101 protein-coding genes, 1 tRNA gene and 2 pseudogenes (1 of these 104 cut by a window edge) are annotated in these 96,283 nt (G+C 43.4%); 56 read left to right on the top strand and 48 right to left on the bottom strand.

Going from position 1 to position 96,283, the window contains the following annotated elements:
• The 3 genes from Q8O20_RS05635 to Q8O20_RS05625 all read left to right on the top strand — a co-directional run.
• On the top strand, positions 1-2,607 hold a 2,607-nt coding region (locus Q8O20_RS05635; RefSeq protein ID WP_305530349.1), incomplete at its 5' end, for a response regulator.
• Positions 2,608-2,772: 165 nt separating this feature from the next.
• Positions 2,773-3,384 (top strand): PAS domain-containing protein, encoded by a 612-nt coding sequence (locus tag Q8O20_RS05630; RefSeq protein WP_305530348.1) that lies wholly within the window; start codon positions 2,773-2,775, stop codon positions 3,382-3,384.
• Between the two features lie 60 nt (positions 3,385-3,444).
• Entirely contained in the window at positions 3,445-3,990 is a 546-nt protein-coding gene (locus Q8O20_RS05625; RefSeq protein WP_305530347.1) for a hypothetical protein, read from the top strand.
• Positions 3,991-4,098: 108 nt separating this feature from the next.
• Here the strand turns inward: Q8O20_RS05625 and Q8O20_RS05620 are convergent, their stop codons facing one another.
• From Q8O20_RS05620 to Q8O20_RS05590, 7 genes are all read right to left on the bottom strand, one after another.
• The gene (locus tag Q8O20_RS05620) at positions 4,099-5,175 is read right to left on the bottom strand and encodes an OmpA family protein (protein ID WP_305530346.1); all 1,077 of its coding nucleotides are present in this window, start codon (positions 5,173-5,175) and stop codon (positions 4,099-4,101) included.
• Between the two features lie 130 nt (positions 5,176-5,305).
• Positions 5,306-5,845, bottom strand: coding sequence for an outer membrane beta-barrel protein (locus Q8O20_RS05615; RefSeq protein WP_304740064.1), 540 nt, complete (start codon positions 5,843-5,845; stop codon positions 5,306-5,308).
• An 18-nt stretch (positions 5,846-5,863) separates the two neighbouring features.
• A complete protein-coding gene (locus Q8O20_RS05610) occupies positions 5,864-6,607 on the bottom strand; it encodes a BON domain-containing protein (protein WP_305530345.1) in 744 nt (247 codons plus the stop codon).
• Positions 6,604-6,759, bottom strand: coding sequence for a hypothetical protein (locus Q8O20_RS05605; RefSeq protein ID WP_304740068.1), 156 nt, complete (start codon positions 6,757-6,759; stop codon positions 6,604-6,606). Before Q8O20_RS05605 ends, Q8O20_RS05610 begins: the two co-directional genes overlap by 4 nt.
• Positions 6,760-6,854: 95 nt before the next feature.
• Positions 6,855-7,145 (bottom strand): hypothetical protein, encoded by a 291-nt coding sequence (locus tag Q8O20_RS05600; protein WP_304740070.1) that lies wholly within the window; start codon positions 7,143-7,145, stop codon positions 6,855-6,857.
• 11 nt (positions 7,146-7,156) lie between these two features.
• Entirely contained in the window at positions 7,157-7,408 is a 252-nt protein-coding gene (locus tag Q8O20_RS05595; protein WP_304740072.1) for a hypothetical protein, read from the bottom strand.
• Between the two features lie 69 nt (positions 7,409-7,477).
• On the bottom strand, positions 7,478-7,699 hold the full coding sequence (locus Q8O20_RS05590; RefSeq protein ID WP_304740074.1) for a lmo0937 family membrane protein: 222 nt from the start codon (positions 7,697-7,699) through the stop codon (positions 7,478-7,480).
• Positions 7,700-7,938: 239 nt separating this feature from the next.
• Here Q8O20_RS05590 and Q8O20_RS05585 point away from each other — a divergent pair, with 239 nt between their 5' ends.
• The 4 genes from Q8O20_RS05585 to Q8O20_RS05570 all read left to right on the top strand — a co-directional run bounded on the left by Q8O20_RS05585 (position 7,939) and on the right by Q8O20_RS05570 (position 13,486).
• Positions 7,939-8,301 (top strand): hypothetical protein, encoded by a 363-nt coding sequence (locus Q8O20_RS05585; RefSeq protein ID WP_305530344.1) that lies wholly within the window; start codon positions 7,939-7,941, stop codon positions 8,299-8,301.
• A gap of 127 nt (positions 8,302-8,428) precedes the next feature.
• The gene (locus tag Q8O20_RS05580; protein ID WP_305530343.1) at positions 8,429-11,098 is read left to right on the top strand and encodes a chemotaxis protein CheB; all 2,670 of its coding nucleotides are present in this window, start codon (positions 8,429-8,431) and stop codon (positions 11,096-11,098) included.
• Positions 11,095-12,378, top strand: coding sequence for a PAS domain-containing sensor histidine kinase (locus Q8O20_RS05575; RefSeq protein WP_305530342.1), 1,284 nt, complete (start codon positions 11,095-11,097; stop codon positions 12,376-12,378). The genes Q8O20_RS05580 and Q8O20_RS05575 overlap by 4 nt, the downstream gene beginning before the upstream one ends.
• Positions 12,371-13,486 carry a sensor domain-containing diguanylate cyclase gene (locus tag Q8O20_RS05570; protein WP_305530341.1) on the top strand — a complete coding sequence of 372 codons (1,116 nt, stop codon included), beginning with the start codon at positions 12,371-12,373 and terminating at the stop codon, positions 13,484-13,486. The genes Q8O20_RS05575 and Q8O20_RS05570 overlap by 8 nt, the downstream gene beginning before the upstream one ends.
• A gap of 42 nt (positions 13,487-13,528) precedes the next feature.
• On the opposite strand, the gene Q8O20_RS05565 is transcribed toward Q8O20_RS05570, so the two are convergent.
• The 3 genes from Q8O20_RS05565 to Q8O20_RS05555 form a co-directional block, all read right to left on the bottom strand.
• Positions 13,529-14,986 carry an ice-binding family protein gene (locus Q8O20_RS05565; protein ID WP_305530340.1) on the bottom strand — a complete coding sequence of 486 codons (1,458 nt, stop codon included), beginning with the start codon at positions 14,984-14,986 and terminating at the stop codon, positions 13,529-13,531.
• Positions 14,987-15,189: 203 nt separating this feature from the next.
• The gene (locus tag Q8O20_RS05560) at positions 15,190-15,780 is read right to left on the bottom strand and encodes a YfaZ family outer membrane protein (RefSeq protein WP_304740086.1); all 591 of its coding nucleotides are present in this window, start codon (positions 15,778-15,780) and stop codon (positions 15,190-15,192) included.
• 10 nt (positions 15,781-15,790) lie between these two features.
• Positions 15,791-15,988 carry a hypothetical protein gene (locus Q8O20_RS05555; protein ID WP_304740089.1) on the bottom strand — a complete coding sequence of 66 codons (198 nt, stop codon included), beginning with the start codon at positions 15,986-15,988 and terminating at the stop codon, positions 15,791-15,793.
• Between the two features lie 223 nt (positions 15,989-16,211).
• Between Q8O20_RS05555 and Q8O20_RS05550 the strand changes: the two genes are divergently transcribed.
• The 7 genes from Q8O20_RS05550 to Q8O20_RS05520 all read left to right on the top strand — a co-directional run bounded on the left by Q8O20_RS05550 (position 16,212) and on the right by Q8O20_RS05520 (position 21,653).
• Positions 16,212-16,421 carry a hypothetical protein gene (locus Q8O20_RS05550; protein ID WP_304740091.1) on the top strand — a complete coding sequence of 70 codons (210 nt, stop codon included), beginning with the start codon at positions 16,212-16,214 and terminating at the stop codon, positions 16,419-16,421.
• 6 nt (positions 16,422-16,427) lie between these two features.
• Complete coding sequence (locus Q8O20_RS05545; RefSeq protein ID WP_305530339.1) at positions 16,428-17,264, top strand: zinc-dependent peptidase; 837 nt, start codon at positions 16,428-16,430, stop codon at positions 17,262-17,264.
• Between the two features lie 252 nt (positions 17,265-17,516).
• On the top strand, positions 17,517-19,049 hold the full coding sequence (locus Q8O20_RS05540; protein ID WP_305530338.1) for a mucoidy inhibitor MuiA family protein: 1,533 nt from the start codon (positions 17,517-17,519) through the stop codon (positions 19,047-19,049).
• Positions 19,050-19,078: 29 nt separating this feature from the next.
• The gene (locus tag Q8O20_RS05535) at positions 19,079-19,714 is read left to right on the top strand and encodes a DUF4919 domain-containing protein (protein ID WP_305530337.1); all 636 of its coding nucleotides are present in this window, start codon (positions 19,079-19,081) and stop codon (positions 19,712-19,714) included.
• Positions 19,715-19,720: 6 nt separating this feature from the next.
• Positions 19,721-20,155, top strand: a complete 435-nt coding sequence (locus Q8O20_RS05530; protein ID WP_305530336.1) for a hypothetical protein — start codon at positions 19,721-19,723, stop codon at positions 20,153-20,155.
• Between the two features lie 10 nt (positions 20,156-20,165).
• Positions 20,166-21,020, top strand: a complete 855-nt coding sequence (locus tag Q8O20_RS05525) for a BPTI/Kunitz domain-containing protein (RefSeq protein ID WP_305530335.1) — start codon at positions 20,166-20,168, stop codon at positions 21,018-21,020.
• A gap of 33 nt (positions 21,021-21,053) precedes the next feature.
• Positions 21,054-21,653, top strand: a complete 600-nt coding sequence (locus Q8O20_RS05520; protein ID WP_305530334.1) for a hypothetical protein — start codon at positions 21,054-21,056, stop codon at positions 21,651-21,653.
• Here the strand turns inward: Q8O20_RS05520 and Q8O20_RS05515 are convergent.
• From Q8O20_RS05515 to Q8O20_RS05500, 4 genes are read right to left on the bottom strand one after another with little or no spacing between them, the layout of a single operon-like run.
• Positions 21,633-23,660 carry a tetratricopeptide repeat protein gene (locus Q8O20_RS05515; protein ID WP_305530333.1) on the bottom strand — a complete coding sequence of 676 codons (2,028 nt, stop codon included), beginning with the start codon at positions 23,658-23,660 and terminating at the stop codon, positions 21,633-21,635. The two genes, Q8O20_RS05520 and Q8O20_RS05515, sit on opposite strands and share 21 nt — an antisense overlap.
• 32 nt (positions 23,661-23,692) lie before the next feature.
• Positions 23,693-24,859: a hypothetical protein gene (locus tag Q8O20_RS05510; RefSeq protein ID WP_305530332.1), complete on the bottom strand. Its 1,167-nt coding sequence runs from the start codon at positions 24,857-24,859 to the stop codon at positions 23,693-23,695.
• On the bottom strand, positions 24,856-25,524 hold the full coding sequence (locus Q8O20_RS05505) for a hypothetical protein (protein ID WP_305530331.1): 669 nt from the start codon (positions 25,522-25,524) through the stop codon (positions 24,856-24,858). Before Q8O20_RS05505 ends, Q8O20_RS05510 begins: the two co-directional genes overlap by 4 nt.
• The gene (locus Q8O20_RS05500; RefSeq protein ID WP_305530330.1) at positions 25,521-26,636 is read right to left on the bottom strand and encodes a FecR domain-containing protein; all 1,116 of its coding nucleotides are present in this window, start codon (positions 26,634-26,636) and stop codon (positions 25,521-25,523) included. Before Q8O20_RS05500 ends, Q8O20_RS05505 begins: the two co-directional genes overlap by 4 nt.
• Before the next feature lie 92 nt (positions 26,637-26,728).
• Here Q8O20_RS05500 and Q8O20_RS05495 point away from each other — a divergent pair, with 92 nt between their 5' ends.
• Together Q8O20_RS05495 and Q8O20_RS05490 are read left to right on the top strand one after the other, a co-directional pair.
• Positions 26,729-26,959: a hypothetical protein gene (locus Q8O20_RS05495; RefSeq protein ID WP_305530329.1), complete on the top strand. Its 231-nt coding sequence runs from the start codon at positions 26,729-26,731 to the stop codon at positions 26,957-26,959.
• A 115-nt stretch (positions 26,960-27,074) separates the two neighbouring features.
• A complete protein-coding gene (locus Q8O20_RS05490; RefSeq protein WP_305530328.1) occupies positions 27,075-27,635 on the top strand; it encodes a hypothetical protein in 561 nt (186 codons plus the stop codon).
• A gap of 43 nt (positions 27,636-27,678) precedes the next feature.
• On the opposite strand, the gene Q8O20_RS05485 is transcribed toward Q8O20_RS05490, so the two are convergent.
• Positions 27,679-27,762, bottom strand: a tRNA-Leu gene (locus Q8O20_RS05485).
• Between the two features lie 147 nt (positions 27,763-27,909).
• Between Q8O20_RS05485 and Q8O20_RS05480 the strand changes: the two genes are divergently transcribed.
• From Q8O20_RS05480 to Q8O20_RS11965, 7 genes and pseudogenes are all read left to right on the top strand, one after another.
• A complete protein-coding gene (locus Q8O20_RS05480) occupies positions 27,910-30,018 on the top strand; it encodes a flagellar biosynthesis protein FlgL (RefSeq protein ID WP_305530327.1) in 2,109 nt (702 codons plus the stop codon).
• A gap of 63 nt (positions 30,019-30,081) precedes the next feature.
• The gene (locus tag Q8O20_RS05475) at positions 30,082-32,340 is read left to right on the top strand and encodes a DNA translocase FtsK (RefSeq protein WP_305530351.1); all 2,259 of its coding nucleotides are present in this window, start codon (positions 30,082-30,084) and stop codon (positions 32,338-32,340) included.
• A 224-nt stretch (positions 32,341-32,564) separates the two neighbouring features.
• Positions 32,565-35,174 carry a bifunctional aconitate hydratase 2/2-methylisocitrate dehydratase gene (gene acnB / locus Q8O20_RS05470; protein WP_305530326.1) on the top strand — a complete coding sequence of 870 codons (2,610 nt, stop codon included), beginning with the start codon at positions 32,565-32,567 and terminating at the stop codon, positions 35,172-35,174.
• 80 nt (positions 35,175-35,254) lie between these two features.
• Positions 35,255-36,607 (top strand): ATP-dependent RNA helicase DbpA, encoded by a 1,353-nt coding sequence (gene dbpA, locus Q8O20_RS05465; protein ID WP_304739593.1) that lies wholly within the window; start codon positions 35,255-35,257, stop codon positions 36,605-36,607.
• A 43-nt stretch (positions 36,608-36,650) separates the two neighbouring features.
• Positions 36,651-37,139 (top strand): PAS domain S-box protein, encoded by a 489-nt coding sequence (locus Q8O20_RS05460; protein ID WP_304739591.1) that lies wholly within the window; start codon positions 36,651-36,653, stop codon positions 37,137-37,139.
• 700 nt (positions 37,140-37,839) lie between these two features.
• Positions 37,840-38,127, top strand: a pseudogene (locus Q8O20_RS11970) (methyl-accepting chemotaxis protein); the annotation flags it as partial.
• Between the two features lie 3 nt (positions 38,128-38,130).
• The gene (locus Q8O20_RS11965) at positions 38,131-38,562 is read left to right on the top strand and encodes a CZB domain-containing protein (protein WP_370688069.1); all 432 of its coding nucleotides are present in this window, start codon (positions 38,131-38,133) and stop codon (positions 38,560-38,562) included.
• 16 nt (positions 38,563-38,578) lie between these two features.
• Here Q8O20_RS11965 and Q8O20_RS05450 read toward each other — a convergent pair whose 3' ends face one another.
• The 12 genes from Q8O20_RS05450 to Q8O20_RS05395 all read right to left on the bottom strand — a co-directional run bounded on the left by Q8O20_RS05450 (position 38,579) and on the right by Q8O20_RS05395 (position 47,452).
• The gene (locus Q8O20_RS05450) at positions 38,579-39,817 is read right to left on the bottom strand and encodes a glucose-6-phosphate isomerase (protein ID WP_305530324.1); all 1,239 of its coding nucleotides are present in this window, start codon (positions 39,815-39,817) and stop codon (positions 38,579-38,581) included.
• A complete protein-coding gene (gap, locus tag Q8O20_RS05445) occupies positions 39,817-40,812 on the bottom strand; it encodes a type I glyceraldehyde-3-phosphate dehydrogenase (RefSeq protein ID WP_304739585.1) in 996 nt (331 codons plus the stop codon). Before gap ends, Q8O20_RS05450 begins: the two co-directional genes overlap by 1 nt.
• 110 nt (positions 40,813-40,922) lie before the next feature.
• The gene (locus tag Q8O20_RS05440) at positions 40,923-41,438 is read right to left on the bottom strand and encodes a glycine zipper 2TM domain-containing protein (protein WP_304739583.1); all 516 of its coding nucleotides are present in this window, start codon (positions 41,436-41,438) and stop codon (positions 40,923-40,925) included.
• A 59-nt stretch (positions 41,439-41,497) separates the two neighbouring features.
• Positions 41,498-42,118: an ATP phosphoribosyltransferase gene (gene hisG / locus Q8O20_RS05435; protein WP_305530323.1), complete on the bottom strand. Its 621-nt coding sequence runs from the start codon at positions 42,116-42,118 to the stop codon at positions 41,498-41,500.
• Entirely contained in the window at positions 42,112-42,729 is a 618-nt protein-coding gene (locus Q8O20_RS05430; protein ID WP_305530322.1) for a type III pantothenate kinase, read from the bottom strand. Before Q8O20_RS05430 ends, hisG begins: the two co-directional genes overlap by 7 nt.
• A gap of 7 nt (positions 42,730-42,736) precedes the next feature.
• A complete protein-coding gene (locus Q8O20_RS05425) occupies positions 42,737-43,078 on the bottom strand; it encodes a cupin domain-containing protein (protein WP_305530321.1) in 342 nt (113 codons plus the stop codon).
• Positions 43,079-43,156: 78 nt separating this feature from the next.
• Complete coding sequence (locus Q8O20_RS05420; protein ID WP_305530320.1) at positions 43,157-44,134, bottom strand: ORF6N domain-containing protein; 978 nt, start codon at positions 44,132-44,134, stop codon at positions 43,157-43,159.
• 79 nt (positions 44,135-44,213) lie between these two features.
• Entirely contained in the window at positions 44,214-44,504 is a 291-nt protein-coding gene (locus Q8O20_RS05415; protein WP_305530319.1) for a hypothetical protein, read from the bottom strand.
• Between the two features lie 96 nt (positions 44,505-44,600).
• On the bottom strand, positions 44,601-45,020 hold the full coding sequence (locus Q8O20_RS05410) for a hypothetical protein (RefSeq protein WP_305530318.1): 420 nt from the start codon (positions 45,018-45,020) through the stop codon (positions 44,601-44,603).
• Positions 45,021-45,036: 16 nt separating this feature from the next.
• A complete protein-coding gene (locus Q8O20_RS05405) occupies positions 45,037-45,858 on the bottom strand; it encodes a tyrosine-type recombinase/integrase (RefSeq protein WP_305530317.1) in 822 nt (273 codons plus the stop codon).
• Positions 45,858-46,856 carry a hypothetical protein gene (locus Q8O20_RS05400; RefSeq protein ID WP_305530316.1) on the bottom strand — a complete coding sequence of 333 codons (999 nt, stop codon included), beginning with the start codon at positions 46,854-46,856 and terminating at the stop codon, positions 45,858-45,860. Before Q8O20_RS05400 ends, Q8O20_RS05405 begins: the two co-directional genes overlap by 1 nt.
• Positions 46,853-47,452: a hypothetical protein gene (locus tag Q8O20_RS05395; protein WP_305530315.1), complete on the bottom strand. Its 600-nt coding sequence runs from the start codon at positions 47,450-47,452 to the stop codon at positions 46,853-46,855. The genes Q8O20_RS05400 and Q8O20_RS05395 overlap by 4 nt, the downstream gene beginning before the upstream one ends.
• 122 nt (positions 47,453-47,574) lie before the next feature.
• Here Q8O20_RS05395 and gatC point away from each other — a divergent pair, with 122 nt between their 5' ends.
• From gatC to Q8O20_RS05375, 4 genes are all read left to right on the top strand, one after another.
• Positions 47,575-47,865, top strand: coding sequence for an Asp-tRNA(Asn)/Glu-tRNA(Gln) amidotransferase subunit GatC (gatC, locus tag Q8O20_RS05390; protein WP_305530314.1), 291 nt, complete (start codon positions 47,575-47,577; stop codon positions 47,863-47,865).
• A 3-nt stretch (positions 47,866-47,868) separates the two neighbouring features.
• Positions 47,869-48,213: an arsenate reductase family protein gene (locus Q8O20_RS05385; protein ID WP_305530313.1), complete on the top strand. Its 345-nt coding sequence runs from the start codon at positions 47,869-47,871 to the stop codon at positions 48,211-48,213.
• The gene (locus Q8O20_RS05380; RefSeq protein WP_305530312.1) at positions 48,210-49,280 is read left to right on the top strand and encodes a type IV pilus twitching motility protein PilT; all 1,071 of its coding nucleotides are present in this window, start codon (positions 48,210-48,212) and stop codon (positions 49,278-49,280) included. Before Q8O20_RS05385 ends, Q8O20_RS05380 begins: the two co-directional genes overlap by 4 nt.
• A 105-nt stretch (positions 49,281-49,385) precedes the next feature.
• On the top strand, positions 49,386-49,790 hold the full coding sequence (locus tag Q8O20_RS05375) for a Fur family transcriptional regulator (RefSeq protein ID WP_305530311.1): 405 nt from the start codon (positions 49,386-49,388) through the stop codon (positions 49,788-49,790).
• A gap of 2 nt (positions 49,791-49,792) precedes the next feature.
• Here the strand turns inward: Q8O20_RS05375 and Q8O20_RS05370 are convergent, their stop codons facing one another.
• Complete coding sequence (locus tag Q8O20_RS05370; RefSeq protein WP_304741211.1) at positions 49,793-51,139, bottom strand: class II 3-deoxy-7-phosphoheptulonate synthase; 1,347 nt, start codon at positions 51,137-51,139, stop codon at positions 49,793-49,795.
• Positions 51,140-51,341: 202 nt separating this feature from the next.
• On the opposite strand from Q8O20_RS05370, the gene Q8O20_RS05365 reads away from it, so the two are divergent.
• From Q8O20_RS05365 to Q8O20_RS05290, 16 genes are all read left to right on the top strand, one after another.
• A complete protein-coding gene (locus Q8O20_RS05365; protein ID WP_305530310.1) occupies positions 51,342-52,268 on the top strand; it encodes a GGDEF domain-containing protein in 927 nt (308 codons plus the stop codon).
• A complete protein-coding gene (locus Q8O20_RS05360; protein ID WP_305530309.1) occupies positions 52,268-52,819 on the top strand; it encodes a CvpA family protein in 552 nt (183 codons plus the stop codon). Before Q8O20_RS05365 ends, Q8O20_RS05360 begins: the two co-directional genes overlap by 1 nt.
• Positions 52,820-52,822: 3 nt before the next feature.
• On the top strand, positions 52,823-53,305 hold the full coding sequence (locus Q8O20_RS05355; RefSeq protein WP_305530308.1) for a Fur family transcriptional regulator: 483 nt from the start codon (positions 52,823-52,825) through the stop codon (positions 53,303-53,305).
• Between the two features lie 21 nt (positions 53,306-53,326).
• Complete coding sequence (gene lysS, locus Q8O20_RS05350; RefSeq protein WP_305530307.1) at positions 53,327-54,844, top strand: lysine--tRNA ligase; 1,518 nt, start codon at positions 53,327-53,329, stop codon at positions 54,842-54,844.
• Entirely contained in the window at positions 54,841-56,088 is a 1,248-nt protein-coding gene (locus Q8O20_RS05345) for a serine hydroxymethyltransferase (protein WP_305530306.1), read from the top strand. Before lysS ends, Q8O20_RS05345 begins: the two co-directional genes overlap by 4 nt.
• Before the next feature lie 16 nt (positions 56,089-56,104).
• Complete coding sequence (locus tag Q8O20_RS05340) at positions 56,105-56,647, top strand: DUF1882 domain-containing protein (protein ID WP_305530305.1); 543 nt, start codon at positions 56,105-56,107, stop codon at positions 56,645-56,647.
• A 42-nt stretch (positions 56,648-56,689) separates the two neighbouring features.
• A complete protein-coding gene (locus Q8O20_RS05335) occupies positions 56,690-57,580 on the top strand; it encodes an SPOR domain-containing protein (protein ID WP_305530304.1) in 891 nt (296 codons plus the stop codon).
• 1 nt (position 57,581) lies between these two features.
• Positions 57,582-58,994, top strand: a complete 1,413-nt coding sequence (locus tag Q8O20_RS05330) for an anthranilate synthase component I family protein (protein WP_305530303.1) — start codon at positions 57,582-57,584, stop codon at positions 58,992-58,994.
• Positions 58,991-59,782 carry a shikimate dehydrogenase gene (locus tag Q8O20_RS05325; RefSeq protein WP_305530302.1) on the top strand — a complete coding sequence of 264 codons (792 nt, stop codon included), beginning with the start codon at positions 58,991-58,993 and terminating at the stop codon, positions 59,780-59,782. Before Q8O20_RS05330 ends, Q8O20_RS05325 begins: the two co-directional genes overlap by 4 nt.
• Entirely contained in the window at positions 59,782-60,558 is a 777-nt protein-coding gene (locus Q8O20_RS05320; protein ID WP_305530301.1) for a TOBE domain-containing protein, read from the top strand. Before Q8O20_RS05325 ends, Q8O20_RS05320 begins: the two co-directional genes overlap by 1 nt.
• A gap of 155 nt (positions 60,559-60,713) precedes the next feature.
• Positions 60,714-61,490: a molybdate ABC transporter substrate-binding protein gene (modA, locus tag Q8O20_RS05315; protein WP_305530300.1), complete on the top strand. Its 777-nt coding sequence runs from the start codon at positions 60,714-60,716 to the stop codon at positions 61,488-61,490.
• A complete protein-coding gene (locus tag Q8O20_RS05310; protein ID WP_305530299.1) occupies positions 61,490-62,284 on the top strand; it encodes a class I SAM-dependent methyltransferase in 795 nt (264 codons plus the stop codon). The genes modA and Q8O20_RS05310 overlap by 1 nt, the downstream gene beginning before the upstream one ends.
• Positions 62,281-62,676, top strand: a complete 396-nt coding sequence (locus Q8O20_RS05305; protein WP_305530298.1) for a hypothetical protein — start codon at positions 62,281-62,283, stop codon at positions 62,674-62,676. The genes Q8O20_RS05310 and Q8O20_RS05305 overlap by 4 nt, the downstream gene beginning before the upstream one ends.
• Positions 62,666-63,340 carry a molybdate ABC transporter permease subunit gene (gene modB, locus Q8O20_RS05300; protein ID WP_305530297.1) on the top strand — a complete coding sequence of 225 codons (675 nt, stop codon included), beginning with the start codon at positions 62,666-62,668 and terminating at the stop codon, positions 63,338-63,340. Before Q8O20_RS05305 ends, modB begins: the two co-directional genes overlap by 11 nt.
• Positions 63,337-64,212 carry a sulfate/molybdate ABC transporter ATP-binding protein gene (locus tag Q8O20_RS05295; RefSeq protein ID WP_305530296.1) on the top strand — a complete coding sequence of 292 codons (876 nt, stop codon included), beginning with the start codon at positions 63,337-63,339 and terminating at the stop codon, positions 64,210-64,212. The genes modB and Q8O20_RS05295 overlap by 4 nt, the downstream gene beginning before the upstream one ends.
• A gap of 9 nt (positions 64,213-64,221) precedes the next feature.
• Positions 64,222-64,695, top strand: coding sequence for a peptidylprolyl isomerase (locus tag Q8O20_RS05290; RefSeq protein WP_305530295.1), 474 nt, complete (start codon positions 64,222-64,224; stop codon positions 64,693-64,695).
• A gap of 8 nt (positions 64,696-64,703) precedes the next feature.
• Here the strand turns inward: Q8O20_RS05290 and Q8O20_RS05285 are convergent, their stop codons facing one another.
• The 9 genes from Q8O20_RS05285 to gltB are packed head-to-tail and all read right to left on the bottom strand — an operon-like array spanning position 64,704 to position 75,538.
• On the bottom strand, positions 64,704-65,693 hold the full coding sequence (locus tag Q8O20_RS05285; RefSeq protein ID WP_305530294.1) for a tRNA-dihydrouridine synthase: 990 nt from the start codon (positions 65,691-65,693) through the stop codon (positions 64,704-64,706).
• Positions 65,694-65,739: 46 nt separating this feature from the next.
• Entirely contained in the window at positions 65,740-66,762 is a 1,023-nt protein-coding gene (locus tag Q8O20_RS05280) for a hypothetical protein (protein WP_305530293.1), read from the bottom strand.
• Positions 66,763-66,774: 12 nt separating this feature from the next.
• Positions 66,775-67,128 (bottom strand): RNA polymerase-binding protein DksA, encoded by a 354-nt coding sequence (gene dksA / locus Q8O20_RS05275; protein ID WP_015653385.1) that lies wholly within the window; start codon positions 67,126-67,128, stop codon positions 66,775-66,777.
• A gap of 9 nt (positions 67,129-67,137) precedes the next feature.
• Positions 67,138-67,596, bottom strand: a complete 459-nt coding sequence (locus Q8O20_RS05270) for a 23S rRNA (pseudouridine(1915)-N(3))-methyltransferase RlmH (RefSeq protein WP_305530292.1) — start codon at positions 67,594-67,596, stop codon at positions 67,138-67,140.
• On the bottom strand, positions 67,593-68,150 hold the full coding sequence (locus Q8O20_RS05265) for a thiamine phosphate synthase (RefSeq protein ID WP_305530291.1): 558 nt from the start codon (positions 68,148-68,150) through the stop codon (positions 67,593-67,595). The genes Q8O20_RS05270 and Q8O20_RS05265 overlap by 4 nt, the downstream gene beginning before the upstream one ends.
• Positions 68,150-68,992, bottom strand: coding sequence for an acetyl-CoA carboxylase, carboxyltransferase subunit beta (gene accD / locus Q8O20_RS05260; RefSeq protein WP_305530290.1), 843 nt, complete (start codon positions 68,990-68,992; stop codon positions 68,150-68,152). Before accD ends, Q8O20_RS05265 begins: the two co-directional genes overlap by 1 nt.
• Positions 68,989-69,717: an inositol monophosphatase family protein gene (locus Q8O20_RS05255; protein WP_305530289.1), complete on the bottom strand. Its 729-nt coding sequence runs from the start codon at positions 69,715-69,717 to the stop codon at positions 68,989-68,991. The genes accD and Q8O20_RS05255 overlap by 4 nt, the downstream gene beginning before the upstream one ends.
• Positions 69,717-71,099: a glutamate synthase subunit beta gene (locus tag Q8O20_RS05250; RefSeq protein ID WP_305530288.1), complete on the bottom strand. Its 1,383-nt coding sequence runs from the start codon at positions 71,097-71,099 to the stop codon at positions 69,717-69,719. Before Q8O20_RS05250 ends, Q8O20_RS05255 begins: the two co-directional genes overlap by 1 nt.
• A 5-nt stretch (positions 71,100-71,104) precedes the next feature.
• Positions 71,105-75,538 (bottom strand): glutamate synthase large subunit, encoded by a 4,434-nt coding sequence (gene gltB, locus Q8O20_RS05245; RefSeq protein WP_305530287.1) that lies wholly within the window; start codon positions 75,536-75,538, stop codon positions 71,105-71,107.
• A 180-nt stretch (positions 75,539-75,718) separates the two neighbouring features.
• Between gltB and recO the strand changes: the two genes are divergently transcribed.
• Positions 75,719-76,336, top strand: a complete 618-nt coding sequence (gene recO, locus Q8O20_RS05240; protein ID WP_304740582.1) for a recombination protein RecO — start codon at positions 75,719-75,721, stop codon at positions 76,334-76,336.
• Here recO and Q8O20_RS05235 read toward each other — a convergent pair.
• A complete protein-coding gene (locus tag Q8O20_RS05235; protein WP_305530286.1) occupies positions 76,333-77,172 on the bottom strand; it encodes a protein-glutamate O-methyltransferase CheR in 840 nt (279 codons plus the stop codon). The two genes, recO and Q8O20_RS05235, sit on opposite strands and share 4 nt — an antisense overlap.
• Positions 77,156-77,743: a CheB methylesterase domain-containing protein gene (locus Q8O20_RS05230; protein WP_305530285.1), complete on the bottom strand. Its 588-nt coding sequence runs from the start codon at positions 77,741-77,743 to the stop codon at positions 77,156-77,158. Before Q8O20_RS05230 ends, Q8O20_RS05235 begins: the two co-directional genes overlap by 17 nt.
• Positions 77,744-77,860: 117 nt before the next feature.
• Here Q8O20_RS05230 and Q8O20_RS05225 point away from each other — a divergent pair, with 117 nt between their 5' ends.
• Positions 77,861-78,115, top strand: a complete 255-nt coding sequence (locus tag Q8O20_RS05225; RefSeq protein ID WP_304740588.1) for a hypothetical protein — start codon at positions 77,861-77,863, stop codon at positions 78,113-78,115.
• Between the two features lie 10 nt (positions 78,116-78,125).
• Here the strand turns inward: Q8O20_RS05225 and Q8O20_RS05220 are convergent, their stop codons facing one another.
• The 6 genes and pseudogenes from Q8O20_RS05220 to Q8O20_RS05200 all read right to left on the bottom strand — a co-directional run bounded on the left by Q8O20_RS05220 (position 78,126) and on the right by Q8O20_RS05200 (position 82,689).
• Positions 78,126-78,530, bottom strand: a complete 405-nt coding sequence (locus Q8O20_RS05220; protein WP_304740590.1) for an Rrf2 family transcriptional regulator — start codon at positions 78,528-78,530, stop codon at positions 78,126-78,128.
• On the bottom strand, positions 78,530-78,973 hold the full coding sequence (locus tag Q8O20_RS05215; protein WP_304740592.1) for a DUF4395 domain-containing protein: 444 nt from the start codon (positions 78,971-78,973) through the stop codon (positions 78,530-78,532). The genes Q8O20_RS05220 and Q8O20_RS05215 overlap by 1 nt, the downstream gene beginning before the upstream one ends.
• 125 nt (positions 78,974-79,098) lie before the next feature.
• Complete coding sequence (locus Q8O20_RS05210) at positions 79,099-79,470, bottom strand: response regulator (RefSeq protein ID WP_305530284.1); 372 nt, start codon at positions 79,468-79,470, stop codon at positions 79,099-79,101.
• Positions 79,467-79,883 carry a CZB domain-containing protein gene (locus Q8O20_RS11960; protein WP_371131547.1) on the bottom strand — a complete coding sequence of 139 codons (417 nt, stop codon included), beginning with the start codon at positions 79,881-79,883 and terminating at the stop codon, positions 79,467-79,469. The genes Q8O20_RS05210 and Q8O20_RS11960 overlap by 4 nt, the downstream gene beginning before the upstream one ends.
• Positions 79,884-79,967: 84 nt before the next feature.
• Positions 79,968-80,264 (bottom strand): annotated as a pseudogene (locus tag Q8O20_RS11955) (methyl-accepting chemotaxis protein); the annotation flags it as partial.
• Between the two features lie 514 nt (positions 80,265-80,778).
• Positions 80,779-82,689: an ATP-binding protein gene (locus tag Q8O20_RS05200; RefSeq protein ID WP_305530283.1), complete on the bottom strand. Its 1,911-nt coding sequence runs from the start codon at positions 82,687-82,689 to the stop codon at positions 80,779-80,781.
• A 99-nt stretch (positions 82,690-82,788) separates the two neighbouring features.
• On the opposite strand from Q8O20_RS05200, the gene Q8O20_RS05195 reads away from it, so the two are divergent.
• On the top strand, positions 82,789-83,301 hold the full coding sequence (locus Q8O20_RS05195) for a rhodanese-like domain-containing protein (protein ID WP_304740601.1): 513 nt from the start codon (positions 82,789-82,791) through the stop codon (positions 83,299-83,301).
• A 5-nt stretch (positions 83,302-83,306) separates the two neighbouring features.
• Here the strand turns inward: Q8O20_RS05195 and Q8O20_RS05190 are convergent, their stop codons facing one another.
• Genes Q8O20_RS05190 through fliP form a run of 3 tightly spaced genes read right to left on the bottom strand, consistent with a single transcriptional unit; the run spans position 83,307 to position 86,412 of the window.
• Positions 83,307-84,584 carry a hypothetical protein gene (locus Q8O20_RS05190; protein ID WP_305530282.1) on the bottom strand — a complete coding sequence of 426 codons (1,278 nt, stop codon included), beginning with the start codon at positions 84,582-84,584 and terminating at the stop codon, positions 83,307-83,309.
• Positions 84,581-85,696, bottom strand: a complete 1,116-nt coding sequence (gene trmA / locus Q8O20_RS05185) for a tRNA (uridine(54)-C5)-methyltransferase TrmA (protein WP_305530281.1) — start codon at positions 85,694-85,696, stop codon at positions 84,581-84,583. The genes Q8O20_RS05190 and trmA overlap by 4 nt, the downstream gene beginning before the upstream one ends.
• A gap of 8 nt (positions 85,697-85,704) precedes the next feature.
• Complete coding sequence (gene fliP, locus Q8O20_RS05180; RefSeq protein ID WP_304741765.1) at positions 85,705-86,412, bottom strand: flagellar type III secretion system pore protein FliP; 708 nt, start codon at positions 86,410-86,412, stop codon at positions 85,705-85,707.
• Between the two features lie 139 nt (positions 86,413-86,551).
• Here fliP and glmU point away from each other — a divergent pair, with 139 nt between their 5' ends.
• From glmU to Q8O20_RS05130, 10 genes are all read left to right on the top strand, one after another.
• Complete coding sequence (gene glmU, locus Q8O20_RS05175) at positions 86,552-87,856, top strand: bifunctional UDP-N-acetylglucosamine diphosphorylase/glucosamine-1-phosphate N-acetyltransferase GlmU (RefSeq protein ID WP_305530280.1); 1,305 nt, start codon at positions 86,552-86,554, stop codon at positions 87,854-87,856.
• Positions 87,856-89,136, top strand: coding sequence for a bifunctional phosphopantothenoylcysteine decarboxylase/phosphopantothenate--cysteine ligase CoaBC (gene coaBC / locus Q8O20_RS05170; RefSeq protein WP_305530279.1), 1,281 nt, complete (start codon positions 87,856-87,858; stop codon positions 89,134-89,136). The genes glmU and coaBC overlap by 1 nt, the downstream gene beginning before the upstream one ends.
• Entirely contained in the window at positions 89,133-89,810 is a 678-nt protein-coding gene (locus tag Q8O20_RS05165; protein WP_305530278.1) for a di-trans,poly-cis-decaprenylcistransferase, read from the top strand. Before coaBC ends, Q8O20_RS05165 begins: the two co-directional genes overlap by 4 nt.
• On the top strand, positions 89,810-90,559 hold the full coding sequence (locus Q8O20_RS05160; protein ID WP_305530277.1) for an A24 family peptidase: 750 nt from the start codon (positions 89,810-89,812) through the stop codon (positions 90,557-90,559). The genes Q8O20_RS05165 and Q8O20_RS05160 overlap by 1 nt, the downstream gene beginning before the upstream one ends.
• Positions 90,552-91,574 (top strand): LptF/LptG family permease, encoded by a 1,023-nt coding sequence (locus Q8O20_RS05155; RefSeq protein ID WP_305530276.1) that lies wholly within the window; start codon positions 90,552-90,554, stop codon positions 91,572-91,574. Before Q8O20_RS05160 ends, Q8O20_RS05155 begins: the two co-directional genes overlap by 8 nt.
• A complete protein-coding gene (gene truA, locus Q8O20_RS05150; protein WP_305530275.1) occupies positions 91,571-92,299 on the top strand; it encodes a tRNA pseudouridine(38-40) synthase TruA in 729 nt (242 codons plus the stop codon). The genes Q8O20_RS05155 and truA overlap by 4 nt, the downstream gene beginning before the upstream one ends.
• Positions 92,300-92,471: 172 nt before the next feature.
• Complete coding sequence (htpG, locus tag Q8O20_RS05145) at positions 92,472-94,352, top strand: molecular chaperone HtpG (protein WP_305530274.1); 1,881 nt, start codon at positions 92,472-92,474, stop codon at positions 94,350-94,352.
• Between the two features lie 122 nt (positions 94,353-94,474).
• On the top strand, positions 94,475-95,362 hold the full coding sequence (locus tag Q8O20_RS05140; protein WP_305530273.1) for a hypothetical protein: 888 nt from the start codon (positions 94,475-94,477) through the stop codon (positions 95,360-95,362).
• Between the two features lie 48 nt (positions 95,363-95,410).
• Positions 95,411-95,848, top strand: a complete 438-nt coding sequence (locus tag Q8O20_RS05135) for a hypothetical protein (RefSeq protein ID WP_305530272.1) — start codon at positions 95,411-95,413, stop codon at positions 95,846-95,848.
• Positions 95,849-96,195: 347 nt separating this feature from the next.
• A protein-coding gene (locus Q8O20_RS05130) for a hypothetical protein (RefSeq protein ID WP_305530271.1) crosses the window boundary here: on the top strand, positions 96,196-96,283 show its start. The gene runs 239 nt beyond the window's last position; the window shows 88 of its 327 coding nt (coding positions 1-88); it begins with the start codon at positions 96,196-96,198; its stop codon lies off the right edge, out of view.

Below are 96,283 nucleotides of genomic sequence, written 5' to 3'. Positions count from 1 at the left end.
TCCTTCTCAAGCAGGACCTATGCATTTGTCGGCATGACCGCGTGCAGCTTCTGGGCGGCGGCGCCGATCCTCGCCTGGCATTCTGGGCACGCGATGGGACCGGCGGCGGCGCTCTTCTACATCATCGGCGGGTACATGCTGGCGACCGCGCAATTGCGCTCGACGCCCTCGAACGCGTTGATCGTCACGTCGCCCTATGGCGCCGCGTTCGCCTATCTGCTGATTTCAAGCATCGGCACGCCAATGTTCTGGCCGACGCTCGCTGCGTTGCCGGTGTTGGCGACGACGGTCGCTTATGTGCTGATCTTCGGCTATCTGTCGCAGGCTGAAATGGAGAAAATGAACGCCGAGCGCGCGGCGCTCATCGGCGAACTCGACCAGGCGCGCGTCGCCGCGGAACGCGCCTCGCAGGCGAAATCGATGTTCCTCGCCAATATGAGCCATGAAATCCGTACCCCTATGAATGCGATCATAGGAATGTCCCATCTAGCTCTCCTAACCGATCTCAACCCCAAACAGCGAAACTATATTTTGAAAGTCGACTCCTCCGCCAAAAATCTTCTCGGTATCATCAATGATATTCTCGATTTCTCCAAAATCGAAGCAGGGAAAATCGAATTTGAACACATCGATTTTTATCTCGAAGATGTGATGGATACCCTTGCCGATCTCACCGTTATCAAAGTACAGGAAAAAGGGTTAGAACTGCTGTTTGATATCGGTACGGATATCCCTACCGCACTTATCGGTGATCCGTTTCGGCTGGGGCAAGTACTGAGTAATTTAGTCAACAATGCGATCAAATTTACCGACAAAGGTGAGATCACGGTCGGTGTCCACAAAATATCCGATGAAGAGGATGGGGTACGGGTACGTTTTGACATCACCGATACGGGTATAGGGCTAAGTGAAGAGCAAAGAAGTAATCTTTTTAGGGCTTTCACCCAAGCCGATACCTCGACGACTCGAAAATACGGCGGTACGGGATTGGGTCTAACGATTAGTAAACGTCTTGTTGAGATCATGGAAGGGAGCATCGAGATTCAAAGTCAACCCGGAGTGGGAAGTACCTTTTTCTTCACTGCCAAATTCGGAGTACAGGGTGAACAGCGTCACCTATCTCTCGATCCGAAAGATATCGAAGGACTACGGATCTTGGTGGTCGATGACAATGCCAATGCACGAGAAATCGTCATCACTATCCTCGAATCGTTTAAATTCTTCCCTACCGCCGTCAGTAGCGGCGAATCAGCAATTCATGAACTCGAAAATGCTCAACGCAATAATAATCCCTACGGTTTGGTTCTCATGGACTGGATGATGCCGGATATGGACGGTATTGAAACGATTAAACGGATACGCAATGATGTATTACTTTCACAGACTCCGGCTTTTATAATGGTTACCGCATACAGTCGGGATGATTTACTCCAAAGGGCCGAAGGAGTTCATCTCGATGGGTTATTAGTCAAACCCGTCAGCCCCTCAACGCTGCTCGATACGATCCTTAATGCGTTGGGAAAAGAGGCTTTTCAGAGAACGCGTAAACAAGAGAAAGAGAGTAATGCCCAAGAGGCCATCCAATCGCTTCAAGGCTCCTATCTGTTACTTGTCGAAGACAACGAAGTCAATATGGAGCTGGCATTGGAGTTGCTCCAAGAGTCCGGAATTAGGGTTGATGTCGCCATAAACGGTGCTGAAGCGGTGGAGAAAGTTAAACTCACCGACTATGACGGTGTCTTGATGGATTGTCAGATGCCGATTATGGACGGTTTTGAAGCAACCCGTCAGATTCGTCAAGACTCCCGTTTTAAAGATCTTCCCATCCTTGCTATGACGGCTAATGCTATGGCGGGCGATAAGGAAAAATGTATCGCATGGGGTATGAATGATCATATCCCCAAACCGATCAATGTAACACAGCTGTTTCTCACCATGGCACGTTGGATAAAACCCGCAAACCCGCATGCTTCTATCCTCCCATCACGTAATGAGCCGGAAATACTCCCCGATATTCCGGAACTTGAAATCAACAATACACTTATACGCCTCGGAGGCAATATCAAACTGCTTCGCAAGCTTATCAGCCGCTTTAGCGAAACCCAAATCGATGCAGTGCTACGGATTAAAGAGGCACTTGCCCTGCATAATATAGAAGTTGCGAGACGAGAAGCCCATACACTCAAAGGACTTGCCGGCACTATTGGTGCAAAATTGATCGAAGATCATGCGCAAACAGTCGAAAACATGCTAAAAGAAAATGTAACAGAGGGACGGGATGAAGCTATTCACACTTTAGAAATTGACCTTATCAACCTTTTATCGAGAATCAAATCGGTATACGGTACGTCCGTTGAAACTCTTCCCGCCTCTAAAAATACCTCTATATCCGTCGACAAAGATAAGTTGGCCGCCAAACTTAAACATTTCAACGAACAACTAACCGACTTGGATTCCGATGCTTCGACTACACTGATTGAGCTTTATGATGAGTTGAGCGGATTTGATGAGATGAAAAACATACAAAAATTTGTCGATGAGTTTGAGTATGAGGAGGCACAAAAAGAGTTGCTGGTATTAGCTAATACGTTAGGAATTATGATTTAAACAGTTTATACTGTTGTAAATTTTCCCATCTTCTTTTTATATATAATTTAATTATTAATGATTATGTTATGTTTTATTTAAAGTAATTAAATATTATTATTTATTATATCCTTTATGAAGAAAGTATTCTTTTTTCTTAACTATCATTATTTGAAGGAGAATATAATGTATTTTCAAGATGCTGATAAACATAAAGAAGAATTTGTACTACTCGCGGATAAAGAGGGGATTATTCTATCCATAAATAGTCAATTTAGAAAAAATTTCGACTATGATGTAACTGATGTAGTCGGTCAGTCATTTAAAATGCTCTTCCATCCGATCAGTATTGAAGTCATCATTGACGATTTATTGAATACTCTCTCGAATGGAGAGATTTGGAACGGGTACTTAAAACGAGTGCCCAAAACTGGTCAACCGTTTTGGGTACACTCCACGATTAGTCCAATAGAACCAGCGGGTGGATTTTTATCAAGCTGCCGTAAAGTATTAGAAGAAGAGATTCCCCTAATAGATTCTCTGTACCATGAAATTTTTTTATTAGAAGAACATTCGCTGGTCTTTATTGATGTAACCCTCTCGCATTACGATAAGCAACACTCATTTCATATAGATTCGAATAATATGAAAGAGTTAATGGAAAAAGTAAAAATAATTATTTCAAATCTGATATCTGATGGTAGTACATTTGATATCATCCTTTTTGATTCAAACATATTCACTCAAGATAACTTTACGAAATTGATGGCAGTCTACCTCCCATCAAGTGAAAAGTAGTAAATTATGTTAAGAAAGAATATATTGCTCATTGACAGTGATTATCAAACAATTTTATTAATGAATATTTTATCGGAAATCGATAAAGAGTTTAATGTTATTAGCGTTTTGAATTTTGACGATGGAATAGCAAAATATAAAAGCAATCCCATTGAGTTAGTTATTGTTGACTTTTCTGTTAATGAGAATAATCAACTTTTTACAGAAATTTTGAAAATAAATCCGAAACAAAATACGATTACGTTAAGTGATAAAATCGCATGTTGTTCTACTTTAGGATGCCAATCCTGTATTGAAAATTTCAACAATAAAAGACTCATAAAACCTGTTAATGCAATGCAACTACACTCGCTTTTAAACAATTTCAATTGTGTAGAATGTAAATATTATAATAATTTTGATCACATCGAAACGATTATGCCTGATATCGTTAAAAGATTTATCGGTTGTGCTTATGATACAGAAAAAAAAATTATACAATTTAAAAATAACGGTTATCACACCCTACAATCAATGATCACTTTATCTAGTATTTTAGATGAGCACAGCGTATACTATAAATTTATCGATGAGTTCAATGTTCAAATTGACACGGCTTGCATTTAATCAATCTTTTAGAAATCAAGATAAACTTCTTCTGCGATCAAACACACCAAATTTACAGTGCGAGAGAGCCCCCTTACCAAAAGGTTCGGCTCCCGAGCAAACTTGAATTTATTCGTAAATATCTATTTCAACACGACGATTTTCGGCACGCCCTGCTTTGAGCATATTGCTCATAATAGGCATACTTTCACCTTTTCCTACGGCAGTTAATCGCTCAGATGCGATACCCTGAGAGATTAATGCCTCTTTCACTTTATTCGCCCGTTTTTCTGAGACTATTTGATTGATTTGCGGTGTCCCGATGCTATCGGTATGACCGGTTATAGTCGCTTTATAGCGGGGGTTTTCGTTCATGAAGATGACAAAAGCTCGTATCTCTGATGCCGCCGTTGAATCAATATGATCGGAATTAAAGACAAAATGATCATTAATCGTTGCGATTAACGGACATCCGTATTCGTCAACTTTAAGCCCCTCAGCGGTATTAGGACACCGATCATTGGGGTCTAAAACACCGTCATTGTCGCTATCGATGGGTGCAGCAACCGGAACAGGTTCCACGATAGGTTCCGTTACTGCCGCCGTTTTGACTGGTTTCTCAGCCACAGCCACAGCCGCAGGAGCGATCACCGCAGTCGGCTCTGAAGACGTGATAACCCGTTCAGAGGCTTTTTTGTCAAATGAAAACGTTAATCCCCCCAACAAAGCGAGATTGTTATCATGACTTCCATCGTTGGATTTGAGCATTTTGATAGCTTCTACTTTAAAAGCCACCTGTTGTGTTATCTCCATTTTGACACCCACTCCCGCATCCGCAAAAAAGCCGTCATGATTTCCAAAAGCGCTGTTGCTCATAGACTCATATCCGACCCCTAGTTTGAAAAACGGGGTGGTATTGAACTCTTTTTCAAATTCATAGACACCGTTCAGTGCGGTTCGATAGATTTTAGTATCGCCGCTGTCATACTTATAATCGCCCTCGCTGTAAAAAAACGATACTTCAGGTTTGAGGGGAAAATCCAATCCATTAGATTGTATCTCTACCCCATACGTACCGTAGTCATCAAGATATTGACCGTCATTGGGGATGGTATACCCTACCATGGTACTGATTTCATAATTATTCTCACTTGCTCCCAGTAGTGATGCGGCAAGAAGTACCGAGAACGCTAATGTACTCTTCATTTTAGATCCCTTCATTATCAAAATAACCCGATCCGAAGATCGAATTACTCTGTTGTAAAAATTTTGATTGTGTTCTATACCGAAATAACTTTATGTTTTTTCACGCAGACATCACCCAAAAGGATGAGAGTTAAAAACGGAGATTAGCACCGATGTACCACATTCGCAGTGTATCGGCATCAATGTTAATACCTAAGATGGTATCACTCCCCGTTTCGATGAGGTAACGATATCCCCCTTCGACTTCGATATTATTCATAACACGAACTATGGCTCCGGCTTGGCCTCCGTAATGAAGTCCGCTGAGATCGAGTTTGATCCCCGCAGCTTCTTCTTCAAAACGGGTATAACCCACTACCGGCCCAGCATACACGAAAAACGCATTGTCAATCATCGGCAAAATAAGATCAAATGCAATAGAGGCACCGTCACTGTTTTTTATATTATGCGTCGGTTCAACATATGTATACGAGAGTGATACTCTTCCATACTCGTCTATATATTGACCTAGCGTAGCCGTATAATGTGTGTCATCAATTTTTGATTCATATCCGGTTAAAGCAACCGTACTTTTTAACTCAGCATTTCCGACACTCACACCGATAAAAGGGACGTTTTCCGCACCCATCAATCCAGCTGCAAGTACTACAGCTAAAGCTATTTTTTTCATCACAACTCCTTTGTCTATTTATTCAATCGTCATTTTATTAATAACGCTGATTACCCCTTGAACATCTTCAGCCAACTTCGTAACTAAATGCTTTTCAGCTTCGTTACGCGCTTTTCCGCCGACGCTCACAACACCGTTGCTGGTGGTCACCGATGTTCGCAGAACACCCGTTGAACTGTGCATCATCAATGTCATTTTGACTTGAGCCGTGATAGAGGCATCATCGATCTTTTCACCGATCGTATCTTTATCTTTGGAAATAGTCATTTCATTTTTGACGGCTTTAACCCCTTCGACATCTTTAGCATACTCGGTAGTCAGCTCTTTTTGGGCTGGGCTTGCCGCTTTGCCTTTGAGAGTAACGATTCCGTCTTTGACAAAAATATTGGTGTTGCCGGCATCCACATTACTGTGAAACAAAAGTGCGGATTGTACTTTCATCTTCAGCCATGTATCGGACTTATCGTTTTTAATCACGATGGTATTTTCAACACTTTTAACTCCGGGAAGTGCTTCAGCTACGTCTTGAGCCATCGGTTTATGGGCCTCATCCAGTACATCACCGGATAACGTAACCACTCCATCTTTGGAGGACATTTTGATATTTTCATCGGTTAAATAGGTCTTATACACATAGCTCTTTTTAAACGATGATTCAATACGGTCATCCGTTTCCGATGCGAATAAAGGGATCGCCGTAGAGAGTAAAACCGCCGCAGCCATCGCTGCATTCATAGCATTACTACGTTTATAGGATTTCATTTTTTCTCACTTTTCACAGGATTAATGACAGACGCATTGTTTTGTGAATTCCCAACTTTTTCTACAATAGAAGGCACATTACTCCCCAATTTTACGTCATCTGCTTTTGGCTCTTGTTTCGGTGCTTTTTCATCTTTTTTAAACTTGTTCATTGTATTTTCCTTTGTTAGTTCTTTCATGGCCGGCACAGTGTGCATTCTGATTTATGTTTAATAGGACTTACTGGTTCTACAATGCCTAGTATCTCTTATTTTTTAAATTTTTCCGTCGTATCTTTAAGTGCCGTTCCTAAAGAGTTCCATGCACCCTCAATACCCTCTTTGAGTTGTTCCCACGCATCTTCACCCGCGCTATCAAGCCCTTTGAGTTTTTCTTTCGTCGTATCAACCATTGCTTGAAGTTCATCCAAGTGTTCATTGTATTTCACGCGAACATCGGCTGCGGAGTTTTTGACTTCCGCTTTAAACTCGACGAGTTTCGCCTGCGCTAATCCCAACTCTGCGTTCATTTTTTGTTTATACGCTTCTTTTGTACTCATTGTTGTTCCCTTTATTTATGATCATTCGAAATGATCAATGGTTTACCCCTCTTCATTCCGAAAAGTAGTATTAAACTGCCGATAATGACGGCACCTGCTCCCACAATATAGGGAATTTCGAACATTTCTTCTTCTTTAACCGTTAGCTCTATCGGTTCCATTTTGGTCTCTTTTGTCTCTTTTGTATAACTGAACTTTCCGTATACTAATCCAAGTACACCCGCTATGATCAAAATGATTCCCGCGATTTTAAAAATGTTCATTCTCTCTCCAAAGCATAAAAGGTTGAAATCTCCACAAGGTCAAGCAAGATTGAGAAAACCCTTTTAAATTTATAAACGACGCCCCTGAATGATACGAATTAGAAGTACCACAACGGCAATAACTAAAAGAATATGGATAAATCCACCCATGGTATACGAGGTGACGAAGCCTAATATCCAGAGGACGATAAGAACGAGCGCAATTGTTTCGAGCATTTTTTCTTCTTTGCCATAGTAGGCGTATCGTAAGGTATACAGACCACTGTCTGTCGCTCTAATCTTACGCGTCATTTAAGACGTTATGCTCTTTACTTTATACATAAATAAACTAAATAACATATTTGCTGTTAGAATACAGGGTTGCGACTTCACTGCATATTAATATAAAAATCTAATTATTAATCACAGCTAATGTTATATTTAGTATAGATTAAGAAACAATTGTAGTTCTTATATATTGATTTACTATGGTTTTAATCTGATACACTTATTTTAGTGAGAAATCACAATACTTAACACAAGGAAACACTATGTATGAATTTAAAATGATAGCTGCCTCCGTAATCGCACTAACCGCATTCATTGGATGCAGTGCAAAAGCACCTACTACGGGTGATTATATGCGTATGCATGCAGCAGATGAAAAAGCAATGGGCTCAGACCAAAAGCAACTGGCTAAAAATTGGGATCACGGCTCAGCGTTAAAAAAATCGGGTGAAAAATTGGTTAAACATGGTGAAGAGCTTGTGAAGTCGGGTGATAAAGATATGATGACCGGTAAAAATGAGATCGAACAAGGGAATAAAGATATTATCGAGGGGACGAAACTTGCCGAAGAGAGTGAGCGGATGTTTCATGAAAAATACCCTGATCTAAAGCTCGACCTTAAATAGATAGTTTCCTGTACAATACTGTATTGCTTCATCCTCTATTATCGGGAGATGTGATGCAGTCTGCTTTATCTCTAAGTGATTCAAATATAGTAACAAATAATCTAAATTACAGAAATGAGAGTCAATCATGACCAAACAAAAAACAGCAAAAGAGCAAACCACTCCTAACCCTATAGATTCACTACCCCCCCAAGAAGAAAGCGAGTTGCATGATACTCCCTTTCTTGTTGTCGGTATCGGTGCATCAGCCGGCGGATTGGCGGCTTTTGAGGCTTTTTTTTCAGGGGTTCCCTCAGACGGTAATCCCGATATGGCGTTTGTCTTAGTTCAGCATCTCGCCCCTGAACACACCAGTATCCTTAGTGAAATCATCCGAAAATATACCACAATGGATGTTTTTGAAGTAAGTGACGGGATACGGGTGCAGCGTAACTGCGTCTATGTTATCCCCCCCGCGTACGATATGGCCTATTTAAACGGCACCCTCCAGTTGCTTGAACCTGCCGCTGAGCACGGTAAACGTTTGGCGATAGACTTTTTCTTTCAGACGTTGGCACAGGATCAGCAGGAACGCTCGATCGGAATCATTCTCTCAGGTACCGGAAGCGATGGAACGTTAGGGATACAAGCAATTAAAGATGCGGGAGGAATCGTGCTGGCTCAAGCTCCTGAGAGCACTGAGTATAACGGTATGCCCAACAGTGCGATAGCCACCGATTTGGTCGATTACATTCTCCCCCCTGAAGCGATGGTTCAACAACTCATAACCCTCTCTTCGAACATCGACGGCGGTGAAGATAGTCTCATTGCCGCATCCAAAAATATGATGGATAAAATTTTTGTGTTACTTCGTACCAAAAGCGGTCATGACTTCTCACAATACAAACCGAACACGATTTTTCGCCGTATTGAGAGACGTATGGCGATACGTCAAATCGAGTCAATCAGTGAATATGTAAAATTTCTGCAACAAATTCCAGAAGAATTAGAGGAGTTGTTTCATGATTTACTCATTGGGGTCACCAATTTTTTCCGAGATCCCGAGGCCTTTTTATCTTTAAAAGAAAAATTTATCCCCACTCTATTTACCCTCAAACCGCAAGGGAGTGTGATTCGTGTTTGGACGACCGGATGCTCTACCGGCGAAGAAGCCTACTCGATAGCGATTCTTTTACGTGAATACATGGAAAAACAAAAACTCAACTACTCCGTGCAACTGTTTGCTACCGATATCGATTCTCATGCGATCGCCCACGCCAGAGACGGTTTCTATCCGCTCACTATCGCCTCCACCGTCTCTCCACAAAGACTGGAGCGGTTTTTTACCCTTGAAGCCGACGGCAGCGGCTATCGTATCCACAAAAATATTCGGGATATGTTGATTTTTTCCGAACAAAACATTATCAAAGATCCCCCATTTTCTAAAATTGACCTCATCAGTTGCCGTAATCTGATGATCTACTTTGGCGCTACTTTACAAAAACGGCTGATCCCCCTCTTTCACTACGCCCTCAATCCAGGGGGAATACTCTTTTTAGGCTCCTCTGAGAGCATCGGGGAGTTCAATGATCTTTTTAGCGTCGAAGATAGTAAATCAAAAATATTCAAACGCAAAGAGACCCTATACGATACGACCAAAACCATCGGTCGGATTGTCCCGAAAACCACCTCTATCCGTTCCCCATCGGTACAAAATAACACTAAAACCAATGCTTCCCCTAAATTACCGCTGCGGGAGATAACGGAACAGGCTCTTTTGAAACAACTCAATCTCACCGCAGCCTTGATCAACGCCCAAGGGGATATTCTCTATCTGCACGGTCGAACCGGAACCTATTTAGAACTCCCCTCCGGCGAAATGGGGGTCAATAATATCCTCAAAATGGCAAAAGACACGCTTCGGCGCGAGCTTACTATGGCATTGCAAAAAGCCATTACGACAAAAGAGATCGTCCGACGCGCATGGGTACAAATTCAACAAAACGATATTATCAAAAATGTTAACCTCACCGTTCGAGCCGTCTCCTCCGCTGCCGCCGTAACGATTGACTCTCCTCTGTACCTTGTCACATTTGAAGAGAGCCCTCTAGGGATAAAAGGAACTCTCAGCACTGAGACAGAGACAAAAGAGTCTGATCCACTCGGACATATAGCCGCCCTTCAGCAAGAGTTGCAGATACAAGAGGAGTTTCTCCAAGCCTCAAACGATAAACTCGAAGCGACTATCGAAGCGTTACAAGCATCCAATGAAGAGATGCAGTCACTCAATGAAGAGCTCCAATCGACCAATGAGGAACTGGAAACCTCCAAAGAGGAGCTGCAATCCATGAACGAAGAGCTCTCCACCGTCAATGCCGAACTCCAGACCAAAGTCACCGATCTCTCCCATGCGAATAACGATATGAATAACCTCCTCTCCGGTACAGGGATCGGGACGGTATTTGTCGATATCAACCTAAACATACTCCGCTACACCCGAGATGTAACCCGTACCATCAACCTTATCAAAAGCGATATCGGCCGACCTATCGGACATATCGTCTCCAACCTTGTCGGATACGATCACTTAGTCAGCGATATTCATAACGTCTTAGACACCCTCAGTCCAAAAGAGATAGAGGTTCAAACGGTTGAGGGGCTGTGGTTTACGATGCGGATTCAGCCGTACCGTACCTTAAATAATGTGATAGAGGGGGCGGTCATCTCATTTGTGGATATTACCGAAACGGTTCACATACGTGAAGCCCTCCACAAAGCCAATGAGTTACTTCATGGCCATACAAATGATGCGCAATGAACCTTAATAATGCACCGTTCAAAAGCTCCACCCGAATGCTCCGCCGCAAAGCCGAAGAGTTAGCGGCTCGCTCCCCCAAAAGTCTCGAAATATTATCCGGCGTTGAGAACCATAATCTCATCCACGAGCTGCAAGTACATCAGATCGAATTGGAGATGCAAAACGAACAACTCCACCTCACCCAAGTGGAGCTTGACCATGAACGTAATCGTTACATCGATCTCTATAATCTAGCACCCGTAGGGTATTGCACCCTTAACATGCAAGGAAAAATTCTGCAGGCAAATATGACGGCTGCGAATCTCTTTGGGACACATCTAAATAATGTCATCAACCAAGCTATCACCCATTTTATCCTCCAAGAGGATCAGGATATCTTCTACATGTGCCAAAAACAGATCGAAGAATTTGGTGAATCACGTTCCTGTGAACTGCGTATGATAGGTAAAGATGAAGAACCGTTTTGGGCACATTTGGAAACCAGAGATGGGCATAATCCCGACAATATATATGAGTATCATTTGATTATCAGTGATATTACGAAATATACGATAGTCAAAGAGAAGTTAAAATTGAATGAGCAGATTATGCTCGCACAGGCACAAAAAGCGGCTATGGGAGAACTCATCTCGATGATAGCCCATCAATGGCGACAACCGCTGAATAATCTGGCACTCATCAATCAAGATATGTACATAAAATTAGAATTGGGTAAATTGGATGATAAAAGTGTTTACGCTTCCCACGAAAAAGTAGATCAAATTTTGCAGTTTATGTCCAAAACTATCGATGATTTTAGAAACTTTTTCTCACCCGATCAGCCTAAAGAGTTGATAAGCATTGAGGAAGTAATCAACTGTACCTTGAAAATTATCGGACAATGCTATGTGACAAACATAGCGATAAATGTCCATAACAACAGTACAACTCCCTTGCTAATCCACAAAAACTCATTGGTACAGGTATTCCTCAATATTTTAGGAAATGCAAAACACGCATTGGAGTCGGCTAACGTGAAACCGGCGATCATTACTATTATTATCGATGAAACACCTACTTCCATCATCACCACCATTCGGGATAACGGCGGCGGAATTCCCGAGGCAATTATCGATAAAATTGCCCTCCCCTATTTCACAACCAAAGGGCTAATGGGGACAGGACTTGGCCTTTATATATCCCAAACCATTATCGAGAAATATTTTTCAGGTGCCCTGAGCTGGTACAACAAAAATCAAGGGGCATGCTTCGTCATCACGTTGGATAAAAGTCATGTCTAAGCGTCTGAAACCAACCGATACGGCACAGCTTCTACGCCGAAGAGCCGAAGCAATAGCCAAAAAAAACGGTACTGATACCTTACAAAATTTAGAAAAACTTACATCAACGGAGATCAAGAATATAGTTTATGAACTCAATCTCCATCAAATCGAGCTGGAGTTGCAAAATGAAGAGCTTCAGAGAGTACAAATCGAATTAGAGGATGAGAGAAAGCGGTATTTCGATCTCTATGAACTTGCTCCTATCGGGTATTGCACCCTAGATGCGCATGGAGTTATAGTGCAAACCAACCATACGGCTGCCCTGTTACTCACACTTGAGCAAAGAGATTTGCTTCAACACCCTTTTTCCACTTTTGTTATTGCTGAAGATCAAGATATCTATTACCTCTACTCCAAACAACTCCTCCAATGCGGATCAAATCCTATTTGTGAATTGCGGATGTTAAAAGCGGATCAAACACTCTTCTGGGCTAATCTAACGACAACGATAGTACGAGATTTGAACAATACACCGCAATGGCGGGTTGTCATAAGTGACATTAGTGAACGAAAAAAATATGAAAATAAGCTCCAGGAAATCGCTCAATACGATCCGCTCACGGCATTGCCGAATCGGATTCTATTGGCCGATCGTCTCCATCAAGCTATGGCACAAACCAATCGTCATAAACAACCTTTTGCCGTATTGTATCTCGACCTCGATGGGTTCAAAAACGTCAACGATACCTACGGGCATGAAGCCGGAGATCAACTGCTGATTAAACTTGCCACAAATATGAAACGAACCTTACGCGAAATTGATACCATTGCCCGAATCGGGGGTGATGAATTTGTCATTCTATTGCTCAATCTAAACGATATCCAAGCCTGTGTTCCAATGCTCAATCGATTACTAGAGAGTGTACAAAAACCGGTACTTATCAATAACCATTCCGTTGAAGTTTCTGCCAGTTTCGGGATAACCTTCTTTCCTCAATCCATAGAGATTGATGCGGATCAATTACTCGCTCAGGCAGATTATGCGATGTATCAAGCCAAATCGGCCGGTAAAAATCGCTATTATGTTTTTGTTGCGGAAGAGAATGAAGGTTATCGAAGTATCTAAAGAATAGAACGTTCCGAGCTTTTGCTCGGATTGTCCACTCGTTTATGGAGTAGGAAGAATAATAGTATTGGCGTTCAAAGTAACCGCTGTCTGAGCTAATGTACGCCCTTCCAATGTCGCACCGGTATTGAGAGAGATCAAGGTTTGACTCAATATATTGCCTTTGAATTGAACCGTTGTTCCCAGTGCCGTTTGACCGGAGACTTGCCAGAAAACATTTTTGGCCATTGCCCCATCAGCAAGGGTAATGATCGCACCGCTGCTCACCGTCAAATCTTGTGCAATCTGGAAAATCCAGACATCATTAGCACCCCCTGAGAGTGTAACGCCCGCACCCGTGATGAGAACACCCGTTCCCCATTTATAGAGACCGGGAGCGAGAATCATCCCGCTAATGTTTCCGGCACCGAGTTCCGTAGCCGTAGGATTCGTTCGCCCTGCGGCATCGGTGAACGCAATTTCCATATCGCTAATAGCGGTGGTTAGATACGCAGGTGTAGGGGCAGCAAAATTAGCCGCATACAACTTTCCGGTTACTTGATCTGCCGTTGCATAGGTTCCGGATAATGCATAATTGGAAAATCCCGTAAATGCAGTCGCATCGATAGGACTCACTCCGATATCTCCGGTGATGCTCGTGACGCCGGTGGTTGAGATACCTGATTTGCTTAGAAGGACGAAATTACCCGCCGTACCGAGACTAACCGGATCGGGGCCGTTTGCTATCGTTGTCCCTGTTGTAAATGTCCAGACTTTATTGACTAGCATGGCATTACCTGCCAAGTCTTGGACAGCCGTAGTAATGGTTGCCGTATAATTGGTATCCGTATTGAGATTGTTCGTCGGATTAAAAATCGCCGTTGTTCCCGAGTAGGTCACAACACCTGCAATCGGTGTTATCCCCTCGATAAGAGAAAAACTTGTTGTATTTACCGTAGCGGAATCAACAGCTTCGCTAAAGACAGCGGTGATACTTTGATTGATCGGCACACCGGTAGCATTACTATCCGGATTGGTAGAATTTACATCAGGGGCAGTGCTATCATTGATTGAACCGGTAGTAAAGGTCCAGACATAATTAGCAGCCACAGCGGTACCGGCTACGTTTTTGGCACCGGTGGTGATTGTAGCAGTATAGAGTACACTGTCGGCGAGGTCAGCGGTCGGGTTGAAAGAGGCGGTTGTTCCTGAGTAGGTAACACTTCCGGCAACGGGCGTAGAACCGGGTCCCGTTACCGTGAAAGTACTTGCCGTCAGCGTTGCAGCATTCATTGCTGTACTGAAGGTAGCCGTTATATTCTGATTACGCGCTACCGCCGTGACAGTATTGCCTGGATTGGTGGAAATGACTGTAGGGGCAACCGCGACCGTGCTATTAATCGCACTGGCACTACCCCCTCCGCCTCCGCCGCAACCAAGTACGACAATACCAAACATTAAAATGCCAAGCCACATGATTTGATTAGAATATTGCTTAAAGACTTCCATGGTAATACCCACTTTCTATCATTATTTATCGTAAAGTAACATTATTATACGACTAATAACAGTATGACCATTGTTTATATTTTCTAGCTTTGCATTTAAAACTAATATAAATTAACTATATGCGTGTATGTTATATATGAAAGTGCAGCGTAAGAAATAGCAGTAGAATAATCGTTTTGGTACATTTAAGATGAACATACCAAAACAATGTTCAGTTAAAAATCGATTCTCATTCCTAAATACCACGCATCGTTATACGTAACATCTCTACTTTTAACATCGGTGTCGATCATTCGATACCCTACTTCAATCCGTCCGTTTTTAATCGGCTCGACATCAAAATGGATGCGAGTTTCGAAATACGCATCAGCGTCTTGAAATGCCAATACCGAAGGGGCATAGTACAAAGCACCGCCGACATAAAACGGAATCGAGGCTTCAATCGGAAGCTTCATATCTGCTTCAATCCCCAAAGGTATAGCCGAATAATGTTGACCGTCAAACTTGGTGTATTCACCTTTGAGCCCAAGACCGATAGCCAAGCCGGGAACTTCCGCAACCGGACGTTGCACCATAAACGATACTTCCATCAAAGGATCTGTATTTCCGATTCGATCGCTGTTGCTCTCATCACCGTTCAAAATACGTGCTCCGAGATAAGATCCTTCTAAAGAACTGATGCTCATTTGTTTCATATCGATCCGAATTTGCCCCTCAAGCTCTTTATTGTTTACATTCAACTCCGCTTGGTGTGCCGCAAATGCAGCTGTACTTATCAAAGTACCGAGTAGTAGTATTTTCAACATAATAATCCTTTTAAAGTTTATCTGCAGCTCGGTGAGCTTCTTTTTTAACTTGCTTTTCAGATGTTTTCTCTACTTTTTCGACTTTTACCACATTTTTTTCAACTTGTGTTTTTTCTCCTGGACCGGCAGTAGGCGTAGGTTTGACAGCATCTGCCGCATAAAGAGAAGCAAGGGCAGTTAGAGCCATAGCAAGAATAACTTTTTTCATTTTAGATCCTTTTGTGTTTTTATATATTGCAATATATTTACACACTATATCACTATAAATGTTACTGATACTAAATAAAAAAATTTACTTTTTAAATAGAGTTTTAGGAAGGATTTAATGTTCTGAAAGATTGAACAGTTATAGTGTATAAATGTGTCTATAAGTTGATATAATGATTACGATGTCTTGAAAAGACAAATCTAATACCACTCAGGAATCAATTATGAGTTCACACAAAGATCATTCGCATTTAGAAAAAATCAAAGAGGCTATTGAAAAATCTGACCATCTAAACGATCACGATAAGTCAGAATCGGTAAAACACATCGAAGAGTGGATTTTGGAAGACAAAGCAGAGGGCACGCTCTATAAAGAACTCATGGAGTTAACAAGCGGTATGAAACCCATACTGGCGGAATTAGGGCTTATATAAACCTTGATGAACTATCATAGCGCACTTCTCCTTCTCTTCGGAGGTTTGGGAGCAATCTATTTTGTCTTTATTTTATTTTTTGAATTACGAAAAAAAAGATTTTTACATGATGTTGAAGCTCTCCCTTTTTCTGAGCAGTACGAAGCGATTTTAAAAAGAATACCCCATTATCAAAAACTCTCTTCTACCGATCAACATCAAATTCAGCGCACCATTTTACGTTTTATCTATACAAAAGAGTTTATAGGTGTGTACATGGAGGTAACGGAAGAGATGAAGTTGGTTATTGCCTTCTATGCCTCTCTTTTGTTGGTGCATAAAGGGCCACATAGTTGCTACGACAATCTAAAAACCATTATCATCTATCCTCATCCCGTTATCACTAAAGAGGTCAAATCCTATGGTGGCATTTACTCCAAAGAGCAGTTTATACTCGCAGGGCAATCGTCCAATGATACCGTGGTCATCACGTGGCATCAGGCCAAAAGCGAAGCGTATCATATGCGCCATACTAATGTTATGATCCATGAATTCGCCCATGAAATTGATTTTATGGATGGTGAAATCGATGGAGTTCCCCCCATCGAAAAATCAAAATATGACGGGTGGGTACATACGCTCAACAAAGAGTTTAATGCCCTCAGCAAAATTTCAAATAAAAACCGTGACTGGGGAAAATACAAACTCCTAGGTTCTTATGCCGCAACGAATGAAGCAGAATTTTTTGCCGTTGTTACGGAGCGTTTTTTTGAGTCTCCGCTATCGTTAAAAAAACATTTTCCCGAACTGTATGATGAGTTTATGGATTTTTATCAGATTGATACCGTAAAGATATTTGGATAAAAGTTTCTTACTTTAATTCCAACTTTTACAATCAATTCTTGAATGTCCCAAAATACTAGATACTTTTTAATTCGTTAATGTCGTCGATTGTTAAAATTATATTAAGTAGAATTTTATTGTTAAAAGTAGATACTATTTATAATATTTAATAGAATAAATAGTAGGTGGTTATTAATGTTTAGAAGTTCTGTCCATTCAGTTATATTAATTGCCTTCTTCTTGTATATTTCGGAGCTATCGGCGTCAAGTAAGATGCAGTTAGTCAATCCTAAAATCACTCATGTTACCGTTTTTACCAATAATGCCATGGTTACGAAAGAGGGAAAAGTTTCTCTGAAAAAAGGAGAAAACTCGATTTATATACCCGATTTAACCCCTAATTTAATTGATAATTCTCTTCAAGTGAAGCTAGATGGAGTTTCCACGATCAAAATATCAGATGTAAAAGTAAAAAAGACTTACCTTCAAAAGTTGCAACACGATAACATTGAAAAGCTCCAATCCAAGCTAGATCAAATAACCGCTCTTATTCAAAATGATATAGATGAAATGGCCATTGTCACAAATTCAAATGAATTTTTAAAAAGGATAACACCATTTTCACACAATCAAAAAGTCCTTCCTGCTGAAATAGAAGCCCATACCAAATTTCTCGAAAAAACCCTTACAGACAATTATAATCGTCTTGCAAAAATAGAAGTTCACACTAAAGAACTCCAAAAAGAAAAAGTTTCGATAGAAAAAGAGCTCAATACACTTAAAACGTCGGATGAAAGTAAGAGTGTCCAGATAGAACTCTATTCTTCAACCGATTTAAAAGATCAAAAAGTTGAAATTTCTTATATGGTAAATAACGCACATTGGAATCCACTCTATATCATTCATGCCGATTCCATTTCCGGAAAAATAGAATGGTCAAACTTCACCTCCATTTCCCAATCAAGCGGAGAAGATTGGGCAGATGCATCGATTGAAATTTCGACAGCTAAACCTTTCAGCGCTAAGGCACCAGATACATTGGAAGGATGGTATATTGATATTTACCGTCCAAGCTCAAGAAATTATTCTAAATCAGCCTATGATCAAGTTGAGATGATGGCTGAGCCAAGAACAGTTGCATCCATGCTTCCTGATACGTATGCAGCACCTGAAATTCAGCAAGAATCGACCTCTTTTAGTTTTGTGCTACCCGGTAGGAATACGATTCCATCTGATAATCAGCCACACAAAATTTTTATTTCATCTGCTGAAAAAGAGGCAAACTTTCATTACCGAGCTGTTCCTAGAGTTTCATCGTTTGCCTATTTGACCGCAGATTTAGAGAGCCCATTCTCTTTCCCCCTCTTGAGGGGTGAAATGACTTTACTATTGGATGGACAAGTCGTAGGCATGCACAATACTTTGAAAACAATCTTTCCTAAAGAAGAGGTTCAACTCTCCCTTGGTGCAGATGAAAGTATTAAAATTGAATACAAACAACAAAAGAAATACAGTAAAGAGGATCAATTTATTTCAAATGATACCCATGTAAAATATAGCTATTCTCACGAAATTAGCAATGGTAAAAACAAACCGATTCGGATTGATATAGAAGATCATTTTCCGGTTTCTCGAAACGAACAGATCAAAGTTGTTCTTGACACACCTCAAAAAGAGTCTGCAAAAATTTCCGAAGATGGGATTATCATTTGGAATGTAGAATTAAGTGCCCATGAAAAGAAAGTTTTACCAATGCAGTTTACGGTTTCCTATCCTAAAAAAATTGAGATAGAAGGACTCGAATGATCAGCGATATTACATCCAAAGGAAAAAAAATGTTTTACCGAAATTTCTTACTCTTTGTCAGTTTTATGATGATTATGTCAGGAACAGCTTTATTCGCGGAAGCACCCTTAATAAACGACTATCAAACATTAGTAACCAAAGTCAAAAACGGTGATACAAACGTCGATTTCAAAGCACTACGAATAGCCTATTCCCAGACGCCCCAATACAATCCATACAGTGAAGATGAGAATATGCCCCTCATGCTCCAGGCTCTCAACGACAAAGCGTATCCGAAAGCACTCGAATATGCCCGAAAAATCAACGAAAAGAATTTTACCGATCTGGATGCCCATTTCGGAGCACGGATGGCCTGTAGAGAGATGGGAGACAAAGCATGCTACGATTCCCATCACGCGACTCTTGCCAATCTAATCGATTCAATTATGAATTCGGGAGATGGAACGACCCCCCAATCAGCCTTGCAAGTCATCACGACGCGAGAAGAATACATAATATTGAAGGTTCTTAATCTCCAACCTAAACAGCAAAAACTGCAACAGATCAACGACAAAGCCTACGATGTTTTTGAAGTATCCGATTCCCGAAATAATGAGACATTTGCCCTATTCTTCGATGTGACTCTCCCCTACAACTGGCTCAACGAAAGCCTTAAGAAAAAGTGACAGCATATGATCACAAAAACAGTTATCAAAGATAACCTGTTGGGGCTTGGGCTCCTCAGCCACATCGGCGCCTTAGTGATCGCAGCCATTCCAAGGCTGGATGGCGTAGGGGCTATCCTCTATCTCATCGCGACATTCTTACTTCTCTCCTGGGTCTTTTTGACGTGGGACAGAGAGGGGGATAAAAGTCGTTTTTACATCGCCTGTATTGTAGCTTTCGTCCCTTTAATCGGTCCGCTTATCACCATGAAGATGGTACACCCCCTCTCTGAAAAAAGGGCAAATAAATCTTGGATTATGTCAGTTTTTACCCTTCAAATTCATCCGACGGTAGTGTTGGTATGGATTGTTGCCATAGCCGTAGCCACGGCATTGACATTCCAGCAATACGACCCGTATTTCTCAAATCCTCAACCCATATCTCCAACTACCCCCCGATAAAGGAAACGCTATGCCCTCATTAAACCCGTTACAAACCCTAATCGCCATTCTCTCCCTCTCCGCTTTTTTAAATGCCGCAGAAGAGATACTCATCCCGCCGATGCCGTGGGAAAACGGCTCTGCCGACCCGCGTTGCACAATGGTTCCGGAAAAAGGGCCCTGCAAAGCGATCTTTTGGAAATACACGTATGACCCCAAAACGAACCAGTGCAAGGAGTTTATATACGGGGGATGCGAAGGGACTGTCCCCTTCGAGACCAAAGAGGAGTGCGTCAAAATGTGCGTAGAACCCGAGGGGCCGGGATATCCGATCAAAAAACCGGCCATCTACCTCTACCCGACTAAAAAAACCGATATTTCCGTCTCTCTGCGCGTTAACGGCACCCTGACAACGACAATTCCCCCCTATAACGGCGGGTGGAAAGTGAGTGCAGAGCCCAATGGCGCCATCGAAGGGGGGTATGATTATCTTTTTTACGAGGCGGATCTCAAAAAAGTGACCCTTCCTAAAGAGGGATGGATCGTAGAATACAAAGAGCTAAACCTTTGGTTTGATATCAATCTTGCAAAACTTGGTTTAAATGCTAAAGAAAAACAGCAGTTTAAAGAGTATTGGATAAATGAACTACCTTCTTCATCTTATTATAAAATCCAATTGCTGGATATGAAGTTTTTGTCTGACAATATGGACTTAGATATTCATCCAAAACCTGATACGCTTATACGACTCGATTTTTACTTTACGCCACTTAAAGAACTGGAAAAAATTGATGAGCCAGCTATTACAACGCCTGAGCGTAAAGGTTTCACTGTTATTGAATGGGGCGGTATTTTAGACGACTCTAAATACAAAAAAGCTAGATAAAACAGTTGTAACACAAAGAAAAAAGGATCAAAAATGAGAAATAAGAGATGGATCCGATTGATTATTCTATCCTCTATATTCAGTAATATCGCCTTATCTCAAGATAACATTCAATGTGGCAGCAATGATACTCAATGTGTAAACAATCATCTTAATTCAGCAAAATCGATTGAAATAAAAAAAATAGAAAGTGAGGGTACTTCTATTATCGAAGAAACATCCATTACAATAACAAAGACTAGTTCATTGGATTATGGAGAGGCTGATTTGCAAAGCATGCCTGGTTTTAATAAACCTTCTCTTGTTCATACTGTTGCTGATATTTCAATCAACAAGCTTCAAAGCTTTAAAAAGCAACCTGAAAATTCATTCTTTAAAACGATTCTTCCTGAATGCCCCGCTTTACGAAAACACGCCAGTATCCAAATGTTGATAGGCAAGGAAGCTCAATGCGAATTTCAATCTTCACCACAACAAGACTTATGTTCATTTATGAACAACTGTCCAATAAAAGATGATCAACGAATCCAATTGATATCGAATGGAGTGTCAAAAGATTTTAAATGCAGCGGTACATTGATTGAAACCTTAAAATCTATCTGTTTTTTCTCTTCATTCGATAATATTCTTTAAATATTCATCCGCTTCCTGTATACCTGCTGAATTATTTTGTTTCTGGTGAAGCTTCTTGGCTTTTTGCAATGCATCTCTGGCCTGGTCATTTTTTTTGAGTTCAATATAACAGGCACCCAGACCAACATATGAATCAGCATCATCAGGATTGAGCTTAACTGCCTGCTCCAGAAGCGAAATAGCCTCTTCATACCTGCCAAGAGAATAATAAGCACCGCTCATCCTATTAAGTAATTCGCCATTATTAGGGTCTTTTCTGACGGATAGCGCAAAATCTGAAAGTGCATTTTCATAGGCAGTCATTGCTTTTTTACCATCACCTAGAGCATCTAAAGCAAGACCGAGAGCATAATAGCTCTCCGCCGGATTATCACTTAGAGAAGCTGCCTTCTCATAATAGGCTATTGCTTTCTGAATATTTCCAAGATTTTCATAACAAATACCCAAATTGTGATAAGCTTCAGCATGTTTTGGCTCAGCCGATATTGCCATCTGAAAATACTGAATTGCCTTTTCGGGCTTTTCATCTTCCATCAAAATGCTCCCCAGCTCATATAGCGCATCTGCATGTTTCGGATTAAATAGGAGTGCTTTCTCATAATAAGAAACTGCTTGTTGTTTTTGACCTAAAGCCCGTAAGGCATAGCCCATGTTATAGTTTGCTTTATCGTGTCGCGGATTAATTGCCAACGCATTTATCAAAATCTCTTTTGCTTCACTATACTTACCAAGAGTGATATAAACAGAAGCCATGTTATTAAGGGTAGATACATCATTAGGTTTCAACATTGCAGACTTTTGATAATAGGGGATTGCTTCCTCTGGACGCCCCCATTCGACATAAGCAATAGCAATGTTGTAATAAGCATCACCATAATTAGGATTCATTTCAATAGCCTTACTATACCATTTGACGGATTCTTCATAACGTTTTAATTTTGCATTGGCCAAGCCTAGCATAAAGCTGGAAGGCGCATATTTAGGATTTTTTTGCAACGCCTTTTTTAAGTAGGGAATCGCTTCATCATTACGGTCTAGATCTATTAGATCACATCCATATCCATAGTTCGCAAATACATACTCCGAATCGACTTTCAAAGCCTCCTGATAAAAATACATCGATTGATCATACTGTTTAAGTGCACTGTAGGAGCTAGCGAGGTTACTCAAGGCTTCAATATATCGAGGATTGATTGCTGCCGCCTTTTTATAAAATGGTATTGCTTCAGAATGTTTGCCTTGATTCGTGTAGACGACTCCAGTATTATAATGGGCGGGAGCATAATCAGGTTTGGCTGCAATTGCTTTATCATAAGCATCTAAGGCTTCTTGAAAGCGACTCAGTTTACTGTAGACCAATCCTAGATCGTTATAGGCGAGATAGTAGGTCGGGTTAATCTGAACAGCTCTCTGAAATGCTTCGATAGCCAAAGTTCTTTTCCCAAGATTAACATAACAGATTCCCAAGTTATAGCTAGATCGGTAATCGTTTGGGTCTATCTCCATCGCTTGGATATAATAGATAACAGCCTGCTGATATTGCTGAGTGTGAAGCGCTTCATTGCCCAGAATGGATGGCGAACCGCTAGGTGTTATCGTTGATTTATTTTTCCCAGAATGTAGCGTATTTTGCTGTTTTGTTTCAATTTGCGAAATCAGATCTCGTACGAATGCGGCATCTGCTGCATTTGGATCCAATTCAAGATAACGCTTAAATGACTGAAGAGCACTGCTGAAATTTTCATTTGCATTGTATGTAACCCCTAGGTAATAGTAGATTTCAGGCCAGTCCGGTGAAAGATCACGCGCCTTTTCAAACTTTCGCAAAGCTAATTGGAAACTCACATCAGAGGAAGAACCTTCTAAAATGGATTGACCTTCAACCAGAAGTTGATGAACTTCCGCAGATGGCATCTCTTTGGCATACAACAATCCAACATTGCCTACTAGGATGATACTGCATACAATCAATGAGATTTTGATCGAAGTTGAAATAACCTTACACATAGACAATCCTTGTAGTATGAGTGATTAAAAATTTACTTTTTCTCATCTTTTTTCTCAGAGGGGAGTGTCTTTGATTGTGATTCAAGTTTACGGCTTTTTTCTTGCAAGCTTCCTTCTATCTTACTTTTTTCATCGACATCTTTTTCATACGATTTGTTCATCACATTAATCTCTTCTTCCAAAGCCATCGCTTCTCTTATCAACGTGTCTTGTTGCTCTTTTTCACTCGAGGTCATAGTATCAATCGGCTTAGTCTGAATCTCTTTTATTTTTGTTTCTAGCTTCTCTTTTTCTAGTTGAGTCTCATCCATTTTTTTCTTATTTTCTTGAATCTTTGTCTCTAATGTCTGAAGTTCTTTGATATCTTTTTGAATCGCTAATGTTATTGTTTCTATGTTTTTTATTGCTTCAATATCATCTGGCACTCTTGCCAATGAAGGTTCAGGCGGCTGCGGAATAGGCGGTATTTTACACTCTTCTTGATACTTTCTCCCCTCCATTACTAGATCGCCTTGATGATTCAAATATCTTGCTTTTTCATCTTGATGATTTTTAACCGCAATCAAAGCCTGCTGCGCAAAATAGGTACTGCACATTAGCCGTTCTATTTGTTTCATTGGAGATGCATCGTATTTTCCACTACCTATTGGCTCGAAATTGCTTCCCATAGTATTGGTGGGGGGTGATCCAAAAAAACTTGTGCCGCTCCCGGGGCGATTTCCTAAAAGGTTAAGCGCATTAGTTTGGGAATTGATGAATGCTGCTTGCTGCTGTTCCTTTTCTTTTTTACGTCGTTCTTCCTCCTCCTTTTTCCATTGTTCTTCTTTTGCCCTTTTTTCCGCTTCCCGTTGTTGATTTTCCAGTCCTTGCATCAGTCCTTGCATAAATCCACCGATAATCCCCTGCATCATCTGATATTGCAAAGAGTTCTGGCCGCTATATCCTCCTGAAGATGAACTATTTTGCCCTGTCGAATAGCATGAACCGGATAGATCATATTGATGAACATTATTGTTACGCATACTATTGGCCCAAGATTCACATTGTGATTGTGACGAAAAACAAGCGTTTGTACGGGAATCTCCATTCTGTCTCATAAAACTTTGGAGGTTTGATGAATAATTGACACAATATTCAGCGCTAATCGTTGTGGCAGTGCCAATACTTATCAATGCAACTACAACAAATACATTTTTCATTTCACTTTTTCCTGCCACGGTTCAGGATTCATAAAATGAACCGATTGCACCAGTTTATCAAAGACTCCTTGACACTGAGAAACCATCGCTTCGGATGATTTATAATGAAAAACGAAAAAACCCCGTACTGCAGGAAAAATTATAAACGTTTCGAGAGTATTAACCATCTTTGGAATATGTTCTGAATTAATCCGATACATTACCCCTTCTTCAAAAATGCTCGCGCTGCTCGTCGCCTCAACCGTCCGTATCACAAATTTTACCCCTTCTTTTCCACCGGCATTAACCTGAGAGAGCGATACCTTCGTATCCTTATCTTGTCGATCAAAGCTTTGACCTTTTTGACGAATGTAATCACGATAATCAGAAAAAAATCCGCCGTATTCGTAATAAAGTACCGATATTTCGGCCGCTACCCATGTATCGTCCACTGGCCCTTTGAGATGCACCCCTGCAACTTTGGCTTCCGGGGTCTCATACGGAAACTTTTCTTCGCTTTTCATCCACCCTTGCGGAAGCATTAACGAAAACAGCTCTCCTCTTGATGTGTAAGGTTCGACAACTCCTTCTCTTATTGTAGGCTGCCCATAATGTCGGATATTGCATTCTCCGCCATGCGAGAGTGTCAGCATCAGGGCAATGAGAAGGGTCGCCTTAAAAATCATTGTTCCCACCATCCTTTCGAAGGGAGTTTAAACGGCTCAACATACGCTGTTCCATCCGAAGAAAGTGTCATTTTTTCTCCCCCTTTTAGTATCGTTAAAGAGAACGTTTTAGCGTTCGTAACGGCCAGCTCTCCCTCAATCAGCTCTATGATTGTCGTCCCCGCCTCATCGATCCCCATCGTAAAGGTCGTACCTCTAACGGAAGCAGTTCCCGAACCAGTGCGGATTTCAAATTTTTTGGATTTGTTTTTGACCCAAGCTCGAATCGCCTTAAAATCATGCTCCAACATTTTATTCGGATCATCTGCTGCCATTTCTGCTTGTTTTTCAATCCAGGCTTCAAACACTTCAGCTTTATCTATTGCAGTATGGATTGTCCCTTTTGCCAGAGAAACGGTTTCGGAGTAGGGATCTTTTTTCTCCATTTTCACACGACTGTATTCTCCAATCGTCATACTGCCTCGACCATCAAGGAATTGTATTTGTGCTTGGCTGTTGTCATACGTCTCGATGGTGTCTCCCTCTTCAAAATATCCGGCTTGATCTCTATCAAGAGGAATCGTCTCATACGGTGATTTGCCGGATGTTACCTGCACTCTCCCTGTATGTTGCGTTACCATTCCTGCAATTTTCATATTCATGCCGCTTTTATCCGCCATGCGATTACGGACATAAGCACTGTTTTTTTCAATCTGTATCTTTTTCTGCTCATATAGACGCTTGGTCTCTTGCGCCGTTTGCAACGCTCGAATGGCAATCGTTTCCGCCGCTTTATTATTCGCTGCTTGTGCACGCGATATCAGATTTTGTGCTTTTGCAATTTTTTCATCCGCTTTTCGTATGCCCGCTATCGCCTCATCACGTTGACGCTCAAATTTGAATAGTATTCCCAGCTGTGTCGCCGACCATGCCGCATCATCATTTTGTTTTACCGATACATCACTTAGCGGTGGAACCGGTTTTGTTGTAATCGGATGTCCCTCATAGGGAGAATATGGGTTCGTTCCATCTGGATTATTTAGCGATTGCGGTGTGACTGACCATGCTGTATTGCTACAAAGCATCAGCATCAGCCAACGGGCGATTAATTTCTCTATATGATATTTTTTCATTTTCACTCCGTTTTGATTACTAAACTACTTCATCTTTTTTTAGAACTTAATTAATTTTATTCCAAATATCTTTGATTGCTCTTTAATAACATTTGTATTCCATAAAGAAGCATAAATCGTATCCTGACAATCTTCAAATCCTCTCTAATGCCCATAACGGTAAGAAAAATAAATACAACTGGACACGCTTTAGTATCGATGATCAAATCGCATATATCGAAGCGGTAATTCGGCTACAAACCATCGTTGCGCCTAAATTTGGTATCGAGTTGGAATCCAAAGTTCTCGAAAGTCTGATGAGCCGACTGCGTGAGGTCTTTTAGTGTTCACCAACTGTAATGCCCTACTCCCATTTTTCGCACTATTATTTAACAATAGTAAATAGAAATTGTTATTTACGGTACAATGACTCCAATATAAATAGATGGAGACACTGCCATGATTGATTACAGAGGCTACGAGATTAATATTGCCAATGAGGATTCGGATGAAAAAGCTACTCAACTGGGTAATGTAGATAAGGTCATCAACCTAATTAAAGATGGTATGGATGAAGAGGAAGCCTGTCTAAAAATAGACAAAACTTTCAGAAAAGACTTTAGAAAATGGACAGGGCAATCACCGCTGACAGCAAGTGAGCCAGAGAACACGTCTCAGAATATAAACTCCATGGAGTTTAAGGCACCTTCTTTTCCAGAAACATTATTTACTCTTAAAAAGGAGTATAAGAATTTTCCTGATGTACTCTCAGCCATTGCTGTACTTGAAGCAATACTAAAAACTACTAAAGATGCAAAAGAGCAAGAACTTAAAGACGTAAATGATGCAAAAGAGCAAGAAAACAATGATGCAAAAGAGAAAGAACTTAAAGACGTAAATGATGCAAAAGAGAAAGAAAACAATGATGAGAAAGATGCCAATGAGATTAAAACAGCTATGAAGAAACTTTCACCTGAAGCAAGAAAAAATTTATTAGCTGAACTGTCTCAATTGGAATGACACCAAAATATATGTTGTTGAATGGATATTTAGATTAAGAGGGTGGTACCAGTGGCCGGACTCGAACCGGCACATATCGCTATACCGGATTTTGAATCCGGCGTGTCTACCATTTCACCACACTGGCATGTGTTTGAAGAGGTGAAATTATAGGGAGGCTTTGCTTAAAGAGACGTAAAAGCTGTTTTGCTAATCGTTTTTTGACTTTTGCCGATATTAGAGTATGGAACTTTTATTGCTTTAGATGCAGTAAGCTTGTACAAAAGGATTTGACGTGAGAATAACATCAGGATCTTATTACAACAATATATACGGTGAAAATAATAAAATAAATCAGCAATTGTTTGATGTCAACAAACAAATTTCATCCGGTCTAAAAATTCAATATTCCCATGAAAATCCGGGCATATTTATTGATACCCTTCGGCTGGATGATGAGATCACGACGCTGGCTCAAATAAAAAATAGTACTCAAAATGCCTATAAACTTTCTACTCAAACCGATACTACGATTGGTGAAATCGTCAAAACTATCGAATCCATGAAAGTCAAAATGGTCAATGCGGCTAATGACGTTAACTCAGAAAGCAGTCTTCAAGCTATTGCAAAAGAGTTACGCGGTCTCCAAAATCATCTTGTAACGTTGGCAAATTCCTCGATCGGCGGGCAGTATCTTTTTTCTGGAACGGCGACATCGGTTAAACCTATTGCTGCTGATGGATCATATCAAGGCAATGATCAAAATCTCGAAGCATTTTTAGGTGCAGGTTTCAAACAAAAATACAATATAAGCGGTTCTCAACTTTTCACGGGCGATGAAAGCAAAACCAATAGAACGGTGAGCTCTAACGTTTCACACATGAGTTTAACCGATTTATACCCTGACATTATGCAGAGTACGACAATGTCTCGTACAGCCGCAGAAGAGACCTACATCAGCGCGAATAGTACCATTCGCGATCTTATGGGCGACACGGATGATAATCCTGCCACCTCGTATTCTCCCCATTTTTATATCCAAGGTACGAAGAGTGACGGAACTACCTTCAAAAACCATATTAGCAGTATAACGATGGACAATAAGGTTGAGGATTTACTCACTGCTATTAAAAACGAATATGGTTCTGATCAAGTGGAAGTTACCCTTAATGCTCATGGGCAAATTGAGATAGTGGATAAAATCTCTGGCTCAAGCAAGCTTGATTTCCATATGGTGGGGGCAGTAGACTTTGATAGTTTAAATGCAGGTGATGCCGCAGATATTTCTGATGTGGCAATGTATGCGGCTACACCGAATGAAATCGATAATCTTCAATCGGGAACTACCAATTTTGAAACGGCTGCGGTTACGACTCCCGGTCTCTTTATTAAAGAATTTACCAAAAGCGGATTCACAACACCGACAGGTACACCCAATACGATTGAAGGGATCAATTACGATCGAACTAATTTTATAAAAGACGGTTCAAAACTTCTTTCGAATGTATCCCAAGTTCTAAAAACGGATAATACGGCTGCATCTGCCTCTACGAAATTGCTCGATGTATCCGGTAACGGTACCTTGGTTGGGACGACGCTCAACCTTCAAGGAAAAAATATTGACGGATTTGATTATGATATACAAATCAATTTAGCGGCGGCATCCTCTGTCAGCGGTACGGTCAACGGCGTGCCGATTACCGCTTTTAATATCTATAATGCCGATGCGACACGAACCGTTGCAGGAGCAGATCAAGTCACATATCAACAGCTTCTCGATGTTGTCAATATGACCATGAGCGGTTCTCTCCCTATCGGTAATACGGCAGCACAATACGACTCCGCCACCACGGCTGCAAACGCTCTCTCTGCTACGACACTCGATCGTGCCGGACGTATGGTATTTGAAGACAAAATTTACCCAAGTACGCAAGCATCAATAGCATTGTATGATGCAAGCTCGTTGGATTATTCAACAACATCCGGTTCGGCATTAAGCTTTAACGCCAACAGCGCTCTTACTTTACGAGATCCGAAAACAGACCTTTTTGCCCAGATCGAAGAGATCATAAGCTCGGTGGAGCAAGGGAAAAAACGAGCGAACGGGTCTGAAAGCACTGACCCGCGCAATATCGGTGTCCAAAATGCCATTCGAATGATGGACGATCTGAGCGATCATGTCAGCCGTCTTCAAACTGAAGCAGGATCGTATTCTCAAACACTCCAAGCCTCATCGAATCGTACCGATCTTCTTCTCATCAGTACCAAAACACTTCAATCAGATGTCATTGATACTGATATTGCCGAATCACAATTGAAATTACAGCAGCTTACACTGAATTATCAAGCGCTCTTGTCTAATATTTCCAAAGTCTCTAAACTTTCCCTCGTCAATTATTTATAGCAATTTGCAATAAAAGGGCTTTCTATCCCCTTTTTTGCTATAATCTAACCACTTTTCAACCTGATTCAAGGATCTACTATTTTACGCGATACACTGTTTATTGCCGGTTTCGGTATTTTATTTTATTTAGGACTTGCAACCATTATCGCTGATCCATCGATTATCGGTGCCTATGGAGCAACCTTTGCACTGACAAATATTCAGGTCTTCGGTTATGTTGCGTACACCTATCTCCTCCTCCTTATGGTTCCACTTTTTTATTGGTATAAATACGACGGAGGAATTCACAGACGATTAGAAATGAGCGGAGTTTTTGCCCTGCTATTTTTAGCCCTTCTCTTTTTTCAGGCAATGGTGGTGGAGGGAATATACCGCGGTTCGTTAATCGGTAGTTTGGTAGATTTTTTATCGATATACATCGGTGCTTTCGGCTTGTGGATATTATGGTTAATGATGGTTACCGTATCGGTTGTATTAGTAATGGAGCAAAGTTTATCAGAGCTTGCTCAGCCGATCAAAGAGTACATGGATAAACCGCTTACAGTTGTAAAGCCCGTTCAAACGTCAACCGACACTCATCCGATTGCTAAAACGGAGACTTACCCACTTTATGAAGATACCATTCATGAAGAGATATCCTCATCTTTTGATGAAAACAATATCATTACCCCTACCATCAAGAGTACCGTTTCTTCACCAACCGTTGAACCTATTAAAGATATTATTGCTGAAGCTAACCCAACCAATGATGTTCCCGCTCCGATTGAAAATATCGCTAAAGAATCCACCATTCTCAGTATGGCTAAGAAAGTCAAAGAGTCTAAACAGCATGCCCTTGTAGTGGATGAGTTGGAAGAGAATAAGATGCTTTTAGATCAGATCGATAAAGGGGTGAGTGAAAAACCAAAAAACTTTAAACTTCCGTTGGTTGAATTTTTTCAAATGCCTCCTAAAAAACAAACCTTGGTAGATGAAGCGGAACTCGATGACAAAATAAGAGATTTGATCGAAAAACTGAAACATTTCAATATCGAAGGGGATGTGGTACGCACCTACGCCGGCCCCGTCGTATCGACATTTGAATTCAAACCTGCCGCTAACATCAAAGTCTCTAAAATTTTAGGGCTCCAAGATGACCTGGCTATGGCACTAAAAGCCCAAACGATCCGTATTCAGGCTCCGATCCCCGGCAAAGATGTCGTAGGGATTGAGATACCCAACAAAAGTGTAGAAACGATCTATCTGCGTGAAATGCTGGAGAGCAAGCTTTTCCAAGAGGCAGCCTCTCCCCTCACACTGATTTTAGGTAAAGACATCGTCGGCAAGCCGTTTATTACCGATTTGAAAAAACTTCCTCATCTTCTCATCGCAGGTACGACGGGAAGCGGTAAGAGTGTCGGTATCAACTCTATGATTTTGAGCCTCTTGTATAAAAACTCACCCGATCAGCTCAAACTCTTGATGATCGATCCGAAAATGTTAGAGTTTTCTATCTATAATGATATCCCGCATCTTCTTACACCGGTTATTACCAAACCGAAAGAGGCAATTTCAGCCCTTAATAATATGGTGTACGAGATGGAACGCCGTTATCAACTGATGAGTGAAACCCGTACGAAAAACATTGAAAACTACAATGAAAAAGCAAAAACGGAAAAACTAGACCCGCTCCCTTATATCGTTGTCATCATTGACGAATTAGCCGATCTGATGATGACAAGCGGCAAAGATGTCGAATACTCCATCGCCCGTCTTGCTCAGATGGCACGTGCCAGCGGTATCCACTTAATCGTGGCGACCCAGCGTCCGAGCGTCGATGTCGTAACGGGACTTATCAAAGCCAACTTACCGTCTCGTATCAGCTACAAAGTGGGACAAAAGATTGACAGTAAGATCATTCTTGACGGCATGGGTGCCGAATCGCTTCTCGGGCGCGGTGATATGCTCTTTACCCCTCCGGGTATGAGCGGTCTTGTACGACTCCATGCTCCGTGGAGCACTGAAGTCGAGATTGAAAAAGTAGTCGATTTCCTCAAAGCTCAACGTGAACCCGAATACGACCGCAAATTTTTACGAGATAAAGAAGAGATGGTTACATCCAATGGAAACAATGGAAATGACGAAGAGAGCGATGAGCTTTATGAAGAGGCTAAGAATATCATCCTTACCGAGCAAAAAACCTCTATCAGCTATCTGCAGCGTCGTCTTCAAATCGGGTATAACCGTTCTGCCCGTCTGATTGAACAGCTGGAAAACAACGGTATCCTCTCTTCTCCCAATTCTAAAGGGAATCGCGACATAATCGTTAACGATCCTTTTTGATTCTCCTCACAGGAGAGTCCCTCTTTTAACACCAATCTGTAACTTTTTTTCCTCTCCATTATTATTGACAAATAATATAATTTATGTTGATTTCAAACAATGTTACATAATTACGCATATTTATTCCGATTACACAAAACAAATGAGTAGATATGTAACACATTGAGAAATCTGATTTTTTCTTCTGATATAATCATTCAAAATTAACATGCACAGGAGTCACTATGGCTTTTATGGACGAATACAAAGCACACGTAGCGGAACGCGCAGCGCAGGGAATCCCCCCATTCCCACTTACTAAAGAGCAAGTTACCTCTCTTGTTGAACTCATCACTTCAGAAACCTCTAAAAACGGTGAATTGGTTGAGATGTTAGCAGAACGTGTCAATCCAGGTGTTGATGATGGTGCACACGTAAAAGCGGCATTTTTACATCAAGTCGTCCAAGGTGAAGTAAAAGCATTCTTGGCAGATAACAGCGACATCAACAGTGATGATCACAAAAAAGCGGCGATTAAAATCCTCGGTAAAATGGTAGGGGGTTACAATGTTAAACCTCTTATCGATGCACTCAGTAACAATGCTATTGCCAAAGAAGCGGCACATGAGCTTAAACATACCCTTTTGGTCTATGATGCATTCAATGATATCGTTGAACTTTCAAAAACAAATACCTATGCTGCGGAAGTTCTCCAATCATGGGCAGACGCAGAGTGGTTTACCAGCAAAAAAACATTGGCGGAACGATTCAGTGTTGTCGTTTTCAAATTCCCGGGTGAAACCAATACCGATGACCTCTCTCCTGCGAGCGCGGCATTTACCCGTTCTGATATCCCTCTTCACGCAACAACGATGCTCAGTGCAAAAATGCCTGAGGGTATCGCTAAAATCGCTGAATTGAAACAAAAAGGGATGCAAATCGCTTACGTCGGTGATGTCGTCGGAACAGGCTCTAGCCGTAAATCGGCGGCGAACTCGGTTCAATGGCACATGGGTGATGATATTCCGGGTATCCCGAATAAACGTACCGGCGGTGTCGTTATCGGTAGCATCATCGCTCCGATCTTCTTCGCAACGTGTGAAGACTCAGGCGCACTCCCTATCGAAGCCGATGTATCTCAAATGGAAACAGGCGATGTACTCGATATCGATACCAAAGCGGGAACCATCACAAAAAATGGTGCAGTCATCGCTAACTTCAGCCTTCGTCCGAACACGATCGAAGACGAAGTACGTGCCGGTGGACGTATCCCCCTTATCATCGGTCGCGGTTTGACGGCAAAAGCACGTACAGCTCTTGGACTAGAGCCTGCTACTATTTTCGCAACCCCTATCCAACCTGCCGATACGGGCAAAGGGTATACCCTTGCCCAAAAAATGGTCGGTAAGGCATGTGGCATGGAGGGTGTTCGTCCGGGAATGTACTGTGAGCCGATCACAAGCACCGTAGGAAGCCAAGATACCACAGGACCGATGACACGCGATGAGATCAAAGAACTCTCCGCTCTTGGATTCTCAGCTGATTTCGTTCTCCAATCATTTTGTCATACAGCGGCATACCCGAAACCATCCGACGTGAAATTGCACGCAACCCTCCCTGCATTCATCAGCTCACGCAGCGGTGTTGCCCTTCGTCCGGCGGACGGTGTTATCCACTCATGGTTGAACCGTATGGTTCTCCCTGATACCGTCGGAACCGGTGGCGATAGCCATACCCGTTTCCCGATCGGTGTGAGTTTTCCTGCAGGTTCGGGTCTTGTAGCGTTCGCAGGTGTTACGGGTGCTATGCCCTTAGAGATGCCGGAATCGGTATTGGTACGCTTCAAAGGGGAGATGCAAGCGGGTATCACATTGCGTGACCTTGTTAACGCAATCCCTTACTACGCAATCAAACAAGGTCTTTTGACCGTTGAGAAGAAGGGTAAGAAAAACATCTTCAACGGACGTGTATTGGAGATCGAAGGGTTGCCGAACATGAAAGTGGAACAAGCGTTTGAGCTTTCCGATGCATCGGCTGAGCGTTCAGCGGCAGCGTGTACCGTTCGCCTTAACAAAGAGCCGGTCATCGAGTACCTAAAATCAAACGTTACGTTGATCGAAGCGATGGTTGCCGATGGTTACGAAGATGCTCGTACATTGCAACGTCGTGCCGATAAAATGAAAGAGTGGTTAGCCGCTCCGACGTTGATGGAACCGGATGCCGATGCGGAGTACGCAGCGATCATCGAAATCGACCTTAACGACGTTAAAGAGCCGATTTTAGCATGTCCGAACGATCCGGACAATGTTAAATTGCTCAGTGAAGTTGCGGGTACTGAAATCAACGAAGTATTCTTAGGCAGCTGTATGACCAATATCGGACATTACCGTGCGGCAGGTGAAGTGATGCGCGGCGAAGGTAAAATCGCCGTTGAGAAATTCTGGATCGTACCACCGACTCGTATGGATGAGCAACAACTCATCAATGAAGGGTACTACGACGTTTATAAAGCGATTGCCGCTACAACGGAAGTTCCGGGATGTTCACTCTGTATGGGTAACCAAGCGAGTTCACGTGAGGGTTCAACCGTATTCTCAACCTCGACTCGTAACTTCGACAACCGTTTAGGTAAAGGGACACAAGTCTATCTCGGTTCTGCTGAACTCGCGAGCGTGTGTGCTAAACTCGGACGTATCCCGACTGTCTCTGAGTACATGAGCATCGTTCCTGAAAAATTGGCAGGAAAAGCGGATCAAGTGTATAAATATCTCAACTTTAATGAGATCTCTTCATACGCTCTTCAAGCACGTAATGTTGCTGAAGAAAAATACGGCGTTACGATCAAAGCCGTATAAACAACTCCTCTCAAATCCCCTTTTCTAGGGGGTTTCCTCCATCTATGCTATAATCCCTTATCTATATACAAAGCGACACAATGTCCTCATTCGATACATTACCCTTACGATCACCTCTAAAAGAGGCGTTAAAACATCTTGAATTTACCACCATGACCTCTATCCAATCGACTGCTCTTCCTATTATTTTAGACAAAAAAGATTGTATTGCACAAGCGGCAACGGGAAGCGGAAAAACATTGGCATTTGGATTGGGCATATTGAACCCGATTAATCCCAAATCATTCGGTATACAATCCCTTATCCTCTGCCCTACTCGTGAACTCGCGGAACAAGTAGCTAAGGTACTCCGCTCACTCGCCTCTGAAATCGGTAATATTAAGATTCTTACCCTCTGCGGCGGAGTCCCTATGCGAGGACAGCTCCATTCACTCAAACACGGTGCACACATCATCGTCGGTACGCCGGGACGCGTCCTTAAGCTCCTTCAGATGGAGGCCTTTGATACGGCTCAAATACAAACCGTCGTATTGGATGAAGCCGACCAGATGATTGATATGGGATTTATTGAGGATATTACGACTATTTTGGGATTCACCCCACCCTCACGACAAACGCTCCTATTCTCTGCTACGTTTCCCGAATCGATCAAAACCATCACTTCGGAGTTTATGAAAGATCCGGTGATGGTGAGGGCCGAACACGCTATTAGCAAACCGAAAATTGAAGAGATTGCCTATATCTGCAATAAAAAACTTGCCTCTATTACACAGGTTCTTCAACTTCACAATATAACCAATACCATCGTCTTTTGTAATACCAAAGTCGATGCGGCCGCTTTGTGTGATGACCTAAACGGAATAGGTATTCATGCCCTAACATTACATGGAGATATGGAACAGTTTGATCGCAACGAAGCAATTATCCAGTTTCGAAACTTAAGTGCCCCTATTCTTGTTGCAACCGATGTGGCAGGACGAGGTATCGATATCGAAGGGCTTGATGCCATTATCAACTATGAAGTACCTATCCAAAACGAACGCTATACGCACCGTATCGGCCGTACCGGCCGTGCGGGAAAAAGCGGTGTTGCCATTACTTTGGTCAATCATCATCAATATGAACGCTTTATCGATCTCAAACGTCCGATCACGCCGATTGAACTTCCCGATATCAAAGAAAAATTTTCACTCAAAACATTAATGCGTACGATCTGTATCGATGCCGGTAAGAAAGAGAAACTGCGTGCGGGTGACATTGTCGGGGCGCTTATTCATGAGTGCGGTTTGAGCAAAGAAGAAATTGGAAAAATTGATCAACTTGATCATCTTAGCTATGTTGCGATTCCTCGTAACAAAGCCGAAAGTATTTATCAAAAACTCATAAATCGCCCAATAAAAGGGAAAACATTCAGGAAATGGTTGTTAGACTAATAGATTCGGTTTATGATATTTTATTATAGAGATGAGGATTTTTATGCCCAATCAAGAACTAACTTTCGGTGATGAGCAGTTTATCGTATCCAAAACGGATCTAAACGGTAAAATCACCTACGGCAATTCCCTTTTTATCACTATGTCCGGCTACAATGAGCTTGAACTGATTGATCAGCCTCATAACATACTCAGACATGAAGATATGCCTGCTATTGTCTTTAAACTCCTTTGGACTCGGATCAAAGAGGGAAAAGAGATTTTTGCCTATGTTAAGAATAAAACAAAAAACGGTGATTTTTACTGGGTATTTGCGCACGTCACTCCCTCATTTGATACCAATAGACAAATCACCAATTATCATTCTGTCCGACGTCAACCTACACAAAAAGCGCTTGACGTTATTAAACCACTCTATTCAATGCTGCTTCAAAAAGAAAAAAGCGGCGGTATCAGTGCTTCAGAGGCAACACTTAATCAAATTCTAAAAGACAAAGGAATGTCGTATGACGAATTTATCCTCTCTCTCTAAAATTCAATACGCCAATATTGCATCCATCGCTCTATTCGTCATTGCGCTCCTCCTTGAAATGTTTTTATACGGATGGAGCTGGATACGTCTGCTAAACTTTTTCAACTTTGCCCTTGCATGGTTTATGTTTATCAATATACGAAAGACCCAAGACACCGTCAGCGAAGTCGCTGCCGTCATTAAAGGGGCAGAAATCGGTCATCTTGAGAGCCGTATCACCCATATCAGAGATCACGGAGAACTCAGTGATTTATGTTGGAATACCAATAATATGCTCGATCAGACCGAAGTGTTTATTCGTGAGATTCGTGCCAGCGTCGAAGCGGCGAGCCGTGATGAATTCCACCGCAAAATCATTATTCAAGGGCTTCAAGGAGAATACAAAGAGGCCAGCAGTTTTGTCAATATGGCTATCGGCTCCATGCACTCTAACTACCTCCATATACAAAAATCATTACTAAACAGTGCCTTAGGACAAATCGGTACCGGTATCGGAGGGGGGATGGAAGTGATTCAGCAAGATCTTCAAAGAACCATTCAACGCCTTCATACCATTGCGGCTATCAGCCAAACCACTTCAGACAATTCTTCCAACAGTGTCAATGAACTTGAAGAGATCATTACCAAGCTCAGTCGCCTTATTGAACTGGTTCATGTTTCTGTCGAATCGATTAACTCCCTTAATGAAAAAACCGGAGAAATCAGTTCGGTTGTCAATTTGATCAAAGACATCGCCGATCAGACCAATCTCCTTGCTCTCAATGCAGCAATCGAAGCAGCGCGTGCAGGTGAACACGGACGCGGATTTGCCGTTGTTGCCGATGAAGTGCGTAAACTTGCAGAACGTACGCAAAAAGCGACAGGTGAAATCGGTATTGCCGTCCAGACACTCCAACAAGAGACGACTGAAATCCACTCAAATTCTGAAGATATGAATGAGATCGCTCAAGATTCAAGTGAATCTATCAGCTCATTTCGTCAAACACTCTATATGTTCAATGAAGATGCCAAAAAAGCAGCATTGCAAACGACTGCAATTGAAAATACCACCTTTATCACACTCGCTAAAATTGACCATATTATCTTCAAATCAAATGCCTATAAAAGTATCGCAAACGGTAAAACAGAAACCCAGTTCTCTGACCATCACGGTTGCCGCTTAGGTAAATGGTACGATTCAGGTGCAGGAAAAGAGCGTTTCTCTCATCTATCGAGCTACGCTAAGATGCAAGCACCTCATGCTTCTGTACACAGCATTGTCCTTGAGAATATGAAATATATCGAGCATGAAGATCAAACTATTCATCATCAAGATGCGATTCTAAGCAGTTTCGAAGAGATGGAGAAAGACAGTCAACTTCTATTTACGTTAATGGATAACCTCAATAAAGAGTCTGAAGATTATTTGATGAAGAAAGCTTAGGCAAAAGCCTAAGCCATTACGCTTCGAAGTACGTTCCTAAAATCTTTTTTCCTATCTCGACACCCGGCTGGTCATACGTATTGATCCCAAACAATGCTCCGCTTAACGAGGTTAAAAGTTCATAATAAAGAATCAACTCACCGACAGAGCCTTCATCGATTTTCTTCCACGCAATTTCATCAACACTGACACCGCTTTGCAACACACTCTGCATTGTTGAATGGCACTGAGCGTTAATGAGATCATTGAAACTTTTACCGTTTACAAAGTCGCTTTTCTCTAAATATTTGAGAGAAAGGTTGGGAATCATTAAATGCTCTTCCGAATGCTCAATATGCATAAACGTCACCGTTTTGTTCAACGGTCCCTCTATAATGAGCTGTAAGAACGAGTGCTGATCGACCGATCCGATCAACGATATCGGGGTCAATCCTACCCGCTCACCCCGTGCGTTTCGTTTGCCCAGTGACTCACCCCATATCTGAACGACCCATTTGCCAAACTCTTCGAACGTATCCGAATAGGCAAATAAGACATTCATGGGATAGTGATCACTGTGGGTAACGTAATAGGCCGCTTTTTGGAGCATGTGATCTTCTTCACGCTTCCAAAATTGCTCTAAAAAGAGTTGCGCCCCCTTGAGTATAGCCGTCGTATCAAACCCTGCCAACGTTAAAGGGACCATCCCGACCGCACTGAGTACGGAAAAGCGTCCACCGACATTGCTAGGTATCACAAAGCGGCGTAGATGATGATCATCCGCGAAATGGGCAAGTATCGAATCTTCATCACTCACGACATAAATCTGATCGGAGTTTTCCAACGGCAATTCAAAACTGACGATAAGACGCTTAAAGATTGAAAGTGTCTCAACGGTACCGCCCGATTTGGATATCACGATAAAAAGGGTACGGAATTTATCAATCTGCTTCATCTCGCTCATAATACTGATGGGATCAGAGTTTTCGAGATAGATCAGTTTTTTAGCATTGGGGGTGCTCGGCCGAAGGAGTCTCTCTATCGCTTTTATCCCCAGCGATGAGCCCCCTATTCCGATGATGGCAATCGTATTGAAACGGCGGTCAATATCATGATGAACCGTTTTGAGTTCTTCCACTAAGGGTTGGGATAGAAGGGGAAGATGATAATACCCGACCTCGCCGGAAGAGGCTTCCTGACGAACGGCCTCAAACCCTTTTTCCAAAGTGTCAGGGTCGAGCAGTTTGCTATCAAAATGGTTTGTATAGCGAAGCATCAGTGTGTTCCGATAAGAACCGTCATATCCACAAGTCGACTGCTGTATCCCCACTCGTTGTCATACCACGCCAATACTTTTACCGTAGTGCCGTCAACAACGCTTGTCATATCGGGAACGTACGTCGAACTGTAAGTTGAACCGATAAAATCAGATGAAACACGTTTGTCGTTATCCACTTCGATTAGCCCTTTGAAAGCTCCGGCTGCTGCTGAAGTGAATGCGGCATTAATATCGTCTTTGGTAACCGCTTTGCTCAAATTAACGGTCAAATCGACAACCGAGACATCGGGAGTCGGTACACGCATCGCATAGCCGTTGAGTTTTCCGAGTAATTTCGGCATAACTTTACCGATCGCTTTCGCCGCACCCGTAGAGGTAGGGATCATATTAAGGGCTGCCGCACGTGCACGACGAGGGTCTTTGGAATGTTTGACATCTAAAACATTTTGATCGTTCGTATACGAGTGAATCGTCGTCATCAACCCGTTTTCAATCCCGAACGCATCATCCAAGACTTTACAAATCGGTCCCAAACAGTTGGTCGTACAGCTGGCATTTGAAATGATCGCTTCACCTTTGTAGCTATCTGAGTTAACGCCATACACATACGTCGGAGAGTCATCTTTCGCAGGAGCCGACATAATGACTTTTTTGATTCCGTTTCTGAGGTGTTTTTGACAGCTCTCTTGATCCAAGAACACACCTGTGCACTCGATAACCACTTCTGCGCCGCAGCCACCGAAATCGACTTTTTCAATGTCGCGTTCACGAAACATACGGACGTTTTTACCGCCGATTGCAATCGTATTGTCATCGATCACTTTTGCATCGATTCCACGATGGACACTGTCAAATTTAAGTAAATATTCCAACATATCAGGTTTCGCCGTCGTATTTAGTGCTACCAGCTCAATATCGCTCCGCTCCGCGATGATCTTTGCTACGATAATTCCGATTCTGCCTGTTCCGTTAATCGCCACTTTAAGTGCCATGGAAACTCCTGTTCTTGTAGAAAATTTATAGTGTGATTAATTCTAACAGATTATCGTTAAAAAGAGGGTAATAAAGAGGAAATTTTCTCCCAAAAAAAGGGAGGGGGAAATTAATAGCTATACGTGATAGTAACGGGAATTTGTTTAAGGGGCTGATCGCTCTCTATGCTGATCTCTTTCCCCTTTACTTTAGCAATATTGTTATATCCGCTCAACACTCGACGGGATTCAACGGTATTGGTCACTTCACATTTGCGAACGACTCGGTAGGTTGCATTTTGAGGAGTATTGTATTTGCTCCCTACGTTCTGACCCGCAAGGGTACCCAGAACCGCTCCGCCGACCGTAGCTGCCGTTTTACCTTTTCCGCCGCCTACTTGATGTCCTAAAACACCCCCTAAGGCACCGCCGACAACGGCACCCACAACATCTGAATGTCCACCGCCGGCAGAACTGACTTCTTCTTTGACGTCATAACATCTTTCGCTCGGAATATCTTCTTGAACCGTTGAATAGATAGGTGTTGAGCGTGTGACATTAACATATTCAACGATCGAAAAGCTCTCAGCCATAAGGGCACTTGAGACGAGTACTGACAACGCCATAGGCAATATTATTTTTGACATTTTAATTTCCTCACTTGTATTTACGAGATTGTAGAGGTAAATTGTTAACCAATAGTGAATTACTTCGTAGCATAAAGAAGTGTATTGATTTTTTCATAGATATCCAATATCTCACTTTTTTTCTCGAAAAAACTATTTTTATTCGCAATCAGATGGGTCGTCGATTCCATAATCGTCTCGACAACTTCCAACCCGTTTTGTTTCATTGTGCTTCCCGTCTCGACGACATCGACGATCATATCGGCAAGTCCTACGAGAGGAGCGAGCTCGATAGAACCGTAGAGTTTGATGATATCAGCCGCAACCGCACGTTCGGCAAAATAACGCTTGGTGATATTCACCATTTTAGTAGCAACCTTGATCTCGCTTTTGGTAAAATCGGGTTTTTCTCCCGCACGCATCCCGATCGCGACACGACATTTCCCCTTTTGCAAATCAAGCAGACGGATAACATCCAGCCCCTGCTCTTCGAGAGTATCGAGACCAACGACACCGATATCGGCAGCTTGATGATAGACATACGTCGCAACGTCTTGGTTACGAACCAATAAAAACTTAAAATTTTCCGTCTCTAAGATCAATTTACGATCATCAAATTTAAAACTGCTACCGAAAATCGTTTCAAAAATCTCCAACGTATCTTCGGCAATTCGCCCTTTTGGGAGTGCGACACTTAGCATTTAACACCTTTTTCAATCAACTTTTTCATCCCTTTGAAGATCAGATCTTCATCCACAATTGCCTCACTAAAAAAACGGGACAACAGCCGTGCATCCCCTCCGCTCATATAAAGTGGTTTTCCGAGTCTCTCAATCTTTTCGATCAAAGGAGCCATAAAACCGACCGTGAGTGCATCGGGAGTATTTTTCGCCATTTTAGCCAAATCTACCTCAAAGTTAAATGACACGTCCAGTGCGCTAGAGAGTCTCGCATATGCCGCCTCAGCCGAACGAAGTCCCAAGGAAATAAATCCCCCCTGATAGATCCCGCCGCGCATCACATCGACGGTAATGGCGCTCCCTGCATCGACGATAACCCCATCCTCAACCGCTTCGCATACCATTATCCGATCAATCCCCATGGTCGGATAGTATTTCTCCCAGTCGATAAACTCTCGCAAATCGTACCAATTCGGATAGTCTCGGATTCGTTCATTAAAAGAGGCGTTGACACTGACGTAATAAACATCATTGAGAAGAATATAGGGATCGAAATTCTCTACACTCAGCTTGGTACGCTTCCCCTCATAAAACAAATCAACCGATGTGTTACCGATGTCACATAATATCATGCTGATATTATAGCTTAAGTACCCCGCTCACCCGTGCGACACTGTCACCTTTATGGAGACTCAGACGGACAATAGAATCTTCTAGGGCATTGAGATCATGGACAACGTTCCCTTCCAACGCGACAACATCGCCCGCCGATAAAGTATAACGCTCTTCCCCTACCCCGAAATCAATACGTCCCTGCACGATCATAACGGTAATCGGAAACGATGTCTTATGAGCTTTCATCGACTGTCCAGCATGGAAAACGATCCGAATCTCTTTGGTAAACTCGTTTGTAATAAGCGGTGTAATAATAGGTTGTGTATCCCCGTAGACGATATCTGAGGTAAATGAAGCATAAGTCATAGGAATATCCTTTTTTTTAATAACGGATGATAACCTTAACGAGAATATAGTTTCTTGATGAATATCAAGAATAAGTTTTCAATTTTTTATCTTTTCAACTATATCTAACACGCCCATATCTAACTTTGAAAACGCAAACCATTTTTTGCCCAAATCTTTGAGACTTGCACCGATATGATACACCTCTTTTTTATCGATCAGTAAAAAGCGATCATGTGAGGAATCAAACTTTTTTATCTCTATGTTCGGATATTGGGCATTGTGTTTTTGGAGATCAAGTGCGAGCTGTTTGGTGATATTTTTGGTGTAAATCGTCGCTTTTACGTTCGTATCTCGTTTGGATAATAACGTCAAAACGCTCTCATCGACATAGTTATCGATCAGAATAATGTTCTCTTTGGCACTTTTAATGAGATCTGACACAAACAGATAGGCATCATACACTTGCCCATCGTAAAAAATCCCCTGTTTCGGTTTAATAGATTTATCTTCGATGGCACTAAGTATCGCTTCTACTTTATCATCGATTTTGAACTGTTTTTGCTCCAATGAATCGAGTCTTTGAAAAATCAAAGCATTATTTGAGATAAATCTCCGCATCTCGACAAAAGCATTGATGATATGAATACTCATCTGCACAGCGCTCTGGCTTCGTAATACCGCCGAGAGCATCGCCACTCCTTGTTCGGTAAACACGTAGGGCATATATCTTCTTCCGCCGTGTTGATTAGATGTCGCATTTTGCGATACCAAACTTAAGGTCGCAATTTGCGACCTTAAAGAATCATCATCTAAGGTGTCATTTTGGAACCTTAAAGAGCTACTTGAACTTGAGGTTCCAAATTGGAACCTCAAATTTTGGTACTCTTCTTCGGTCAGCTGAAACATAAAGTTTTGTGGAAATCTGTCACTATTTCTATTTACTGCTCTATTGAGATTTTTAGTTTCTACTTCATAAAGTTCCGCCAAATCACTATCCAACATCACCTGCATTCCGCGAATGGTGTAGATTTTGGTTTTGATAATCTCGTCGATGGAGGCGGTGACTTCGTTCATCGGTAGTTCCTAAAATTTTACTTCATTCTACTCCGTCACTAAAAAATGGGAAATAATATGACAAAATGCAAACTTATACTCAAGATATTTCTGTTGTATTTCCAAATAATATATTGTCAATTTGATGATTATACTTTTCTAAATTTTTTTCATTTTTAAAAAATTCCATATAATCATTTTGCATATCCTCTTTAATTTCAGTTAAAACTTTTGCGGCAACCTTTGATAATTTTTTTCTAATTTTTGATTCTTCATAGCTAAGATTATCAAAATTAAAATCTTCTCGAATATATCGTAATGAGACATCTGTCCATAAATACAAGAGTGCAATTAATTTATATTCCGATTCAATAAGCCTAATTTTAATCATAATAATATCAAGCTGTTTTTCAGTTAAATCATTATTGAGTATTAAAAGTGACTCAATAAATGACTCAATTAATAAAATATCATAGAAGGACTTCTTTTAAATTTCTACAATCTCTAATGAATTTTTTTCTTTAATAAAATCAAGAGTTTTCGTCAATATCTCAATCAATGATTCATTCGTTTTCGATGTTAAATAAATAGATTCGTCTTTTGTATTTTTAACTAATTCCAATATCATTTTAAATGAATTTAAACTCTTTTCTATTTTGCTCTCTTTTTGCTGCATATAAATACTATAAGCTACTGCTAAAAATGCAAGTGCTGCAAAATGACCCGATAACATATCTCCCCATTGCCCTCTTTGTTCCCAACCATCTGTTGCATTTAAGTCAGGGAAAATATTACTTATGACAATATTTGAATTTGTGTATAAATTCAATATCAAATCCAATAATATAATTACAATGAATAGTAAAAATAGTATTAGTACATAATCAATTTTAGATTTCTTCTTCATTTTTGTTCCTTTATTATTATTTTGCCATTGGATGATGCTTCAATACGGTATCTTGAAGGTTCTGTTTTTGAACATGGGTGTATATTTGTGTCGTGAGTAGCGATGCATGACCGAGAAGCTCTTGCACGACGCGCAAATCGGCTCCTCCGAGGATCAATGCCGTGGCATACGAGTGGCGCAGCGCATGGGGAGAAATACCCAAATATTTTTGGGTGATTTTAAACGCCGAAATACGGCTAAGAGGCTCTCCTCGATAGTTGAGCCACAGATGGGGTCGATTTTGGTACGGTGAGGCTTCCTGATACGCTCTAAGTGCTTTTAGTGCCTCTTGTGCAATGGGAACGTAACGCTCTTTTTCCCCTTTACCGTGGCGAATACGAAGCCATTCCCCCTCGATATCCCCCTCCTCCACAATCAAGCACTCACTGATACGAGCCCCTGAAGCGTAGAGGAAAAGGATCAGGGCATAATCTCGCGATCCGATCCATTCACTTCGATCAATCAAGTTAAGTGAAGATTGAATGGCCTCAAACGGTACATATTTAGGGAGATTTTTCGGGACTTTGGAGAGGGTGAATTTAGACGAAACGGAATCAAAGCGATGACGGTGGCAAAAATCGAGAAAAGAGTTAAAAGCGGAGAGTTTTCGGTTAAGGGTTCGTTTGTTGGCAATCGTTCCGAGAATCTGAAAAACACTATTCGAATCAATCTCGGTGAGACTCTTTTGTGACGTGCGTTCTATCTCATCCAAATCATGGCTATAGGCCTCGATTGTTCGAGGGCTAAGCGCTTTGATCACGGTAATATATTCGATAAAAGCCTCAAGCTCTTTCGACATTATTTTATATTGATATAGCGATCGTCAAAATAAAAACGTCCATCACCCAAGAAAATTTTGTTATCACTGTCCATGTCGACATCGTAAACATCATACGCCAAAAGATTCTTGGTCAGAGCAATCATATACCCCTCTTGCTCCAGTGCATAAACACGGTCATTTTGAACACTGAGCCCTACGAAATGGGCAAACGGAAATTTTTTCTTTGCTTTGAACTGTAACGTAGGACTAAGGGCGATAATTTCACCTTGCTTAGTCGCTATCCAAATTCCCTCAGCCGTATACGCGATGTTACGAATCTCATATTTTTCACGCGCCTCTTTTTGAGAAAGTGCCAAAACCGACGTAGCGGTCGATGCGACTAGATTATTATCGATGACGTTCAAATAGGTGATATTGTTAAAATACTCGTCTGAGCTGACAACTACGGAACGAAGGACCTGTTTTGTTTCCGAATTGACGATGACAATTTTTCCATCCAACGTTAAAAACAACACCAATTCTTTGAGAAAATAAGGGTTTGTGATACGGCTATCCACGGCAATCGGAGAATTTGCACTCTCTTTAAAAAGAAGTTTTTTACTCTCGAGCGAATAAAGTGCCATTTCATTGTTCGTAAACAAAATAGCTACGGTATCGTCTTGAATATTTGCGGCGGCAACGTGACGTTTCAATTCAAACGTCACTTTTGCATCCGTCCCATCCACAGGGAAAAGGACTAAATTCCCCTCAGGGCTCTCCGTAATAACCCAACTCTCGTTGGCATTAATAAGACGATATTCCTCAGGGATTTTAATGTTTTTCTCCCCATCTTTCGTCAATAATCGACCGTTATCGAGCAAAGCGGCTGAATGGGTCGTTTGGGAAATTGAAGCACTAAGCTCTCCGGCATTGCGCCATTCGCCTTTCACATCTTCAGGTTTATACACCTCTTTATGAGAACATCCGCTAAGAAGCAGTGCAGCACCGAGTACTAAAGCAATAGTGGATAATTTCATTCTTTTACTCCGTAATGTGAAAGTGCCGCGCCTACTTGGTAAAGGGGTGAATCCTCACCGATAAGGGCAATTTTTTGATGTGCCGAAGTAACATCGCCTTTTTCAATCGCAGCAACTGCCACTTCGAGCAATGCTAAATCTTTGTAAAGTGCACCCTGCTTTTTGGTGTATTTTTCCAATGATTGAATATCACCTTTGATAGCGGCAACCTCATACGATGCGATATCGGCAACACCGAATGCTTCAGAATGTTTCAATCCTTCAAGAATCGTGATGTCATTTTGAGCGATTCCTCGGGAAAGTTTCCATAAATCGTACAATTCAGGGTTATCGTTTTTCAACGTTTGTTCTGCTTGTGTATCTGCAGGATTCGCCAAAAGGAGATTAAATGCCGTATTTGAACTCTCTAATTTTGTATTGGTATAGGTTTGGTAGCCGATGGCTCCACCCACTGCTAACAACGATGCAGCTACAACCGCCATTAAAGGTTTTTGGTATCGTTTAACGAAACGTTCCGTCCGTACGGCACTTTCAAAAAACTTCTCTTCAGAACTCAGCTCTTCTTTAAGGGCTTCCATATTCTCTTTTAGACTCAAAACGGCTCCTGTAATTTACAATCATTAATTAGGGCAATAATATCTCACCCTATGTTAAAGTTTTGTAAACCTATTTTTTGGGTACAATTATTTCTATAAATTTATCACAACTTAGGTTAACCATGCAAATTGACGAAACCCTCTTACAACGGTTAGAGAAACTTTCTTATCTCCAAATTCCCCAAGAACATCGCGAAGAGATGATAGCACAGCTTAGCGAAATCGTCTCCTTTGTTGACAATCTCTCAGAACTCTCCACAGAAGGGGTAGAGGCCTCGTTCGCTATGTCTGGCGCGGCAACCGCACTTCGTGAAGATATCGGCAACGTTGATCGCACCATCAATGATACTATTCTCTCCCATGCTCCCCATTCTCAAGAGCATTTTTTCATTGTCCCAAAAATTATTGAGTAAACAATGACTCACGTATACGGGATAAAAAGTTGCGGCAGTGTCCAAAAAGCGCTTCGATATCTAGACGCGCGTGGGATTGCCTATACCTTTCACGATTTTAAAATTTCTCCCGTTTCTCGTGAAAAAATTGAAACTTGGACACGACAATCACCCCTCAATGTTCTTTTAAATACAAAAGGGACAACCTATCGCACCTTAGGACTCAAAGCCCAAGATTTAGATGACAACGGTAAAATTGAGTGGATGAGCACTCATAATCTTTTGATTAAACGCCCCGTTATTGAATTTAACGATACACTTGTTGTCGGATACGATGAAGCTTACTACGAAGGGATATTTCATTCATGAATACTGCGTTAGATATTTATAAACTCCTTAAAAGTGTTGTCGCTTATAAAGCGTCGGATTTACATCTTGTCAGCCGTTCCGAACCGCAAATTCGTATTGACGGTCGCCTTGTTGCCCTTAATTTGCCGGTTCTTGATGGACAAAGCATTGAAGAGATGGGATATTCGCTTCTCACTGAAAAACAAAAAAAAGCATTTGAAGAGAACAATGAGCTAGACTTTTCAATCGTTATCCCCGATGTCGGCCGTTTCCGCGCCAACTATTACAAAACGATGGACGACATCGCGTGTGCCTTTCGTATCATTCCGGTCACGATCCCCTCTCTCGATGATTTAAATGCCAAGAAGATATTTAAAGAACTTATCAAGCGTGAAAAAGGGCTTATCCTTGTCACAGGCCCAACCGGAAGCGGTAAATCAACAACCCTTGCGGCAATGCTCAACGAAATCAATCTTAATGAGGCACGTCATATCATTACGGTTGAAGATCCCGTCGAGTTTGTCCACACCAACAAAAAGTCGCTCTTCTCGCACCGTAACGTCGGAACCGACACCAAAAGCTTCTCCGCCGCTCTTAAATACGCTCTGCGTGAAGACCCGGACGTTATTTTGATCGGGGAGATGCGTGATCGTGAAACGATTTCCGCAGCGTTAACGGCAGCAGAAACGGGTCACTTGGTTTTCGGAACACTCCATACCAACTCTGCACCGCAAACCATCAACCGTATTATTGACGTATTTTCCGGTGACGAACAGCCACAGGTTCGAGCACAGCTCTCTACTTCTCTCATCGCCGTTATTTCACAAGCCCTTTTACCAAAAATCGGTGGAGGTCGTATCGCGGCACAAGAAGTCATGATCACCAATCCCGCCATTGCCAACCTGATTCGTGAGGATAAAGTGCATCAGCTTTATTCTCAAATGCAGCTGAACCAAACAGGAACCAATATGACAACTCAGACCCAAGAGATTGTCGAGTATTTACGAAAAAAACTGGTTAGCAAAGATACAGCGCTACAGTATTCCAATAAACCCGATGAGTTGCTTCGAATCATTGATTCATTGTAAGATTCTCCCCATTAATGGGGGAAATCTTAAAAATTATTTCAAAATTATCCCCTTTTCCCCTTCTTTATGAAACTTCACCCCTTTCATCGTTTATAATTAGACATTATGAAACATGAACACTTACTCAAGCATCATCGACTCAAAGCAACTCCTCAGCGACTTGCCATTATTCAACTCATGCATCAAGCAGGGCATATAACCATCGACGAGCTTTATCAAATGATTCGAGAGAAATTTAGCTCGATTTCGCTGGCAACACTGTATAAAAATGTGAATACAATGTTGGACGTCACACTGATTCGTGAAGTAAAAATCGCGGGTCAAAAAACAAAATATGAAATTGAAAAAGAGTCTCATGCGCATATTGTATGCAAATCATGCGGTGAGCTTAAAGATATCGCAGTTGATCCACTATCATTGCTTCAAAAATCAATGGCAGTGAATCATTATAAAATGGATGAAGTATCAATTGTTATTTCGGGGATTTGCCCCGAATGTCAAAAGAAGTAATTCTAACGATGCGCCTCTTTGAGCGTATCGGCGATCAAAAATGCCAACTCTAATGATTGATCGGCATTGAGACGCGGGTCACAATGGGTATGGTAACGGCTTTTTAAGTTCTCAGAGGTAATCTCAAACGATCCCCCCAGACACTCGGTCACATTTTTACCCGTCATCTCCAAGTGAACTCCCCCTGCATAGGTACCTTCTGATTTGTGTACTTGGAAAAACTGTTTCATCTCTTTGAGAATTTGTTCGACAGGACGGGTTTTATAGCCGCTGCTGGTGATCGTATTGCCATGCATCGGATCACAGCTCCACAACACTTTTTTCCCTTCTCTCTCGATTGCACGGATCAATGCGGGCATACCGTCGGCTACTTTATCCGCACCCATACGGACGATGACGTTCAATCGTCCCGCTTCATTATTAGGGTTAAGAACATCACACAAGCGGATTAAATCCTCAGGATCCATAGACGGTCCCGCTTTGACACCGATCGGATTGTTAATACCGCGCATAAATTCGACATGAGCACCATCAAGCTGGCGGGTACGATCACCGATCCAAAGCATGTGAGACGAGACGTCATACCATTCACCTGTAAGCGAATCTTGTCTAGTAAACGCCTCTTCATAATTGAGAAGCAACGCTTCATGCGACGTATAAAAATCGGTCTCTCGTAACGTACGGTAGTTATCTGACGTAATACCGCATGCCGCCATGAAGCGGAGAGAATCATCGATTTGGCGGGAGAGTTCATCGTATTTTTTGGTCAAATCATTTTGTCCGACAAAGCCCAAATTCCACGCATGTACCTGATGCAGATCAGCTAATCCCCCCGATGCAAAAGCACGAAGAAGATTCAAGGTCGCAGCGGATTGGTTATACGCCTGAACCATACGGTGAGGATCGGGGATACGGGCAGCTTCATTGAAGTCAACCCCGTTGATGATATCTCCGCGATAGCTTGGAAGACTCACTCCGTCAATCGATTCCATATCGGATGAACGAGGTTTAGCAAACTGACCCCCAAGTCGCCCTACTTTGACGACCGGAACGCCCCCTGCGAATGTCATGACGACAGCCATCTGCATCATGACTTTAAAGGTATCGCGGATATTATGCGCATGAAATTCCGAAAAACTTTCAGCACAATCCCCCCCTTGGAGTAAAAATGCCTTCCCCTCACACACATCCGCAAAATTCTTTTTAAGAGTACGTGCTTCACCCGCAAATACGAGAGGAGGATAGTTACGGAGTTGCGATTCAATTTGTTCCAAAACGGCCGCATCCGGATAGGTGGGCTGTTGTTTGATCGGTTTTTCTCTCCAGCTTGATCGGCTCCATGTACTCATATCATCTCCTGTATGCTCTCGCACCTTATTGTTATTGGACGAATTTTATCCTTTTATCCTAAATCGGGACTGATTGAAGAAATCAAATGTTAGATTTATGTTTGAAAAAGTATAATGGCATCAGTTATAACGACTCTCATCTGTCCCTTTTTTTTCCGAAAACAAAGAGTTTTTGAGCGTCCGATTTCATAAAGGTTACTGGGTGGAACACAACCAAATCAACCCTTTTTTATATCATTTTTGCAAAGAGCTTTCCATCCATCTCGAATCTGTGGGAAATCGCCAAGCGACGATTGCGCCTGCTGAATTTGCCGAGCTTGTATCAACCGCTACTCATGAAGTTTTAGAAGCCTATGCATCCGGTGAAATTGACCTCCAAGCGTATCGCAATACAGCCGCAGATGAGTACAAAGAACTGGCGATCAAAAGTATCGATTCGTATGCACTGACCAATAAACAAATTGGAAAAATAACCGAAGAACAAGCTAGTTTGTTAGATGAAAAAAATCCTGATACTTTAATTAATTTTGAAAAAATTACCGAAAAGTTTAACGATATCCAAAATCATCTCAGTGATGAAGTCACTCGAGCCAATGAAGTCATTCACACATTATTGGAACAAGTTAAAAATCTTGAGGTAAAGACCTCACTTGACCCTTTAACGAAAACGTACAACCGTTACGCTTTGCATGAACACCTTCGTGCCGTTTTAGAGAAAGACAAACTTGATTTCGATATTTTTACCCTCATGATCGATGTTGACAACTTCAAGCTCATCAACGATCAGTACGGTCACATTGCGGGTGACAAAGTGCTTATTTTTCTGGCAAAAGTATTTAAAAAAGCCCTCCGTGACGGAGATCGTGTCTATCGCTTCGGAGGAGAAGAATTTATTATTTTGCTTAACCGAACGGATCTAGAAGGGGCACAGTTAGTGGCGGAGAGGTTGTTAACGCTGTGTCGTAACAATAAACCTTTATTTCAGAACAAACAAATATCGGTCACCTTAAGTATCGGTATGACAAAGATTATAGAGAAAGATACGATTGATACGATTATCGGTCGATCCGATACTGCTTTATATCGCGCTAAAAACAGCGGCAAAGACCGTTTGGAAATGGAGTTTTAATGGATTTGAATTATTTTGATGTTGCCGTCGGATCGGTAATACTTTTATTAGGTCTTAAAGGGCTATTAAACGGCTTCGCAAAAGAAGTATTCGGTTTAGCCGGAATTGTGGGGGGAGTCTTTGTTGCTTCTCATCTCGGTGGAATTATCGGAAAATTTTTAAGCGACGTTATTTTCCATTTTGAAAGCAGTGCGGCGATTAATTTGGTCGGTTTTATCTTTGCATTGGGTATTTTTTGGCTTCTAATGGTTGCATTAGGTACCGGATTTAAAAAACTCACTGCCCTAAGCGGCTTAGGACCGTTGGATCGTGTATTAGGTTTTATCATCGGAAGCAGTAAGTTTTTCTTTATTGTCTCTATTATTGTCTATGCTCTCTTCAGTGTCACGGCAATTCGTGAAAACTTTGAAGAAAAAATGGCCGATAGCTTTTTTTATAAACCGATGTTCGCTACCGGTGATTTTATTTTGCACATAGAAACGGATGATGTCACGTCTCTCATAGGTGATGAAAACGAAACCGATACCAATAGCTCTACGAAGGAAGATTAATCCATGAATGCGTATACCGATTTTACGGAACGGACGATTGAATATAACAAACTATTGAGTGATTTCAAACAACTGTTAAAAGTTAACGGACTCAAATTCACCATTCAACGTGAAGTTATTTTGGAAATGCTCTATAACTCAGATGAACATCTCACTCCAGAGGGTCTGCATCATCTGATTCAGCAAAAGCACCCTGAACTCAATACCGGTATTGCTACCGTGTATCGCACTCTCTCTTTGCTTGAAGATTCCGAAATGGTCACCTCTCTCTCGTTCGGCGCACAAGGGAAAAAATACGAGCTCGGCGCAAAAGATCATCACGATCATATTATCTGTACTTCGTGTGGAAATATTACTGAATTTGTGGATGAACAAATCGAATTACGTCAACGTGAGATTACGGAAGCGTTGGGATTTGTCATGCAAGAACACTCCATGCAAATTTACGGAATCTGTAAAAATTGTCAAGAAAAACCTAAAAAATAACCATCGAATAAAGGAATCCCATTGGCATTTGAAAACCAATACGTACAACAACGAATTGAAAAAGCCGAAGCACTAAGAGCACTCGGAGTCGATCCCTATGCAAACCATTCGGAGCGCAATACAACCATTGAAAAATTTCATAACGTCAATTCTGATCTCTTTAAAAAAGAAGATCAACGCGACGAACATCGCCACTATACCGTTGCCGGACGAATAAAGCTCTACCGTCTTATGGGTAAAGCAAGCTTTGTGAAGATCGAAGATGAGAGCGGAATGCTCCAAATCTATGTCGCTCGTGATAATTTGCCTGAGAATTTTTACAATGATATCTTTAAAAAATTGATCGAAGTAGGCGATATCATCGAAGTGAGCGGATATCCGTTCGTCACTCAACATGGTGAACTCTCCCTCCATGCCGATAAACTGACCCTCCTCACCAAAGCGATTTCACCTCTACCGGAAAAATTCCACGGTATTCAGGATAAAGAGATGCGCTATCGCCAGCGCTATCTCGATTTAATCATGAATTCTGAGGTGCGTAAAACCTTTCATATCCGCTCGAAAGTGATCAGTCTAACACGCCGATTCTTCGAAGACAAAGGATTCTTGGAAGTTGAAACGCCGATGATGCACCCGATCGCGGGAGGAGCGAATGCGAAGCCGTTCGTTACCCATCACAATGCTCTAGGTATTGATCGCTATCTTCGTATCGCCCCTGAACTCTATCTAAAACGTCTTATCGTCGGCGGTTTTGAAGCGGTATTTGAGATCAACCGTAATTTCCGTAATGAGGGGATGGATGCAACCCACAATCCTGAGTTTACCTCTATCGAATTTTACTGGGCATATAAAACCTATAAAGATTTGATCACTATTACAAAAGAGTATTTTGAATACCTCTTCGATCATCTCGATCTACCGAAACGTCTCCCCTACGGTGAGTTGGAGGTCGATTTTGATCAGTTTAGCGAAATAGAGCTCATCAAAAGTCTCACTCTCATCGGCGGAGTCCCTGAAGAGATCGTAAACGACAAAGAGGCTATTTTGGCATTTTTGAAATCCAAAAACCTCGAAGCCAAAGCGACGATGAATCTTGGACAGCTCCAAGGAGAACTCTTTGACGAGTTCGTCGAAGCGAAGTTAATCAATCCGACGTTTATTACCCACTACCCTGTTGAGATCTCACCGTTGGCGCGCCGTAGTGACGATCGTCCTGAGTTGACGGATCGTTTTGAGCTGTTCATTGCCGGACGCGAAATCGCCAATGCCTTTAGCGAGCTTAACGATCCCGTCGATCAATTACAGCGTTTCGAAGGTCAAATGGCCGCCAAAGATTCGGGCGATGATGAAGCCCATGAGATGGATGAAGATTTCGTCACGGCGCTCAGCTACGGAATGGCACCGACGGCGGGACAAGGGATCGGAATCGATCGTCTTGTCATGATGCTGACCAACCAACACTCTATTCGGGATGTATTACTCTTCCCGGCTATGAAACCGATCCAACACAACCAAACCAACCACGGAGAAGAAGAATGAGTTTCCTCAAAGAATACGACAACGAAATTTACGCCCTATGTGAGCAAGAGCTTGAACGTCAAACTGACCATTTGGAGATGATCGCGTCTGAAAACTTTACCCTACCGGCTGTTATGGAAGCGATGGGGTCTGTATTTACCAACAAATACGCCGAAGGATATCCCGCTAAACGTTACTACGGCGGATGTGAATACGCAGACGGTGTTGAGCAACTCGCAATCGATCGTGCGTGTGAGCTATTCGGATGTAACTTTGCCAACGTACAACCGCATTCGGGCTCATCCGCAAACGGTGCCGTTTATGCGGCATTATTGCAAGCCGGCGACAAACTCCTCGGTATGGATCTTAGCCACGGCGGTCACTTGACTCACGGTTCAAAAGTAAGCTTTTCAGGTAAAAACTACCACAGCTTCTCATACGGTGTCGAACTTGACGGACGTATCAATTACGAGCGTGTCATGGACATCGCTAAAATCGTTCAACCGAAAATCATCGTGTGCGGTGCGTCAGCCTACGCTCGTGAAATCGATTTCAAAAAATTCCGTGAAATCGCCGATGCGGTCGGAGCACTTTTATTCGCCGATATCGCCCATATCGCAGGTCTTGTCTGTGCCGGTGAGCACCCTAGCCCCTTCCCGTATGCGGATGTCGTTACGACGACAACCCATAAAACGCTCGCAGGACCTCGCGGCGGTATGATCATGACGAACGATGAAGAGATCGCTAAAAAAATCAATTCTGCTATCTTCCCTGCACTTCAGGGGGGGCCGTTGGTTCACGTTATCGCGGCAAAAGCGGTCGGATTCAAATTCAACCTCTCTCCTGAGTGGAAAGTATACGCCAAGCAAGTTAAAGCCAATGCCGCCGTACTTGCAGACGTATTGATGAAACGCGGATACGATATCGTCAGCGGCGGAACGGATAACCACCTTGTTCTCGTATCTTTCCTCAACAAACACTTCAGCGGTAAAGATGCCGATGCGGCACTCGGACGTGCAGGGATCACCGTCAATAAAAACACCGTACCGGGTGAAACACGTTCACCGTTTGTCACATCAGGTGTCCGTATCGGAAGCCCTGCATTGACATCACGCGGTATGAAAGAGAAAGAGTTTGATCTCATCGCTAACCGCATCGCCGATGTTTTGGATGATATCGAAAATGAGGGTAAACAAGCCGCTATCAAAGAAGAGCTCAAAGCTCTGGCACAAAATTTCGTTATTTACAACCAACCAACGTATTAATTAAGGAATAACGCCCATGACATCGATGGATATCAAACTTATCAAAATGATTTCAGACCATTACTGGTTGAAACATGATACTGTCGTCGATAAAATCGATTTCAAAGGGCGTACTTTTTTTAATAAATATGAAAAAGTCGATAAAACACTAACGCAATCGATTATAGATCAACATCTCAAAAAACAGATTACCGTAGCCCATTCTCTCATCAATAAATTCAATAAAGTCGAAAATATCATCATCGACTACAACGGTACCGACCCGCAACGTTTTTACCATAAGGCACAATTATTGCTTAGAGAAGAGGGATACATAAATTTCACCGCATTTGAAACCAAAACACCGGGACATTTGCATGTTTATATCCATAAAGGGCATACTACTTTCCAAGAAGCGATACAATTGGGTAAAATGCTTTCGATGAAATTGGCTGCAAAGCAACCGAAACAGTGGAGAATGTTTCCAACGGATGAACTACCTCCGGAGTATAATATTCTCAACCTTCCCTACGAAGTGTACGCTAAAGAGCGCGGTGCTTCGTGGTCGAAGCATATGTAAAATTCGACAGCACTATCAATACGTATAAGGAATGGCATTTCAATGGAAGAAAAAAACGAACTTAACGACATCATTCTAAGTAAAAGCGGATCAAATTCCAATAGCAAAAAGCTGTTATTGGCAATCGCCGCACTAACCCTCATCCTTATCATCGTTTTGGTGATTATGAATTCACTCAAAACTCAAAGTGATGAACAGCCGCCACTTGCTGCCGTTCCCCCTCAACCGACCTCCCCGACTGAGATCATTGATGATCCTCTTTTTGAACCGGTTGAAGTGATCCAAGAGGGTGCCGGAAATGTCACTAATGCAGACGCAACACAAGATTTAGGACAAATTGCTCAAAAAATAAAAGAAGAATCTTTTCAAAATACTCCGGTACAAGAGAATGTAGTTCAAAGCGCTCCGGCTACAGTCGTAAAATCTGCACCGGTACCTGTAGCGGCTGCACCTGCTCCTAAAATTGTTTCTAAACCCGTCGCTGCACCGGTTAAAGTCCAGACAGCTCCAAAAGTTGCGCAGCCGGTAGTCAATACCCCTACTATCAAAACAGTCAAACCGACTGAGGTAAAAAAGGTCGCAGAAGCTAAAAAAGCTGTTGCAGTAACCGCTAAACCTGTCACAGAAACGGTACAAAAAGCGGCTGAAACTCCTACGAAGAGTGCAGTAGCAGATACTACAGCACCTAAAGCTGCCGCTAAAGCGGCTGAGCCTATGGGAACCTATTACATCCAAGTCGGTTCATTTACCAAAGAACCGAGCAAAACCCTTTTTGATCGTCTGAATGCCAGCGGACTTAAATACACCACTGTTCCTGCCGGAGCTGCAACAAAAGTCATGGTAGGACCGTTCCAAGGTGAAAAAGCGGCACGTGACGTTCTCGGAACCGTCAAACGTAATGTTGAAGCCGGCGCATACATCACAAAGGGGTAACGTGATTGCTTCACGCCATTTTTCTCTCGATCAATTTGCTCCCATAGCCGTCTACGAAAAGGCCAAAAGCCTTTTCCCCTCTGAAGTCAGTTTTCTCTTCGAAAGTGCCGGAAACAGCGAAGGCAATTACACCATTATCGTCATCGGTGCACGTGAACGGCTCATCTACAGCGACAAAACAACCACCTATATCGATAGTATGGGAAATAAAAATGTTCTCGACATCTCTCCATTTGCCTTTTTAAAAGAGTATTACTCTAAACTCGACCAAAAAGCTTATCGTGAACGTGCGAGAGAACTGAATGTCGGCTATATCGACGGGTTTATCGGCTACATCGGCTACGATATGGTGCAGGTTTTTGAGTCAGTGCTCGAAGAGTCAATGGCTAATCTAGTCGATCAGACCCACATTCCCGATATGGATCTCATCCTCCCGAAACTCACCCTCGTCGTCTCCCATAAAAATGCGAGCATTACCATGCTCAGCTGCGTAGAGAGTATGATCGGTCGTTTCGAAGAGATAGAGAACGTTCTCAAAGCTCCCTATAACTATACACCTCTTTGCGCGATGAAAAACGACAAAGGGGGCGAATTTATCTTTACCAAAGAGAAATTTTTCTCCATGGTCGATGAGTCTAAAAAAATGATCCTCAGCGGAGATGTGTTTCAAATCCTGATGACCAACCGCTATATCCGTCATGCGAGAGTAGATCCGTTTAGCTTTTACCGTATTTTGAGACTGAAAAACCCCTCTCCTTATATGTATCTGATGGAATATGAGGATTTCAGCATCGTCGGCAGTTCACCTGAGGTGATGGTACGTCTCAGTGACGGTGACATCTTGCTCCGTCCGATCGCCGGAACCCGCAAACGGGGCGGAACTAAGCAACGCGACGCTGAACTCGAAGAAGAGCTTCTCTCCGATCCTAAAGAGTTGGCGGAGCACTTGATGCTCATCGATTTGGGTCGCAACGATGTCGGCCGCGTTGCCAAAACAGGGACGGTACGGGTTGAGGAGATGATGCATGTCGAACGCTATTCGCACGTTATGCATATCGTCTCCGACGTTCACGCCCAAATCGCCGAGAATAAAGATATGTTCGATCTCCTCGCCGCGACGTTTACCGCAGGAACAATGACAGGCGCTCCGAAAATCCGTGCAATGGAGCTTATCGCGCAGTTCGAAGGGGTCAAACGGGGCTTCTACAGCGGAACCATCGGTTATTTCGGGTTTGATGGCAACATGGATAGCGCCATCACGATCCGCACCGCCCTTATCACGGAAGATAGTGTTATCTTGCAAGCGGGGGCTGGTGTCGTCGCCGATTCGGTGCATGAACTCGAATATCTCGAAGTGACCAACAAACTCGGCGCTCTGATGAGCACACTGGATGATCTGGTCTCCCCTCAATGAACGTTTTTAGTATCTTCGGCGATCCGGTGAGCCATTCACGCTCGCCGCTGATGCACAACTGTGTTTTTAAAACTCTCAACATCGATGCGTGCTACACTCGTACCCACCTCACAGAGGGCGCACAATTACGCAATACTTTTTTTGCCAAAGCCCTTAGCGGCGCCAACGTCACCGTCCCCCACAAAGAGGCCGCTTACGCTCAATGCGACGAAGTACGCGGTATCGCCAAAACGATTCAGGCGGTCAATACCCTCGTTTTGGAAGAGGGAAAATTGATCGGCTACAACACCGATGCGGACGGTTTTATGTCGGCAATCGGTTCATTCGGAGATATCCATACCGCGCTCATTATCGGAGCGGGGGGAACAGCGCGCGCCCTCTCTATCGCTCTGAGCCATGGAGGGATTACCCCCACGATTTTAAACCGTTCACGCGGACGGTTGGAGTATTTCGAGTGCGAAGGGTTCGAGTGTTTTGACTGGGAAGAGTTTATTGCACGACCCTATGATCTGATCATCAACACCACCTCGGCTGGGCTGAGCGATAATGAACTCCCTCTCCCCCGTCCGATATTGATGGAACTCTTATCTCAGACAAAAGGGGCGATTGATGTCATTTACGGCAAAGAGACTCCGTTTTTACGAGAAGTAAAAGTGAGCGCCCTCCCCTATAAAGACGGCTCCGATATGCTTCTTGAGCAGGGTGTCCTCGCCAATCACCTCTTTTTTCATGGTGCCTATCCGATCGATCAGATCCGCTCCGCTATGAAACACAGTTTTACCCTCTAATGCAAATCGACGGACGTTTCTGGCTCACCAAAGAGTCTCAAAGCTTTTTAGGTGCCGGACGGATCGAACTGCTGGAGCGGATCGATAAAACAGGATCGATCAACGCCGCCGCCAAAGAGATGAAGATGAGCTACAAAGCGGCGTGGGAGCGGATCAACGGGATGAACGCCCTAGCCGATCAGCCGCTCATCGAGCGTCTCACAGGCGGCAAAGGGGGCGGAGGGACAAAGCTCACCCCCTATGCCCGCGAACTCATCGCGACGTTTCACCGTTTCAATGAACTCCACCGCCAGTTTATCGACCGTTTCGCCGAAGCGGGCAACGACCCCGAACGGCTCGCCCGAATCCTCAGCCGTACCTTTCTCACCACCAGTGCACGAAATCAGCTCCCCGCAACGCTTCTAAGCATCGAAGAGAGAGGATTAAATGGTCTCCTCACTCTCTCACTCACGGGGAACCATACGATCCAATCGGTCATTACGATGAAATCAATCCGTAATATGGGTCTCACGATCGGATGTGATCTCTACGCCATCATCAAATCAAGCGACGTGAGCATCGTTACCACTCCCCCGAAAAGCGATGAAGTGATGAACGCTCTCAAAGGGACGATCAATCGCATCGAATCCCAAGATGAAACGGATGAGATTACCTTCGCGCTTGATCTTTTTACCGAGCTTATCGCTCTGATGAACCCCAAAGATACTGCGCAACTCTCCGAGGGGATGAATGCCTACGCCCTCATCTCTCCAAGCCATATTATTATCGGGTTGTAACACTTTTTTTCTCATCCACCTACAAACTTTAAGCCATTTTCTCTATAATATCGTTATATCTTACAAAGCATAACGATATTGTCGCGTTTTCCCGTGAACCATTTTTGCAATAGTGTGATTATCGTTATATCATAAAAGAAATAAAGGGATTTCTAATGAAACTGTTAAAACTTACCCTCGCCTCTTTCGCCTTTACTTCAGCATTGACAGCTCAAACGATCACCGTTGCTGCTGCGGCCAACATGAAATACGCGGTGACCGATATCGCTAAAGTATTTACCAAAGAGACAGGTATCGACGTGAAAATTATCACCGGAGCCTCAGGTAAACTGACCCAGCAGATTATGAGCGGTGCGCCGTATGATGCATTTCTCTCTGCCGATGTCGAGTATCCTGCCAAACTGGCACTTGGCGGATATACCACTACTCCTGCTCAAGTGTATGCTTACGGAACATTGATCCTCTGGAGTAGTACAGGTGTTGATCTCTCTAAAGGGGTTGCTGTTGTTGCTGATCCAAGCGTCAAAAAGATTGCAGTAGCCAACCCTAAAACAGCCCCGTACGGCATCGAAGCGATGAACGCAATGAAATACTATAAAGTAGAGGGTGCCGCAACAGGCAAAATCATCACCGCCGAATCGATCTCTCAAGTGGGTGCGTATGTCACAACCAAAGCGGTCGATGTCGGGTTTATGGCAAAATCAATCGTCCTATCTCCTGAGATGAAAAACGTCGGAAAATGGGTTGAAGTGGACGATAAAGCGTACAACATGATCGATCAAGCGATGGTGGGACTCAAAAACGGCACTCCTGAAAATCAGATCGCGGCGAAAAAATTCCTCCGCTATATCTCTTCACCGAAAGCGATTACTATCTTAAAAGCCAACGGGTATAATATACCTAAAACAAAATCTATAATTAAAGAAAAATAATGTTTCTTGAACCGATAAACTTTCCCGCGATGTACAAAGAGCATAAAGCGACCACCGATTTCAAATCAAAAACGAGCAGTGACTGGGATGAGAAATCCGCCGATATGGCACTCTCCACGATCAACAGCCCCTACGTGGAGGATTTTATCTCCCGAATGAATATCACGGGGGATGAAGTCGTTCTCGATATCGGATGCGGGCCTGGGGCACTCACTATCCCTTTGGCCAAAAGAGTTAAAGAGGTAATCGCCATCGACTTCTCCGCTCAAATGCTCGAAGAACTCAAAGCCTACGCCGCGCGCGAGGGTGTCACTAATATTAAAACATATCATATCGGTTGGGACGATGACTGGAGCCACTTGCCGCAGATTGACATCGCCGTCGCTTCACGCTCGATGGAGGTCTCCGACGTCGAAGCCGCCCTCACTAAAATGTCAGCTCACGCTCAAAAAGCGTGCTATCTCACCTACAAGGTGGGGGGAAGTTTCGTTGATATGAATATCCTCGATTTCATCGGAAAAAAGGTGAAAACCAAACCCGACTACTGGTACATCCCCCTCATCCTCTACGCCCAAGGGTTCCTCCCCCGTGTCGATTACATCGAAACAGGACGGGGCAGTGTCCGTAGCGGGAATGAAGAGGAGTTCGTCGAATCGCTGATTTGGAGCATCGGAAGCCTCGAAGAGGAACAACAGACAAAAGCACGAGAGTATTACCGTGACGTCATCGTGGGACAAAATAGACCTCCCCGCGCTGTTAACTGGGCATTTATCGGTTGGAATACGACACTATGAACACCCTAAAAGCCACCATCACCGCCCTCACTGCTTCTGAGCACCTGAGCATCCTCACCGTCGCCGTAGGAGATGAACCGTTTCACCTCCTCCTCGCCGAAGCCTCGAATGCCGCAGTCGGGACAAATGTCACATTGGCGTTTAAAGAGACCGAAGTGATTCTCTCCAAAGATTCCACCATCACGAGCGCAAATTGTGCCCGTGCAACCGTGCAAAAGATCGAATCGGGGATTGTCCTCTCCCAAATCACCCTCACTTATCAGGGGATGAGTCTCATCACGTTGGTACCGACACTAACGTTTAATACTCTCGCGATAGCTGAAGGGGACCAGGTGAGCTGGATGGTTCAACCCTCTGAAATATCTCTATTGAGAGGCACTAATGGAATCTGAATTCATCAGCACGATGGTGCTGACCTTTAAACTCGCCGCCGTTACCACCGTGATCCTCCTCCTCATCGGGATTCCCCTCGCATCGTTTTTGGTCTTCTCCAAAATGCGCTTCAAAAGTATCATCGAAACGATCGTAAGTATGCCCCTCGTATTGCCTCCCTCCGTGCTGGGTTTTTATCTCCTCCTCGCGTTCAGCCCCGCTTCCGCCATCGGGAGCTTTATGAGCGAACACGGAATCCGCTTGGCGTTTAGTTTCGAGGGGTTGGTGATCGGTTCCGTTCTCTTCAGCCTCCCGTTTATGGTTCATCCGATCCAGTCGGCACTCTCAGGGGTTCCAAAGACGATCTTCGAAGCCTCTTATACCCTTGGCAAATCGAAACTCCAAACGATGATGCGGGTGATTCTTCCGAGTATCCGTCACGGAGTGATCTCAGGGATCGTCCTTGCCTTCGCCCACACCGTCGGAGAGTTCGGGGTGATATTGATGATCGGAGGAAATATCCCCGATGAAACACGCGTTGCCTCCATCGCCATCTATGATGAAGTTGAATCGCTCAACTATGCATTAGCGCATCAGTATGCCCTCACCCTCTTTGTCGTCACCTTTGCCATCTTGCTCCTCGTCTACACCCTCAATAAAAAATCACTCGGGGGGATTCGATGATATATATTAATATTAAAAAGCATCTCGATACTGCCGAGGGGGCATTGGAAGCCCATTATGAGCTGAGTATCACCGACGGCGAATTTCTCACCCTCTTTGGCACTTCCGGAGCAGGTAAAACAACCCTATTACGCCTCATCGCAGGGCTTGAAAAACCGAACAGCGGACGCATCGAAGTGGACGGCGACGTGTGGTTTGATTCGGAACGCCATATCAATCTCCCGCCCCAAAAACGGAGTATCGGTTTTGTTTTCCAAGACTACGCCCTCTTCCCGAGCATGAGTGTCCGTGAAAACCTCCTCTTCGCCGCTGAGAATGAAAAACAACGTCGCACCGTGGATGAGCTGATCGATCTCGTCGAACTCTCACAGCTCTCCGACCGTCTCCCCGCAACCCTATCAGGGGGACAAAAACAGCGGGTCGCTCTTGCTCGTGCGCTGGTACGCCATCCAAAAATTTTGCTACTCGATGAGCCCCTCTCGGCACTCGATCCCGCTATGCGGACAAAGCTCCAAGATGAACTCTCTCTTATCCACTCCCGCTTAGGGGTGACGACCCTGCTCGTAAGCCACGATATCGCCGAGACGGTGAAACTCTCCGACCGTCTCGCGTCGGTGGTTTCGGGACGGATAGAGCGGCTCTGCCCACCGATGGAGTTCTTCTCCCCCCAAACCCTCAGCGGTAAACTTCAGTTGATCGGAGAGGTGCTCAAAATCGAAGAGGACTTCCCTGCCATCATCGTAACACTGCTCGTAGGCTCCTCCGTCGTTCGCACCGTCCTCAGCTCTGCCGAGGCTTCAGAGCTATGTGTGGGTGGACGCGCTATAATTTCAACCAAAGCGTTTAACCCTATTCTCATACCGCTACCCTAAGGAATAACTATGACCATCAAAAAAGACTGCATCGTCACCATCGACTATCACATCAATGACACCGAAGGAAACCTCCTCCACGAAGAAGAGGAAGCTCTTGTGTACCTCCACGGTAACTACGGTCATATCTTCCCGACCGTTGAAGAAGCACTAGAGGGAAAAAGTATCGGAGAGTCGTTCAAAGTGACGCTATCGGCCGATAAAGCATTCGGAATTTATGACCCTTCATTGGTTGTTACTGAAGCCCTTAGCGAACTACCGGTAGAAGTAACTGTCGGGATGGAACTGGACGGATATTTCGAAGAGGATTCTGAGGATGTCATTATCTACACCGTCAGTGAAATAGAAGGCGATCACGCAACTCTCGATGGAAATCACCCACTTGCGGGAATGGATCTCATTTTCGAGGGAACCGTTTTAGATATTCATGAAGCGACACCCGAAGAGATCAAAGAGATACAGGAATTTCACCACCAGCATTGATTTAATAATTAGCACTCACACTTCATATCGGAGGCTTTGAACCCCTCACTGATCTGTCGATGGGTGAGAAAAAACTCATCAACCACCGCGCGGAAGTGTACGGGATCATCGATACGATTGACGAGATCACGCAGCGCCGATGCCCCCTCGTATCCTTTTGAGTAGGTATGAACGTGTTTACGGAACGTCACGACACCACGTGAGCCGTAACAGCTCACCATACCGTCCAAATGCTCCATTATGATTGCGTGTTTAACCATTAAATCGACCGTAGCACTGCCCGTTTTGAGCTGATGGAAAATCCATGGTGCACCCACCGCTCCGCGACCGATCATAACACCGTCCGCTTTCGTATGCTCCAGTACCCATTGCGCCTTCTCAAAAGAATCAATATCACCGTTGGCAATCACAGGGATACCGATAGAGGCTTTTATCTCTCCGATAGCGTCATAATCGACGGGAGCTTTGAATTTACCCGCACGGGTACGCCCGTGAACGGCAAGAAAATCGGCACCGCAGCTTTCGACGAGCTTGGCAATCTCGATATGATTTTTCGTCTCGAATCCCAAACGGATTTTGACACTGAGGGTTGATTTGTTGGATGTCTTTTTGATCATTTCAATAATACGTGCCATACGGGGCAAATCGTTCAATAATGCACTTCCCGAACCGTGACAGACGATTTTAGGGACGGGGCATCCGCAGTTAAGGTCGATAATATCAATATCATCGATAGTATTTAACACCTCTACGGCACGACGGACAATATCCTCTTCCGCTCCGGCAATCTGAACCGAATAGGGATCTTCATTGGGACTTCTCTCCAACATACGAATCGTTTTAGCTGAACCGTATGCGAGGGCATTGGAACTGATCATCTCACTCACCGTCAGATCGGCACCGAATTTTTTAACGACGTTACGAAACGGTAAATCAGTGTATCCCGCTAATGGGGCAAGCGCATAAATAGGAGTAGAAAAGTCAAGTTTGGGAGTCATTAAAAATACCTTGGAAGAGGAAAGGCAGCAAAGCTACCTTTTTTACTTAGCAACTGCGACGTAAAAAGATCGCAATATCGTAGTGCTTGTTGGCACGTTTAAGATCACGGTACGCTTTAAAAATCTGAAAATCGGTATGAGCCGTGTTGTTCAGAATTTCATTCGCCGTATCGATCATTTGCAAATCATAAAGGGTATAAAGATACCCCTCCATCGCATCATCATTGTTTTCACTTAGCATTTCAAACAAGCGGATACGCTGTTCAGGAAGCATATTTTTCGACATAGCCGCTGAAAGATCAATCCAATCGTTACTGCTGAGTTTAAGTGCAGAAAAAATAGTCGCCAACTCTTCATTCGAAATTTGGATACCGTTTTCTGCCGCATTCACACGTTGAACAAAATCAACCAATGACGCTTTTGTAAAAAGATTTTTGAACTTCATAACCGACCCGATAGATGCCGTTTTAACATACGACTCGTATGCTTTAGCACATACGATTTCACCGTAACTCTCAGGGCGAGAAAGGATCGTATCCGCATCAATCTCACCGCGTTCAAAACGGTTCAAATTATTTTCAATCGCGATGGAAGTGGTATTCGACAAGTGAAATTTTTTGATCTCTACTTTTTTCTTCTCTTTGACATCGCGCATAAGTTGAAGTGCTTCGTCGATTTTTTCGTTTCCGACACTGCGAAGCGTTTCATACGGCAAAACGAGGGCATTGTCAATCAACTTGCCCATCAGTTTATACGCATCGCTTTTGTAAACGTAATTGCGCTCATTGACGCCCAGCAATGAATCACGAAGGGCATCAATCATTTTTTCATGGTCTTTGTTCAAACGACGAAGTTTGAAGTTCCCTACCAACGCATAGATACCCATATGCAGCAAACTGGCAAGGTACATAATAATGAGAGGTACAACCACCCAAAATGCAACCGGTAAGTTTGGAAAATGCATCCCTAACAAATCAAATGAAATTGATTCGTTATCGATAGAATAAACCGCAGCAGCGACTAGAAGTATCAAAATTAGCGATGCGATGGTATACCGTTTTAGTTGCATTTATTCTCCCTCTTAATGTTTGTTTTTTTCAACGATCGGACGACACACGATACAATATTTTGCATGCGGTTTAACTTTTAAACGTTGAAAACCGATATCATCTTCACACATTTCACAAATTCCGTATTGTTTGGATTTGATTTTATAGAGTGCCGCTTCGATCTCTTCCAATTCATGCATCTGTTGTGAACCGATCGCATTTTCGACCATATTGTCATTACTTGCAGATGCATAATCACCTTCGTCGTTCAGTTCCATCTCGCGCAACTGGTTCATTTCGCTCTCGACGCCGGTAAGATTTTTGATAATCTGAGCTTTACGCGTCAGTAATATCTCCTCGAAATACTGCAACTCATGGTCTCTCATCAATGCTCCTCATTTGTGGTACGGATGGTTTGCTAACAGTGAATAGGCACGGTATATCTGCTCTAACAGAACCGCTTTTGCGATTTTGTGGCTCATAGTCATATCAGATAAACTTATTGCCACATCACATTGATCTACAAAACTTTTTTCAAAGCCGTAGGCTCCACCTATAAAAAATTGCAACGAAATTTTATCACTTATAAGCTTACTAAATGCAAAACTATCCATTTTTTTTCCCTCAGGATGCAACGCAATCGAGTAATTTTTACCCAACATCGGTGAAAGAAGCTTAGAATACGCCACTTGGGAAGCCTCAGAACTGATGGTGTGGGCTTTTACGATCTCTTTGGGGAATAATTCGATATCCTCACACTTTGAAAAACGGGAAATCATCTTCATTAAATCCTGATAGAGAGGATCGTATAGTGAGCGCTCTTTTTTCGCAATCGATATGATTGAGATATTCACAGCAGTCCTGACCCCACAACACGATAGGTTACGTGTTGGAAAGTATCATCCAGTTTTACCCCACCGATAGCGGCGACAGGGTGCTTGGAGTGCGCCGCAATCTCATCGAGCCTTTCCCCAAGAACTTTGGCTTCCGATTTTGTCGATGTGGCGCGATACGCCCCTAATCCGATGTAATTGATGTCAAGGGTATTTGCAATGTCAATCTCGGCGGCATTATGGGTGGAGAGACCGATAATTTTATCCTCGCCGATCGCCATTTTCAAAATCTTGATCGCACGAGAGGGATCGGGATCGATCGCATACAAATCTTCCTGACCGATATGAACACCGTCGCAAAAAGGGGCGAGTTCATAATGGTCATTTATGATTAAAAATCCTTCCCACACTTGGCGAAGGGCAATCAAATCGGTTTTAATGGTTGCAATATCGGCATGTTTGTTTCGGTATTGGAGGACACTTGAGCCTAACGATTTAGCACGTGCCGCAAACGAGAGGATAGTTACCCCTCCTTTGTGCAATGTATCGATGTCACAAAGGGCGTAAAGCTGCATTAGGGAAGAAGCAATTTGAGCATATCGCTCAAGGTCTCTTTGAGTTCGCTCCGCTCTACGATCATATCGATGGACCCTTTTTCGAGTAAGAACTCAGCACGCTGAAACCCCTCAGGAAGATCAGAGCCGATCGTTTGTTTGATAACGCGCTGACCGGCGAATCCGACCAAAGCACCCGGCTCGGCGATAATAATATCCCCAAGCGTTGCAAAAGAGGCACTGACCCCACCCATCGTCGGATCGGTCAGTAATGAGATATACGGAAGTTTTGCGGTGGACAATTTTGCCAAAGCCGCAGAAGTTTTCGACATTTGCATCAAAGAGAAAGTACTCTCCTGCATCCGTGCCCCGCCGCTGGCACTGACAATAATCAATCCCATCCGCTTCTCTATCGCACGATTGACCGCACGGACGATTTTTTCCCCTTCAACAGAACCGAGTGACCCGCCCATAAAGTTGAAATCAAACACAACAAGCTGCGCAGGAACATCATTAATCGTACATTCACCGCTCACCACTGAAGAGTAGGTGCCGTTTTTCGCATACCCCTCTTCAACACGCGCCGCATAGCTTTTTTTATCGACAAAACTCAACGGGTCAGTCGGACGGAGATTAGCGTCAAATTCAACAAAACTGCCCTCGTCGGCAATAAGGGCTAGACGTTCTTTAACGCCGATACGGAGGTGAAATCCGCATTTAGGACATACATGATTTTGTTTTTCAATCTCTTTATAATACATCAGTGACTGGCACGAGGGGCATTTTACCCAGTGAGACGGTGCCTCACTTTTAGTGGGTTGTTTTTTCTTTTCGGAGTCTCCGAACAGGTTAAATAGACTCAAAAATACTCCTTTTCTACAATCGAACGTATCTGCTCAAAAAGCTCTTTATCCGCACATATGAGGAGGTATCTATCATCACAAAAGAGGTGAAGATGCTCACTCAAATAGAGTCCGGCTTGGATATCGTATGGGCGCATTGTACCTAAAAATAGCACATATTTCACATAAGGGGCATACGCCAACGAGAGAGCCAGTGCTCCGGGGGATCTGAATTTAAGCCTTTGAGCCATCAATTTTTTAATCAAATCAGGATGCTCGGGTGCTTTTTCAAAAAGGCCGATTTTGGCGGAAGTGTTGATGTTGATTTCGTGTTTTATGAGAGGATTTTGCAATGTTGATTTGTAATATTCATCCTCGGTTCGGACGAACAGATCACCGTTTGCAAGATTGCAGACAAGGGCTTCCGTCGTTTTTCCTGAGCTGACACGAGCTATAGATATGCCGTAATATGGGAGTTGTGAAACAAAATTATCACTGCCGTCAATCGGGTCAAGAAAAATAGTAGTTTCCGATTGGGGGCTCATCCACCCGCTCTCTTCGGAAAATATTGACCCATAAGTGGAGAGATGAGAAAAGCAGATTGCTTCGGCTCGTAAATCAGCCCCGTTGCTGATGTCTCCGCCCATTCCCCTCTCATGAAGTAAAAACAACGAAGAGTTACCCTCTTTTACAAGCGCATCTACTTCTTGGCAGGCAAGAATAGCGGATTGGATAAACCCGTTCATCAACCCAGCAATGATTTCATAATAGAGCGTGCCGCTTCGCGTCCGTCATACGCTGCGGTGACTACCAAATCGGCACCGCGATAGCAGTCCCCTCCGGCATAGATTCCCGATGTTGTCGTTTCATGTTTCTCATTGACGATAATACCGCCCCATGAATTAACGGTGATACCGTTTTCCGCTAAAAACGGCGGTACACACGGATCAAACCCGAGCGCCATAATGATAACATCAGCATTGACGTTAAAATCGCCCCCTTTGACCTCTTCCATCTTTTGGCGGCCAGACTCGTCTTTCACTCCCATAATGGTTTTTGCCATATGGATACCGACCGCTTTGCCGCCGTCATTCAAAATGACCTCTTTCGGAGAGGCATTAAACGTAAAGTCAACCCCCTCTTCAATCGCATTTTTGTACTCTTTTACCGAACCCGGCATATTATGGGCATCACGACGATAGAGACAGGTAACGCTTTTTGCCCCTTCACGTTTTGCACTGCGGACACAGTCCATTGCAGTGTCCCCACCTCCGACTACAACGACATCGAGGTCTTTGAAATCGAATTTTTTCTCATACGAAAGGGAAAAATTCTTACGTTGGATCGCGGTGAGATACTCCATGGCAGCATACACATTGGAAGCATTTTCCCCTGATATTTTTGCCGTTTTGCTTTTAGTCGCACCGATTCCGATAAATACCGCATCATGTTTGTCCGCAATAGCATCAAACTCGATATCTTTGCCCACTTCGCAATTTAACACCAATTCCAATCCCGCTTCAAGAAGCAAATTAACGCGGCGTTCCACGATTTTTTTATCAAGTTTAAAATTCGGGATACCATAGGTAAGCAAGCCCCCCGCACGGTCACTGCGCTCGTACATCGTGACCGCAATACCGGAGCGGAGCAAGTATGTAGCCGCTGAAAGTCCCGCAGGACCCGAACCGATAATCGCTACTTTTTTATCCGTTGTAATCCCCGGAAAATAGGGTTTAAGCCCTTGTTTAAACCCCTCTTCGTTAATAAAGGTCTCGATACCGCCTATCGTAATCGCACCGTGGCCGTCATTAAGGGTACAATCCCCTTCACACAGACGATCATGAGGGCAAACACGCCCCATCACTTCAGGAAACGGTGAGGGCTCGTTGGAGAGGTTAAATGCAAATTTCAAATCTTTTTCCGCAACCGCTTTAAGCCATTGCGGAATATAGTTATGCAACGGACATTTGTTCAAACAAAACGGATCTCCGCATTGGATACAACGATCACTTTGGCTGGAAGCATCGCTGCTTCCCATCGGTTCATAAATCTCGCTAAAATCTTTTAAGCGCTGTAATACTAGGCGTTTCGTGGGGTCGATGCGCTCAATCGTTAAAAATTCTCTCATATTTCTTAGTCCCCTTTATCCGGATTGAGTGGCAATTTTGTTAAGTTTTTCGGGCGTACAAGCCAGAAGTTTCGGATCTCTACACGGAAATTTTTAAGTAGCATTCGACCCATCTCACTTTCTGTCTCGGCAACATACTCTTTGAGAAGACGTTTGAGATAATGGCGTGCTTCATCCCCATCATCCGTATCGATACGAAGGGCATCAACGAGTTCACGGTTAACGTTTTCAACAAAACTGTGATCTTTGTCGTAGACGAATGCAAACCCGCCTGTCATACCTGCACCGAAGTTGATACCGGTTTTTCCGAGAATCACGGCAACACCGCCCGTCATGTATTCACACGCGTTGTCCCCTGTCCCCTCAACGATGGCAAGTGCACCGGAGTTACGTACAGCGAAGCGCTCACCGACCGATCCGGCAATAAAGAGTTTTCCTCCCGTTGCACCGTAAAGACACGTATTTCCACCTGCAGCAAATGCTTCACCCTGATTTTGAGACCGGATAACAATTTTACCGCCGTGCATCCCTTTTCCGATGTAATCATTCGCTACACCCTCAAGATGGATAGAGACACCGTTATTGAGGAATGCTCCCAATGCTTGACCGGCAATCCCTTTGAGCTGGAGACGTATCGTATCGGCTTTAAGTCCTTTGTCTCCGTAATAGTGGGCGATTTCACCGCTGATTCGGGCACCGAAGCTACGGTTAAGATTACAAATATCACGTGTGATACGGATAGTGCGTTCAGGGTGTTTGATCGAGTCCATCACTTCTGCAAGGACTTTTTGCTCAAATGCATTGTCATCAAACGGTTCATTAGAAGGTGATTGACAGGTATTTACCCCCTCTTCACGATGCAATACCGAACTAAAATCGAATTTTTTAGCGAATTCCGTGTCAACCACACGAAGCAAATCACTTCGTCCGATCATCTCTTCCATCGTTTTATAACCCAGCTGCGCCATAATTTTACGTACGTCTTCCGCCAAATAGGTGAAGTAGTTGATCAACTGCTCAACCGTCCCCTCAAAATGTTCACTTCGAAGTTTTTCGTTTTGGGTTGCAATACCGACGGAGCATTTATTGACATGACAGATACGGAGCATTTTACATCCGATGATTGTGAGTGCTCCCGTACCGAACGCATAGCTCTCAGCCCCTAATAGTGCTGCTTTGACGATATCCATACCCGTTTTGAGTCCTCCGTCGGTTTGAACGTGAACCAGTCCTCGGAGATTGTTGACTTTAAGGGCATTATGAGCTTCGGAAAGTCCGAGTTCCCATGGATTTCCTGCGAACTTGATAGAAGTAAGCGGTGCGGCACCCGTACCGCCATCTCCGCCTGAGATAATAATTTTATCGGCGTATGCTTTCGCTACACCCGCGGCAATCGTACCGACACCTGCGGCAGAAACAAGTTTAACCGCCACTTTTGCGTTCGGGTTGACCTGTTTCATGTCAAAAATAAGCTGCGCCAAATCCTCAATCGAATAGATATCGTGGTGCGGCGGAGGTGAGATCAAGGTAACGCCCGGCATGGTATAACGTAAGCGTGCGATGAGACCGCTCACTTTATGACCAGGTAACTGACCACCCTCACCCGGTTTTGCCCCTTGGGCTACTTTGATTTGAATCTCTTCGGCAGAGCGGAGATACGCCGGAGTAACCCCGAAACGTCCCGATGCAACCTGTTTGATTTTAGAGTTTTTGAGGGTTCCGAAACGCTCAGCGTCTTCTCCTCCCTCACCTGAGTTGCTTTGTGCGCCGATCGTGTTCATCGCAACGGCGATGCATTCATGCGCTTCAGGGGAGATAGACCCTAAAGACATTGCCGCTGAAGCGAAACGTTTAAAAATAGCCTCTTTAGACTCTACTTCTGAAATATCGATAGCGCTACGATCGGATTTGAATTCAAAGAAATCTCGGATAAATTTTTGTCCGCGCCCGTTAACCAAACTGCTAAGACGATCAAAATCTTCCTTCTTGCCGGTTTTGGCAACAAGATGAATCGCATGAATCACATCCGGATTGAAATCATGATGCTCTTGTCCGTTGTAGAACTTATAGTATCCCCCGATTTTAAGCGGGAAAATCGTATTAAATCCGCTCACTTCAAACGCATCTTTGTGGTTACGATCAAGTCGTGCATCGATGTCTTCGTAAGTTAGCCCAGGAATCATCGCATGCGATTCGCCGAAACATTCATGAACGATTTCACGGCTTAGACCCATGACATCAAACAATCCTGAATTACGGTATGACGCAATCGTTGCAATCCCCATTTTCGACATTATTTTGAGCAATCCCGCATTGAGGGCATAATGAACCGATTTAAATGCTTCGGAACAACTGACATCCTTATTGTGCTGCTCGATATGCGCTGCAACCGTCGTAAATAACAAGATAGGATAAACGGCACTTGCACCATACGCGATCAATGTCGCTGCACCGTGAGAATCGATCACCTCAGATGTACACGCGACAATCGAGACCAAATGACGGATACGCTTATCTAACAATCCTCGGCTGATTCGCCCTACCGCCATAGCCATCGGAATCGTTTTGTGCTCTTTGTCAAAACCGCTCTCTTCAAGGATAACAATGCGGACACCCTCTTCGGATACCGCTTTAATGATAGTTTCAACCAACGTTTCCAACGCCGCTTTCAATCCCCCTTTATACGCCGTTGAGAAAACTCCGTTCGTATAATGAGATTCATAGCGCGGTGATTTAGGATCACCGAATGATTTGAGAACATCAAGTTTTTCACGCGTAATGATCGGGGATGTCGCTTTAAGACGGTGTGCGTGCGAAGGGATTTCATCCAAAATATTATGGGTTTCACCGAATCCCGTATTGAGACTCATCACCACTTTTTCGCGAATCGGATCGATCGGAGGGTTGGTTACTTGAGCAAAACGCTGTTTGAAATAATCAGAGAAATGACGTTGTTTTTCACTGAACGCAGCCAATGGAGTATCATCCCCCATCGATCCGACCGCCTCTTTGCCATCACGCATCATCGGCTCAATCACCTGTTCAATCACCTCTTGGGTAATATTATAAAAACGTTGACGCTGAATAAGGTTAGTGGCATCGTATTCACAACGGGTTCCATAATGTTCTTCAACATGTTCTTGAAGATAGATCATGTGCTCGTTGAGCCATTTCATATACGGATTGGAAGATTTAAGATATTCGTTAATATCGCCGTCTTTCAAGACTTTACCGAATTTCAAATCCAATCCGATCATTTGGCCGGACTGCAAACGTCCGCGCTCTTTGATCTGATCCTCAGGGATATCGATAACACCGTATTCACTCGCGATGAGGAGTGTGTCATCATGGGTAATGATGTATTTGGAAGGACGAAGACCGTTACGGTCAAGGACACATCCGATATAGCGTCCGTCGGTGAGGGAGAATGCCGCCGGTCCGTCCCATGCTTCGAATACGGTAGAGTGGTATTCGTAAAACGCACGGAGTTCAGGATCCATATGAGGAGCATTTTGCCACGGCGCAGGGATAACGGCACGTGCCGCTTTGAAAAAATCCATACCGTTGATAATCAAAAACTCGAAAAAGTTGTCGGCACTCGCACTGTCCGATCCGCCCGGCTGAAGGATAGGGAGAAGGCGCGCGATCTCTTCGTCGGTGAACACTTCACTTTTGATCGATTCAGATTTTACCGCGACATTAAAACGATTCGCTTCGACCGAGTTGATCTCACCGTTGTGGGCAACAGCACGAAACGGCTGAGCCAAACGCCATTTAGGAAGCGTATTGGTCGAGAAACGTTGATGGAAAAGGGCAAATGAAATTTTGAATTTCTCATTTTGGAGATCCGTGTAAAACTCTTTAATATGAGTGGGCATAATAAGCCCTTTGTACGATACGACGCTGGTTGACATCGACGCGATATAAAAATCGGAATCCTCAACCAATTCATGCTCAATCTCTTTTCGGCTGAGATAGAGCAATGCGTCAAATCGCTGTGATGCCATCAACGAATCAGGAGTAATAAAAATATGATAAATAGCAGGGAGGGTAGCCAATGCTTGTTCACCCAAAGCATTCGTATCGACGGGAACCAAACGCTCTAGTACTACCCTAAGATCATTATTGGCACAAACCCGTTTTAAGACTGACAACTGAGACGGATCTTGGGTAAATACTACCGCAACCGCATACATTTTAGGAAGTTCTACCCCCTCCTCTGCTGCAGCTGCGCGCATAAATTCACGCGGAAGAGATAAAAGAAGACCGCTTCCGTCACCCGTTTTCCCATCCGCCGCAACTGCACCGCGGTGCATCATACGCTCTAACGCGGTAATCGCGTTCTCCAAGTTTTCATGTGAAGGTCGGTTTTTGATATTTGCTATCAAACCGAATCCGCAGTTATCTTTAAATGATCGTAATAGGTCTTGGTATTCCACTCTAATCGTCACCTTTCACCATAAAATTCGGCAAATTATTATTTTTTAATCTCTTTTTAAACATAAGTAGTTTAAAGAGAAATGAAATTTGCTTATTTTACTGATTGTTAGGTTAAAAAAGGTTAAAATGACGGCAAATAATGAAGATATTAAAAAATAATGTGTAGAGTAGAACCATAAATGCAGGGCTTCATCATCAAACTCACCCGTGTACGCGAAGAAGATATGATTGTCACTATCATAGCGGAGGAAAGCTTACAGACCCTTTACCGCTTCTACGGAGCACGCCATAGCCCTATCAATATGGGGTTCAAAATTGATTATGAACCCGAACACTCTCTAAAATCTTCCATTCCCCGAATGAAAGACGTTATCCATCTCGGCTTTCCATGGATGAGCCAGTATGAGCGGCTACGATTGTGGCAGCAGTTTATCACCCTCTTTCATCCCCATCTCAAAGATTCCGAATCGATCGGAGAGTTTTATTTCGCCCTTTTAAATGATGCATCGCTGCGCTGGAGCGATCAAAATCCCAAACGGGTCGCCATCGAATCGTATGTCCGGCTACTCGATCATGAGGGGCGGTTGCACCGCGAACTCAACTGCTTTTTCTGTGACCTTCCGATTGAAGAGGATATTTCCCTGATTCGGGCTTTTTTACCCGCACACACAAACTGCTCCCATACCCTCTCTATCAATCCTAAGGGATTGGAGTGGCTCTATACCAATGCCTCGACCCTGTTTTTAGATGATAAAGAGATTGAGAGACTGTGGTACGTACTCAATGAAGGGCTCTAACGGATCGTATAAAACTTAATCCCCTCTTCATAACGTTCTAATAACGTCGGGGGGGTCTTCACAAAATCGGCATGTCCGAAAAAGAGATATGTATCTTTACTGCGGGCAAGTCGACCGAGCCGCTCAACGGCACGTATAACCGTAGATTCATCAAAATAGATAAGCATATTGCGTGAAAAAATAATATCGAATTTACCCATTTCAAAAAGGTGGTCATCAAAAATATTAAGGGTATAGAAGCTCACGAGACGTTTGACGTCATCCGAAATTGTGAATATTTTATCCTCTTTGATAAAATATTTTTCCTGTACTGATGACGCTGTTTTATGAAGTGATCTCGCATTATAGCGCCCCTCCCTCGCCAATGCTACAACATCACTGTTGATATCTAAAGAAATAATTTCGATCCTCTGTGCCGGAATTCCCCCCTCTAGTAAAGCCATTGCGATGGAATACGGCTCCTCCCCCGTAGAACCGGGAGCGCATAAGATCCGTACCTTCTCCTTATTTCGAGAAACTTTTTCCACAAAAAAATATATTTGGCGGGATTCTCTGAAGAAATAGGTTTCATTCACGGTTAAGACATTGATTAACGCTTCTAAAATTGCGCTATCACTTTGAAGACGCGAATAGAGCTCATCAAAAGAATAAAGGTGATGGTTACGACAAAAATGGATCAGTTTGGACGTTGTAATCGACTCTTTTTTTTTAAAATGGATACCGGTGATCGCGGTAAATTTATCCAAAACTGCTTGAGGGTCAAGAAAATTTTCAATCTTTTGTGCAGCTTGTTCATCCTCTACAGGAAGTTTTTTTGATTTAAACCATCCGAACATCTAACCCTCCGTACTCTTTTATCCGCTCAATAATCTCTTCGATTGAGCCGACATTGCCGTTGCACACCAACTCTTTTGCACGGCGAGGCATACCGTAAACGATAGAACTCGCCTCACTCTCAAAGAGGCAATCACCCCCTGATTCATACAGCGATAATGACCCGAGCGCTCCATCATCCCCAATGCCGGTCAAAATTACCCCTAACCGTTTTAACGCAGGTGAGAGGTGCGATGCCGATGAAAATAATAAATCAATTTGAGGATTATAAGGATAATTTCCCTCTTCCATAGGCTCCAGCCAAATCTCCCCCTCTTTTTGAGAGAGACGAGACGTTATCGAACAGATATAAATTTCACCTCTCTCCAGCTTAATAGGAGAGGTAACGGCTACGATAGGAAGGGGTGTTATCGATTGCATTTGATGAACAAAACTGGGGATAAAAGGGGCGCTCATATGCTGTGCAATGATAACGGTTCCGCCAAAATGGCGTTCAAGAGAAGAGAGAATCGAGTAGATTCGACCCGGGCCGCCTGTCGAAGCTCCAATAAGAATTAATGCGGTAATATTCATTCTCGTATTTTACCCCATAAATGACTTCGTTAGCACGTAAGAGAACAATTATTTTAGGTACGTTTTTTGCTTGTACTCTACTAAGAAAATACAAATCCAATTTAAAATGAGTACGGTATGCGCATCAATAAAGCAAGTGAAGCTGTCTTGGCAAAATATGCACCCAAAGAAAAACTACGTGTCCAGCCTTTTTATAAAACCGCTTCAGTGAACAGTAAAAGTTCTAGTTTACAAGATTTTTATCAGGAAGTGTACGCCAAAAGCAATGCTGCGATGGAGCAGGTTTACAACGGGAAAAATGCTCAGGAAATTGAAACCATTATGGTGCAAAATCGTAAACTGATTGAAACAAAACGGAATCTACAGCGATAATTCATATCGTTTAAATTTCATAATAATGAGGTTGATACGATTGATCGAGTTCGGAGAGTTTCATTCCGAAAAGGGCACGCATTTTAGTCTCTATATCGCCCCAGAAATACTCTAAAATTAAACTGGATCCCATGTTCCCTTCTACTTTGTAAAAAGGCCCCTCCAACGCTTCAATAATCTCAATCACATCGATCTCATGGCTGGCTCTGGAGAGCTTATACCCCCCCGACGCTCCGCGAATACTGCTCACCAGATTATTACGTCGTAAAATAGAGAGAAGCTGTTCCAAATAGCCGTGTGAGATTTGTGTCATTGCCGAAATTTCACGCACTTGCATTGCTCTTCCATACGGGGCGTGTGAGAGTACGTGCATAGCAGCGAGGCCGTATATCGCTTTTGACGAGAGCGCTGCCATTACTCAAATCCTTTCGGATAAAGTTTTTTTGCAATGTAATAAATTTTACATCCGACACAATATCCGAAAAACAGCTCCATGGAAGCACAAAATAGAAATATTCCGCCAATAATCAAAACAGCCGAATCCGCATTCAGCCAGTATGCAATCAATAATGCTACGGTAAATCCGACTCCGAAAAATGCTGCCAGACGCTTTGCACCCGCATCTTCCATTTTAACGGGAAACGAAAGCTTTCTTTGAATAAAAAGTGACATATTTTGAATAGGGCTTAAATGTTTATACCCATACAATCGAAGGATAAAATCAATGACTAATAAGATTAATATTACCCAATTGTGTGTCACTAAAAATGCACTAATAGCACTTATTACGAATAATGTATTAATACGGACAACGGTCGCATCTATTTGACGAAAGATAAGGGGGCATTGCTGTGCCATAGTGAACTCCTTAATTTTCACCATTTTAATACAGCTCTCTCTCATTGTCAAGTATTCATACTTACTTACTAAGGTATAAACTTTCGGGACAAAAAAAATGGGGAAAGAATCCCCACCTTTAGAATTTACAGACTCTCTTTTACCAATTCACGAATTTTTTTCTCTACACTCGCCAATGAATCAAACGGCTTGAGTAAATAATGATCTGCCCCTACTTTATGACTTTGCAATACTTTATCCAAGGTCGAGTAGGCGGTCATCATCACGACGACACACTCAGGATCTTTTGCTTTTATCTCTTCAAGAACACTCAAACCGTCTTTTTGCGGCATCATGATATCAAGAAGTACTCCATCGTAATCACCTGCACGAAAGCGACTAACCGCATTGACAGGATTGTCTATGTAGGTAATTTTAAAATCACCCGATCGTCCTAATGCTTTTTCCAGCATCGTTCCGATCGAAGGTTCATCATCCACAATCAATAAACGTATCATTTTACTGCTCCAAATAGTTGATTAATCGCACTTCCCATCAAATCTTCCGTTTTTTCGGCAACCAAAACATCAAGCGCTTCAAAAACGCCGTGACTCGCCTCTTCAATGGTTTTAATACGCTTTTCGATTTGAGTACGAGAACACAATTGTTTCCCCTCACCGCAATCCGCAATCAGAGCATTCGCTTGGGAATGAACCGCAGCATGCGGTGCTTCCAATCGACTGTACGATTTAAGATGGCCGAATTGCTCTTTTCCGATTCCGCCGTCATACCATTTGCCCAAGCGACAGTTATGGTGATCAACCGGTTTGAAATCATTGGCTTGACCGAACAAGAACGCATAAACATTGTTTTTGAAAATAACGTGGTCAATTTTAGCCAAGTTGCTGAAAATATAGTTGCTAATATCCATAATTTCATACACACTGCGTGAAGAGTTACGCTGGAAAACACCCATACGGCTACTGAGTTGCGACACCTCTTCTTTCGTGTTCGAAACGATCCCTGCAAGCTCTTCGGTTGCACTTTCAATCTCATTGGTATCCTGCTGCATCGATTGAATCACGATTTCAATCTCTTTTGTCGCTTTTTGGGTACGTTCTGCCAGTTTTCGCACCTCATCGGCAACAACCGCAAACCCTCTTCCGTGTTCACCCGCACGCGCGGCTTCAATAGCCGCATTCAATGCCAAAAGGTTGGTTTGATCGGCGATATCTTTGATCAGGGCAATAACATTTGAGACTTCATTTGATCGTGAAACAAGACTTGCCGTTGTTGAAAGTGTCCCTTCCATAAGTTCGGCGAGTTTGTTCATATAATCATCGACATGATTGGCAATTTTGAGCCCTTCATCAGACCCTTTGGCTGTTTCACTCGATTGTTGAATCATATCTTTTAGTTTTTCAAGAATATCCATAAACACTTTTTGAGTTGCATTTAATGCCCCTTTAATGCTTTGTTGATGCATCTCAAGTAAACTGCCGTCTTCTCCGCCGACTACGGATGACTTAATGAGGATAAACCCTCTCATCCCGTTACTCATACTTTTAGTAATAACGGACGCTTCGCACTCTCCGACCGCTATTTCAGAGACCCCTTTGGATAACTCTCGTACGACTGTCTCTTTATTGGTAATCGATTCAGCTCTGGCATTAAAAAAAATCGGATCCCCTTGGGGATTTAAAACAACGAGGGCTTCTTTGTCACTTAATGCGGCTATCTCTTTGTAGAGTGCCAATTGCTCTTTAAGACCATTGCACTCTTCTTGCAGCAACCGTTTCTCTTCCTTCAGTTTTACGCTCTCTCCATCAAACCACATCCAATGTCTCCTCATATTTTTTCAACACAATTTCAAAAACTGCACCATGATTTTCGTTACTCACCCTGACACTTCCTCCATGCTTCTCGATAATCGCTTTAGCGACATTCAATCCGATCCCCATGCTCTGTTTTTTATCTCCGCTGATCGCAAAATCAAAAATTCCATTCAACATCGATTCAGGTATTCCCCCTGCATTGTCGCTGATTGTAATGATAATAATATCTTGGTTACAATGAAACCGAATATCAACTCGGCGATTTTCATACGCTATTGTACCCTTTTCGAATTCATCTAACGCATTATTTAACATTATTATCCACACTTGTTCAAGACGGTTGGATATTCCCATCGTCATACACGAGGTTGTATCATAAGTGCTGGCAAGGGTAAATAGCTCTCCATTGATCCAAATCGGAACAATATGTTTAGAACGGTTCATCACGATACGAAGAGCATATACCAGTGTCGTATGAATATTACACGGCTTCATCTCCTCTTTACCGGTACCGGCAAACTCATACATCGAGTTGACAATCGATTCGATTCGGACAATCCCCTCGTGAATCGGTTCAAACAAAGAGAGAGCCTCAGGAATTTTATCCTCACACTCCCATTCCAGTAATTCCAGATTCCCTTTAATGTAGGTAATGGGGGTATTGATTTCATGAGTGATCGCCGCAGCCAAACGTCCTACACTCATCAGTTTCGCATCATTTATTTTATCCTCTTTGAGCCTCTCGAGCGGTGTAACATCGATAAAGTAGAGGATATGATACTCTTCACTGCGTATCATCGGATTGGGCATGGAACTGATATGTACGGTAAAGAATTGCTTGCTTTGGTTCAAATATTCCATCACCAGCCGTCCCTTGATATCTCCGCTGAACACTGACGTAAAAATAGATTCCAATACCTCTTTTCGACTCCATCCTTTTAGCGTGATCGGCTTTAAACCATCCGGCGTTTCAGCAAACCAAGAGCATAAAGCGCACGATGAGAAGAACTCTTTATTATGAGTAAAGCCGTTGAGCTCCAAATATTTTTTATTGACTAAGATTGCTTCATACCGATGATCGAATAATACGGTCAGCGAAGATTCGTAATCAATTAACTGCTCCATACTGGCTACAATAGCCCGATTCACCTCACTCACATCCTGAGCGATACAAACGATCTCTTCTATCTCTCCACGTTGATTACGGATAGCATAAATGGTGCTGTCCACGGTTATCGGCTCACCTTTGGCACTTAAAAGTTCGAGGATTCCCCGATAAATTTCTCCGGATTTAAGCCTCTCTCGAACCAAAGATCGTAAAAAATTCCAAAAACGACGCTCCACAAACCGCATCCAGTGGCTTCCGATCATCATATCACTCTGATACCCCAACAATCGGCATAACAAATCATTTAGCTCGATAATCAAGCCGTTTTCTTCCATACGGATTAAAAGGGAGGTTTTCGAAATCGCTCCAAACATCAGATTAATCTGCTTATACGCTTTTTGTGCCTGTTTAGCCTCTATTGACTGGCGTATCAACCGTTCGGCTACTTTTTTTACCGCACTCGGCAGCAACGGCTTGAGAAGGTATTTGTCGACCCCCACATCTATCGCCTGTAAAAATAGATCACTGCCGTGAGCACTCGAAATAACCACCGTTTTTATGGCAGGATTTTCACTTTTGCTGCGACTGATTGTCTCGAAGATGGCACTGTTCATTTGCATGGGATGGAGAATCAACAGATCGATATCATCGAAAAAATCGGGCAATTCTTCTTGAATACTTACCTCTGCATCAAAACCGAGTAAAACTTCTCCGAAGGGGTCTTTATTGGATAAACTGCTATTTCCTATCGCCCAATCGGTTACATAAACAATCTTTATAATATCAATCATCATTCCGTCATTATTTTTTCATTATAGTACATTAATTTTTTTCATCTGAGTATAATCTTCTTAGGATACAATTCGCAATTACCATTTTGTGAGGATTTTTTGATGAAAAAACTGCTATTTGTACTACTTACTTGTGCGGCGTTGAACGCTGATGACATTTACGAGGGTGACCTTAGCGCTACGGAAGCCCATGAGATGCAAAAAAAAGGATCAGCGATTATTGTCGATGTCCGGACGACTCTTGAATTTATCTATACGGGTCATGGAGAGGGATTTATCAATATCCCCGCGTATGAGTGGACTTATGTCCCGAAATCGGTTGAGGAGCGTGTTAAAAGTGCTGAGTTTGAACTAAAAACCGACAAAACCAAAGGACACGTGGAAATCCAAAAACTCTACGATGCCAAAGAGGTATTTAACAAAAACTTTGTCAGTGATGTCATGAAGGCGATGAAACTCCGTAACGTCGATTCGGTTATCCTCGTCTGCCGCAGCGGCCCGCGTTCAACTGCAGCGGCGAATCTTCTTGCTAAAGAGGGAATTAAAGCCTACAATCTTGAAAACGGATTTATGTTCGGATGGAAAGAGGCAAAAATGCCGTGGGACGGCTATTAAGAGCGTTATCTTCGGATAACGTCGCTCTCTCTTACATACAAATTCTCTCCATCCGCCGTACGCTGCCATACACGATTGACGAAATATCCCGTAATGTGCACCCATCCGCCTGATGGATTTCCTGCCGTAAACGATCGGCGCGATTCCCACGTATCGACCACAGACCCCCCAGGAGCATTGTAAATCGGTGCATTAGATGCCATACGGTACGCAGAGGATTTCCCCTGTTTAACCGGAGTGCTTGCTACTGTAACCGGAGCTTTCAGCTCTTTTGTTGCTGTTGCCTTTGTCGTTTTAGGAGGGGTAAGCTTTTGTTGCAATGCCTTGTTGAGTCTCTCGGTCGCATCAGCCGATTTGAGTGCTACTTTTGCAGGTGGAATCGGGCGATCTTTATAGACTACTTTCTCCACGATCTTCTCTTGCACTACCGGACGATCTTTATAGACTACTTTTTCGACAATTCTCTCTTGGGTAATCGTTTTTGTCCCTTTTTTCAAATTGGCAATCGTCGCCTGAGCCGCTGAGAGTTCACGCTGAAGGGCTACGATTTTTTCTGTCGGTTCTACCACTTTGGTCACAATCTTCTCTTGAACGACAACTGCGGAAGGAGCTTTTTGCATTTGAACTATCATCGCGTTGGCTTTTGAGAGCTCATTTTGGAGAGCTTTGACTTTAGCACTCTGATCACTTATCTTAGGAGTCTGTTCAACCCCTTTAACCTGCGTTTGCCCTTGCATCGGACGGGTACGAAGTTTCTCAATCTCGGCTTTTGCATCGGTTAATGAAACGCGCAGTGCCGCCGCCTCTTTATCGGTTTTCCCCATCGATCTCTCAAGCGTATCTAAATCTGTTTTGGCTTTCACAAGGGCGCGTTTAAGATTTTCCCGTTCGACTTTACTCACTTTGATCGTATTGGTCTCTTTGGCAAGCCGTTCATTCTGAGCGGCAAACTCGCGATATTTTTGATCTTTAGAGGTAAGCGTTTTTTCGAGACTCTGAATGACCCCTCTTTTTTGGGAGAGTTCACGCTCTTGTTCGGTAGTCCGTTTTTTCAGACTTTGCAGTTCACTGTCACGTTGTTTGATCTCATTTTCGAGAGTAGATATCCGCTTTTGATACCCTTTTATTTTAGCCGCTGCATCGGTAGTGGAGAGGGCGTTTTGTTCTTGGCGGCACTCTTCGTATTTTTGTCTGAGTTTGGCTACATCATTGAGAATAGCTTGAGGATCATTGGCACCGTATAGGTACAAGGCACTTAGTACACTCAGTAAAACAGCTCTCACACAGATCCTTTTTTAGTTAACTTCACACCCATTTCTAAATGGTGGGTGTAGGGGAATTGATCGAATGCCGCCATCGCGTCAATCGTATGGGTACGTGAGAGTATCTCTAAATCACGATAAAGGGTTTCAGGATTGCACGAAATATAGAGGAGATGATCGAAACGTGCGGCAAAAGCACACGGTTCTTCCCCCAATCCTGCGCGAGGCGGATCGACAAAAAGGGTTTTGAGGTGATAATCAGCTACATTCAGCCCCTCAAGACGTCGAAATTCACGGACACAATCGAGTGCTTGGGTGAATTCTTCGGCCGACAGGCGGACAAACTCGATATTTTCGACACCGTTGAGCATCATATTTTGTTTCGCCGCTATAATCGAAGATTTAGATATCTCCGTCGCAAGAACCCGATCAAATTTGGCCGCAAAAGGGATCGTGAAGTTCCCCGCACCGCAGTAGAGCTCGAGAAGATCACCGCCGATACCGCCCACTTGAGAGAGCGACCACTCAATCATCTGCTCGTTAACTCTCGGATTCGGTTGAGTGAAACTGTTTTCGATGTGGATGTAGCGGTATTCACGTCCGTTAATGTGAAGTTTTTCGGTGACGTAGTCTTGGGAGAGGATCAGTTTTTGTTTGCGGCTCCGTCCGATAACGTACACACCGAGCCGTTTTTCAAGTTCACGTGCCCTGCTCTGCCACTGCTCATCCAGCGGTTTGTGATAGAGCATACTGAGAGTTACTTCCCCCTCACCTGAGGCTAAAAAATCGACGCCGAAGAGTTTATGGGCAATCTCCAAATTGCTGATTTCAATCAGAAGTCGCTCCATAACCGAGGCAATATGAGGGGAGACGATAGAACATCGCTCGATTTTCAATGCCCCTTGACGATCAAGGCGGCTCATCGCATAGGAGATTCCCCCCTCATCGTGATAAATTTTAAATTCGGCACGGAAACGGTACTGCTCGCTCGGGGAGGGACGAACAGTAATCTCACCCGCATACAAAGGGGAAAACATCGCTTGCACCGCTGAGAGTTTATGGCTTAGTTGCCCTTCATACCCCTCTTCATAATCGCGGCAGCTTCCGCAAATTCCGAAATATTCACACTGCATTGTAACCCTTATTTGACGCTGGCGATCAGATTTCCGATGAGCAAATTCCACCCGTCGACCATGACAAAGACAAGAATTTTAAACGGCATCGAAATCATAACAGGAGGGAGCATCATCATACCCATTGACATTAGAATCGAGGCAACAACCATATCTATGACGAGAAACGGCAAGAAGAGTAAAAACCCGATCTCAAACGCCGTTTTCAGCTCACTGATCATGAAGGCAGGGATGACGATAGTGAGAGGAACTTCTTTAATCGATTGGGGATTTTCCATATGACGTATACGGAGAAAAAGGGCTAAATCTTTCTCGCGGGTGTTGCGTACCATAAAGCTTTTAAACGGTTCGGTTGTTTTCTCGAAGGCTTCATCGTAGGTAATCAACTCTTCGCTGTAGGGTTTAATCCCCTCATCATACGCTTTGGTTGCCACCGGCTCCATTACAAAAATAGTCAGAATCAGGGCGAGCATTACCAAAAGCTGGGTCGGAGGAACCTGCTGTGTCCCCAGAGCTTGACGCAAAAATCCGAATACGATGACAAAGCGGGTAAAAGTCGTCATCACTAGAACTAAGCTCGGTGCCAAGAATAGGACGGTGAGTACCAGCAATACATTAAGGGAACTTACCACTTCTGCCGGAGATTCGGGAGCGGTAAGATTAAAATTCATCGCAGGAATCTGCGGATCGGCGCCCCAAAGCATCAGCGGGATCATAAAGAGAAAAAAGGCTAAACGACCCAAACAGGACTCCGTGGATAAAGAATAGTTTTTAAAGAGGCGATAATACCACAACCTAAGTGTGTATCTTGATTAAATTCTGATAAAATTGCATGAATTATTCTCAGGAGCATCTATGTTGAATCCTCTCTCTATCGTCATTTTAGCCGCCGGAAAAGGGTCTCGGATGAAATCGCCGAAAGCGAAAGTGCTTCATGAGATATGCGGGCGCGAGATGCTCTACTACAGCATTAAAGCCGCGCGGGAAATTACCGACGACGTTATTGTAGTCGTCGCCCACCAGAGGGATGCCGTCATTGCCGCTATGGAGAAATATTTTACACATCTGACGTTTGTCACCCAAGATGCCGAGAATTTCCCCGGCACGGGGGGAGCGATGATGGGGATTAAACCCAAATACGATGATGTCCTCGTTCTCAACGGTGATATGCCTCTGATAGAGCGTACCTCCATCGAAAAATTTCTCGCCAATCCTGCCGACATCGTTATGTCGGTTATCTCTCTCGAAAACCCGAGCGGGTACGGACGGGTCGTTATCGAAAACGACCGTGTCCAGCGGATCGTCGAAGAGAAAGATGCGTCTGCGAGCGAAAAAGCGATCCATACCGTCAATGCGGGTGTCTATGCGTTCAAACATCACGTACTGCAAACCTATATCCCTCGATTGTCCAATGCCAATGCCCAAGGGGAATACTACCTCACCGACGTCATCGAAATGGCACGGCATGATGGTCTGGAAATCTCACCTCTTTTTGTCGAAGAGGTAGAGTTTAAAGGGGTAAACTCCAAAAATGATCTCACCAATGCCGAGATGATTATGATGGATCGTCTACGCCGCACATGGATGGATGCGGGGGTCATTATGCAGCTGCCTCATACCATTTACCTCGAAGAAGGGGTGAAATTTGAGGGAGAATGTGTGATCGAAAACGGGGTACGACTTTGCGGCAACACCCTCATTGTGAACTCCCATATCAAAGCCCACAGCGTTATCGAAGACTCAACAATAACGAATTCCGATGTCGGTCCTCTGGCTCATCTGCGTCCTCTGAGCGTACTCGAAGATACCCATGTCGGAAACTTCGTCGAGGTGAAAAAATCGACGCTTAAAGGGGTCAAAGCGGGACATTTGAGCTATCTCGGCGATGCGACCATCGGTGAGGGGAGTAACATCGGTGCGGGAACCATCACCTGCAACTACGACGGGGTAAAAAAATACCAGACGATTATCGGTAAAAACGTCTTCGTCGGAAGCGATACCCAGCTCGTCGCACCCGTAGAGATAGCCGATAACGTCATGATCGCCGCAGGTACAACCGTAACGGCAGGAAAATACGAGAGCGACATCCTCATCCTCAGCCGTACCCCGATCCGAAAAGTAGCGGGGTTTTTCACCAAATTTTTCGGCAAAGGGAAATAATGCAGATTCCCACTAATCTTCTTGAAGGTAAAAAAATCCTCCTCGGTGTTACGGGGTCGATTGCGGCGTACAAATCGTTAGAGTTACTCCGCCTCTACATCAAAGCGGGAGCCGAAGTACGGGTGGTAATGACCCCCGCCGCCAAAAAGTTCGTCGCACCGCTGAGTTTCGAAGCCCTTAGCCGAAACCGTGTTCTCGATGACACCAACGAATCGTGGGCGGATGATTTCAACCATATCAAGATTTCATCGTGGGCGGATATACTCGTCATCGCTCCCGTTACCGCCAACACCATTGCCAAGCTCGCCAACGGTATCGCCGATACCATCCTCACCCAGTGCGCACTCGCCTTTAGCGGTACGAAATTACTCGCCCCTTCAGCCAACACCAATATGATCCAAAACCCGATGATTCAGGCCTCCCAAAAAATGCTCGCTATCGCCAACTATGAGATCATTGAGACCCAAACCAAAGAGTTGGCGTGCCAAGTAGTCGGTGAGGGTGCAATGGCAGAGCCGATAGATATCTTTTTTGAAACGGCAAAAGTGTTACTCAAAGAGACTTTTTGGGAAGATCGACGTGTGGTTATTACCGGCGGAGGGACAAGAGAAAAGATAGATGAAGTACGGTACATCTCTAACTTCTCTTCGGGGAAAATGGCAAAATCTATTGCCCTTTCGCTCTATCTCAAAGGGGCTGATGTATGCTACATTACGACCAAGGGCAACGAAGGACTCCCTAAAAGTATCTATACGATTGACGTAGACGATGCAAAAGAGATGTTAGAGTATACCCAAGACGCACTACGTATTGCCAAAAAAGGGAAATTGAGCAAAGCTTCACTCACTACGGCTGAGGCAATTAAACTCATACAAAAACGCCCCTTTTTGTTTATGGTCGCAGCCGTAGCAGACTTTACCCCTAAATTTCCGCAACAAGGGAAACTCAAAAAATCGACGCTAGGGGAGAAGTGGCAGATTGAACTCACCCAAACATCGGATATTTTAAGTACACTTGCCAAAGATCGAGAGGGGATTACCACTATCGCCTTTAAAGCAGAAATGGACAGTGAAGAGGGGCTAAACAACGCGAAAGAGCTTTTGACGAAAAAAGAGGTCGATGCGGTGTGTTACAATCTTCTCGATGATGCCAAAAGTTTTGGCGGAAACGAGAACAGCATAACCTTTATTACCAAAGAGAACGTAATCGATTTGGGTCGCCATAGTAAGTTTGAGCTTGCCGAAAAAATACTCCATCACGCACAAGCGTGCACAGCATGAGCAATCAGCCTCGCCACATCGCGATCATCATGGACGGAAACGGCCGCTGGGCAGAAGCTCAGGGAAAAAGCCGAACCTACGGACATGAACGAGGGGCTGAGAGTGTACGTGCCATCACCACCTACTGCGCCGCTCACAGCGATATTAATCGCCTGACCCTCTATGCATTCAGTACCGAAAACTGGAAACGGCCGAAAATTGAAGTCGAATTTTTGATGAAACTTTTGGAGCGGTATCTCAAAAGTGAACGTGCCACCTATCTGGAAGGGAATATCCGTTTTGAGCCGATCGGCGATCTCTCTATTTTCTCGAAATCACTCCGCAATGTGATCGAGGATGTGCAAAAAGCTACCGCGCATTGCAATAGCTTGGTTCAATGTCTTGCACTGAACTACGGAGGTCGTGACGAGATTGTCCGTGCCGCCAACACCCTTTGTGAAAAAGGAACCCTCACGGTAGAGTCGCTGAACAATGCCCTCGATTGTCCCCACGATGTCGATCTGCTGATCCGAACGGGTGGAGATCATCGACTTTCGAATTTTCTGTTGTGGCAGGCGGCCTACGCAGAACTCTTCTTTACCAAGACCCTTTGGCCGGAATTTAGTACCGATGAGCTTGAAAGTATTATCAAAAAATTTAAAACGGTCGAAAGACGCTTCGGAGGTTTGAATTGATGGAATTTTTATTTATTTTTATTTTTGGAGCGGTAATCGGTTCCTTTTTGAATGTGATGATCTTGCGCATCCCGCGTAATGAGAGCGTCTCTTTCCCCGCATCCCACTGTATGAGTTGCAACACACCGCTGAGAGCTTGGCATAATGTTCCCATTCTCTCATGGCTTTTTTTACGGGGAAAATGTGCCTTTTGCGGAGCAAAGATTTCCATCCAGTATCCTCTTATCGAAGTACTCAGCGCTCTTATTTTCCTCTTTAGCGCGCTGAAATTCGGCCTTACCTTCCAAGCGGCGGGAATCGCCGTGACGTTTGCGTTGCTTCTAGCCCTCTCCGCTATCGATTATCGCTATAAAATGGTTCCCGATAGCCTCAACCTCGGAGCGCTCACTATCGCCGTCTTTAGCGTCACTTCGTTTGAGCAGTTCGGCTATAACGTCACCAACGCTCTCCTGTTTGCCGGAGGTTTTACCCTCCTTCGCTTTTATCTCTCCTACGCCATCAAAAAAGAGGCGATGGGGGAAGCCGATATTATGATCGCCGCGACGATGGGGGCACTGCTCGGGGTCAAACTCGGACTTGCCGCCATCTTCCTCGGTGCCGTATTGGCACTTCCCGCACTCCTATTAACCCAAGATGAGAGCGAAGAGTCCAAACAACTCCCGTTTATCCCCTTTTTAGCATTAGCCTGTTGGATCGTTCTCATGTTCGATAGCTATGCCAACGATTTGATGGTGAGCATATATGGGTAAATTACGTCAGTACATCTTATCGCATCTGTCGATACTCTTTTTCTCCATATTTCTCCCCCTCTTCGCGATCGCTTCGGTCATCTTTTTGATCAAACTCGCGACCTACACGGCGGTCATTCAACTGAGCCTGCTGGAAATGGGAAAACTCTACCTGTTCGTCATCCCCGAACTCCTCTTTTACACCCTCCCTATCGCTTTTGTCGTCGGCGGAGCATTGGCACTCTATCGTCTCTCCAATGACAATGAGATGGTTGTCGTCTTCTCGCTTGGGATATCCCCCTCTTTTGTGGGGCGAGTTTTGGCAGTACCCGCCCTCCTCCTTACCCTGTTGCTGTTTGTCAACTTCATCGTTGTCATCCCTTATATCAAGGTCATCTCAGGCAACTTCTTAGAGAAAAAAAGGGCGGAAGCGAAATTCAACCTCAGTGCTTCAGAGTTTGGTCACCATTTCGGCGAGTGGATGCTTTTTATCAACAAAAGCGATAAAGATTCACGTGTATTTGAAGATGTTGTCCTCTTTAACAAAGATATGAAAGATGAAATTCTTATCAAATCCGATAAAGCGGAACTCATCAATAAAAACGGGGTATTACAGCTGAAATTGAGTGATGGCGAAAGCTACAGCTACAGCGATAAACTTCTCAAAACCATGCTCTTTAAAACCGGATACATCAACGATAGAATGACGACCGATCCTACTATCTACCGTGACACCCTCGATTTTTGGACGAACGAAATCGAACGGGGAAAAAAAGACAGACTCCTCATTACCAATACCCTCTTGAGTCTCTTTCCCCTCCTCTCGGTATTTTTGATGATCGCGCTGGGGGTCGTTCATGCCCGCCACCAAAAACGGTGGATCTATCTGTGGCTTTTCCTCTCCATCGTCGGATTCTATGCGGCCGCCATCATGATTCAAAAATGGTTCGCCTTTCATACAATCTGGATCGTCGCACTTATCTGGTTTATTCTCAGCTATAGCTTTTACAAACGTCTGGTTGGGAGCCGTTTTTGAACCGAGCCAAAATCACGATGAGCTACAACGGCTCAGCGTTTATGGGTTCTCAACAACAGCCCACCACCCATGAAACCGTTATCGGTACCCTCATCATCGCCCTCAAACGGCTCAAAATCAACGCCGCCCCCAAAGGCTCAGGACGTACCGATCGCGGTGTCCATGCCACCCACCAAGTAATGCACATCGACCTCCCTCTCTTTTGGACAGATTTAACGCGGCTCAAAGAGATGCTCAACCTCCAGCTTCCCAATTCGTTGCGCATCTTGCGAATCGAATTTGTGGATAGTGAATTCCATGCCCGCTACAGTGCCAAGCGTCGCGTCTACCGCTACATCATCAAAGAGGGGACGACCAACCCGTTCGAAGATAATTTCGTCTCGTTTATCCCCACCCTCAACCGAGAAGTGATAGCCGATGCTATCCAATGTTTCGAAGGGACGCATAGCTTTGAGCTTTTCAAAAAAAGCGGCAACGATATGGATCACTTCACCCGCATCATCTACCGCGCCTATGCCTACTCTCATAAAGGATATTTTGTCCTCGTGTTCGAGGGGAACGGATTTCTCCGCTCCCAAATCCGCCTTATGGTCGGTTTTTTACTCCGCATCTCGGCGGGGAAAGCTACGAAAGAACAGCTTATCGAGCAGTTGAACTGTCTCAAACGATACTCCACCGATATCGCACCCCATAACGGCCTCTACCTCACACATATCAAGTATTAGTCATACAGACTCAACTTACTTGATATCTCTTGCATTATTAAAACTATTTCGTTACAATCACAGCTTGAAATCGCTTATGTATTTGGGCTTACTGCCGAAGTAAACTCAGCGTTAGCGTAGCCGAACGGACGTGTTCGCTCGGCGTATAAAAACAAATCAAAAGGATAGTCACATGGCAAAACATCAGTTCCAGACTGAAGTCTCACAAATCTTACATCTCATGATCCACTCTTTGTACTCCAACAAAGAGATTTTCGTCCGCGAGCTTGTCTCCAACAGCTCCGACGCCCTCGATAAACTCAACATGCTCGTCCTCACCGACGAAGCCTACAAAGGGGTCAACTTCGCCCCTCGTATCGATATCGTGATCGATAAAGAAGCGAAAACCCTCAGTATCTCTGATACGGGTATCGGGATGAACGAAGCCGATCTCGTAGAGAACCTCGGAACCATCGCGAAATCAGGAACCAAAGCGTTCTTGGAAAAACTCAGCGGCGATCAGAAAAAAGATTCCAAACTCATCGGTCAATTCGGGGTCGGTTTCTACGCCTCGTTTATGGTTGCCGACAAAGTCGAAGTGATCAGCCGCAAAGCCGGAGAAGAGCAAGCGTACAAATGGTCTTCTATGGCGGGAAGCGAATATGACCTAGAGCCTGCGGAACGCGACAGCCACGGTACAACCATCATCATGCACCTCAAAGACGATGAGGGAGAGTTCTTAGAAGCTCACCGCATCGATACCATCGTTAAAAAATACTCGAACCACATCCCTTTCCCGATCTTTATGGACAAAGAGGAGTGGGTAGCCCCAGCCGAGGGAGAAGAGAAAGGTCACAACGAGCTTGTCAACAAACAGATCAACAAAGCCAACGCATTGTGGACGATCAGCAAAGGCGATATCTCTGATGAAGAGTACAAAGATTTCTACTCGAGCATCGCCCACGATTCCAGTGAGCCGTTAGCATGGATGCACAACAAAGCCGAGGGTGCATTAGAGTACACCACCCTCTTTTACGTACCGTCCAAAGCGCCGATGGATTTGTACCGTGTCGATTACCAAAGCGGTATCAAACTCTACATCAACCGTGTCTTTATCACCGACGATGAAAAAGAGCTTATGCCGACGTATCTCCGCTTCCTACGCGGGGTAATCGACTCTGCCGATCTTCCATTGAACGTCAGCCGTGAAATCCTCCAAAGTAACCGCGTTATGGCAAAAATCAAAAACGCTTCGGTTAAAAAAGTGTTGGGTGAATTGGCGAAAATCGCCGAGAACGACGTTGAAAAATACGACGCTTTCTTCAAAGAGTTCGGAAACGTTCTCAAAGAGGGTCTTTACAGTGACATGGGCAACCGTGAAAAAATCCTAGAACTTCTCAAACTCAACACCCTAAACTCTGCCGAGCCTGTCATGTTCAGCAAATTCGTAGAGGGTGTAGATGCTGAGAAAAAAGAGATCTATTATATCTCTGCAAAAATGTCTCTCCAAATGCTCAAAAACTCTCCTGCGCTAGAGCGTTTCAAAGCCAAAGGGATCGATGTTCTCGTACTCAACGAAGAGATCGACACGATCGTATTCCCGATGGTAACCGAGTACAACGAGTATAAATTTGTCAACGTCACCGATGCGAAGCTCGAAGAGTCAGAAGAGGAGAAAAAAGAGCACGAAGAGAAAGCCAAAGGGATGGAATCATTCGTTGGACAACTCCAAAATGCTCTCGGTGAGAACGTATCGAAAGTTGAAACGACTTTCGACCTCACCGATTCTGCGGTGTGCTTGAGAGTCGACAAAGAAGACCAAGGGTACATGATGGCTCAGATGATGAAGCAGTTCGGAAACATGGGCGGGGATTTCCCGGCTCCGAAACCGATCCTCCAAATCAATCCGAACCATGAGTTGATCAAAAAGCTCAGCGATTCAGCAGACATGAATCTCATCGACGATGCGGCGCATGTGTTGCTTGATCAGGCGAAACTCTATGAGGGTGAAACGCTTGCAGATACCGCAGGGTTTATCGCACGATTAAATCGCATTATGGCTAAGGCGCTGTAAGACTTCTTTTTTTCTACTTCAAATTCCCGCTATTGCGGGAAAATTTCCAAATCAATTTTATTTTTTATTATTTATTTCAATATAATTTCCTGCTAAAATGTGTGCTAATTAATAATTAGCCGATGGCATTAAAGGGAAAGATTTTGTCTAATAAAAACGAAGAAGTAAAAGAAGAAATTGAGTATCAAACATTTTCAGATTTTTTAGAAAGCACTCCACCTAACCAACTTATTTACATTTCTAATTTAGTTAAAGTTTCTGGTCCAAGTTTTGCATGCGAGTATGAAATAAAAAAACCTGAAATACAATTACATTGTGAAGATGAACGTTGTAATGGCATACGTTTTTTCAGATGTGTAACAGCTGATTCTATAGAAATAAGTCTGAGTGGCTATCACTTTTTCTATCTCACTTACCTTTGCTCAAATTGCCAAAAAATAGAGAAGACATTTTCTCTTGCTGCTTCAGTTATGGAAGAAGGCAAAACAAAAGGCGAATGCTATAAATTTGGTGAAATGCCAACATATGGGCCGCCTACTCCTTCTAAACTTATGAAACTAATTGGCCCAGATAGGGATGAATTTCTCAAAGGGAGACGTTGTGAAAATCAGGGGTTAGGTGTAGGAGCTTTTATATACTATAGAAGAGTGGTAGAAAACCAAAAAAATAGAATTCTAGGAGAAATTATAAAAGTCGCAAATAAAATTGGTACTTCAAAATCAAATGTTGAAATATTACAGAAAGCTGTCGAAGAAACACAGTTCACTACAGCATTAGACATGGCTAAAGGTGCAATTCCTGAAAGTTTACTCATCAATGGCCATAGTCCAATTAAACTTTTACATAGTGCATTAAGCGAAGGTGTTCATGCCTTATCTGATGAACAATGTCTTGAAATGGCGAGTAGTGTACGAATTGTCCTAGGTGAATTATCTGAAAGACTTGCACAGGCTTTAAAAGATGAAGCTGAACTTACAAAAGCACTATCATCTTTAATGAAAAAAGGCTAATAAGCCCAAATTCGGAATATGAAATAAATCAAAATAATAAGGATACAAATGAACGATAAATTAGAACTCTCTTGCCCAAAATGTAATAAAGAAAATACTGTCAATCTATCTACACAACTAAACTGTAAACAATGTGGAGAAATCCTAACTGAAAAAAAATATATTAAAAAACCATTCTTAAGTATTTCAACAACAAAAAGTATTATTTTGGGAATCATTCTAGGTGGAATTGTAATAAGCTTTTTATATTATACATTCAAAAAAGATCGTTATTCAACAAGAGAAGAATTTACTATATTAACAAACTGTATTATGCAAAATAAAAAATTATTTGGGCGTTCTTCCACTGATCGACAAAATATCTGCATAGATGCATACAATCAAACCTTAGAAGACGAAAGAGATCTTGGTCAAAAACTATATGCTGATAAAAGTCAAATTTTTACTAAACTGTTTGATCAAAATGTAGAGAAACTCTCAAAATAAAATCTATTCATTCCAGAAAACTAGGGGGTCAGGTATTCAATCTTCACTTTCTATTTCCCTTCCCTCACCCTGAAAAGAGGGGACAGGCTACTTTTTTACTCGTTCCAAAGCTATAGTTCTGCTACAATTCACCCAAAAAAAGTACCATTTAATCCCATGAAAATCACCCCCGTAACCGAACTTTTTCTTGATTTCGATCAATACCTTTCCCTCTCATCCCCCGTATAATTCCCCATCATTTTTTTAAAGGCTTTCCCATCATTTACACAACTGTTCACACCCTTCATTTACTGTCGGCGTTCGTGTATGGCGGATTTTTATTCGTCGATTATCTTTTCCTCTCGAAGATGACACAAACCCTTACTACAGATGAGCACACGCGCGCCCGTGAAGCGATCATGATGCATGTGCGGAAAGTTGTACCCTACGCTCTAT

This window comes from Sulfuricurvum sp., assembly GCF_030691015.1.
GTDB lineage: Bacteria > Campylobacterota > Campylobacteria > Campylobacterales > Sulfurimonadaceae > Sulfuricurvum.
The sequence above is the reverse complement of the archived record's forward strand: the minus strand, read 5'-3'. Positions and strand labels throughout refer to the sequence as shown.

Coding starts and splice junctions, on each gene's coding strand:
- Q8O20_RS05630 (WP_305530348.1), top strand. CDS start 2,773: ATGTATTTTCAAGATGCTGATAAACATAAAGAAGAATTTGTACTACTC.
- Q8O20_RS05625 (WP_305530347.1), top strand. CDS start 3,445: ATGAATATTTTATCGGAAATCGATAAAGAGTTTAATGTTATTAGCGTT.
- Q8O20_RS05620 (WP_305530346.1), bottom strand. CDS start 5,175: ATGAAGAGTACATTAGCGTTCTCGGTACTTCTTGCCGCATCACTACTG.
- Q8O20_RS05615 (WP_304740064.1), bottom strand. CDS start 5,845: ATGAAAAAAATAGCTTTAGCTGTAGTACTTGCAGCTGGATTGATGGGT.
- Q8O20_RS05610 (WP_305530345.1), bottom strand. CDS start 6,607: ATGAAATCCTATAAACGTAGTAATGCTATGAATGCAGCGATGGCTGCG.
- Q8O20_RS05605 (WP_304740068.1), bottom strand. CDS start 6,759: ATGAACAAGTTTAAAAAAGATGAAAAAGCACCGAAACAAGAGCCAAAA.
- Q8O20_RS05600 (WP_304740070.1), bottom strand. CDS start 7,145: ATGAGTACAAAAGAAGCGTATAAACAAAAAATGAACGCAGAGTTGGGA.
- Q8O20_RS05595 (WP_304740072.1), bottom strand. CDS start 7,408: ATGAACATTTTTAAAATCGCGGGAATCATTTTGATCATAGCGGGTGTA.
- Q8O20_RS05590 (WP_304740074.1), bottom strand. CDS start 7,699: ATGACGCGTAAGATTAGAGCGACAGACAGTGGTCTGTATACCTTACGA.
- Q8O20_RS05585 (WP_305530344.1), top strand. CDS start 7,939: ATGTATGAATTTAAAATGATAGCTGCCTCCGTAATCGCACTAACCGCA.
- Q8O20_RS05580 (WP_305530343.1), top strand. CDS start 8,429: ATGACCAAACAAAAAACAGCAAAAGAGCAAACCACTCCTAACCCTATA.
- Q8O20_RS05575 (WP_305530342.1), top strand. CDS start 11,095: ATGAACCTTAATAATGCACCGTTCAAAAGCTCCACCCGAATGCTCCGC.
- Q8O20_RS05570 (WP_305530341.1), top strand. CDS start 12,371: ATGTCTAAGCGTCTGAAACCAACCGATACGGCACAGCTTCTACGCCGA.
- Q8O20_RS05560 (WP_304740086.1), bottom strand. CDS start 15,780: ATGTTGAAAATACTACTACTCGGTACTTTGATAAGTACAGCTGCATTT.
- Q8O20_RS05555 (WP_304740089.1), bottom strand. CDS start 15,988: ATGAAAAAAGTTATTCTTGCTATGGCTCTAACTGCCCTTGCTTCTCTT.
- Q8O20_RS05550 (WP_304740091.1), top strand. CDS start 16,212: ATGAGTTCACACAAAGATCATTCGCATTTAGAAAAAATCAAAGAGGCT.
- Q8O20_RS05545 (WP_305530339.1), top strand. CDS start 16,428: ATGAACTATCATAGCGCACTTCTCCTTCTCTTCGGAGGTTTGGGAGCA.
- Q8O20_RS05540 (WP_305530338.1), top strand. CDS start 17,517: ATGCAGTTAGTCAATCCTAAAATCACTCATGTTACCGTTTTTACCAAT.
- Q8O20_RS05535 (WP_305530337.1), top strand. CDS start 19,079: ATGTTTTACCGAAATTTCTTACTCTTTGTCAGTTTTATGATGATTATG.
- Q8O20_RS05530 (WP_305530336.1), top strand. CDS start 19,721: ATGATCACAAAAACAGTTATCAAAGATAACCTGTTGGGGCTTGGGCTC.
- Q8O20_RS05525 (WP_305530335.1), top strand. CDS start 20,166: ATGCCCTCATTAAACCCGTTACAAACCCTAATCGCCATTCTCTCCCTC.
- Q8O20_RS05520 (WP_305530334.1), top strand. CDS start 21,054: ATGAGAAATAAGAGATGGATCCGATTGATTATTCTATCCTCTATATTC.
- Q8O20_RS05515 (WP_305530333.1), bottom strand. CDS start 23,660: ATGTGTAAGGTTATTTCAACTTCGATCAAAATCTCATTGATTGTATGC.
- Q8O20_RS05510 (WP_305530332.1), bottom strand. CDS start 24,859: ATGAAAAATGTATTTGTTGTAGTTGCATTGATAAGTATTGGCACTGCC.
- Q8O20_RS05505 (WP_305530331.1), bottom strand. CDS start 25,524: ATGATTTTTAAGGCGACCCTTCTCATTGCCCTGATGCTGACACTCTCG.
- Q8O20_RS05500 (WP_305530330.1), bottom strand. CDS start 26,636: ATGAAAAAATATCATATAGAGAAATTAATCGCCCGTTGGCTGATGCTG.
- Q8O20_RS05490 (WP_305530328.1), top strand. CDS start 27,075: ATGATTGATTACAGAGGCTACGAGATTAATATTGCCAATGAGGATTCG.
- acnB (WP_305530326.1), top strand. CDS start 32,565: ATGGCTTTTATGGACGAATACAAAGCACACGTAGCGGAACGCGCAGCG.
- dbpA (WP_304739593.1), top strand. CDS start 35,255: ATGTCCTCATTCGATACATTACCCTTACGATCACCTCTAAAAGAGGCG.
- Q8O20_RS05460 (WP_304739591.1), top strand. CDS start 36,651: ATGCCCAATCAAGAACTAACTTTCGGTGATGAGCAGTTTATCGTATCC.
- Q8O20_RS11965 (WP_370688069.1), top strand. CDS start 38,131: ATGTTCAATGAAGATGCCAAAAAAGCAGCATTGCAAACGACTGCAATT.
- Q8O20_RS05450 (WP_305530324.1), bottom strand. CDS start 39,817: ATGCTTCGCTATACAAACCATTTTGATAGCAAACTGCTCGACCCTGAC.
- gap (WP_304739585.1), bottom strand. CDS start 40,812: ATGGCACTTAAAGTGGCGATTAACGGAACAGGCAGAATCGGAATTATC.
- Q8O20_RS05440 (WP_304739583.1), bottom strand. CDS start 41,438: ATGTCAAAAATAATATTGCCTATGGCGTTGTCAGTACTCGTCTCAAGT.
- hisG (WP_305530323.1), bottom strand. CDS start 42,118: ATGCTAAGTGTCGCACTCCCAAAAGGGCGAATTGCCGAAGATACGTTG.
- Q8O20_RS05430 (WP_305530322.1), bottom strand. CDS start 42,729: ATGATATTATGTGACATCGGTAACACATCGGTTGATTTGTTTTATGAG.
- Q8O20_RS05425 (WP_305530321.1), bottom strand. CDS start 43,078: ATGACTTATGCTTCATTTACCTCAGATATCGTCTACGGGGATACACAA.
- Q8O20_RS05420 (WP_305530320.1), bottom strand. CDS start 44,134: ATGAACGAAGTCACCGCCTCCATCGACGAGATTATCAAAACCAAAATC.
- Q8O20_RS05415 (WP_305530319.1), bottom strand. CDS start 44,504: ATGATTAAAATTAGGCTTATTGAATCGGAATATAAATTAATTGCACTC.
- Q8O20_RS05410 (WP_305530318.1), bottom strand. CDS start 45,020: ATGAAGAAGAAATCTAAAATTGATTATGTACTAATACTATTTTTACTA.
- Q8O20_RS05405 (WP_305530317.1), bottom strand. CDS start 45,858: ATGTCGAAAGAGCTTGAGGCTTTTATCGAATATATTACCGTGATCAAA.
- Q8O20_RS05400 (WP_305530316.1), bottom strand. CDS start 46,856: ATGAAATTATCCACTATTGCTTTAGTACTCGGTGCTGCACTGCTTCTT.
- gatC (WP_305530314.1), top strand. CDS start 47,575: ATGCAAATTGACGAAACCCTCTTACAACGGTTAGAGAAACTTTCTTAT.
- Q8O20_RS05385 (WP_305530313.1), top strand. CDS start 47,869: ATGACTCACGTATACGGGATAAAAAGTTGCGGCAGTGTCCAAAAAGCG.
- Q8O20_RS05380 (WP_305530312.1), top strand. CDS start 48,210: ATGAATACTGCGTTAGATATTTATAAACTCCTTAAAAGTGTTGTCGCT.
- Q8O20_RS05375 (WP_305530311.1), top strand. CDS start 49,386: ATGAAACATGAACACTTACTCAAGCATCATCGACTCAAAGCAACTCCT.
- Q8O20_RS05370 (WP_304741211.1), bottom strand. CDS start 51,139: ATGAGTACATGGAGCCGATCAAGCTGGAGAGAAAAACCGATCAAACAA.
- Q8O20_RS05360 (WP_305530309.1), top strand. CDS start 52,268: ATGGATTTGAATTATTTTGATGTTGCCGTCGGATCGGTAATACTTTTA.
- Q8O20_RS05355 (WP_305530308.1), top strand. CDS start 52,823: ATGAATGCGTATACCGATTTTACGGAACGGACGATTGAATATAACAAA.
- Q8O20_RS05345 (WP_305530306.1), top strand. CDS start 54,841: ATGAGTTTCCTCAAAGAATACGACAACGAAATTTACGCCCTATGTGAG.
- Q8O20_RS05340 (WP_305530305.1), top strand. CDS start 56,105: ATGACATCGATGGATATCAAACTTATCAAAATGATTTCAGACCATTAC.
- Q8O20_RS05335 (WP_305530304.1), top strand. CDS start 56,690: ATGGAAGAAAAAAACGAACTTAACGACATCATTCTAAGTAAAAGCGGA.
- Q8O20_RS05325 (WP_305530302.1), top strand. CDS start 58,991: ATGAACGTTTTTAGTATCTTCGGCGATCCGGTGAGCCATTCACGCTCG.
- Q8O20_RS05320 (WP_305530301.1), top strand. CDS start 59,782: ATGCAAATCGACGGACGTTTCTGGCTCACCAAAGAGTCTCAAAGCTTT.
- modA (WP_305530300.1), top strand. CDS start 60,714: ATGAAACTGTTAAAACTTACCCTCGCCTCTTTCGCCTTTACTTCAGCA.
- Q8O20_RS05310 (WP_305530299.1), top strand. CDS start 61,490: ATGTTTCTTGAACCGATAAACTTTCCCGCGATGTACAAAGAGCATAAA.
- Q8O20_RS05305 (WP_305530298.1), top strand. CDS start 62,281: ATGAACACCCTAAAAGCCACCATCACCGCCCTCACTGCTTCTGAGCAC.
- modB (WP_305530297.1), top strand. CDS start 62,666: ATGGAATCTGAATTCATCAGCACGATGGTGCTGACCTTTAAACTCGCC.
- Q8O20_RS05295 (WP_305530296.1), top strand. CDS start 63,337: ATGATATATATTAATATTAAAAAGCATCTCGATACTGCCGAGGGGGCA.
- Q8O20_RS05290 (WP_305530295.1), top strand. CDS start 64,222: ATGACCATCAAAAAAGACTGCATCGTCACCATCGACTATCACATCAAT.
- Q8O20_RS05285 (WP_305530294.1), bottom strand. CDS start 65,693: ATGACTCCCAAACTTGACTTTTCTACTCCTATTTATGCGCTTGCCCCA.
- Q8O20_RS05280 (WP_305530293.1), bottom strand. CDS start 66,762: ATGCAACTAAAACGGTATACCATCGCATCGCTAATTTTGATACTTCTA.
- dksA (WP_015653385.1), bottom strand. CDS start 67,128: ATGAGAGACCATGAGTTGCAGTATTTCGAGGAGATATTACTGACGCGT.
- Q8O20_RS05265 (WP_305530291.1), bottom strand. CDS start 68,150: ATGCAGCTTTACGCCCTTTGTGACATCGATACATTGCACAAAGGAGGG.
- Q8O20_RS05255 (WP_305530289.1), bottom strand. CDS start 69,717: ATGAACGGGTTTATCCAATCCGCTATTCTTGCCTGCCAAGAAGTAGAT.
- Q8O20_RS05250 (WP_305530288.1), bottom strand. CDS start 71,099: ATGAGAGAATTTTTAACGATTGAGCGCATCGACCCCACGAAACGCCTA.
- recO (WP_304740582.1), top strand. CDS start 75,719: ATGCAGGGCTTCATCATCAAACTCACCCGTGTACGCGAAGAAGATATG.
- Q8O20_RS05235 (WP_305530286.1), bottom strand. CDS start 77,172: ATGTTCGGATGGTTTAAATCAAAAAAACTTCCTGTAGAGGATGAACAA.
- Q8O20_RS05230 (WP_305530285.1), bottom strand. CDS start 77,743: ATGAATATTACCGCATTAATTCTTATTGGAGCTTCGACAGGCGGCCCG.
- Q8O20_RS05225 (WP_304740588.1), top strand. CDS start 77,861: ATGCGCATCAATAAAGCAAGTGAAGCTGTCTTGGCAAAATATGCACCC.
- Q8O20_RS05220 (WP_304740590.1), bottom strand. CDS start 78,530: ATGGCAGCGCTCTCGTCAAAAGCGATATACGGCCTCGCTGCTATGCAC.
- Q8O20_RS05215 (WP_304740592.1), bottom strand. CDS start 78,973: ATGGCACAGCAATGCCCCCTTATCTTTCGTCAAATAGATGCGACCGTT.
- Q8O20_RS05210 (WP_305530284.1), bottom strand. CDS start 79,470: ATGATACGTTTATTGATTGTGGATGATGAACCTTCGATCGGAACGATG.
- Q8O20_RS11960 (WP_371131547.1), bottom strand. CDS start 79,883: ATGGATATTAGCAACTATATTTTCAGCAACTTGGCTAAAATTGACCAC.
- Q8O20_RS05200 (WP_305530283.1), bottom strand. CDS start 82,689: ATGATGATTGATATTATAAAGATTGTTTATGTAACCGATTGGGCGATA.
- Q8O20_RS05195 (WP_304740601.1), top strand. CDS start 82,789: ATGAAAAAACTGCTATTTGTACTACTTACTTGTGCGGCGTTGAACGCT.
- trmA (WP_305530281.1), bottom strand. CDS start 85,696: ATGCAGTGTGAATATTTCGGAATTTGCGGAAGCTGCCGCGATTATGAA.
- fliP (WP_304741765.1), bottom strand. CDS start 86,412: ATGATCCCGCTGATGCTTTGGGGCGCCGATCCGCAGATTCCTGCGATG.
- glmU (WP_305530280.1), top strand. CDS start 86,552: ATGTTGAATCCTCTCTCTATCGTCATTTTAGCCGCCGGAAAAGGGTCT.
- coaBC (WP_305530279.1), top strand. CDS start 87,856: ATGCAGATTCCCACTAATCTTCTTGAAGGTAAAAAAATCCTCCTCGGT.
- Q8O20_RS05165 (WP_305530278.1), top strand. CDS start 89,133: ATGAGCAATCAGCCTCGCCACATCGCGATCATCATGGACGGAAACGGC.
- Q8O20_RS05160 (WP_305530277.1), top strand. CDS start 89,810: ATGGAATTTTTATTTATTTTTATTTTTGGAGCGGTAATCGGTTCCTTT.
- Q8O20_RS05155 (WP_305530276.1), top strand. CDS start 90,552: ATGGGTAAATTACGTCAGTACATCTTATCGCATCTGTCGATACTCTTT.
- htpG (WP_305530274.1), top strand. CDS start 92,472: ATGGCAAAACATCAGTTCCAGACTGAAGTCTCACAAATCTTACATCTC.
- Q8O20_RS05140 (WP_305530273.1), top strand. CDS start 94,475: ATGGCATTAAAGGGAAAGATTTTGTCTAATAAAAACGAAGAAGTAAAA.
- Q8O20_RS05135 (WP_305530272.1), top strand. CDS start 95,411: ATGAACGATAAATTAGAACTCTCTTGCCCAAAATGTAATAAAGAAAAT.